This window comes from Paenibacillus sp. 4624, from assembly GCF_050435065.1.
GTDB classification, from domain to species: domain Bacteria; phylum Bacillota; class Bacilli; order Paenibacillales; family Paenibacillaceae; genus Paenibacillus; species Paenibacillus amylolyticus_D.
Window position 1 is genome coordinate 1 of record NZ_JBNDJR010000001.1, and the last position, 115,343, is coordinate 115,343.

At 46.1% G+C, this 115,343-nt stretch carries 97 protein-coding genes, 9 tRNA genes, 2 rRNA genes, 1 pseudogene and 2 riboswitches (1 of these 111 running past the window's edge); of the genes and pseudogenes, 92 read left to right on the forward strand and 17 right to left on the reverse strand.

The window, feature by feature from the left end; translation table 11 throughout:
* The 20 genes from ABIE27_RS00005 to yajC form a co-directional block, all read left to right on the forward strand.
* Positions 1–141, forward strand: a 23S ribosomal RNA gene (locus tag ABIE27_RS00005); the annotation flags it as partial.
* A gap of 147 nt (positions 142–288) precedes the next feature.
* Positions 289–405, forward strand: a 5S ribosomal RNA gene (gene rrf, locus ABIE27_RS00010).
* A gap of 84 nt (positions 406–489) precedes the next feature.
* Positions 490–565 (forward strand) — tRNA-Asn (locus ABIE27_RS00015).
* A gap of 4 nt (positions 566–569) precedes the next feature.
* Positions 570–641 (forward strand) — tRNA-Glu (locus ABIE27_RS00020).
* 7 nt (positions 642–648) lie between these two features.
* A tRNA-Val gene (locus ABIE27_RS00025) sits at positions 649–724 on the forward strand.
* A gap of 19 nt (positions 725–743) precedes the next feature.
* Positions 744–817: transfer RNA gene (locus ABIE27_RS00030), tRNA-Met, on the forward strand.
* A 28-nt stretch (positions 818–845) separates the two neighbouring features.
* Positions 846–923 (forward strand) — tRNA-Asp (locus ABIE27_RS00035).
* 131 nt (positions 924–1,054) lie between these two features.
* A tRNA-Gly gene (locus ABIE27_RS00040) sits at positions 1,055–1,129 on the forward strand.
* A 7-nt stretch (positions 1,130–1,136) separates the two neighbouring features.
* Positions 1,137–1,213, forward strand: a tRNA-Arg gene (locus tag ABIE27_RS00045).
* A 17-nt stretch (positions 1,214–1,230) separates the two neighbouring features.
* Positions 1,231–1,309, forward strand: a tRNA-Leu gene (locus tag ABIE27_RS00050).
* Positions 1,310–1,316: 7 nt separating this feature from the next.
* Positions 1,317–1,390, forward strand: a tRNA-Pro gene (locus ABIE27_RS00055).
* A 255-nt stretch (positions 1,391–1,645) separates the two neighbouring features.
* The gene (locus tag ABIE27_RS00060; RefSeq protein WP_123066272.1) at positions 1,646–2,272 is read left to right on the forward strand and encodes a BofC C-terminal domain-containing protein; all 627 of its coding nucleotides are present in this window, start codon (positions 1,646–1,648) and stop codon (positions 2,270–2,272) included.
* Between the two features lie 279 nt (positions 2,273–2,551).
* Positions 2,552–3,055, forward strand: a complete 504-nt coding sequence (gene ruvC, locus ABIE27_RS00065; protein ID WP_090915614.1) for a crossover junction endodeoxyribonuclease RuvC — start codon at positions 2,552–2,554, stop codon at positions 3,053–3,055.
* Positions 3,052–3,666, forward strand: a complete 615-nt coding sequence (gene ruvA / locus ABIE27_RS00070; RefSeq protein WP_123066273.1) for a Holliday junction branch migration protein RuvA — start codon at positions 3,052–3,054, stop codon at positions 3,664–3,666. Before ruvC ends, ruvA begins: the two co-directional genes overlap by 4 nt.
* A 56-nt stretch (positions 3,667–3,722) precedes the next feature.
* Positions 3,723–4,733 carry a Holliday junction branch migration DNA helicase RuvB gene (ruvB, locus tag ABIE27_RS00075; protein ID WP_123066274.1) on the forward strand — a complete coding sequence of 337 codons (1,011 nt, stop codon included), beginning with the start codon at positions 3,723–3,725 and terminating at the stop codon, positions 4,731–4,733.
* A gap of 46 nt (positions 4,734–4,779) precedes the next feature.
* Positions 4,780–5,013 (forward strand): hypothetical protein, encoded by a 234-nt coding sequence (locus ABIE27_RS00080; protein WP_429349639.1) that lies wholly within the window; start codon positions 4,780–4,782, stop codon positions 5,011–5,013.
* The gene (locus tag ABIE27_RS00085; protein WP_429349640.1) at positions 4,991–6,991 is read left to right on the forward strand and encodes a SpoIID/LytB domain-containing protein; all 2,001 of its coding nucleotides are present in this window, start codon (positions 4,991–4,993) and stop codon (positions 6,989–6,991) included. Before ABIE27_RS00080 ends, ABIE27_RS00085 begins: the two co-directional genes overlap by 23 nt.
* A gap of 57 nt (positions 6,992–7,048) precedes the next feature.
* On the forward strand, positions 7,049–8,077 hold the full coding sequence (queA, locus tag ABIE27_RS00090; protein WP_123066276.1) for a tRNA preQ1(34) S-adenosylmethionine ribosyltransferase-isomerase QueA: 1,029 nt from the start codon (positions 7,049–7,051) through the stop codon (positions 8,075–8,077).
* 35 nt (positions 8,078–8,112) lie between these two features.
* A complete protein-coding gene (gene tgt, locus ABIE27_RS00095; RefSeq protein ID WP_090915605.1) occupies positions 8,113–9,249 on the forward strand; it encodes a tRNA guanosine(34) transglycosylase Tgt in 1,137 nt (378 codons plus the stop codon).
* A 67-nt stretch (positions 9,250–9,316) separates the two neighbouring features.
* Positions 9,317–9,628 carry a preprotein translocase subunit YajC gene (yajC, locus tag ABIE27_RS00100; protein ID WP_123066277.1) on the forward strand — a complete coding sequence of 104 codons (312 nt, stop codon included), beginning with the start codon at positions 9,317–9,319 and terminating at the stop codon, positions 9,626–9,628.
* Positions 9,629–9,718: 90 nt separating this feature from the next.
* Here yajC and ABIE27_RS00105 read toward each other — a convergent pair whose 3' ends face one another.
* Positions 9,719–10,111: a TIGR04086 family membrane protein gene (locus tag ABIE27_RS00105; RefSeq protein WP_123066278.1), complete on the reverse strand. Its 393-nt coding sequence runs from the start codon at positions 10,109–10,111 to the stop codon at positions 9,719–9,721.
* Positions 10,112–10,291: 180 nt separating this feature from the next.
* On the opposite strand from ABIE27_RS00105, the gene ABIE27_RS00110 reads away from it, so the two are divergent.
* Positions 10,292–11,038 carry a YetF domain-containing protein gene (locus tag ABIE27_RS00110; protein WP_429349641.1) on the forward strand — a complete coding sequence of 249 codons (747 nt, stop codon included), beginning with the start codon at positions 10,292–10,294 and terminating at the stop codon, positions 11,036–11,038.
* Between the two features lie 2 nt (positions 11,039–11,040).
* On the opposite strand, the gene ABIE27_RS00115 is transcribed toward ABIE27_RS00110, so the two are convergent.
* Positions 11,041–12,690: a putative polysaccharide biosynthesis protein gene (locus ABIE27_RS00115; RefSeq protein ID WP_123066280.1), complete on the reverse strand. Its 1,650-nt coding sequence runs from the start codon at positions 12,688–12,690 to the stop codon at positions 11,041–11,043.
* A gap of 227 nt (positions 12,691–12,917) precedes the next feature.
* Between ABIE27_RS00115 and ABIE27_RS00120 the strand changes: the two genes are divergently transcribed.
* The 6 genes from ABIE27_RS00120 (at position 12,918) to ABIE27_RS00145 (ending at position 19,432) form a co-directional block, all read left to right on the forward strand.
* Positions 12,918–13,157, forward strand: a complete 240-nt coding sequence (locus ABIE27_RS00120) for a post-transcriptional regulator (protein WP_036617497.1) — start codon at positions 12,918–12,920, stop codon at positions 13,155–13,157.
* 91 nt (positions 13,158–13,248) lie between these two features.
* On the forward strand, positions 13,249–14,499 hold the full coding sequence (gene secD / locus ABIE27_RS00125) for a protein translocase subunit SecD (protein WP_123066281.1): 1,251 nt from the start codon (positions 13,249–13,251) through the stop codon (positions 14,497–14,499).
* Positions 14,489–15,397, forward strand: a complete 909-nt coding sequence (gene secF / locus ABIE27_RS00130; RefSeq protein ID WP_123066282.1) for a protein translocase subunit SecF — start codon at positions 14,489–14,491, stop codon at positions 15,395–15,397. The genes secD and secF overlap by 11 nt, the downstream gene beginning before the upstream one ends.
* 73 nt (positions 15,398–15,470) lie before the next feature.
* Entirely contained in the window at positions 15,471–16,430 is a 960-nt protein-coding gene (locus tag ABIE27_RS00135) for a cation diffusion facilitator family transporter (protein ID WP_429349642.1), read from the forward strand.
* A 40-nt stretch (positions 16,431–16,470) separates the two neighbouring features.
* The gene (gene recJ, locus ABIE27_RS00140) at positions 16,471–18,879 is read left to right on the forward strand and encodes a single-stranded-DNA-specific exonuclease RecJ (RefSeq protein ID WP_123066284.1); all 2,409 of its coding nucleotides are present in this window, start codon (positions 16,471–16,473) and stop codon (positions 18,877–18,879) included.
* A gap of 37 nt (positions 18,880–18,916) precedes the next feature.
* Positions 18,917–19,432, forward strand: a complete 516-nt coding sequence (locus ABIE27_RS00145; RefSeq protein WP_123066285.1) for an adenine phosphoribosyltransferase — start codon at positions 18,917–18,919, stop codon at positions 19,430–19,432.
* Positions 19,433–19,662: 230 nt separating this feature from the next.
* Here ABIE27_RS00145 and uraA read toward each other — a convergent pair whose 3' ends face one another.
* A complete protein-coding gene (gene uraA / locus ABIE27_RS00150) occupies positions 19,663–20,979 on the reverse strand; it encodes a uracil permease (RefSeq protein WP_123066286.1) in 1,317 nt (438 codons plus the stop codon).
* A 314-nt stretch (positions 20,980–21,293) separates the two neighbouring features.
* Here uraA and ABIE27_RS00155 point away from each other — a divergent pair, with 314 nt between their 5' ends.
* From ABIE27_RS00155 to ABIE27_RS00205, 11 genes are all read left to right on the forward strand, one after another.
* Positions 21,294–23,471 carry a RelA/SpoT family protein gene (locus ABIE27_RS00155; protein ID WP_090915582.1) on the forward strand — a complete coding sequence of 726 codons (2,178 nt, stop codon included), beginning with the start codon at positions 21,294–21,296 and terminating at the stop codon, positions 23,469–23,471.
* 12 nt (positions 23,472–23,483) lie between these two features.
* Positions 23,484–23,933 carry a D-aminoacyl-tRNA deacylase gene (gene dtd / locus ABIE27_RS00160; protein ID WP_123066287.1) on the forward strand — a complete coding sequence of 150 codons (450 nt, stop codon included), beginning with the start codon at positions 23,484–23,486 and terminating at the stop codon, positions 23,931–23,933.
* 104 nt (positions 23,934–24,037) lie between these two features.
* On the forward strand, positions 24,038–24,205 hold the full coding sequence (locus ABIE27_RS00165) for a hypothetical protein (RefSeq protein ID WP_161557009.1): 168 nt from the start codon (positions 24,038–24,040) through the stop codon (positions 24,203–24,205).
* Positions 24,206–24,456: 251 nt separating this feature from the next.
* Entirely contained in the window at positions 24,457–24,963 is a 507-nt protein-coding gene (locus ABIE27_RS00170) for a type 1 glutamine amidotransferase domain-containing protein (RefSeq protein ID WP_123066288.1), read from the forward strand.
* Between the two features lie 68 nt (positions 24,964–25,031).
* Positions 25,032–25,478, forward strand: a complete 447-nt coding sequence (locus ABIE27_RS00175; RefSeq protein ID WP_123066289.1) for a hypothetical protein — start codon at positions 25,032–25,034, stop codon at positions 25,476–25,478.
* Between the two features lie 996 nt (positions 25,479–26,474).
* Positions 26,475–27,728: a histidine--tRNA ligase gene (gene hisS / locus ABIE27_RS00180; RefSeq protein WP_123066307.1), complete on the forward strand. Its 1,254-nt coding sequence runs from the start codon at positions 26,475–26,477 to the stop codon at positions 27,726–27,728.
* A 188-nt stretch (positions 27,729–27,916) separates the two neighbouring features.
* Positions 27,917–29,695 carry an aspartate--tRNA ligase gene (gene aspS / locus ABIE27_RS00185; RefSeq protein WP_429349643.1) on the forward strand — a complete coding sequence of 593 codons (1,779 nt, stop codon included), beginning with the start codon at positions 27,917–27,919 and terminating at the stop codon, positions 29,693–29,695.
* A gap of 18 nt (positions 29,696–29,713) precedes the next feature.
* The gene (locus ABIE27_RS00190) at positions 29,714–30,472 is read left to right on the forward strand and encodes a tRNA threonylcarbamoyladenosine dehydratase (protein ID WP_090915572.1); all 759 of its coding nucleotides are present in this window, start codon (positions 29,714–29,716) and stop codon (positions 30,470–30,472) included.
* A gap of 249 nt (positions 30,473–30,721) precedes the next feature.
* Entirely contained in the window at positions 30,722–32,020 is a 1,299-nt protein-coding gene (locus tag ABIE27_RS00195) for an NCS2 family permease (protein WP_429349644.1), read from the forward strand.
* Between the two features lie 38 nt (positions 32,021–32,058).
* Positions 32,059–33,888 carry an ABC transporter ATP-binding protein gene (locus ABIE27_RS00200; protein WP_429349645.1) on the forward strand — a complete coding sequence of 610 codons (1,830 nt, stop codon included), beginning with the start codon at positions 32,059–32,061 and terminating at the stop codon, positions 33,886–33,888.
* A 227-nt stretch (positions 33,889–34,115) separates the two neighbouring features.
* On the forward strand, positions 34,116–36,302 hold the full coding sequence (locus ABIE27_RS00205) for a HelD family protein (RefSeq protein ID WP_429349646.1): 2,187 nt from the start codon (positions 34,116–34,118) through the stop codon (positions 36,300–36,302).
* A 101-nt stretch (positions 36,303–36,403) separates the two neighbouring features.
* Here the strand turns inward: ABIE27_RS00205 and ABIE27_RS00210 are convergent, their stop codons facing one another.
* Positions 36,404–37,342 carry a DMT family transporter gene (locus ABIE27_RS00210; protein ID WP_123066312.1) on the reverse strand — a complete coding sequence of 313 codons (939 nt, stop codon included), beginning with the start codon at positions 37,340–37,342 and terminating at the stop codon, positions 36,404–36,406.
* Positions 37,339–38,082, reverse strand: coding sequence for an SDR family NAD(P)-dependent oxidoreductase (locus ABIE27_RS00215; RefSeq protein WP_429349647.1), 744 nt, complete (start codon positions 38,080–38,082; stop codon positions 37,339–37,341). The genes ABIE27_RS00210 and ABIE27_RS00215 overlap by 4 nt, the downstream gene beginning before the upstream one ends.
* A 213-nt stretch (positions 38,083–38,295) precedes the next feature.
* Between ABIE27_RS00215 and ABIE27_RS00220 the strand changes: the two genes are divergently transcribed.
* The 4 genes from ABIE27_RS00220 (at position 38,296) to crcB (ABIE27_RS00235) (ending at position 41,342) form a co-directional block, all read left to right on the forward strand.
* On the forward strand, positions 38,296–39,147 hold the full coding sequence (locus ABIE27_RS00220) for a LysR family transcriptional regulator (protein ID WP_123066313.1): 852 nt from the start codon (positions 38,296–38,298) through the stop codon (positions 39,145–39,147).
* Positions 39,148–39,274: 127 nt separating this feature from the next.
* Positions 39,275–40,582, forward strand: a complete 1,308-nt coding sequence (locus ABIE27_RS00225; protein ID WP_429349648.1) for a replication-associated recombination protein A — start codon at positions 39,275–39,277, stop codon at positions 40,580–40,582.
* A gap of 2 nt (positions 40,583–40,584) precedes the next feature.
* Positions 40,585–40,986 (forward strand): fluoride efflux transporter CrcB, encoded by a 402-nt coding sequence (crcB, locus tag ABIE27_RS00230; protein ID WP_123066315.1) that lies wholly within the window; start codon positions 40,585–40,587, stop codon positions 40,984–40,986.
* Complete coding sequence (crcB, locus tag ABIE27_RS00235) at positions 40,983–41,342, forward strand: fluoride efflux transporter CrcB (RefSeq protein WP_123066316.1); 360 nt, start codon at positions 40,983–40,985, stop codon at positions 41,340–41,342. Before crcB (ABIE27_RS00230) ends, crcB (ABIE27_RS00235) begins: the two co-directional genes overlap by 4 nt.
* 132 nt (positions 41,343–41,474) lie before the next feature.
* Here the strand turns inward: crcB (ABIE27_RS00235) and mnmA are convergent, their stop codons facing one another.
* Entirely contained in the window at positions 41,475–42,599 is a 1,125-nt protein-coding gene (mnmA, locus tag ABIE27_RS00240; protein ID WP_123066317.1) for a tRNA 2-thiouridine(34) synthase MnmA, read from the reverse strand.
* Between the two features lie 370 nt (positions 42,600–42,969).
* On the opposite strand from mnmA, the gene cymR reads away from it, so the two are divergent.
* The 15 genes from cymR to ABIE27_RS00315 all read left to right on the forward strand — a co-directional run bounded on the left by cymR (position 42,970) and on the right by ABIE27_RS00315 (position 59,639).
* Positions 42,970–43,389, forward strand: coding sequence for a cysteine metabolism transcriptional regulator CymR (gene cymR / locus ABIE27_RS00245; RefSeq protein WP_123066318.1), 420 nt, complete (start codon positions 42,970–42,972; stop codon positions 43,387–43,389).
* Positions 43,390–43,636: 247 nt separating this feature from the next.
* On the forward strand, positions 43,637–44,788 hold the full coding sequence (locus tag ABIE27_RS00250; RefSeq protein WP_429349649.1) for a cysteine desulfurase family protein: 1,152 nt from the start codon (positions 43,637–43,639) through the stop codon (positions 44,786–44,788).
* Between the two features lie 166 nt (positions 44,789–44,954).
* Positions 44,955–45,476 (forward strand): PRC-barrel domain-containing protein, encoded by a 522-nt coding sequence (locus ABIE27_RS00255; protein ID WP_090915545.1) that lies wholly within the window; start codon positions 44,955–44,957, stop codon positions 45,474–45,476.
* 10 nt (positions 45,477–45,486) lie between these two features.
* Positions 45,487–45,696: a hypothetical protein gene (locus ABIE27_RS00260; protein WP_090915543.1), complete on the forward strand. Its 210-nt coding sequence runs from the start codon at positions 45,487–45,489 to the stop codon at positions 45,694–45,696.
* A gap of 338 nt (positions 45,697–46,034) precedes the next feature.
* A complete protein-coding gene (locus ABIE27_RS00265) occupies positions 46,035–47,102 on the forward strand; it encodes an AI-2E family transporter (protein ID WP_090915541.1) in 1,068 nt (355 codons plus the stop codon).
* A gap of 506 nt (positions 47,103–47,608) precedes the next feature.
* Positions 47,609–50,230: an alanine--tRNA ligase gene (gene alaS, locus ABIE27_RS00270; RefSeq protein WP_123066320.1), complete on the forward strand. Its 2,622-nt coding sequence runs from the start codon at positions 47,609–47,611 to the stop codon at positions 50,228–50,230.
* A 129-nt stretch (positions 50,231–50,359) separates the two neighbouring features.
* Entirely contained in the window at positions 50,360–50,620 is a 261-nt protein-coding gene (locus ABIE27_RS00275; RefSeq protein ID WP_090915537.1) for an IreB family regulatory phosphoprotein, read from the forward strand.
* A 125-nt stretch (positions 50,621–50,745) separates the two neighbouring features.
* Positions 50,746–51,162, forward strand: coding sequence for a Holliday junction resolvase RuvX (gene ruvX, locus ABIE27_RS00280; RefSeq protein WP_240037125.1), 417 nt, complete (start codon positions 50,746–50,748; stop codon positions 51,160–51,162).
* Positions 51,163–51,174: 12 nt separating this feature from the next.
* A complete protein-coding gene (locus ABIE27_RS00285) occupies positions 51,175–51,474 on the forward strand; it encodes a DUF1292 domain-containing protein (protein WP_090915532.1) in 300 nt (99 codons plus the stop codon).
* Positions 51,475–51,789: a DUF1292 domain-containing protein gene (locus ABIE27_RS00290; protein ID WP_090915530.1), complete on the forward strand. Its 315-nt coding sequence runs from the start codon at positions 51,475–51,477 to the stop codon at positions 51,787–51,789.
* Positions 51,790–51,864: 75 nt separating this feature from the next.
* Positions 51,865–52,905 (forward strand): endolytic transglycosylase MltG, encoded by a 1,041-nt coding sequence (gene mltG / locus ABIE27_RS00295; RefSeq protein WP_275670050.1) that lies wholly within the window; start codon positions 51,865–51,867, stop codon positions 52,903–52,905.
* 14 nt (positions 52,906–52,919) lie between these two features.
* Positions 52,920–53,849, forward strand: a complete 930-nt coding sequence (locus ABIE27_RS00300) for a peptidase U32 family protein (RefSeq protein ID WP_123066322.1) — start codon at positions 52,920–52,922, stop codon at positions 53,847–53,849.
* 17 nt (positions 53,850–53,866) lie between these two features.
* Positions 53,867–55,195, forward strand: coding sequence for a peptidase U32 family protein (locus ABIE27_RS00305; RefSeq protein WP_123066323.1), 1,329 nt, complete (start codon positions 53,867–53,869; stop codon positions 55,193–55,195).
* A 239-nt stretch (positions 55,196–55,434) separates the two neighbouring features.
* Complete coding sequence (locus tag ABIE27_RS00310; protein WP_123066324.1) at positions 55,435–57,717, forward strand: methyl-accepting chemotaxis protein; 2,283 nt, start codon at positions 55,435–55,437, stop codon at positions 57,715–57,717.
* 128 nt (positions 57,718–57,845) lie between these two features.
* Positions 57,846–59,639: a peptidoglycan D,D-transpeptidase FtsI family protein gene (locus tag ABIE27_RS00315; RefSeq protein ID WP_345789276.1), complete on the forward strand. Its 1,794-nt coding sequence runs from the start codon at positions 57,846–57,848 to the stop codon at positions 59,637–59,639.
* Between the two features lie 33 nt (positions 59,640–59,672).
* Here ABIE27_RS00315 and ABIE27_RS00320 read toward each other — a convergent pair whose 3' ends face one another.
* Entirely contained in the window at positions 59,673–60,821 is a 1,149-nt protein-coding gene (locus ABIE27_RS00320) for an AI-2E family transporter (protein WP_123066325.1), read from the reverse strand.
* Between the two features lie 172 nt (positions 60,822–60,993).
* Between ABIE27_RS00320 and ABIE27_RS00325 the strand changes: the two genes are divergently transcribed.
* On the forward strand, positions 60,994–62,412 hold the full coding sequence (locus ABIE27_RS00325; RefSeq protein WP_429349650.1) for a polysaccharide deacetylase family protein: 1,419 nt from the start codon (positions 60,994–60,996) through the stop codon (positions 62,410–62,412).
* A gap of 208 nt (positions 62,413–62,620) precedes the next feature.
* Here ABIE27_RS00325 and ilvD read toward each other — a convergent pair whose 3' ends face one another.
* The 4 genes and pseudogenes from ilvD to ABIE27_RS00345 all read right to left on the reverse strand — a co-directional run bounded on the left by ilvD (position 62,621) and on the right by ABIE27_RS00345 (position 66,043).
* Positions 62,621–64,306, reverse strand: coding sequence for a dihydroxy-acid dehydratase (ilvD, locus tag ABIE27_RS00330; protein ID WP_123066327.1), 1,686 nt, complete (start codon positions 64,304–64,306; stop codon positions 62,621–62,623).
* Positions 64,307–64,393: 87 nt separating this feature from the next.
* The gene (locus ABIE27_RS00335) at positions 64,394–64,615 is read right to left on the reverse strand and encodes a hypothetical protein (protein WP_429349651.1); all 222 of its coding nucleotides are present in this window, start codon (positions 64,613–64,615) and stop codon (positions 64,394–64,396) included.
* 18 nt (positions 64,616–64,633) lie between these two features.
* Positions 64,634–64,867: pseudogene (locus ABIE27_RS00340) on the reverse strand (KGG domain-containing protein); the annotation flags it as partial.
* A gap of 135 nt (positions 64,868–65,002) precedes the next feature.
* Positions 65,003–66,043 carry an acyltransferase family protein gene (locus tag ABIE27_RS00345; protein ID WP_123066329.1) on the reverse strand — a complete coding sequence of 347 codons (1,041 nt, stop codon included), beginning with the start codon at positions 66,041–66,043 and terminating at the stop codon, positions 65,003–65,005.
* Positions 66,044–66,279: 236 nt separating this feature from the next.
* Between ABIE27_RS00345 and ABIE27_RS00350 the strand changes: the two genes are divergently transcribed.
* From ABIE27_RS00350 to mgrA, 6 genes are all read left to right on the forward strand, one after another.
* Positions 66,280–67,245 (forward strand): sugar kinase, encoded by a 966-nt coding sequence (locus ABIE27_RS00350; protein ID WP_123066330.1) that lies wholly within the window; start codon positions 66,280–66,282, stop codon positions 67,243–67,245.
* A 90-nt stretch (positions 67,246–67,335) separates the two neighbouring features.
* Positions 67,336–68,001, forward strand: a complete 666-nt coding sequence (locus ABIE27_RS00355; RefSeq protein WP_123066331.1) for a bifunctional 2-keto-4-hydroxyglutarate aldolase/2-keto-3-deoxy-6-phosphogluconate aldolase — start codon at positions 67,336–67,338, stop codon at positions 67,999–68,001.
* Positions 68,002–68,087: 86 nt separating this feature from the next.
* Positions 68,088–68,861: an alpha/beta fold hydrolase gene (locus tag ABIE27_RS00360; RefSeq protein ID WP_429349652.1), complete on the forward strand. Its 774-nt coding sequence runs from the start codon at positions 68,088–68,090 to the stop codon at positions 68,859–68,861.
* A gap of 26 nt (positions 68,862–68,887) precedes the next feature.
* Entirely contained in the window at positions 68,888–69,655 is a 768-nt protein-coding gene (locus ABIE27_RS00365) for an HAD family hydrolase (protein WP_123066333.1), read from the forward strand.
* Positions 69,656–69,704: 49 nt separating this feature from the next.
* Entirely contained in the window at positions 69,705–70,445 is a 741-nt protein-coding gene (locus ABIE27_RS00370; protein ID WP_429349653.1) for an NAD-dependent protein deacylase, read from the forward strand.
* A gap of 110 nt (positions 70,446–70,555) precedes the next feature.
* On the forward strand, positions 70,556–71,572 hold the full coding sequence (gene mgrA, locus ABIE27_RS00375; protein ID WP_429349654.1) for an L-glyceraldehyde 3-phosphate reductase: 1,017 nt from the start codon (positions 70,556–70,558) through the stop codon (positions 71,570–71,572).
* Positions 71,573–71,741: 169 nt separating this feature from the next.
* Here the strand turns inward: mgrA and ABIE27_RS00380 are convergent, their stop codons facing one another.
* Entirely contained in the window at positions 71,742–72,707 is a 966-nt protein-coding gene (locus ABIE27_RS00380) for an AraC family transcriptional regulator (RefSeq protein WP_429349655.1), read from the reverse strand.
* 165 nt (positions 72,708–72,872) lie between these two features.
* Between ABIE27_RS00380 and ABIE27_RS00385 the strand changes: the two genes are divergently transcribed.
* From ABIE27_RS00385 to ABIE27_RS00460, 16 genes are all read left to right on the forward strand, one after another.
* Complete coding sequence (locus tag ABIE27_RS00385) at positions 72,873–74,054, forward strand: galactokinase (protein ID WP_123066393.1); 1,182 nt, start codon at positions 72,873–72,875, stop codon at positions 74,052–74,054.
* 1 nt (position 74,055) lies between these two features.
* Positions 74,056–75,045 (forward strand): UDP-glucose 4-epimerase GalE, encoded by a 990-nt coding sequence (gene galE, locus ABIE27_RS00390; RefSeq protein ID WP_123066337.1) that lies wholly within the window; start codon positions 74,056–74,058, stop codon positions 75,043–75,045.
* 14 nt (positions 75,046–75,059) lie between these two features.
* Positions 75,060–76,658 carry a UDP-glucose--hexose-1-phosphate uridylyltransferase gene (locus ABIE27_RS00395; RefSeq protein WP_123066338.1) on the forward strand — a complete coding sequence of 533 codons (1,599 nt, stop codon included), beginning with the start codon at positions 75,060–75,062 and terminating at the stop codon, positions 76,656–76,658.
* A 131-nt stretch (positions 76,659–76,789) separates the two neighbouring features.
* A complete protein-coding gene (locus tag ABIE27_RS00400) occupies positions 76,790–77,377 on the forward strand; it encodes an MSMEG_1061 family FMN-dependent PPOX-type flavoprotein (RefSeq protein ID WP_123066339.1) in 588 nt (195 codons plus the stop codon).
* Between the two features lie 92 nt (positions 77,378–77,469).
* Positions 77,470–78,633: an iron-containing alcohol dehydrogenase gene (locus tag ABIE27_RS00405; RefSeq protein ID WP_123066340.1), complete on the forward strand. Its 1,164-nt coding sequence runs from the start codon at positions 77,470–77,472 to the stop codon at positions 78,631–78,633.
* 306 nt (positions 78,634–78,939) lie between these two features.
* Positions 78,940–79,476 (forward strand): protease, encoded by a 537-nt coding sequence (locus ABIE27_RS00410; RefSeq protein WP_123066341.1) that lies wholly within the window; start codon positions 78,940–78,942, stop codon positions 79,474–79,476.
* An 84-nt stretch (positions 79,477–79,560) separates the two neighbouring features.
* On the forward strand, positions 79,561–81,114 hold the full coding sequence (locus tag ABIE27_RS00415; RefSeq protein ID WP_123066342.1) for a flotillin family protein: 1,554 nt from the start codon (positions 79,561–79,563) through the stop codon (positions 81,112–81,114).
* Positions 81,115–81,278: 164 nt separating this feature from the next.
* Positions 81,279–82,133 (forward strand): glucose PTS transporter transcription antiterminator GlcT, encoded by an 855-nt coding sequence (gene glcT, locus ABIE27_RS00420; protein WP_429349656.1) that lies wholly within the window; start codon positions 81,279–81,281, stop codon positions 82,131–82,133.
* A gap of 288 nt (positions 82,134–82,421) precedes the next feature.
* Positions 82,422–84,476 (forward strand): glucose-specific PTS transporter subunit IIBC, encoded by a 2,055-nt coding sequence (ptsG, locus tag ABIE27_RS00425; protein ID WP_123066344.1) that lies wholly within the window; start codon positions 82,422–82,424, stop codon positions 84,474–84,476.
* 77 nt (positions 84,477–84,553) lie between these two features.
* Positions 84,554–84,829 carry an HPr family phosphocarrier protein gene (locus ABIE27_RS00430; protein ID WP_036617010.1) on the forward strand — a complete coding sequence of 92 codons (276 nt, stop codon included), beginning with the start codon at positions 84,554–84,556 and terminating at the stop codon, positions 84,827–84,829.
* Positions 84,822–86,534, forward strand: coding sequence for a phosphoenolpyruvate--protein phosphotransferase (ptsP, locus tag ABIE27_RS00435; RefSeq protein ID WP_123066345.1), 1,713 nt, complete (start codon positions 84,822–84,824; stop codon positions 86,532–86,534). Before ABIE27_RS00430 ends, ptsP begins: the two co-directional genes overlap by 8 nt.
* Before the next feature lie 206 nt (positions 86,535–86,740).
* Positions 86,741–86,959, forward strand: a complete 219-nt coding sequence (gene sunA / locus ABIE27_RS00440) for a sublancin family glycopeptide (RefSeq protein ID WP_161557016.1) — start codon at positions 86,741–86,743, stop codon at positions 86,957–86,959.
* A gap of 166 nt (positions 86,960–87,125) precedes the next feature.
* Positions 87,126–89,246 carry a peptidase domain-containing ABC transporter gene (locus ABIE27_RS00445; protein WP_429349657.1) on the forward strand — a complete coding sequence of 707 codons (2,121 nt, stop codon included), beginning with the start codon at positions 87,126–87,128 and terminating at the stop codon, positions 89,244–89,246.
* Positions 89,239–89,655 (forward strand): thioredoxin family protein, encoded by a 417-nt coding sequence (locus ABIE27_RS00450; RefSeq protein ID WP_123066348.1) that lies wholly within the window; start codon positions 89,239–89,241, stop codon positions 89,653–89,655. The genes ABIE27_RS00445 and ABIE27_RS00450 overlap by 8 nt, the downstream gene beginning before the upstream one ends.
* Before the next feature lie 24 nt (positions 89,656–89,679).
* Positions 89,680–90,960 carry a SunS family peptide S-glycosyltransferase gene (locus tag ABIE27_RS00455; protein WP_429349658.1) on the forward strand — a complete coding sequence of 427 codons (1,281 nt, stop codon included), beginning with the start codon at positions 89,680–89,682 and terminating at the stop codon, positions 90,958–90,960.
* Between the two features lie 14 nt (positions 90,961–90,974).
* The gene (locus tag ABIE27_RS00460; RefSeq protein WP_345789277.1) at positions 90,975–91,349 is read left to right on the forward strand and encodes a disulfide oxidoreductase; all 375 of its coding nucleotides are present in this window, start codon (positions 90,975–90,977) and stop codon (positions 91,347–91,349) included.
* 105 nt (positions 91,350–91,454) lie between these two features.
* On the opposite strand, the gene gcvPB is transcribed toward ABIE27_RS00460, so the two are convergent.
* From gcvPB to gcvT, 3 genes are all read right to left on the reverse strand, one after another.
* Positions 91,455–92,963 (reverse strand): aminomethyl-transferring glycine dehydrogenase subunit GcvPB, encoded by a 1,509-nt coding sequence (gene gcvPB / locus ABIE27_RS00465; protein ID WP_123066394.1) that lies wholly within the window; start codon positions 92,961–92,963, stop codon positions 91,455–91,457.
* 86 nt (positions 92,964–93,049) lie between these two features.
* A complete protein-coding gene (gcvPA, locus tag ABIE27_RS00470; protein WP_123066351.1) occupies positions 93,050–94,405 on the reverse strand; it encodes an aminomethyl-transferring glycine dehydrogenase subunit GcvPA in 1,356 nt (451 codons plus the stop codon).
* A complete protein-coding gene (gene gcvT / locus ABIE27_RS00475; protein WP_429349659.1) occupies positions 94,402–95,544 on the reverse strand; it encodes a glycine cleavage system aminomethyltransferase GcvT in 1,143 nt (380 codons plus the stop codon). Before gcvT ends, gcvPA begins: the two co-directional genes overlap by 4 nt.
* Positions 95,545–95,775: 231 nt before the next feature.
* Positions 95,776–95,877: riboswitch (glycine riboswitch) on the reverse strand.
* 3 nt (positions 95,878–95,880) lie between these two features.
* A riboswitch (glycine riboswitch) is annotated at positions 95,881–96,003 on the reverse strand.
* A gap of 346 nt (positions 96,004–96,349) precedes the next feature.
* Here gcvT and gcvH point away from each other — a divergent pair.
* From gcvH to ABIE27_RS00500, 5 genes are all read left to right on the forward strand, one after another.
* Positions 96,350–96,742, forward strand: coding sequence for a glycine cleavage system protein GcvH (gene gcvH / locus ABIE27_RS00480; RefSeq protein ID WP_123066353.1), 393 nt, complete (start codon positions 96,350–96,352; stop codon positions 96,740–96,742).
* 442 nt (positions 96,743–97,184) lie between these two features.
* Positions 97,185–98,648 (forward strand): PTS mannitol transporter subunit IICB, encoded by a 1,464-nt coding sequence (locus ABIE27_RS00485; RefSeq protein ID WP_123066354.1) that lies wholly within the window; start codon positions 97,185–97,187, stop codon positions 98,646–98,648.
* Positions 98,649–98,714: 66 nt separating this feature from the next.
* A complete protein-coding gene (locus tag ABIE27_RS00490; RefSeq protein ID WP_429349660.1) occupies positions 98,715–100,823 on the forward strand; it encodes a BglG family transcription antiterminator in 2,109 nt (702 codons plus the stop codon).
* A 1-nt stretch (position 100,824) separates the two neighbouring features.
* A complete protein-coding gene (locus ABIE27_RS00495) occupies positions 100,825–101,259 on the forward strand; it encodes a PTS sugar transporter subunit IIA (protein ID WP_123066356.1) in 435 nt (144 codons plus the stop codon).
* Entirely contained in the window at positions 101,256–102,401 is a 1,146-nt protein-coding gene (locus ABIE27_RS00500) for a mannitol-1-phosphate 5-dehydrogenase (protein WP_429349661.1), read from the forward strand. The genes ABIE27_RS00495 and ABIE27_RS00500 overlap by 4 nt, the downstream gene beginning before the upstream one ends.
* A 291-nt stretch (positions 102,402–102,692) precedes the next feature.
* Here ABIE27_RS00500 and ABIE27_RS00505 read toward each other — a convergent pair whose 3' ends face one another.
* Both ABIE27_RS00505 and ABIE27_RS00510 read right to left on the reverse strand, forming a co-directional pair.
* Entirely contained in the window at positions 102,693–102,923 is a 231-nt protein-coding gene (locus ABIE27_RS00505; protein ID WP_192895146.1) for a cysteine-rich CWC family protein, read from the reverse strand.
* 183 nt (positions 102,924–103,106) lie between these two features.
* The gene (locus tag ABIE27_RS00510) at positions 103,107–105,128 is read right to left on the reverse strand and encodes an endonuclease MutS2 (protein ID WP_429349971.1); all 2,022 of its coding nucleotides are present in this window, start codon (positions 105,126–105,128) and stop codon (positions 103,107–103,109) included.
* Positions 105,129–105,675: 547 nt separating this feature from the next.
* Between ABIE27_RS00510 and ABIE27_RS00515 the strand changes: the two genes are divergently transcribed.
* The 7 genes from ABIE27_RS00515 to ABIE27_RS00545 all read left to right on the forward strand — a co-directional run.
* A complete protein-coding gene (locus tag ABIE27_RS00515; RefSeq protein ID WP_161557017.1) occupies positions 105,676–108,012 on the forward strand; it encodes a helix-turn-helix domain-containing protein in 2,337 nt (778 codons plus the stop codon).
* Positions 108,013–108,307: 295 nt separating this feature from the next.
* The gene (locus tag ABIE27_RS00520; protein ID WP_123066359.1) at positions 108,308–109,261 is read left to right on the forward strand and encodes an ABC transporter permease; all 954 of its coding nucleotides are present in this window, start codon (positions 108,308–108,310) and stop codon (positions 109,259–109,261) included.
* A 45-nt stretch (positions 109,262–109,306) separates the two neighbouring features.
* Positions 109,307–110,179 carry a carbohydrate ABC transporter permease gene (locus ABIE27_RS00525; protein ID WP_123066360.1) on the forward strand — a complete coding sequence of 291 codons (873 nt, stop codon included), beginning with the start codon at positions 109,307–109,309 and terminating at the stop codon, positions 110,177–110,179.
* A 152-nt stretch (positions 110,180–110,331) separates the two neighbouring features.
* Positions 110,332–111,831 (forward strand): extracellular solute-binding protein, encoded by a 1,500-nt coding sequence (locus tag ABIE27_RS00530; protein WP_429349662.1) that lies wholly within the window; start codon positions 110,332–110,334, stop codon positions 111,829–111,831.
* Positions 111,832–111,854: 23 nt separating this feature from the next.
* Complete coding sequence (locus ABIE27_RS00535; protein ID WP_429349663.1) at positions 111,855–112,958, forward strand: glycoside hydrolase family 88/105 protein; 1,104 nt, start codon at positions 111,855–111,857, stop codon at positions 112,956–112,958.
* Between the two features lie 352 nt (positions 112,959–113,310).
* Positions 113,311–114,840: an extracellular solute-binding protein gene (locus tag ABIE27_RS00540; RefSeq protein WP_240037116.1), complete on the forward strand. Its 1,530-nt coding sequence runs from the start codon at positions 113,311–113,313 to the stop codon at positions 114,838–114,840.
* Positions 114,841–115,181: 341 nt separating this feature from the next.
* Positions 115,182–115,343 carry the start of an S-layer homology domain-containing protein gene (locus tag ABIE27_RS00545; RefSeq protein WP_429349664.1) on the forward strand. The gene runs 1,116 nt beyond the window's last position, so 162 of the gene's 1,278 nt are visible here — the first part of the coding sequence; its start codon is at positions 115,182–115,184; the stop codon falls past the right edge of the window.

The following is a 115,343-nucleotide window of genomic DNA, read 5'->3' on the forward strand; positions in this document are numbered from 1 at the left end:
GCATCTAAGCGTGAAGCCCCCCTCAAGATGAGATTTCCCAGTATGTAAGACCCCTTGAAGACGACGAGGTAGATAGGCTGGGGGTGGAAGTGCAGTAATGCATGGAGCTGACCAGTACTAATCGGTCGAGGGCTTATCCAATAGCAAGTTTTAATCGCGTGAATTTCGTTTCGAATCTAGTTTTCAGAGAACAACACTCTGAATGAAGTGAAAATCGGTACATCACAGAATGTGTGTATGGTTTTCAGTTCCAAATGAATGGAAGAAGCTATGCTTCGACCAATCGCGTTTGGTGGCGATGGCGGAGGGGTTCCACACGTACCCATCCCGAACACGACCGTTAAGCCCTCTAGCGCCGATGGTACTTGGACCGCAGGGTCCTGGGAGAGTAGGACGCCGCCAAGCGAACTCTTTCATCTTACATAGAAAACAGGCTCTGCATGTGGACGTTGTATGGTGAAATTCATTTACACTGCTAGTACATATTATTCCCTGATAGCTCAGTTGGTAGAGCACTCGACTGTTAATCGAGTTGTCACAGGTTCGAGTCCTGTTCGGGGAGCCATTAAGGCCCGTTGGTCAAGGGGTTAAGACACCTCCCTTTCACGGAGGTAACAGGGGTTCGAATCCCCTACGGGTCATATTTACGGAGGCTTAGCTCAGCTGGGAGAGCATCTGCCTTACAAGCAGAGGGTCGGGGGTTCGATCCCCTCAGCCTCCACCATATATATTTATCCTAATGACGCGGGGTGGAGCAGCCCGGTAGCTCGTCGGGCTCATAACCCGAAGGCCGCAGGTTCAAATCCTGCCCCCGCAATTAAAGCTTTCTTCACTGAAAGTGATTTGGAACCGTGGTGTAGTTGGCCTAACATGCCTGCCTGTCACGCAGGAGATCGCGGGTTCGAATCCCGTCGGTTCCGCCATCTTTACAAGCTTCAGGGATGAGAATCCGTTTTGGGGTTCGTCGGAGCATACACTTCGAGAGCATTCGCTTCGCAGTCTCGAACGAAGTGAGAGTATCCCGTCGGTTCCGCCATCTTTACAATTTTATTATGCGGAAGTGGCTCAGCGGTAGAGCATCGCCTTGCCAAGGCGAGGGTCGCGGGTTCGATTCCCGTCTTCCGCTCCAATATTTTGCGCCCTTAGCTCAGCTGGATAGAGCGTTTGACTACGAATCAAAAGGCCGGGAGTTCGAATCTCTCAGGGCGCGCCATTATTTTTTCAAAGTTTGCCGGCGTGGCGGAATGGCAGACGCGCTCGACTCAAAATCGAGTGGGAAACCGTGGAGGTTCGAGTCCTCTCGCCGGTATACATAACGGGATGTAGCTCAGCTTGGTAGAGCACCTGGTTTGGGACCAGGGGGTCGCATGTTCAAATCGTGTCATCCCGATTTCTAAAATCACTATCTAATCAGATGGTGATTTTTTGTTTTTCAAAAGATTTCTACTTCTGATTTTGGATATGACGATTACTTTAACTTGTCTGGTCAAGACACTCTATTGTTTAATAAGGCTGGGTTTGCATAAAGGTTTATCCATTAGGTCACAATAGGTTTAAAAAAGTGATTGAAGGGGTTTATGTGAACAGGTTTACCTTACGAAAACAATTAAAGAGACGATGGCGGCGATGGAAACGAACGTTGTGGATGGTTGCTGCTATATGTGCGGTTACGATATTAGCATACCGTGGTTTATCTATATCAGCAGCAGTTGAGCGTTTACTAACAACCGATTTTGGAGAGGCCATGAATGTTATGGGTTCGGTTAAACAGGATCAACGATCGCCACAGGAGATTCAGGTGATTGTAGACCAGCTTGAAACAGGTGCGGACCAATTAATACGTGTCGTTTTACAAACCAAATATATTTGCGGTGTTGAAACGGAACAACTGGGGAGAATGAATATCCCTCAATTAAAAATGTTGCTTGCCCAACATCCTGAGTGGGAAGCAAAGGTTACTTCCTCAGATACGTTACATCTGAATCAAAGCGTGGATGATCTTTCACCTGTTTGTAAACAAGAAGCATACATCAGTATCGATGCTGCAGGTCATCTCAATCTGTATGAGGGCAAACCCACTGAAGAGAACGTTATTCGCACTTTTTTTCAACTCGATGTAGGTACGCTGGAAAGTTCATTGCCTGAAGGGGTACTGGAGCAATTGCAAGAAGGCATTCGTATACAGGACAAAGATGAGTATGACAGTGTAATTTCGACGTTTAGTGACTTTGCTGTGGATGAAACACATCATTTACTTCGAAATGGCGGATAGCCAATGAAACAAGGAATATAACCTCTAAGTCAGAAGTGTACAGTTACCTAAGAGAAACGATATGAAGAGAAGTGAAGAGATGGCTAGGGAAGGACATCGTGCTGATGTCCTTTTTGTCGTTTTTTAAGTCAACCCGCTCTATAAACTGAGATCTTTGGAGAATGCAGACGAAATACAATAAGCTTTGGCATAGACAAAGTTTTTCCTGCCGCCAGGCCTATCTTTTGTTATAATGAAATGAACGATACATATGTTCGCTTTTGTAAGGGAGAGATGGTTTTGCGTTTTTTGGGAATTGACCCGGGTATTGCGATTGTGGGGTTTGGCTTTGTAGATAAAATCGGGAACAAGGTTGTGCCCGTACAATATGGATGTATTCAGACGGAGGCTCATACACCAGATGAGGATCGGCTTCTTCACGTATATGAGGGCATGGTGCAACTGATTGATAAGTATAAACCAGATGCAGTCGCACTGGAGAAACTCTTTTTTAACCGTAACGTAACAACAGCGATGTCTGTCAGCCAGGCTCGAGGGGTGATGATTCTTGCAGCTGCTCAGAAAGGTTTGCCGATTGCGGAATATACTCCAATGCAGATCAAACAGGCAATCGTAGGATACGGTAAGGCGGAGAAAAAACAAGTGCAGGAGATGGTCAAAATGTTCCTTCGTCTACAGGTTGTGCCTAAACCCGATGATGTTGCAGATGCATTGGCTGTTGCCGTTTGTCACGCACATTCTTATACATTAAATTCCAAGTTGAATGAGGTATTGCGAAAATGATTGATTTTCTAAGAGGACAGTTCATACATGTCGAAAGTGATTATATTGTTCTGGATGTTCATGGCGTAGGTTACCGTGTGTTCTGTCCGAACCCCTATGCGTTTGCCAAGCAGGAAGGCGAGATAATCGTATACACCCATCATCATGTGCGTGAAGATGCGATGCTGTTATTTGGATTTGTGACGAGAGAGGAACAGCGTTTGTTCCGCAAATTGATTGAAGTATCTGGAATCGGGCCAAAGGTGGCACTAGGCATTCTTGCTGGAGGTACGCCAGATCACGTCGTTACGGCGATCTATCAGGAGAATCTGACATTCTTGACGAAATTACCAGGTATCGGTAAAAAAACAGCGCAACGCATGATTCTGGATCTGAAGGACAAATTGGACGGTTTCGGTACAGCAGTGTATGCAACAGGTCTCTTTGCACCACCATCCGAAGAGGTTGGAAGTGGGTCCTCATGGGATGAGGCGCGTGAAGGTCTGAAGGCGCTTGGATATACGGATAGTGAACTGGACAAAGTATGGCTCAAGTTGAAAAAAGATGTGACAACCGCAGATTCTGTGGATGTACTGATGAAGCGGGCACTGCAAATGTTATTTACGGGTTAATTTATTTTTCATAGTCGTACTAGTGTTGCAACCTGCAAGAAAAGGGTGGGAAGAACATGGATGAACGGATTATATCCGCTAACCTGATGATGGAAGATCAGAACGTTGAATTAAGCCTTCGTCCCCGATATCTAAATGAATACATCGGGCAGAATCAGGTGAAGGAAAATCTTAAAATATATATTGAAGCTGCTAAATTGCGGAATGAAGCATTGGATCATGTCTTGTTATACGGACCTCCGGGTCTAGGTAAAACAACACTCGCGAATATTATTGCAAATGAACTTGGCGTAAACCTAAGAACCACTTCAGGCCCTGCAATTGAACGTCCAGGTGATCTGGCAGCGCTGCTGACGAATTTGCAAGAGGGGGATGTGTTATTCATTGACGAGATCCATCGACTTCATCGTACCGTTGAAGAGGTGATGTATCCGGCGATGGAGGATTCTGCTCTGGATATTATGATCGGCAAAGGGCCAAGTGCGCGTTCCGTTCGTTTGGACTTGCCTCCATTTACGTTAATAGGAGCTACGACACGCGCAGGACTTTTGTCAGCTCCGCTTCGGGACCGTTTCGGTGTGATTAGTCGTTTGGAGTTCTATACGGTTGATGAACTGGCGTACATCGTGTCACGATCCACTGATATTCTAGGTGTAGAGATTGTTGGGGATGCTGCGGAAGAGATTGCTTTGCGTTCACGAGGGACACCGAGGATTGCAAACCGTTTGTTAAAAAGAGTACGTGATTTTGCACAAGTACGCGGTGATGGCATCATTACACAAGCACTGGCAGAAGAGGCGTTGCAACGCCTGCAGATTGATCCGCGTGGGTTAGACGATATCGACCACAAGATGCTCAAGTCTATGATTAACAGCTTCCGAGGAGGCCCTGTTGGACTGGATACGATAGCGGCTACAATTGGGGAAGAATCTCAAACGATTGAGGATGTGTATGAACCTTATCTTTTACAGATCGGTATGATTCAGCGTACGCCAAGAGGGCGAGTAGTTACTGATCTAGCCTACCATCATCTTGGTTTGCCTGTTCCGCCAAGAGACAGTAAGTAAGACTTAGCTTTTACACGTCGTCTATGCGAAAAACTTGAGAGCATAGATGAAGAGCACGACATTGCCTGGATTTAAACAGAAAACGGAATTCATAGAAATTGAACAGGAAGTTGAAATCTCTGTGAAAACTGACCGATATAAAGTGAAAGACATGTATGGAGAGGAGCCTGATTGTGGGAAAAGCAATACGCACGAAGAAGTGGAGTCGTCGATTGAAGGTACTGGCGGCTACTCTGTTGACAGTGGGGTGCTTGCAAATGCCAGCTTTTGCGGCTGGTGATAATGCACAATTGATCCGAGTAGCTATGTTTGCGAATTTAGGGAGCACATATAAATCAACGACACCTCTAATTACACTTGAATCAACAGGTTCATGGAGTATTCAGGCTAGTGGGGATACCAATGTGACTCTTCCATCGGGGCAAACACGTTTTAGTGCAGATGGATTCCGCGTAAAAGTATTAGAGACTGTTGATTTCAAAACAGCCGCAGCGGCAGCAAAATTGCTTCAGGCTACGGCTGATAAACCTTTACTGTATGTGGTGACGTTTAATGGCAAAACACTGTATCAGCTATACACCGGTAACTACGGTTCAGCAGCACTTGCAGGACAAGCCGTTGCACGGGTTCAAAAGACAGCAGGGACTCAATTAGCGGGACAGAAACCCGTTGTAACCGGTAGCGAACGTCTGTCTTCTGGGAATTATGCTTCTCTTCAGGAAGCAGAAGCAGCACAGTCAAGTTTGCTTGCAGCAGGATTTACAGCTTATCCTGTATTGCAATTAGATGGAAGCAATCAGCCCTATACGGTATGGGTTGGTGAAGCGACATCTGCGGCCGAGTTATCCACCTTGAAGCAACGTGTTGAATCCAGTGTATCTGGCATTAGCCTCTTTCCTGTAGGTAACAGTCCAGGTTTGATTATCCGTCAGGACGCAGGATTAAGTATGGATGCCCTTAAAACAGCTCCACATTACACGATTGCAGGCAATGACTCCAAGGTAATGGTACAAGGAAGTGGCAACGGTATAAAAGTTGTAGAGCGCTCCCAGCGTACATATCGCGGAGATATGGAGATCAGCATCGTTAATGGGGATCTAGCTTTAGTTAACGTTGTGCCACTAGAACAGTACTTGTACTCGGTTGTTGGCGCAGAAGTGTATTCTTCTTGGCCAACTGAAGCACTTAAAGTGCAGGCGGTGGCTGCCCGTTCCTATGCGCTTCAACAGGGCGAGCGTTTCAAGATCGCCAATGTTGTGGATACCACACTGAGTCAGGCATACAACGGAATGAACTCTGAGAACGACAAAGTAACGAGTGCGGTGGATGCAACGGCTGGGGAAGTGCTCAAAAGCGAAGGCAAAATTGTAGAAGCTGTATTTTCATCTAATGCAGGAGGGCAAACTGCTCATCCTTCTGAAGTGTGGAACGGTGGGGCAGCCGTATTTACCAATGTGGATAGTCGCGGCGATCTGTCTGCGCAGGCTGGACTGCATACATGGTATCATGTGCTGATGAGTTCAGGTGTGAGCGGATATATTCGTGAGGACAATGTAAAAGAATTAACAACGAAGACGGATGCTGGACTCTCCAAAGCAACCGTAACGGCTCAAAATACAAACATAAGACCGATCCCGCTCGTTCAATCCAATGTTGAGCCAGTTGCCAAAATCAATCCTGGAACGGAGGTTGTTGTATTGGCAAAAGTGGCTCAATCCAATGATTATGCATGGGTGAGAGGGCCGTTTACTTCAGCACAACTGGTCAAGACATTGCAAGGTAAGACAACTGTAGCCGCTCCAGCTTCCATATCAACGTTGGAAGTGACCAAGCGAGGGCCTTCCGGACGAGCACTGGAAGTTACGGCCAACGGGCAACCGTTGACTGTTAAATATGCCGATACTTACCGCTCTGCACTCGGCGGATTACCAAGCACTTTATTTGATATTGCAGGGACCGGAAGTTATACTGTATTAGGCGCTGACGGTCAAAAAGTCAGCAAAACCGGATCACAGGGCGCTTCAGTATTGTCTGCTTCAGGCACGAGCACCTCATCCAGCAATGCACTTGTTGTGATGAGTGCAGATGGTCAAGCGAGAGCCGTGACACAAGGTCAGACCTTTATGTTTATTGGTCAAGGGAATGGACACGGACTTGGCTTATCTCAATGGGGCGCCAAGGGTATGGCTGACGAAGGGTATGATTACCAGGCGATATTGAAACACTATTATCAAAACGCGACTATTGTTAAGGAATAGAAGACTATGATGTTAAGAAACGAAACGAATATCAAAGCATTAAGGAATGAATAGAACATGAATGTGAACTTATATGATTTTGAGTTACCAGAGGAATTGATCGCTCAGACACCGTTGCTGGATCGTACCGCTTCTCGTTTGCTTACGTTGAACAAAGAGACAGGGGAGGTTACCCATCACCATTTTCCTCATATTATCGATGTACTGGAGCCAGGAGATACACTGATTCTGAATGACACACGTGTATTGCCTGCCCGCTTGTTTGGTACTAAAGAGGACACGGGGGCAAAAGCCGAGGTGCTGTTGCTTAAAAATGTCGAAGGTGATCAATGGGAGGCACTCGTCAAGCCGGGTAAAAAGCTGAGAGCTGGCTCTGTTATTGTGTTTAGTGATGAATTAAAGGCTGTCATTAATGAAGTAGGCGAAATGGGTGCACGTACATTAACGTTTGAGTACAACGGTATTTTCCAGGAGATTTTAGATCGCCTTGGTGAAATGCCGCTACCACCCTATATCAAGGAAACGCTGGACGATCGAGAGCGTTACCAGACGGTATATGCCAAACATGAAGGCTCTGCAGCTGCACCGACAGCAGGTTTACACTTTACTGATGAGCTGCTGGATCAGATTCGCGATAAAGGTGTGAATATTGGATTTATTACCCTACATGTTGGGCTTGGTACGTTTAGACCGATGTCTGTTGACGTGGTTGAGGATCATGTTATGCACGAGGAGTATTATTCTTTATCACAGGAAACGGCTGAACTTATTAATCAGACAAAAGAGCGTGGTAATAAGGTTTTTGCAGTGGGCACGACCAGCTGCAGAACGCTGGAGACGGTGGGAAGTAAATTTGAAGATGGTATGTTGCAGGAAAGCAGCGGCTGGACGAGCATTTTCATCTATCCCGGGTACTCCTTCAAGGTGATTGACGGAATGCTGACGAATTTTCATTTACCCAAATCAACACTGGTGATGCTTGTTAGTGCACTTGCGGGTCGAGAGCATATTATGCATGCCTATGAGGAAGCCATCAAGGAGAAATACCGTTTCTTTAGCTTTGGCGATGCGATGTTGATTTATTAATAAACCGATTAACTTTTAGAGGATGATTATAACCAATGGCAGCAATTACGTACGAACATATCAAAACGTGTAAACAATCTGGTGCGCGTCTGGGACGTGTGCATACACCTCATGGTGTTATTGAGACGCCAACGTTCATGCCGGTTGGCACACAAGCAACGGTAAAAACGATGAGTCCCGAAGAACTGAAGGAAATGGATGCTCAGATTATTCTGAGTAATACGTATCATTTGTTCCTGAGACCGGGTCATGAAATTATCCGTCAAGCTGGCGGTTTGCATAAATTCATGAACTGGGATCGTCCTATTTTGACAGATAGCGGTGGTTTTCAGGTGTTCTCCCTCAGTGAGATGCGTAAAATTACCGAAGAGGGCGTTCATTTCCGCTCCCATCTGAATGGTGATAAAAAGTTCCTTTCCCCGGAAGTGGCTATGGAAATTCAGAACGCTCTGGGATCAGATATTATGATGGCATTTGATGAATGTCCTCCATATCCAGCTGAATATGAATACGTCAAAAAATCACTCGAAAGAACAACTCGCTGGGCGGAGCGTTGTATTGAAAGTCATGCTCGTCCGCATGATCAAGGATTGTTTGCCATCGTACAGGGAGGCATGCACGAGGATCTCCGTCGTCAAAGCGCGGCTGATTTGACTTCCATGGATTTCCCGGGGTATGCTATTGGTGGACTGAGTGTTGGAGAACCGAAACATTTGATGTATGGTGTATTGGATTACACGGTGCCTTTGCTACCTTCCAATAAACCACGTTATTTGATGGGGGTAGGTTCACCCGATGCATTGATTGAGGGATCGATTCGTGGAGTGGACATGTTTGACTGCGTGTTGCCGACCCGAATTGCCCGTAACGGAACAACGATGACAAGTCAGGGACGTCTGGTCGTTCGCAATGCCAAGTTTGCAACCGATTTTGGGCCTCTTGACCCGGAATGTGATTGCTACACTTGCCGCAACTATTCCAGAGCGTACTTGCGCCATCTGATCAAAGCAGATGAAACGTTTGGCTTGCGTCTCACAACGATCCATAATCTTCATTTCCTACAGAACTTGATGCGCAATGTGCGCAAAGCCATAATGGAAGATCGTTTGCTTGATTTCCGGGATGAATTTTTCGATCAATATGGTCTGCATGACAATGACAAAGGTTTCTGATTGAGGTTTTTGCGGAACCGATGTGACAAGCAGTAACTGTACGTATAGTCGATAAGGGGGAATTTTGATGTTTCAAGCAATGACTGCTCAAGCTGCAAATCCTGGTGGTGGAATTTTTTCGTTGATCGTACCATTGGTATTGATGGTCGCGATTTTCTACTTCCTGATGATTCGCCCACAGAACAAAAAGCAAAAACAGCGTAATGCGATGTTGAGCCAGTTAAAAAAAGGCGATAAAATTGTAACGATCGGTGGTCTTCACGGTACGATTGCTGAAATTACAGACGACGTGGTGGTATTGCGTGTAAACGACGTTACCAAGCTTACGTTTGACCGTAATGCGATTAGCAGCGCTGTAAGTCGTGAAACGGCTGAATAATGGTATACATGATGAGAATATGCACCGGCATATTCCCGAACAGAGAATCGGATCTGAAGTAGATCCGGTTCTCTTTTTTTCGTGAATTGATTATGAACGTTGTGTGTTGACTCCAAAGATGCCGCCAAGAGCCGATATGAGGAACGCGCTGAGTAGCTGCAAGCTGTCTTTCCAGTTAAACGAAGCGTCCAGTGCCAAAAAACCGATGAGCAACACGAGAAGCCCATAAACGATCCCTGTGAAGCCACCATAATACCATCCTTTCTCACCTGAACGTTTCCCCGCAATGAAACCACCGATGAGCAATGACAAACCATGTACAACATAGGTATAGGTGGAAAGATCCTGTTCTCGCATGCCGCTCATCCACAGGAAGAAAGAAAGAATTAATGCTCCGATAAACATCCAGACAAAAGCATGACAGAGGCCAGACAGAATCGGATTGGACATCCGAATTGAGAACAAGCGGCGAATCAATTGCATAAAGCAACCCCCTTGTACAAGTTTGAAATTATTACAGTGTATGGTCAAGCCTTCTGACTTATGAACTGATTTCCATTAAATGAACGGATTATTTCTGCATGAGCATGTGAGGTTCAGGTCAAAATAGGGATTGCACTTCAGATCTCTGTACAATGCTGAAATTCGAAGGAGGTTCCTGTTATGAATTTCACTGATTTTGGCCCTCACATATATCGAACCATACTCATGTATTTCCTGGTGTATTGCGCTATTCGTGTTATGGGTAAACGTGAGATCGGCAAGTTATCTATGTTTGATCTGGTCGTGTCGATCATGCTTGCCGAGATGGCTGCTTTTGTGATTGAGGATATCAAAAAACCGCTATCTCATGGTATTGCTCCGATGCTAACAGTCATTGTTATGCAAATTGGGATGGCTTATGTCGGTTTGAAAAGCCGCAAGCTTCGTCTGATGATCGATGGAAAACCTACGGTTTTAATCTCCAAAGGCAAGCTTCATCGGGATGAAATGCGCAAGCAACGTTACAATCTGGATGATCTGTTACTGCAACTTCGGGAACAAAATATTGACAGCATCGGTGATGTAGATTTTGCGCTCCTGGAAACAACGGGGAAACTGACTGTGTTTCCGAAAGATCAGAGCTCTGAAGGCTCCGGTTCCGGTTCCGGTTCTTCCAATTCATCTACACAACAAAAAGAAAATGTTAAACTGAAAGGTTTCCCTAACATCAAATACGAGGGTTTACCCGTGCCCTTAATTATGGATGGGAAAGTACAGGATGAGAATTTGGAAATGATCGAGAAAACACGTTTCTGGCTGAAAAATCAAATTCAGCAAAAAGGCATTAACGATTTTAAAGATGTGTTTATATGCTCAATTGATCATAATGGCAAGTTATATATAAGTGCTCGTGAAGACAAAAAATAAAACTATTTTTTTTCAGAGCGACCTTTGAACCATGAGCCAATGAGGGGAGCGCGTGATAGATCATGAAAGTCTATCATTTTGGTTAAACCCATGACCATCAAGTAAACAAGCAAACCGATGGAGGGTGCAAGGATCATGCGAAGCCAAAACGGAAACAGCGCCGCGGTATGCTCATAGACGAGTAAGGTTGCAGCACCCATGATGAACATGCCAGCTCCAGTTTTGACCCAATCCATCAGCTTGAAGCGAAAGTTTAATAACTGGCGAACACTGCCCGCGTGTAGCAAGGTTACAACCATCGAATTAATACAGATGGCAATAACGGCACCGAAGATTCCATACTCAGGTCGCGAGGCCAGCATTAGAATTAACGAAATTTTGATGACGGCCCCTATAAACGTATTCAGCAATGCTTTACCCGGACGGTCGAGCGCCTGCAGCGCAGCCTGTAGTGGAGCTTGAATATAAATAAACAAGGCAAAAGGAGCCATCAGCTTTAGCATGCTTCCAATCGATGCATCATCATAAAGCAGCAGACACATCGGTTCGGCAAGCACATACATAAAGACAGAGAAAGGTGCACCAGTGACTAGAGCTAGCCGCAGAGCCTGATGCATTCTTTTGTGAATCAGCGCACGATCACCATTGGCTGAAGCTTCTGACAGGGAGGGTACGAGTGATGTTGCGAGAGAAGAAGTCAGTGCTCCCGGAAGTAGCAACAGAGGGATTACCATTCCTTGTAATGCACCATATTGAGCCGTGGCTAGTCCTTTAGCAATACCGGCAATGGCGAGGCTCTGGGCTGTCACGATCGTTTCAGCGAGATAAGAGAGAGAACCGACAAGGCGACCAGCCGTAACAGGAACAGATATAGCCAGCAATCGGCGGATTAATCCTCTCTGAGAAGGGGGAGCTGCTGCAGAGAACTCCTCTTTCTCTTGCAAGTTTAAAAAGACATCTTTCACAGACTCCGATGAAGGAGGGCGAGCCTGTTTTCTACGACGAGAAAGGGGCAATTCTCTTTTAAACTTTGCATAATTCCACAGGAGCACCAGCATTCCGCCCAGTTCTCCAACCATGGCACCGAGCATGGCCCCAGCGGCGGCATGTTCAATCCCTTTAGGTAGCAACAGCCATGCAAACCAGATCACAAAAATGATACGGATGATCGTTTCAGTAATGGATGAGATCGCGGTTGGCATCATATTTTGCATACCTTGGAAATATCCCCTGTACACTGCTGAAACTGCAATGATAGCAATCATAGGGCTCATGCTGACAAACGTATGATATACTCGCTCATCTGTGAGTACATATTGGGTGATCCAAGGGGCAAACAGGATGCATAAAAACATAAAAATAACACCGAGAGTGAGTGTGAAGCTAAGGCTGATCTGCAAAATACGTTGGGGCGAGTAACGGTTAGCACCCGTCTCGGCTTCGGCGACTAGCTTGGCCACAGCTAAAGGAATGCCTCCGGTAATCAGTGTCACCAGCACGATGAAAAAGGGATAGCTCAGTTGATAGATCCCTACACCCTCTGCACCGATTACTCGTGGCAGTGCGATCCGTGGAATGAAGCCGAGAATCCGGTTGATAATGCCTGCTGCAAGCAGGATCATGGCCCCCTGAATAAATGTCTGTTTCTTCAAAACTACCCCTCTTTCCCGGTTGAAGGTACAGGTTATCCTCATAATTGGGACAAAGCCGTTGTATTTCATCCTATGCCGGTCTTTCATCATCTCATGACAACTCGGACACGATTAACAAAAAGAACCATAAACAAGAAGAAGGAATATGAAAGGGTGAGGTCGAATGATGTAGTATTGGTGCCGCATAAAGGCTCGGATGTATGAAGGGAGGCTCCCCGTTGGAAGAAATGAATGATGTGGAGTTGGAACAGTCAATAGAGATGCTCTGTCGAAGTAAGGCGGAGGAATTAAGGCTTGTCGGTTACGAATATGTCACCAGCAAAGATGTCTGGAATTGTGTCAGTCACAAATACGAAAAACAGGGTATTCCACCGCTTCACCAACTGGTGAATGACATATTGTCACTGAAAGCAACAAGCTTTATGAACTTTATGACGGTGTCTGCATACCGGGGATCCTCTTTCTAGACGAAAGGGATCTTTTTTGTTGAAAATTGACTGCTTTTTACGGCATCGCTATAATAGGAATATTGAGAACGAAAGGGGATCTAGGAACGGCATGAAAAGAATTATCAGTTTCATTCTGGTCGTGCTTGTCACCACAGGGGTTATGGTGGGTACAAGCCCGGAGCTGCTCAAAAATATACGCTTGGGCCTTGATTTAAAAGGAGGCTACGAGATCTTATATGAAGCAGAGCCGCTCGAAGCAGGGCAACAACTCAGCAAAGCATCCTTGGTACAGACAGCCAAAAGCCTCGAAAGCCGTGCGAATGCGCTCGGAACAAGTGAGCCGGAAGTAACTACGGAAGGAACCAACCGGATTCGATTGAAACTGGCAGGAGTTACGGATGAGGCCGAGGTTAGAGCCAAAATGAAAGAACCCGCTGTTCTGACCTTCCGGAGTAAAGCTCCGAACGACAAAGAAGGCGAGTACTCCAAAATCGAGCTTCGCGGTAATGAGTTTGTCGAAAATGCGGCCAAGGTTGTTTTCACTCAATTGAATGAGCCTATGATCGACATTAAAGTAAAAGACAAAGCCAAATTTTCTGAAATCACAAAACGTTTGATCAATCAACCTCTTGCAATCTATCTGGATGATCAATTGCTTTCAGCACCAGAAGTTAGACAACAATTGACTGATGGGTCTGCTCAAATCTCAGGTTCCTACACACGCGAAGAAGCGAATCAGCTTCGTGATACGATTAACCTGGGTGCCCTGCCGCTGAAACTTACGGAGAAATACTCCCAAAGCGTAGGCGCAACTCTTGGTAAATTGTCTCTGGATCAGACGATTAAAGCCGGTTTTATTGGCTCGATCATCATTCTGATCTTCATGATTGGACTGTATCGCATTCCAGGTATCATCGCGAGTTTTGCACTGATCACCCATACGTGGTTAGTACTTGCCATTTTCTATCTGGGGGAATTCGTGCTTACCCTTCCGGGTATTGCGGCCTTCATTCTGGGTATAGGTATGGCGGTTGATGCAAACATCATTACGTACGAACGGATTAAGGAAGAGATGCGCAGCGGCAAGTCTATCTTGTCATCCGTTAAGGCTGGAGGTAAACATTCCTTCCGTACGATTATTGACTCCAATATCACAACCATTATTGCGGCAGCTGTAATGTTCTTCTTGGGTACTGGTGCAGTTAAAGGTTTCGCACTCGTACTGATTTTCGATATTGTGACCAGTATCATCACGAATATTTTCTTCTCCCGCTTCCTGTTAGTCCTGCTTGTACGGGGTAACGTAGTCAAGAAGCCTAAGTATTTCGGAGTGAAGGAGAGTGAAATTCGTGCGCTTTAATTGGAATTATGATTACGTAAAAGGCAGTAAGATTGCCTATATCTTTTCGATTATTTTGACCGTGGCGGGGATTGTCAGTATTCTCGGATTGGGGCTTAATTACGCAGTTGATTTTAAATCAGGTTCCAACGTAGATATTACGGTATCCAAAGCGATTACTACAGAGCAAATTAATCCAATCATCAAGGACATGGGTGTCAATGAAGGTGATGTACACATCACGCCTGGTGCAGATCGGGTCAATGTTCGTTTTTCCAATGTACTGGATGAAAATATGGAGAGTAAATTCAAGCAGGAATTTAGCAAGCTGGATTCCACAGCTTCTTATGAGGTCAACACCGTTGATCCGGAGATGGCGAAGGAACTGGAGCGCAACGCGATCTATGCCGTTCTCATTGCGAGTATCGGGATTATGATCTACGTGGCCATCCGGTTCGAATGGCGATTTGGTCTGGCAGCTGTTATTGCACTCTTCCATGATGCATTTGTCGTTATCAGTATATTCTCCATCTTCCGATTGGAAGTGGATTTGACCTTTATTACAGCAGTGCTGACGATTGTCGGTTTCTCGATCAACGATACCATCGTTATCTTTGACCGGATTCGGGAAAATCTGCGTTTTGCCAAAAAGACAACGAAAGCCGATTTACGTGAGGTTGTGAATCATAGTTTGGCTCAAACGATGACCCGTTCCTTGAACACAACGTTTACGGTATTTGCTGCTTCAATCTGTTTGTTCATCTTTGGTGGAGAGTCCATTCGTATGTTCTCTCTTGCTATGGTAATCGGAACGTTGTTCGGCGCTTATTCTTCAATCTTCATTGCTGCTCCACTCTGGTTGGTGCTTAAAGGTAAACAAATTAGCAAACCTAAAGCAGCGGCAAAAGCTTCTAACTAAACATCGGAATGTAAAGCCGCGTCTGCCAGGCGCGGTTTTGCAACGTTAAGTACAGAATTAAGGGGGAATCAACATGACAAGAGAAGCTGGTCGGTCCGCACAAGCGGCAACATGGAGCGGGATCGTCGGAAACATGGCACTTGCGGTCATCAAAACAGGAGTAGGATACATGGCGAATAGTAAATCATTACTGGCTGATGGCTTGTATTCTGCCTCCGAAGCCGCCTCTTCCCTGGTTGCTCTTTTCCCCTCAAGATCTGTACAATCCGAAGGCAAGATGCAAAAGGAACGCCTAAGAGAACATGCAAGGGCTGCAAAACCGGGCATGACTGTTCTTTTAGCGGTGCTTATTTTGATGGGAGGCCTACAGCTGGCTATTTCCGCATTAAGCAGTCTATCCAGTGGTGAACTGGAAGCGCCTGGAAAGTCTGTCCTTTTGGTAGCTGTTGCTGCGCTAGCTGTGAAAGAAGCTATATTTCAATTTCAATACCGATATTTCCGTAAACGAAATCAGTCCCAGGCTATGTCGTATGCCTTGCAACATAGACGTGCATTATATTGTTCACTAGCGGTATTAATAGGTATCATCGGTGCGATGGCAGGGGAAGAAACGGGCTTGAGTCTGCTGCTTTATCTTGATCCAACCGCAGCTCTTATTGCTTCCGGTTTCATTTTGTATAAAGGATATCGGATGATTGTAGACACGGTCTATGGTTCACTTATTCAAGAACTTGAGCAAGAGGATGCTGCGGACTACAAGGAAACAGTACAACGGGTATACGGTATTATCACAATTGAACATTTGGTTGCACGGGAGCAGGAACATGATGTTACCATTGAGTTGGTTGTTAGTGTGAATCCCAGAATCTCCATATTGGAGGCGCAGGAAATTGCAAACCGAGCCAAGACATTGTTGTTAACACGTTTCAGTCATGTAAAAGAAGTTCAGATCCAGGCTATACCATATGATCCTGGATATCCTTATAAATCCAATCATGAACTGCCCGATCATGAAGCGACATTAATTCAGTGATGGCGCTGGGATCTCGTAGATCAGGAAAGGAGCGTTAGCGTTGCTATATTCGCAATATCGGTGGAATACACCACATATCAATCTGGAGGCGGCTGCGGCACTATCGCAGGCGCTTTCCGTTTCCCCTCTAGTAGGACGTTTGCTTGTCAGCCGAGGTGTGCACAATGAAGAGGGAGCAGAACGTTTTTTACATCCTGACTTGAATCAGATGCATGATCCTTATCTGCTGCTAGGCATGAGTGAGGCTATTCCTCGAATCAAGCTTGCATTGGAGCGAGAAGAACATATTTTAATTTATGGAGATTATGATGCCGATGGAGTATCCAGTACATCGCTCATGATCCATCTGATGCGTCATTTGGGAGCCTCATATGATATCTATATTCCTCATCGCTCGAATGAAGGTTACGGTCTTCATAATCATGCTTTGGACTGGGCTCAACAGCAAGGGGTTACATTAATTATTACTGTCGATACGGGAATCAGCGCTGTAGAACAGATTGCATATGCTGCAACACTGGGGATAGAAGTGATTGTGACGGATCATCACGAACCCCCTGAGGTTTTGCCAGATGCTTACGCACTGATTAATCCGAAACTACCGGGGTGCCCATATCCGTTCAAGGGCCTAGCCGGGGCAGGTGTAGCGTTGAAGGTAGCTCAGGCATTGATTGGTGAGGTGCCGGGTGAATGGATGGAGATTGCCGCGATTGGAACGGTAGCTGATTTGATGCCGCTTGAAGGTGAGAATCGGGTGATTGTCAGTTACGGGATCGAATCCATGAGAGGTTCCAAACTTCCTGGAGTTAGTGCCTTACTTGAGATTAGTGGTGTGGATCAAAGCCAGGTGACATCCATTAATATTGCTTTTGCCATGGCTCCACGTATTAATGCTAGCGGCCGATTAGATCATGCCGGAAGAGCGGTATCACTGCTCACGACGGAAGATTTGGATGAAGCCCATGCCCTTGCGGGACAGCTGGATCTACTGAATCGAGAGCGGCAACAAGTCGTGGAGGGTATTCTACAGGAAGCGACGGCACAACTGGAACAGAAAATTGAGCAACGTTCCGGAACTGTGCCGGATGTTATTGTACTGGCAGGTGAAGGGTGGAATGTTGGTGTAGTCGGCATTGTGGCTTCCAAGCTGCTGGAGCGATACTATCGCCCAACACTGATTCTGGGAATCGATCCCGAGAGTGGCGTCTGTAAAGGATCTGCACGTTCCATTGAAGGTCTGGATATTTATGAGGCACTTACAGTGAACAAAAATAGTATGGATCATTATGGTGGACATCCTGCAGCTGCAGGAATGACGCTGCATCGTGATCAATTGGAAGAGCTTGAGGCGGGTTTAAATGAATATGCCGCGACGGTACTAACAGAAGAAGATTTTGTACCTCAGCGCCTGGCTGATGATGAATGCAGAATTAGTGATGTGCCACTCAAGGTGATCGAGGAGATTGACCGATTACAGCCTTTTGGCATGAGCAATCCATCACCACGTTTTGTATTGAGAAAGGTAACTGTCAAGGAAACCAGGACGATGGGGCGGGAAAAGCGCCATTTGAAGCTGGTTCTTGAACAAGACGGTCAGCAGTTGGAAACTGTTGCTTTTGGCAAGGGAGCACTGGCTGAATTTCTCTCCCCCGGTTCTGTTATCGATGTGATGGGGGAACTGTCGATCAATGAATGGAATGGCATGAGAAAGCCACAGATGATGCTTCAGGACATCCACGTTCCTGGGGCACAAGTGTTTGATATGCGCGGACATGCTGAGCCGCTGACCGCAATGAAGCACTTCCTGAGTGCGCTTGACGTACACCTGCGATATAAAGCGGGGGCGATCGGGGCCATTGTTCGAAAAGAAACCAATGTTTCTGAGGGAAATTCATTGTATGAACCGTGCCTTTGGGTATATGATAGAAAGGTCGGGTTATTTCCGTGTAATGCTGCCGCAGAGCAGTATGGGCAGGAAGAAGTCCGGACGTTATTTGTGTTTGATACGCCGGAAACTCCGGAACAACTTGATGCAATGCTGGCTTTGTTCAGCGGAGCCGAGAATATCATCCTTCTGCATGGATCAGGCAACCGTCGAGACCGACTTCAGATGCCCTCCAGAGAACTGTTCAAACGGTTTTATATGCTGGTGTTCCAATGGAAAGCGGAACCTGTGGAGGAACAAGAGATAATTCCTGTGCTCAGTCGTCAGTGTGGTTGTTCTACGCGTATGATCACGATGATGCTTGATGTTTTTGAAGAGCTGGCCTTCATTACTCGGAAGGACGGTAAAATCATAGTTGCGGCCAACCCGCCAAAACGTGATTTAACTTCAGCAGGTCATTATCAGGCGCTGGAAATTATGGCTGAGACAGAACGGGTGATGCTGGATGCATCTACACCTCAGTTGACACAATGGATGGTATCCCGGATGAAGGGCGTATCTTAGATGGAAGTTTGTGTATTTATTTTAGGAGGAGATTATTTTGGATTTTAAAGAGTATATTCGTGTCATTCCTGACTTTCCACAACCGGGAATCAGCTTCAAGGACATTACAACATTGTTGAAAGATGGAGAAATGTACCGCAATGCGATCAATGAACTGAAACAGATGGTATCTGAACTGAAAATTGATGTCATTGCTGGACCTGAAGCACGCGGTTTCGTTGTGGGCGCCCCACTGGCATACGCTCTTGGCGTTGGTTTTGCTCCAATTCGCAAAAGCGGAAAATTGCCTGGAGCGACGATCGAAGCAGGGTATGATCTCGAATATGGCAAGGATACACTTGCAATGCATACAGATGCAATCGAGAAAGGCCAAAATGTCCTGATTGCAGATGATCTGCTCGCAACGGGTGGAACCATTGCAACTTCCATTAATCTGATTGAACAATTGGGCGGTAACGTGGTAGGTGCTGCATTCCTAATTGAATTGACAGACTTGAATGGCCGCGGTAAATTGCCTGAGAATATGAATGTGTTTACGTTGATGAACTACTAATACGTAAATCCATCTAATGAGTTGCTGTGAGTCATGAAAGTTTACTTCCCAAGTTTCCCGGGAAATAATATACAGCATTAATGATCGGCAAAAAGCCTGCTTCTCCAACGTCTTACGTTGGGAGGGCAGGCTTTTTGAATTTCTTTTTTTGAAGATGAGATACGTGATGAAATACGCTATCTATGTTGAGATAAGCACACGCGAATCTTACATTTTGTTCATTGTAATACTTAATCAGGTGTTTTTTCGATGATTGGCTGTTTCTTACTGTCTTCGTTCAATAAACCAAGTACCTCGAACAATTTAAACAACAGACTAAGAACCATTCCGGCAATCGTAGCCAGCGCCATGCCTTTCAGGTGTACTCCATAGAAAGAGATTTCCGTACCGCTAAGTCCAATAACCAATACGAGTGTAGTTAGGAGCAGATTTGTCGGTTTGGCAAAATCGACTTTTTGTTCAACCAAGATGCGTAGACCAGAAGCCGCAATGACTCCGAACAGAAGCAGGGATACACCGCCCATAACCGGTACTGGAATGTTCGCAACAAGCGCTGAGAACGTGCCTGAGAAGGAGAGCAGGATGGCAATGACAGCTGCACCACCGATAACGTAAATGGAGTAGACACGAGTCAGAGCCATAACACCGATATTTTCGCCATACGTTGTATTCGGTGTGGAACCCACGAAACCGGACAGAATGGTAGACACGCCATTACCGAGCAAGGAACGATGCAGTCCAGGGTCTTTGGACAAATCTTTGCCCACAATGCTGCTCGTGACGAGTAAATGCCCGATATGTTCTACAATTACAACAAGAGCAACTGGTAAAATTGTAAGGATTACTGACCAGTCAAATGTAGGTGTAGTTACAGTTGGAAGAGAAATGAAATTAGCATCAGAAATTTTGCCCGTATTAACAAGTCCCATGGAATAACCAAGGACATAACCGGATACAATACCGATCAAAATATGAATAATTTTAGGAAAGCCGCGGAAGGTTACAGCACCAATGACGGTTATTCCTAACGTGACCATAGATAAAATAATAGGTTTGGCTTGAGGAACCCAACCGGGGTTGTTCACAGGATCAGAATTAATCAGACCCGCCATTCCGGCGGCGACAGGTACAAGCTCCAGACCAATCAGGGCAACGATCGCGCCCATCACTGCTGGCGGAAATACAACATTAATCCAGCCTGTGCCGGCATATTTAATAATGAGTGCTACGAGGCAGAACACGACACCTGTTACGATAAAAGCCGCGAGAGCCATGGAGTATCCATTCTCTGGATGGCCTTTCAAAACAGCCATAACCGGTGCAATAAAAGCAAAGCTTGATCCGAGATATGCGGGGATTTTCCCTTTGCACATCAGGATGTACAGTAGCGTACCAATTCCGTTCATCAACAGAATCATGCTAGGGTCCACTCCAAAGAGGTTAGGTACCAGTACTGTACTGCCAAACATAGCGAACAAATGTTGCAAACTCAATAATGCGCCTGGGCCAAAAGGCATCTTCTGATTAACTTGAATTTCGCGTTGCAACGAATCTCATCTCCTTTTCCGATACACAAACTTTCAATAGATTACAGAGTTTCTTTCAAATTAGCAATAACAATTTTCAGGATTGGACTGTAAATCACTTATTTTCTCAGATTCTCCTTCTATTTCAGCAATTATCGGTAATAATGCATAACAACTGAACGTTTAAAAAAATTGGATAAACGCTCTTATTCGTCAGCAGTTGACGGGAAACGGGCAAGGCGTCATAATTATAGGAAATTACTTTTACGGGGAACCTGTGTTGATATATTGTCACGGGTTCCATTTTGTATAGAAAGGACACGGAACAGATCAGAATGGGCATAGAGCAATTACTCGAGAAGGCCGGGGCGTATATCAAAGAACCCGATCTGGTGCGCATACGAGAAGCTTACGAATTTGCTGATCAGGCTCACCACGGACAGACGCGAAAATCGGGAGAACCGTATATTCTGCATCCGCTTGCGGTTGCCGACATTGTTGTGAATATGCAGATGGACACCATCTCCATTATTGCAGCACTTCTTCATGATGTAGTAGAGGACACTACGGTGTCACTTGAAGAGATCCGCACTCATTTCGGCAATACGTGTGCCATGCTTGTTGACGGCTTGACGAAGCTGGAACGCATCCAGTTCCGCTCCAAGGAAGAACAGCAGAACGAGAACTACCGCAAAATGTTCATCGCCATGGCGCAGGACATCCGTGTCATCGTGATTAAATTGGCTGACCGTCTGCATAATATGCGGACCCTCAAATTTCAGTCGGAAGAAAGCCAGCGTCGAATCTCGTATGAGACGCTGGAGATTTTCTGTCCGATTGCAAACCGTTTGGGGATCTCTGCGATCAAATGGGAAATGGAGGACATCGCCCTCCGTTATTTGAATCCGCAACAATACTACCGTATTGCAAATCTGATGCACAAGAAACGTGCAGAGCGAGAGCAGTACATCGACACCGTAATGGACGGCATTACAAGTAAGCTCGAAGAGATGGGCATTCAGGCAGACCTGTCTGGACGACCGAAGCATATCTACAGTGTGTTCAAAAAAATGACAACCAAGAACAAGCAGTTTAACGAGATTTATGACCTGCTTGCGATTCGTATTATTGTGGATAATATCAAGGATTGTTATGCTACGCTCGGCATTATCCACACATTATGGAAGCCCATGCCTGGACGATTCAAGGATTATATAGCCATGCCAAAAGCCAATATGTATCAGTCCTTGCACACAACCGTGGTGGGACCTAACGGGGAGCCAACTGAGGTACAGATTCGTACCTGGGATATGCACCGTACAGCCGAATTTGGTATCGCGGCACACTGGGCTTATAAAGAAGGAACTGCGGCAGGGCCTCAGTTTGAAGATAAAATCACCTTTTTCCGGGAAATTCTTGAACTTCAAAATGAAGCACAAGATGCTTCCGAATTTGTGGAATCGCTCAAAATGGATTTCTTCTCCGATCTGGTGTTTGTATTTACGCCAAAAGGGGAAGTCATTGAATTGCCAAGCGGCTCCGTACCGCTAGACTTTGCCTACCGCATTCATACCGAGGTGGGGAATCGAACCATTGGTGCCAAAGTAAATGGCCGAATTGTTCCGCTCGACTATCATCTCAAAACGGGCGATATTATCGAAATCTTAACTTCCAAGCATTCTTACGGTCCAAGCCAAGACTGGTTGAAAATTGCGAAATCTTCACACGCACGGGCTAAGATCAAACAGTGGTTCAAGAAGGAACGCCGTGAAGAGAACGTAGAAAAAGGCCGGGAGAGCTGTGAGCGAGAACTGAAACGTATGGGACTTGATCCTTCTGCGTGGATGACCGATGACAAGCTAATGGAAGCGGCGAAGAAATTTGCGTTTAACGATATCGATGATATGCTCGCAGCGGTTGGTTTTGGCGGAATTACGGCTGCTCAGATTGTCACGAAGGCAACGGAAAAGCTTCGTAAAGAGCAGGAAGAATCCAACTTGCTGGAACTGAATTCCGAGATGCGTGAACTGAAGCCGGCTCCTGAACGCAGAAACAGACCAACCAACGGCATTCGTGTCAAAGGGATTGATAACCTGCTGGTTCGTTTTGCAAGGTGCTGTAACCCTGTGCCTGGAGATGACATTATCGGTTATGTTACACGTGGCCGCGGCGTTTCTGTGCACCGCAGTGACTGTCCAAATATCCCTACAAGTGCGGATGGAGAAGAGGCAGCACGGGTAATTGAAGTCGAGTGGGAAGAGAATATCGAATCGAGCTACAGTGTCGATATTGAGATTACAGGTCATGATCGCAATGGACTGCTCAATGAGGTGCTTCAGGCTGTTTCCGAAAGTAAAACGAACATATCTGCTGTCACCGGACGGACGGATAAAAATAAATTAGCATTGGTGCACGTCACCATTCTGATTCGCAATACAGATCATCTGCATGCCGTTGTGGAACGAATCAAACGGGTGAAGGATGTTTATTCTGTACACCGAATTATGCAGTAAGGAGTCCGTAAGATGAGAGTGCTGGTACAACGCTGTAAAGAGGCTCAGGTAACCGTGGGAGATGAATTGACAGGCAGAATCGAATCCGGTTTAATGCTGCTTGTAGGCATAACTCATGAGGATACGGAGAAAGACGCGATCTACTTGGCAGATAAAATTAGCGGGCTTCGCATTTTCGAGGATGAACAGGAAAAGATGAATCTCAGCCTGCTGGATGTAGGTGGTGCGGTTTTGTCCGTTTCACAGTTTACGCTGTATGGTGATTGCCGTAAAGGCAAACGCCCAAGCTTTGTTGCTGCGGCTCGTCCAGAGGCAGCTGAGCAATTATATGAAACGTTTAATCAGTTATTGCGAGATAAAGGGATTCAGGTGGAAACGGGACGTTTCGGAGCGACGATGGATGTTACGTTTACGAACTGGGGACCGGTTACCCTGATGGTAGAAAGTCCTTCGCGAGACTGAGTTTGCGCATAAATGCGCAGTGAAGAGGTCATAATGAGAGAGAAATAAACGTTGGTATTACATTGTAGTTGTATCTTTGTTAACCAAAGGAGTTTCTCTTAATTATGCGCCAATCTGCAAAAGTAATTAAAAATCAGAACGAGCCGCTAATGATGCCTGGCAATCTGGCTGAGTCACTTCAACTTGCCCGCTCTGCTGCAGCACATGTGTCCACATTGTGGATGTTGCAAACTTCAGATAAAGACAGGCAGGAGCATCACCCACGACCATAGCCTAACCATTTAACAAAACTTAATAGTTATGTAAAAAACCCCGGTTGTTTGACAATCCGGGGCTTTTTGCTGTTATGATTCACAGTTCATTTTCTCGGAGAAAGGCTGCAAAATTAATTCCAAATGTATTGATTGTTATAAAAGGCACTCCTTGGGGTAATAACAAAACGAGGCACAAAAGACGTGCCAAAGGATAGAATCAATCTCTCTAGGTTTAATCACATTCGAATACGGAAAGGAGACCATAGATCATGAGTAAAGTTGCTTTTTTGCTTGCGAATGAGTTTGAGGATTCAGAAATGAAGGTTCCGTACGATGAGGTGAAAAAGGCTGGACATGAGGTACACATTATCGGGTTAAAAGCGGGTGAAACGCTTCAAGGCAAGGGAGGCAAGGCTTCCTATACGACGGACAAAGCGATCTCAGAGGTTCATGCGTCAGATTATGATGCTGTCGTTATTCCGGGTGGGTCGTCGCCGGAAAATTTGCGAACAGACGCCAATATCCTGAAGTTTGTTACAGAAATCAATGCGGCTAACAAACCAATCGCTGCAATCTGCCATGGTCCGCAAATTTTGGCTAGCGCAGATCTGCTCAAGGGACGAACAATTACATCTTATCCTCCACTCAAGGATGACATGGTAAATGCAGGAGCAGACTTCAAGGATCATGAAGCGGTTGTGGATGGGAACTATATTACATCCCGTACACCTGAAGATGAACCAGCATTTGTTCGTGAATTAATGAAAGTAATATAAGCAAAAGGGTAAACTGAATACGATAGTGGCATCTAATGATAATTTTATTCCATAAAGGAGGGTTTGACATGGCAAAACATATTCAGGCGTATTTTCGAACCGAGGACGAGGCAGAGGGTGCAAGAACTTCACTATTGACGTTCCATACCGAGCAGCTTGAGGTAGGTCAACTGGATGCTGCCATTGGCAGGGATACACGAGTTATGGTTCCACTGGTACCTTATAATACGGCTGGTGGTGTAGGCACGAACGGTGCTATGGGCGTAGGAGCAGCTCCAGGGGTTCCAGCTAGCGAAAATGTAATTCCAGTTGTCACCGATGTCAATCGTGACGCTGAACGCGACCCTCGCAACAGAGTGAACGAAGACGGAGATATGCTGGATGCCGCAGATGTGACTTCGGCCGATTATGATGACCTGCATTATGTTCTGTCTGCCAAAGTAAGAGATGAGGATTATGATGCAATCGTTCATAAACTTCGCTCTAACCATGCCTATGTGGAAGAACTCGATTAATCAATAGATATTAAGCTGGCCCTTACGTTGCCCGGTTTCCTATTGCCGGGAAGACGTAAGGGCTTTTAATAATACGTGGAGATTCGATGGAACCTGCAGATTTGCTGACTAAAAAGAAAAGATGCTGTGGAAAAATCCTATATTAAAGCGCTATCATTTTTGTAATATTCCTGTAATGTTAGTAACACAAGCCTTTAACAATGTGCGTTTATAATAACAGACATGACCCCCTTTTTTTATATATCCTTTGAACCTGCACACCGTGTGCAGGTTATTTTTTTTCTATCTTTGCATGTTAGCCCTTGACTTTAGTACTGCGGTTCATTACAATCAGAAAATAATACGTTGACTATAGTCAACTAAAGTCGTTTTTTTGAATAATATGACTGATTTGATGACGGGACCAAGTACTCCGTACCCACATGACCAGAGAGGAATCCCCAAGGCTGTAAGGATTCTCTTGATGAGCGGACGAATGACTTCCCCGAGAACAGACGGCGAACAAGGCAGAGACAATCTGCGGATCTTAGTAGCCGGCCTGCGCATGACGTGCGTTATACGTAGAGCGGAAGAGCTGTTGATCTGGATGTAGCATTGAACACATCCTGACGTAACAGTGACAACCTGAACGGCTATAGGCTCAGGCTTCCGGAATGTGGGTGGTACCACGGGTGAATGTATATACAATCTCTCGTCCCTTTGTTTGCTGTATATGAGCAAACAGGGCGAGGGATTTTTTTGTTTTTTAGTTAAGATATGAGATTTACACGAAGAACGGAGAGGACAGAAAAAACCTGGAAAAGCGGAGCTAAAAGCTTTCTGCAAGAAAGCTGCATCGGAAGCATAGGCATCGCCTTTATCACCGAATTTTAACATTTTAAAGTTTTATTCAAAAAAATTTGGGGATAACAGCGATTGAAAGGTTTTCTGTCCGCGTAGTGGGAATCGTGGAATATCTTAACGTTTACAGAGAAAATCAATGCTGGAGGGATACAGATGGGTTTTCAGAAACCGACAGGAACGCAGGATTTGCTGCCTGGTGTAGTCGAGAAATGGCAGTATGTGGAAGGGAAAGCAAGGGATCTGTGTCGACGCTTTAATTACCGCGAGATTCGCACGCCGATCTTCGAGCAGACATCCTTGTTTGTACGAGGCGTAGGAGAAACGACAGATATCGTTGAGAAAGAGATGTATACCTTTGATGACAAAGGCAATCGCAGCATGACACTTCGTCCGGAAGGCACAGCAGGTGTGGTTCGTGCTTACGTAGAGAATAAGCTTTATGGCGAACCGGATGTGAGCAAGCTGTATTATATAGGACCAATGTTCCGGTATGAGCGTCCGCAGGCTGGCCGTCAGCGTCAGTTTCACCAGTTTGGTGTAGAGGCTCTTGGTGCAGTTGATCCGGCAATTGATGCCGAAGTCATTGCACTTGGCTACCAGCTGTGTGTAGAGCTTGGCCTGAAGGATGTCAAAGTGGAAATTAACTCGGTGGGGAATGCAACAAGTCGGGCGGAATACCGCGAGACACTGCTTGGTTTCCTTAGACCAATGAAGGACACACTTTGCAAAGACTGCCAGTCCCGGATGGAGCGTAACCCACTGCGTGTACTGGATTGTAAGGTGGATCAGGATAAATTCGTTGGAGCTCCGTCCATCCTGGACAGTCTGGATGAAGAATCATTAAGTCATTTTGCCAAACTGCAGGGGTATCTGGACGATTTCGGCGTAGACTATGCGGTGAACAACCGTCTGGTAAGAGGGCTTGATTATTACACTCTCACTGCATTTGAGTTAAAGGCACAAGGTATCGGAGCCATTGATACCGTTGGTGGCGGTGGCAGATACAATGGTCTTGTTGGTGATATCGGCGGACCCGATCAGCCGGGCATCGGCTTTGGTATTGGGCTGGAGCGCATTCAGCTCATTCTGGAGCACCAGAACATTGAAGTAACAACACTTGCTCCGCTGGACGTATATTTTGTCGCTCTAGGTGAGGCGGCGGATCGTGAGGTCAATCGACTGTTGTTCAAGTTACGTCAATCCGGCTTATCCGGTGAACGTGATTATCTGGGCCGCAAGATGAAAGCACAGATGAAATCAGCAGACCGCTTCAAAGCTCGCTATACGGCGATCCTTGGGGATGACGAACTGGAGCGTGGCGAGATCTCACTCAAAGCGATGGATACAGGTGAGCAGCAGACCGTGAAGCTGGATGATCTGGTGGCAACGGTACGCGGAAACAATTAAGAACCTACGATGGAACGACAATTGTAGAATCGGCAAGTGGCTATGGTGAATGGATTCCGGTTGTACGGACGGTAATCTCCAGAGACAGGATGCCTTTCAAATATATATCTTCACGTAACCGGATTGTGGAAGGCGGGCTACATGCTTGTCTGCACAGAACGGAAATTTCACATAAGAGGAGTTTGGTTATGAAAAGAAGTCATCATTGCGGCGCATTAACAAACGCACATATCGGTGAAACGGTAACATTGAACGGCTGGGTACAGACCCGTCGTGACCTGGGGGGCGTACTGTTTATCGATCTGCGTGACCGCAGCGGTATTGTACAAGTTGTTTTTAACCCGGCATATTCCGGTGAAGCATTGCAGATCGCAGATCGTGTACGCAGTGAATATGTCATCGCGGTAACGGGTAAAGTGGTTAAACGTGATGCAGAGACTGTAAACAAAAACTTGCCAACAGGCGAGATCGAAGTTCAAATTACGGAAATCGAAGTGTTGAATGCAGCGAAAACACCTCCATTCTTCATTGAAGATGGTGTTGAAGTAGACGAATCCCTGCGTTTGAAATATCGTTACCTGGACCTGCGTCGTCCGGAAATGTTCGAAACATTGAAACTGCGTTCCAAAGCGTCCAAAGTGTTCCGTGACTTCCTGGACGGAGAAGAGTTTGTTGAGGTGGAAACACCAATCCTGACCAAGAGCTCGCCGGAAGGTGCGCGTGACTATCTCGTACCAAGCCGTGTGCATGAAGGAGAATTCTTCGCCCTGCCACAATCCCCACAAATCTACAAACAATTGTTGATGGTTGGTGGACTTGAGCGTTACTACCAAATTGCTCGTTGTTTCCGTGATGAAGATTTGCGTGCAGACCGTCAACCGGAGTTCACTCAAGTCGATATCGAGACATCCTTCTTGCAACAAGATGACCTGTTGCCAATGATGGAACAGTTGATGGCGAAATTGCTGCGTGAAACAAAAGGTATTGAGCTGGAATTGCCATTCCAACGGATTACGTATGCTGATGCAATGGGCAAATATGGTTCCGACAAACCAGATCTGCGTTTTGGCATGGAACTGGTGGAAATGAATGATATCGTAGCAGGCAGCGGTGTGAAAGTATTTGCTTCCGTTATCGAAAAAGGCGGCGAAGTGAAAGTACTGAACGCCAAAGGCTGTGGTACGTGGAGCCGTAAAGAGATCGACGATCTGGGACCATTCGCTGCTCGTTACGGCGCTAAAGGTCTTGCTTGGATTCAAGTGAAAGACGGCGAGTTCAAAGGGCCAATCGTGAAGTTCTTTACACCGGAAGAGATTGAAGCTGTTAAAGAACGTACAGGCGCTGAAGAAGGCGACTTGTTACTCTTCTCCGCTGACACCAAAAAAGTGGTTGCTGATGTCCTCGGTGCCTTGCGTCTGAAAATCGGACGTCAACTCGGTCTGATCGATGACAGCAAGTTCAAGTTTGCTTGGGTTGTGGACTTCCCGCTGCTCGGCTATGATGAAGAAGCAAAACGTTATGTGGCGGAACACCATCCGTTCACACGTCCAAAAGACGAAGATGTACATCTGTTCGACACAGACCCGGGCGCAATCCGTGCCCAAGCCTATGACCTTGTTCTAAACGGTTATGAAGTCGGTGGCGGTTCAATGCGTATCTACAAACGGGATGTACAGGAAAAAATGTTTGCTGCGCTTGGACTTACACCGGAAGTAGCTAACGATAAATTCGGTTATCTGCTCGAAGCATTCGAATATGGTACACCACCACATGGCGGTATCGCTTTTGGTCTGGACCGTCTCGTGATGCTGCTGGCAGGACGCACAAATCTGCGTGAAACCATTGCCTTCCCGAAAACGGCAAGTGCAACCGATCTGTTGATGAATGCACCTTCCGAAGTGGATGGATCACAACTCGAACAGCTTCACATCCGTGTAGCCCGTAAACCAGTCGCGGAAAAGAAATAAAGGAGGCATCGATTTTCAATGCTCCATCAATTTTCAAGAACAGAGCTTGCGATCGGACCTGAAGGTCTGAATACGCTCAGAAATAGCACGGTAGCCGTACTTGGCATCGGCGGTGTGGGCGGGATTGCTGTAGAAGCACTTGCCCGCAGCGGCGTTGGCCGAATCATCCTGATTGACAAAGATGTAGTGGATATCACGAACATCAACCGTCAAATTCATGCACTTACCACCACGGTAGGTCAGAAAAAGGCCGACTTGATGGTAGAGCGTGTGAAATTGATCAATCCGGAATGTGACGCCATTGCGCTCAACATGTTTTATACCGAAGAAACGTATGAGGAATTGTTCAAGTACGATCTGGATTACGTGCTGGATGCTTCCGATACGATTATCTACAAAATACATCTCATTAAAGAGTGCCTAAAACGCAAAATTCCGATCATCTCCAGCATGGGCGCTGCCAACAAAATGGACCCGACGAAGTTCCAGGTGGCGGATATTTCGAAAACGTCCATGGACCCGATTGCCCGAGTGGTGCGCACCAAGTTGCGTAAAGACGGCATCAAAAAGGGCGTGAAGGTGGTATTCTCTACCGAGGAGCCATTGAAGCCACGCGCAGACGTGACGCAGAAGATCGTTCCCGAGAATGCGCCGGAGATTCGCAAAGCGAAACAGCCACCAGCAAGTAACGCTTTTGTCCCGCCGGTAGCTGGACTGATCATGGTCAGTGTTGCCGTGAAAGATCTGCTTGAAAAAGCGGAGAAGTCAGAGGCTTAAGCAAACAACATATCAGATCAAATCAATTAACATTGTATAAGATCAACCGAATGAAGCGCGGGTGCTGCGAGCACCTGCGTTTTTTGGTTCTATTCTTTTTTCATTGCATGGATAACTAAATTAAGAGGGGATTCGATACGTCAGGATTACGTCATGTACTTCACCGTGAAAACGGTGTATGATATGGTGTGCTGCGCGAAATGATGATACATACATAATGATTTGCGGCCAGAGAGGGGAACAGAACGAATGAAACACGGGTGGTTGTCCAGACAACTGGGCATGGAACCAGAAGATCAGTGGAAGAAGGAAATTGTGGCTGGTTCCATATCTTATTTTGCCGTCGTTTATATTGTGATGGTGAATGCCAAGATTCTTTCTGATGCGGGGATGCCGCTGCAGGCAGCGATGGTAGGTACGTTGCTCACATCCATTGCAGGCTGTTTACTTATGGCTTTCGGGGGTAAATCACCGATTGTCGTGGTGCCAGGCATGGGAATTAACGCATTTTTCACATATACACTTGTACACTCGATGAAGCTGACTTGGCAAGAAGCACTGGCTGTAGTGGCTGTTACTGGTGCTTTGTTTGCTGTCGTTGCCTTTACGTCGTTATACAAAATGATCAGCGAAGCGATCCCGAAAAATTTGCAACATGGCATCACAGTTGGGATCGGATTGTTTCTAACCTTTATCGGATTGCAAAAGAGCAGCATTGTGATTGCCCATCAGACAACCTTTGTTGCTATAGGACACTTCAATGATCCCAATGTCATTACAGCCTGTGTAACACTTGTGCTCGCCGTTATTTTATTTATCCGAAATGTTCAAGGCGGTCTGCTTATCAGTATTTTAATTGGGACAGGACTTGCTTACGTGCTCGGAGCGGTACATCCCGGCGAAGCGGTATCTGCAATGGAAGCACTGCGGCAATATGGTGGTCTGTTTGGTGAATTATCTCTGATGAAGCTGGCAGATGTTGCATTCTGGATTGCTGTTTTTCTGCTGTTGTTAATCGTTGTGTTTGAAAATATCGGGCTCATCACCGCGCAAACAAATATGATTGGTCGTCCGGAACGTTTCAAGGGCAGTCTGCGTGCACTGTCAGTTAGCACCGTACTGGCTGGTATCTTGGGGAGCAGTCCGCCGGTAGCGGCAGCGGAAACTACAGCGGGCATCGCGGCAGGTGGCCGCACGGGTTTGACTCCGCTTGTAACAGCTGTGCTGTTCGGCGCGACCTTTTTCTTCATCCCACTGCTCGGATATATTCCCGACAGTGCGATTGCACCTATTTTGATCATCATCGGTGGTTTGATGGTACAGGGTGTCAGAGACATGGATTTCAGCGATTTTACCGAAGCGTTTCCGGCGTTTCTGATCATGGTTATGATTCCTTTTACATACAGCATTGTGGATGGGATGGCCTTTGGATTTATCGCATACCCGCTGGCAAAACTGGCTGCCGGAAAAGGAAAAGAAGTGCCTGTCGTCATGTATGGCATTTCGATTCTGTTCCTGGCGAACTTTGTATTACATGGTATTTTGTAAAACGTAGTGATGAGAGATAGAGAACGGGAGGAAGATGGATGGAAGAACAGGGAATGCAAGAACAGCAACACTCGGAGTCGAATAAGCCGAAAGTCGGAACAAAAGGATTCAAGGATTTTGTTAGACTGATCGCTTCCACGAATCCGCCAAAATTGATCCTGACCGTGGCTCTCATCTTGACCTTGATTCAAACGACGGCGGGACTCATCGTTCCTTTGATGACCAAAGGACTCATTGACGGACTGACCACATCAGCTCTAAATAAATCGGTTATATTTCTGTTGCTCGGGGCGTTTGTGATTCAAGCCATTGCTTCAGGAATTAGCATCTATATGTTGAATTACGCTGGGCAACGTGTCGTGGCGACGCTTCGCACCAAGCTGTGGAACAAGGTACTGTCACTCCGCATGCCATATTTCGACCGCAATCGTACGGGGGATACGATGAGTCGTATCACCAATGACACCAGTCAGATTATGACGTTAATTGCGGATTATCTTGTATCATTTGTCTCCAACATCGTTGCGGTAATCGGTGGGGTGGCACTGCTATTTTATCTGGACTGGGTGATGTCACTCATCATTCTAAGCCTGGTGCCGCTGACCATGCTGATCTTGTTGCCTGTGGGCAGAAAAATGTACAAAATCTCCAAAAAACAGCAGGATGAGATGGCTGGACTGACATCGGTGCTCAGTCAGGTGATTAGTGAAATTCGTTTGGTCAAAGCGTACGGAACCGAGAAGCAGGAATCCGAGGCGGGAGATTCCCGCATTCGTAAAATGTTTGCTTTTGGATTACAGGAAGCACGTATTCTGGCGTTGATCGGGCCTTTGTTTACTTTTGTTATGACGGCTGTGCTCGTCGTTATTCTTGGTGTCGGGGGGATGCGGGTTGCTTCGGGGCTACTGTCGCCGGGGGAACTGGTTGCATTCATTCTGTTGCTGTTCCAGGTTATTATGCCAATGGGACAGTTCACAACGTTGTACTCACGTTTGCAAAAAGTCGTAGGTGCTACCGAGCGCATTCAGGCGATTCTTGCGGATGAGGAGGAACCAGATCACAGCACAAAACGAGCTCCACAAGGTAATGACACGATTGCATTTCACAACGTACATTTCTCTTATGTTGCAGGCGAAGAAGTGCTGCACGGCATTAATCTAACGGTGCCGACTCGCAAAGTAACAGCCATTGTGGGTCCAAGCGGAAGCGGTAAGTCTACGCTGTTCTCACTGCTGGAGCAGTTCTATATTCCCGACTCAGGTCACATCTCCTATGGCGGAGAAGAGATAACTAATTATTCCTTGGCCTCATGGCGTAGTAAAATTGGCTATGTATCACAGGAAAGTCCACTAATGGCGGGTACGATCAAAGACAACATCACTTATGGTCTCGATCGTGAAGTCACCATGGAGGAGATCAGAAGAGCCGCGGAGATGGCCTATTCGGCTGACTTTATCGACAAACTGCCACAAGGGTTTGACACCGAAGTGGGCGAACGCGGAATGAAGTTATCCGGGGGCCAGCGTCAGCGGATCGCTATTGCCCGTGCGTTGCTTCGCAGCCCGGATATTCTGATGCTGGATGAAGCTACCTCCAGTCTGGACAGTACATCCGAATACGAAGTTCAGCAGGCGTTATCTAATCTAATGGAGGGCAGAACTACCATTGTCATTGCACACCGATTGTCTACTGTTGTGGATTCAGATCAGATTGTTGTGCTGGAGCACGGTCATGTTACCGGGACAGGAACTCATGCGGAGCTGATCGGCACGCATCCAGTTTATCGTGAACTGGCGCAAAAGCAGTTTGTGGCGCAGGATGGAGACGGCAATGCAAGCAGCAATGGGGAAATACGAAACAAAGAGTAACGCTCGATAGATAGAGGGATGAGGATCGAAGGATTTCTGCGGTACCTGTGAAGGTATCACTCAGCAGAGTCCTTCTTTTTTTTGGTTAGGACTTCATGGTTTGTTTTGTTCATATGGAAAATCGATATGGCTTTCAGTTACCCTTTGTGATATATTGGATATCCTTTTGTATTGCGCGATCTACAGCGATGCAGAGCAAACATATATTCTTAGGAGGTAACTGAAACATGTCAGACAGCTTTCAAAGTGCCTATCAAGAAGAAGAGTACAGGTTAGCGCGAACGATGGAAGAAGTGGATCGTCAGCTCACACGGCTGCGGAACTTTCCGGTGTATACCGGTCACGATTTCACGGAGCAAGTGCTGGAAGCCGGACGTGAAGAACGCCGGAATGCCTTGTCCAAGAGCGCGCAACAACCCTATTTCGGACGCTTGGATTTCGAAGAGCAGGGCAGTGGTGAACGGAAACCGCTGTATATTGGCAAAATCGGCGTAGACCGCGAAGAGATCGGCGAGCATCCGCTTGTGATCGATTGGCGCGCTCCTGTCGCGAGCCTGTTTTACTCTTTTACCGGAGGAGAAGCCTCTGCAACGTATGAAGCCCCTGAAGGGCTGATTGAAGGTCTGGTGTATCTGAAACGAAATGTCGTGATTCGTCAGCGCATACTGGAGCGAGTGGCAGATACGTATAACCGGGACAGTGACCAGCCCGCCGTATCCGATGAGTTCCTCGTGTACCGACTTGGTGAAAATAAGGACAATAAGCTGCGTGACATCGTATCCACGATCCAGGCCGAGCAGGATCAGATCATTCGGGCGGCGAGAAACACCGCATTGATCATTCAGGGGGTCGCCGGATCAGGGAAAACAACAGTGGCCCTGCATCGTCTTGCTTTTTTGCTGTACCAGTACAAGGAGCAGGTGTCGGCGGAGAAAATGGTTATTTTTGCACCCAACCATATGTTTCTGGATTACATCTCCGATGTATTGCCAGAGCTTGGTGTAGGGGATATTCAGCAGCAGACTTTTCCCGATTGGGCGATGAATCTGCTAGGTCTGGATATGCCGCTTGCAGATGCGTCAGAGACGTTGCAGACGTGGTTCGAAACCCCTGCTGCTCGGCCTGAGCTGAATGATGATGTCCCTGGACGTTACAAAGGCTCAATTCGTTTCATGGAACTGATTCGGGAGTGGTTATCGGGGATGGAGGAAGCATCTGTGCCGGATGGTGATTTCAGTCCATGGGACGGTGCGGTGCTCAGTAAACAGGAAATCGATAACTGGTTTGGGACGGAGTACAAACATTATCCGCTGGCCAAACGCAAAGAGCGGGTCATGGCACGGGTTCACCGCTGGATCGAGATGGAATTGAAAAAGCCGATGCCAGACACGGTGCGCAAAGAACGTAAGAAGAAGGCGGCAACCCGGGAGAAATCCTATGCCAAAAAGTGGCCTGAGTACAATCCGCTGACGCTGTACAAACAGCTGTTCAAGGCGGCGAAAGGCGGGGCTGTGCCTGCAGAGCTAAGCACCTTAATACCTAAAGCGATCATGAAACAAACGGGTGCAGACCTGAAACAGGATGTCATTCGAGAAGAGGATCTGCCGGCACTGGTTTATATGCATACGTTGGTGCATGACATTGAAGGAACGGAGCGTTTTGACCACGTTGTCATTGACGAAGCTCAGGACTTCTCTCCATTTCACGTTGCGCTGCTGGATCAGTTCGTGAAAGGGCATTCTTTCACCATTTTGGGAGACTTGTCCCAAGGTATTCATGAGTACCGCGGTGTTCATACCTGGGAAGAGATGAGTTCGTTGTTCCCGGAAGAACAGAATGCGTATTTTGCCTTAACCCGAAGCTATCGTTCCACGATGGAAATCATTGATTATGCCAATACCATCCTGGATCAGGGTGTGAAGAGTGGGATCACGGCAATTCCGGTGTTCCGGAGCGGTGATCCGGTGCGTACTTTGGCTTATGGAAGTGAAGGGCGAACGGAGAGCCTGGAACGGGCGCTGAAGGTGCTTACCTCGAAAGATTATCGGACGGTGTCCATTCTGACGCGGACATTGCGTGAAGCCGAAGAGCTTCATCGTGAGCTTCAGGCGACAGGCTGGGAATTGAATCTGATCGACGGTGGCAAAAAGCAGTACAGTGGCGGACATTCCATTTTGCCTGTGTATCTGTCCAAAGGACTTGAATTTGATGCAGCGATTGTAGCTGATGTCGATGAGCAGCACTATTTGCCTGGCGCAGGTGATGCGAAGTTGCTTTATGTCGGCTGTACGCGGGCATTGCACGAATTGTGGTTATTTCACGACGGCGACATGCCAGCGTATGCCGCGGCAACACATAATCCCGAGGGGGAGCAGGTTACGATTCAAGGCTGGCCGGATGAGGCTGTTTTATAGTCGAATAGATCACGTAGCACTAAGCTATATCGATATAGAGGCATGACGCAGGTTAACCCTGACGCATGCCTTTTTTGCATAGGATGATGAAGACAACTTTTTTATCCGAGGTTTACAAAGCGAGATGCGGCTTGTTTCTTCTTAGCTGAACGGCGGTTTACCAGATAGATGCCCACCCCGATCAGGACGCCTCCAGCCCCGACAAACCATTGAATCTGTTCGCCTATCAAAAACCAGCTTGATAGCACGCCGAAGAACGGTGCAAGAAACAAATAACTGCTGGTCTGAGCGGGATCACTGTTCTGTAACAGATAAAACCAGAGGGAAAACTGCATGATGGAACAAATCAGCGTAAGATATAACAACGATATGATGGAGACTGTAGTTACTGTAAAATGAGGCTGCTCCGTCCATACACTTATCAGAAGCAATGCTGAACCTCCAGCAAGCATCTGATAAGCGGTAAGCACAAAAGTATCATAATCGACACCCCAGCGTTTAATCAGCAAGGTGGATATGGCAAACGAAATCGCTCCGCCAAAACCGATCCAGGTTCCGGGGTTGAAGCTCATATGCCAGCCAAAGGTAACCAAAATGCCGACAAACCCAACAATTACGCCAATCCATTGGCTTGATCGATAGCTCAGGTTATATAGCAACGCACTGAGAACAATGACGATCAGTGGATTCGTAAACGTGATAATGGCCGACTCACCGGATGAAATCCAATTCATGCTGTAATAGGCGCAGCCCATCACCCCGGCGGATTGAAACAAGCCGATGAGAATAATTTTGCCCCAAGCTCGCCATCCCCTTGGTAAAGCACGCTTACGCAAGACCAAAGCCATTAAACCGCCCGCTAGTATATAGCGCAAGCCCATCAGTAGAAAAGGTGGTGCATAACTGAGCCCTATTTTACCTACAGGAAAAGAAGTCCCCATAATGAGTGTTGTCACAATAATCAATAGGATGTATTTGCCGGGTCTTAAGGAAGTTGGTATGCGTGCCGCTCTAGCAGGATTATGAATTGTTGTGCTCATAATGTCTGTCCTCCATCGACAGTAATAAGCTGCCCTGTCATGGATTGCTGTTCAAGAGCAGCGCAGACCATGTGGGCAATGTCCTCTGGCTGAGCGATTCGCTGCAGCAATAATTGTCTCCCGAGTTGGTGCATTCGTTCCTCATTGCCAGCCCACCAACGTGTGGAGACAGCTCCGGGAATGATGGCATTCACCCGAATGTGTGGAGAGAGTGCATGAGCCAGAGATAGGGTCAGACCATGGACTGCTGCTTTGGATACAGCATAGGGAAGAGAAGAACCTGAACCAGTGCTGCCAGCAATACTGCCCATATTAACAATGGCACCTCCACCGGCCTGCTTCATTCCTTGTGTTACGGCACGAGCACAATAAAACATACCTTTCACATTCACATCCATCAATTCGTTCCAGATACCATCTGTGATGGCCTCCAGATCGCCCAGGGGGATATGATGGGTCATGCCAGCATTATTCACAAGGTCGGTGATGGGGCCATAGATTTCAGTTACGTTGGTGACCATTCGGCGTACCTCATCATCATTTGCAATGTTCCCCTGAATGCAAAATGCTTGCCCGCCTTGATTGAGGATGTGCTGGACGGTTTCTTCTGCGGCCTTCTGGGATCGGGAATAGCTCAATGCGACCCGTGCACCGCGTTCAGCCAGCAAGGTACTGACCGCCCGGCCTATACCTGTTCCTCCGCCTGTAATGAAAACCACTCTATTTGTCCAGTATGTCATTTCAAACACTCCTTCTTTGCTCTCAACCATTGAACAAGAGTCTCCATTGATCATCATCATGTGGTTTGACAAGCAAATCACAGATATTCAACCATTCGGAGACAACGAATGAACTCAATGGATATGTCCTCATTGTAGTACGGTCTGGCAAGAGAGTATAATGATTACAAATGAACTGGATATCATTTTGAATGATGTCAGAGTGGAGGCATGATGGAGAGCGGGGATCTTCGAATATTTCAATGTGTTGCCCAGGTAGGAAATCTGACCAGAGCTGCAGCCAAGCTAGGGTATGTCCAATCCAACGTTACGGCACGCATCAGGCATTTGGAAGCTGAAGTAGGTACGCCATTATTTATCCGTCACAATCGGGGAATGACATTGTCTCCAGCGGGACAAACGCTGCTATCTTACGCAGATAAAATCATTGGACTGTTGAACGATGCATCCAAAGCACTTCAGGCTACTAATACACCATCTGGCCCTTTGCAAATTGGGTCGATACAGACGGCCGCTGCGGTAAGGCTGCCGCGTCTCCTAGCGGAGTATTACAGCCATTACCCAGATGTTTCACTAGCTCTGGCTACAGGTCATTCACAAATGCTTATTGATCAGGTTATCGGGTATGAATTGGAAGGTGCATTTATTGGCTGTTCTTGCGACCATCCTGATATTAAATCTGTGGATGTGTTTGATGAGGAACTTTTTGTTATTTCGTCTCCAAGTCTGCAAGAGGAGGAACTGATCCGAAAGCCGATACTAGTTTACAGTATGGGGTGCTCTTACCGTAAAATTTTGGAGGACTGGATGCTTCTGAGCGGTATTCATCGACCCGTTATTATGGAATTTGGGACGCTCGAGGCCATTATCAGTGGTGTAACCTCTGGAATGGGCATCTCTTTACTGCCTGAAATCGTCATACGGCAGCAAATCCAAAACGGCCTGCTGCGTAAACATGCTCTTCCTGCCGGAATGAACCGTATGATGACAAGGTTTATTACTCGTAAGGATGCGTTTGTCAGCAGTGCGCTTGGGGCATTTATGGCTATGCTTCCGCAGGAATGATATGATAGCGAGTGGAGATTAGCTGAATGTGATATCCTACGCTAAAAAGTTGTAAGGATATATAAAAAGTATAATTTTAAAGTCGTGTTTATTGGATTTGGCAACCCTTTAAGGAAGTGATAAAACCATGGATTTATTTTCGTTTCAACAGGATACACAACCACAGGCCAGATTGCTCGCAGACCGCATGCGGCCTGAGCATCTGGATGAATATATTGGACAGGAACAGATTATCGGGCCAGGAAAGCTGCTACGCCGGGCCATTGAGGCGGATCAGATCTCATCCATTCTACTGTACGGCCCGCCAGGATGTGGCAAGACCACTCTTGCTCACATCATCTCGCAGCATACTCAAGGACAATTTGTGCGACTGAATGCTGTGGATGCCTCTGTGAAGGACGTACGTGAAGTGATTGAGCAAGCGCAGACGAACAAGCAGCTGTACGGAACCAAAACGATTCTCTTCCTCGATGAGGTACATCGTTTTAACAGTTCACGCCAAGATGCACTGCTGCCTGCGGTGGAGAAGGGAACGATTATTTTTATCGGTGCAACGACGGAGAACCCGTTTCATTATGTGAACGGAGCTTTGATGAGCCGTTCTACCCTTTTTCAACTGGAATCCCTAAATAAGGAACATTCCCTGATTGCGATGCGCAGAGCGTTAAGCGATGCGAATAAAGGCCTTGGGTTTATGGAACTGAAAGCCGATGATGAAGCGCTGGCGCACATTGCTACGATGGCGAATGGCGATATTCGCCGTGCCCTGAATGCTCTGGAGCTTGCCGCGCTAACGACACCGCCTGAGCAGGATGGAACGGTTCACATCACGCTGGCTGTTGCGGAAGAGTCGATCCGTCGTCCCATTGTCAAGGCAGACGAGTCCACGCAGTATGACGTATTATCCGCTTTTCACAAAAGCATTCGTGGTTCGAGTGATGCAGCGTTATTCTGGTTCCTATATGCCGTGGAGAAGCTGGGCATGGACCCCATGACGTTCATCCGGCGCCTGATTGCAGCAAGTAGTGAGGACATTGGACTGGCGAATCCACAGGCGATGACCCAAGCAATAGGAGCGCTTGATGCGTACCGAAATAACGGCTGGCCGGAGGCCAAGCTAAACATTGCGCAAGCTATATTGTTTGCGGTGGAAAGTCCGAAGTCCAATGCAGTATATACAGCAATATCCAAAGCGATGAGTGCCATTGATGAGGTGAAATCGGCCGAAGTGCCGCTGCATTTGAGGGATACCCATTACTCGGGTGCCGCGAAGCTGGGACATGAAGGATACCAGTATCCTCATAACTATCCGGGACATTATGTGAAACAGGAGTATCTGCCAAAACAGCTGTCTCGAAGAGTTTTTTATGAGGCGACAGAGCAGGGGAATGAGTCGAAGATCAGGATTAATCAACAGCGGCGCAGGGAACTGTAGAGATGAAAGAGTTAGCATATATTGGAGCCGGCGGGTTTCTGGGCACATTAACCAGGTACACCATTCAACTGATGATCCCCTCGGCTAATGCAGGTTTTCCCTGGGCAGTGCTGTTGATTAATGCGATCGGCAGCCTGTTTTTGGGCTGGTTTTTTACCGTGGCTATTCCGGAAAAAATAACACCACATCTCCGCCTCGCCATTGGCACAGGATTTACTGGAGCTTTCACGACCTTTTCCACATTTACACTCGATATTGTTCGTTTATCGGAGAGCGGAGAATGGATCAAAGCCGTGGCTTATCTCCTTTTAAGCGTGTTGGCAGGACTGGTGCTTTGCGCCCTTGGCATCAAGCTGGGTAACCGAATGCTAAGTATCTCCTCCGAAGAGGGTGATGCCCGATGATGATCTGGATTGGATTAGCGGGTGTATTAGGTGCGCTGCTCCGTTACAGTCTGGGAAAGGTTGTCTCCCGCAAACTTGGCACCTCTTTTCCTTGGGGAACGTGGATGATTAACATCAGCGGTTCTGTTATTCTGGGAATGTTGTATGGCGGTCATCAAGCAGGGAATTTGCCAGACGAGATTTGGGTAGTATGGGGAACCGGCTTCTGCGGAGCGTACACTACGTTCTCTACCTTCGGGTATGAAACATTAACGTTGATGGCGCAACAGCGACAAACCAGAGCGGGTATTTACGTGGTGAGTTCTGTGGTGGTGGGCGTGTTAGGTTGTCTGGCAGGAGTCTGGATCACTGCATAAGTTAAATATTTTGAATTTTTTGCAAAAAAAGCAGGAAAAAAGCCATCCTTCATGGTATTACATGAAAGACGGCTTTTTTTGTAGGAATACATGGAATTGACTTCACCACTCTCAAGTGATGAGTAAGTCCTGTTATTGCATCGCGGGTACAGGGACCTTCTGTACCTGATCAATCGTACCACCGCCGAGGCAAACCTCTCCGTCGTAGAAAACAACGGCTTGTCCTGGTGTGATCGCTTTTTGCTGTTGATCAAACTGTACATCTACACTGCCGTCCTCCTGCCAGGTCAATGTAACGCCCTGATCCGGTTGACGATAACGGAACTTGGCTGTGCAGCGGAAAGGCACATTCGGTGTGCGCTCTGCACCGGCAATCCAGTTTACGCCGGTAGCTGTCAGACCTGTAGAGTACAAGCTGGCATGAGCATCGCCTTGCACCACGAGCAATTGATTTTTCTCCAGGTTTTTATCCGCGACAAACCAAGGCTCGCCGTTGCCGGAACCGCCAATGCCAAGTCCTTGACGTTGACCCAAAGTGTAGTACATGAGACCGTCGTGACGGCCTTTGACTTCACCAGTTACGATATCAACCATGTCCCCGCCTTTGGCTGGCAGATAGTTGCTCAGGAACTCCTTGAAGTTGCGTTCGCCGATAAAGCATACGCCTGTGCTGTCTTTTTTCTTGGCTGTGTACAGACCGGCGGCTTCAGCAATTTTGCGCACTTCCGGTTTAGGCAAGTGGCCAATCGGGAACATGGCTTTGGAGAGTTGTTTTTGATTAAGAGCATTCAGGAAGTAAGTCTGATCTTTGTTGTTGTCCACGCCGCGCAGCAACTTGAACGTGCCGTCCTCTTCAATGAGACGTGCATAGTGGCCTGTCGCTACATAATCTGCGCCGAGATCCAGCGCTTTGTTCAGGAACTCGCCGAATTTGATCTCACGATTACACATGACATCCGGGTTCGGCGTACGACCCGACTTATATTCATCAAGGAAATAGGTAAATACTTTATCAAAGTATTCTTTCTCGAAGTTGACAGTGTAGTACGGAATGCCGATCTGTTCGCATACCCGGCGCACATCCTCTGAATCTTCTTCAGCGGTGCAATGGCCGAACTCGTCCGTATCATCCCAGTTTTTCATGAAAATGCCGATGACATCGTAACCTTGCTCTTTCAGAAGCAATGCGGTAACCGATGAATCCACACCTCCGGACATGCCAACGACGACCCGTGTATTTTCATTTGCTTTGGACATCGTTATCACCATTTCTATATATAAATGTGTTTCGTTACTATTCTAGCATAACCCGACCGAACTTACGATACACCCGGCCAATTTTGGATAGTGTCCACTCCAGGCGCACATTTTGCAATATCGTCAATCTTTCTTTTCCATAACGCATGCAGATATGTTAACATTACTTGAGGGTTATGATCGGAATACGGAGGATTAGATGGTTGAGGCCTGTCGTACCTGAGTTTCGTCTGGCGAAATCACGGGGTTAACGGTCATGAACCACATAGAGAAAGTGTATAGAGAAACTGCATAAAGAAACAGCGCTTGAGAACAGTGAAACACTTACGTTCCATCCATGTTTTTTTGAAAATTGAAAGAGGTGACTCCTTTGAAAATATCGACAAAAGGCCGTTACGGCCTCACCATTATGATGGAGCTGGCTGCAAGAACCGGCGAAGGTCCAACATCCTTGAAGAGCATTGCTGAGCGAAACCAGCTCTCCGAACATTATCTGGAGCAACTGATTGCGCCGCTGCGCAATGCTGGTCTTGTTAAGAGTATCCGCGGTGCATATGGCGGTTACATTCTAGCAGGTGACCCTGCAACCATGACCGCAGGGGATGTTATTCGTGTACTGGAGGGACCGATCTCGCCAGTGGACTTTACGGAAGAAGATGACCCGGCCAAACGTGATTTGTGGCTGCGCATCCGTGATAGCATTGCCAATGTATTGGATTCAACAACGTTGAAAGATCTGATTACGTTTGAGGATCAGGAGAAGAAAGATTCGTACATGTTCTACATTTAAGTTAATGAAGATCATAGGTTGATCATCTAGACAGCACACTAAAGCCCCCAAATAAATGGGGGCTTTAGCCGTGCCAACAGAGATAAAAGCATTAGCAAGCCAGCCTGTCCTTTCATCAATGGTTTTCCAGTGACTTTATATTTGCATTATAAAAGACGGTGCGACATGTTTGCATTTGACTAATTTTCATACCAGACTAAGAAATACAATGACATCATAAAATCTAACAACTAACGGGGTGATAACGATGAATCGTATATATTTAGATCACGCCGCATCGACACCTATGCATCCGCGCGTCGCAGAAGCGATGATGAATGTGATGACAGGGCAATATGGGAATCCATCCAGCATTCATGCCTTTGGACGTGAAGCCAAACGCACGGTCAGTGGAGCAAGAGACAGGATCGCGGCCTCTTTGGGATGTAAACCGGACGAGATTGTATTTACAGGTGGCGGGACAGAGAGCGACAATCTGGCGATTTTCGGGGTGGTTGCTGCCAGAGCAGACAAAGGCAAACATGTGATTACAACGGAGATTGAACATCATGCTGTACTGCATTCATGCCAGGAACTTGAGCGGCAGGGATACGATGTGACCTATCTGCCTGTGGACGAGTCCGGACGCATCAAGATGGAGGAACTGCGTGAAGCCATCAGGCCTGACACCGTGCTGATAACAATGATGTATGCCAACAACGAAGTAGGCACGATTCAGCCGATTCGTGAGGTTGGTGAACTCGCGCGTCAGCATGATATTTTATTTCATACAGATGCGGTTCAAGCACTGGGCAGCCAGCCCATTTCCTGTACAGACTTGCCTGTAGATCTGATCAGCTTCTCAGCGCACAAAATTAACGGGCCCCAGGGTGTGGGCGCGCTGTATGTTAGACGTGGTGTGACATTGGAAGCCAGATCACATGGAGGATTACAGGAACGACAACGTCGTGCAGGTACAGAGAACATTGCGGGGATTGCAGGTTTTGCAGAGGCACTTAAGATCATTTCCGAGAATGCGGAGGAGCACCTGCAACATGCGCTGGAATTAAAAAAATTACTGCTGGACGAGCTTACCATTCATGTGGGCGCAGAACGTTTTCATGTCAACGGACACCATGAGCACACGCTCCCCAATATCCTTAATATCAGCTTTCCCGAGGTATCTACTGAAACGATGCTGATGAACCTGGATATGGAGGGGATCGCTGTGGCCAGTGGTTCAGCTTGCACTTCTGGTTCCCTGGAAGTATCCCACGTACTCAGAGCGATGAACTTGCCAGAAGCATTTTTACAGTCTGCGATTCGATTTAGCTGGGGGTTGGGTAATACTACAAAAGAAATCATCACAACCGCCGAAAAAATTGGAACCATTCTTCAACGGCTGCGTAATAGACCTTAAGGGGTTCTTTACACATGGAACAGAAGGGGGGAAGAAGTTCCATTTTCATCGGTTGATATAGAAGCGGTTTGATGATCGGCGTCCTGATTGCCATTCATCAACTTTGGGCATACCTAGCAATAGCGCCGCGCCTATACAATGTGAAGAAGATGAGGGGGACCCAGCGATGAAGCTTCAGGAAATGATCGGACTTGCCGTTTTTGATGTTGAGGATGGGAAGCAGGTCGGTAAAATCCAGGATTTCATTGTGAATGATGATTGGGAGATTGAAGGCATTGAACTTGAGAATAAGGGCCTGTTTACCAATCATGTCAAAATGGTGCAATGGGAAGATATCGTTGCCTATGGCGAAGATGCCGTCATGATCCGTAATCAACAGGCTGTCCGCAAGACGGGGGCCGACGACATAAAATACACATACCTCCTTGGTCGTTCTAAATTGAAGGAGATGTCCGTGCTCACCGAAGAAGGTTTGCTGCTCGGACGTGTCTCTGATGTTTATTTTGACCAGGAGTTGGGAAATACAATAATAGGGATTGAAATTACGGACGGTTTTGTGTCCGATCTGATCGAGGGCCGTAAATGGCTGCCATGTACAAGTGATATGTCTATCGGGGAAAGTGCCATTATGGTACCGCCGCTGAGTGAACAGCGCTTGGAAAATGCCATTCATTCTGTTAATGGATAGGTGAATGAATATGAAATGTCCAAATTGTAGTTCGAAAGATATCGGAAAAATTGGCTCCCATCAGTTTTATTGCTGGGGATGCTTTATTGAGTTAACGGTAAACGGTGAGAAAATGTCTGTGTATCAAGTGGAAGAGGACGGTACGCTGAGCTCTCTGGATGACTTGTTCTTCGGAGAAGAGCTGCCACAAGACTTCCCACATATTCACGCTTCTTCTTAATACGCGGTTTAACTTCCTCTATATGCGGTTTCATGACAATACATGTCATTTAATGCTGTCGCAATCTGGCGACGGATGGATATAGATGTAGTTACATAGTGTTCAGGAAGCATATGGTTGATTATATGAGGCAATGATTCATAAAATTCGCTTTCCTCTTTTCTAGAGGGGAGCGTTTTTTATTATGCAATGCTGAATACAGAACATATTCTAATTTCCTTCCTCTTTCATTACCACATCTGCACGGAGTTAATAAAAATTCCCTCTCCTACATATACTTACTTTCAGAGCCAGTCCATATACTGAACTGTAGCGGCAGTCCAAAGGGGAGAATGCAAATGGAGCAACTAACCAAAAATAAAATGTTTCGTTACGCGATCTGGCTCTTGCTCGGATTGATCATTCTATATTTTATCTGGCTGTTACGGCCGTTATTATTACATATCTATGGATTCTTGAAAACGGTACTGGCCCCATTCATCGTTGCCCTCATCATTTCTTATGTACTTAATCCGATTGTGAGCATGCTTGGCGGCCGCAAAGTCCCGCGTTCCATTGCGGTTCTGTTAATCTATGCTTTTTTTCTGACCTGCATCGGAGTCATCTTAATGAATGTTATCCCTGTCTTGATTGAACAGCTGGAAGAGTTAAATGAACACATGCCGGAATTGTCCATGCGGGCGCAAAACCTGATGAACAATATGGATCACAAATTAATGCCGCCAAGCATACGCACAGGCATGAACAGTTGGTTTTTCCAGATGGAAGACCGGCTTACGCAGGGGATTACCGTGCTAATGGACAATATCGGTGCGACGATAAATGTGCTGTTTAACGTATTTATTGTGCCGTTTCTGATTTTTTATATGTTAAAAGATTTTGATGTATTTGAACGCACAGTTGTAGCTTATCTGCCTCGTTCTCGCCGTAAAGCCATTGTTTCTGTGATGAAAGAGATCGACACCGCACTCGGCAATTACATCCGGGGACAATTTATCGTCTGTGTAATTGTGGGGATCTTTGCTTATATCGGATATATTGTGATCGATATGCCTTATGCTTTGCTTCTGGCAAGCATCGTGGCTGTGTTCAACATCGTGCCTTATCTGGGACCTTTTCTGGGAGCAGCACCAGCGGTGGTGATGGCTTCAACAGTTTCTTTCAAAATGGTATTGCTGGTCATCGCGGTGAACACACTCTGCCAGGTGCTGGAGAGCAATGTAGTTTCCCCGCAGGTGGTGGGACGAACGCTGCACTTGCATCCACTCTCCATTATTTTTGCGCTTCTGGTCGGTGGAGAGCTGGCGGGTATCGTCGGTCTGATTTTGGCAGTACCGGTCTTTGCTGTTTTGAAGGTGATCGTGCAGCATTTTTTCGCCTATTACATCAAACGGAGAACCGAATGAACAAGTAGGCCAAGAGAGGCAGGGAGTCATCTGGAACCGCCTCAGAAGGCGCGTTGACACTCGCTGACTCTACCGATATAATGAGGGTGTATGTTTATTAAATTAAAATCGATGATGAAATGAAGTATGCCGAGGGTTCCTTTCCTCAGAGAATAGACTTCTTCGAATTCAGACATGCTCTGAGTTCGCTGGCTGGGAGAGTCTAGAAAGTTGAAGCGGCAGAAAGCTGATTTCGGAGTGCAGGACAACCCTGCCGGGCGCGACCGTTACTCGCATGAACGAGGCGATTGTTCGTTTATCCTTTCAATGATGGGAGATGAACCCTTTCAATAAGGGGAGATGAACAATAACCAGGGTGGTACCGCGATAACATCGTCCCTGATCATTCAGGGGCGTTTTTTGTGTTTATTTTTACAGACGCGTTACCAAAAAAATGTGCAAAACAATCTGTTAACCAACCGGGGCGATCTCGCTGCGGAACTTATAATTTGATGGGGGCAACCAGTATGAAAGCTAGTGAAATCCGTTCGAAATGGATCGAGTTTTTTGCAAGTAAAGGCCACAAAATTGAACCGAGTGCGTCGCTCGTGCCACACAATGACCCTTCCCTGCTGTGGATTAATGCGGGTATGGCACCGCTGAAACCTTACTTTGACGGACGGGAGAAGCCGGAGAACCCACGCCTGGCGAATTCGCAAAAATGTATCCGTACCAACGATATCGAGAATGTCGGCAAAACGCGCCGTCACCATACGTTCTTTGAAATGCTCGGCAACTTCTCTATCGGTGATTACTTCAAAGAAGAAACGATTACCTGGGCTTGGGAATTCCTAACGAGCAAAGAGTGGATCGGATTTGATCCGGATCGCCTGTCCGTTACCGTATACCCGGAAGATGAAGAAGCCTTCAAGCTGTGGAATGAAAAAATTGGACTGCCAGCTGAACGTATCATTAAGCTGGACGAAAACTTCTGGGATATCGGTGAAGGCCCATGCGGTCCTTGTACCGAAATCTTCTATGACCGTGGGGAAGCTTACGGTAACGATATGAACGATCCTGAAATGTACCCAGGCGGAGAGAACGAGCGTTATTTGGAAGTGTGGAACCTCGTATTCTCTCAATTTAACCATAACAAAGACGGTAGCTACACACCGCTTCCGAACAAAAATATTGATACAGGTGCGGGGCTGGAGCGTTTTGCTTCCATTCTGCAAAATGTAGATTCCAACTTTGACACCGACTTGTTCCAACCGATGATTCAGAAAACGGCTGCGCTTGCGGGCGTAAAATATAACGACAGTGTTGAGATCGATGTTGCGCTCAAAGTCATTGCCGATCATATCCGTACGGTGGCATTTGCTGTAGGTGATGGGGTACTGCCAAGCAATGAAGGCCGTGGATACGTTATTCGCCGTTTGCTGCGCCGTGCCGTTCGTTACGGTAAAGTGTTGGGTCTGGATCGTCCGTTCCTGTATGAACTGACAACTACTGTTGGTGAAGTGATGGGAATGTACTATCCAGAAGTGGTGGACAAGCAGGAGTTTATTGCTAAAGTGATTAAAACCGAGGAAGAACGTTTCCACGAAACGTTGTCAGACGGACTTGCCATTCTGGCTGATATCAGTGCTACAGCCAAATCCGAAGGACGCACAGTGATTAGCGGACCGGAGGCATTCAAACTATACGATACGTACGGATTCCCGTTTGACTTGACTGAGGATTACGCGTCTGAACATGGTCTGACCGTAGATCGTGAGGGCTTCGATGCATCCATGCAAGAGCAACGTGATCGTGCACGTGCAGGGCGTCAAGAGAATGAAAGCATGAAGATTCAAGGCGGACCGCTTGCTGACCTGGAGGTTAAAAGCGAGTTTGTTGGATATACTGACCTGTTGACGGAAGCAAAAGTGGTAGCGATTGTTACAGGAGATGCTCTTGCAGATTCTGTAGGAGAAGGGCAGACTGCTCAAGTTATTCTGGATCAAACCCCATTTTATGCAGAAAGCGGTGGTCAAGTCAGTGACCAAGGCTTGCTTCGCAGTGCAAGTGCGGTAGCAACTGTTCAAGGTCTGTTCAAGGCTCCGCAAGGGCAGCATGTGCATGTGGTGACGATTCAGTCTGGTGAGCTTCGTGTGGGCGATGTCATTCAAGCAGAAGTGGATGCAACCAAACGCGGAGACATCATTAAAAACCATACGGCAACACACTTGCTGCACAAAGCATTGAAAGATGTGCTGGGTACCCATGTTAATCAGGCTGGTTCCTTGGTGGAACCGCAGCGTCTGCGTTTTGACTTCTCTCACTTCGGCAGTATCACACCAGAAGAGTTGACCGAAATTGAACGCCAAGTGAATGAGCAGATCTGGAATCGTCTGAACGTAAACATTGAGCTGAAAGGCATCGATGAAGCGAAGGAAATGGGAGCTATGGCTCTTTTCGGCGAAAAATATGGAGATATCGTGCGCGTCGTGCAAATTGGAGATTACAGTTTGGAACTTTGTGGCGGCTGTCACGTAAATAATACTTCAGAGATTGGTATTTTCAAACTGGTAAGCGAAAGTGGAATCGGCTCCGGTGTACGCCGGATCGAAGCTGTAACAGGCCGCGGTGCTTATCTGTATGTGGAAAGCCAGTTGGAACTGCTTAAACAGTCCGCAACCCTTCTTAAAGCGAATGTAGCGGATGTGCCGAAGCGGATTGAAGGTCTGAATCAGCAACTGAAAGAAGCTGCGAGAGAGACTGAATCGCTGCAAAGCAAACTCAGTGCGATGGAAGCAGGTCAGCTGACGGATCAGGTGGTACAAGCAGGTAATACGCAATTGCTGGCCGCTCGTGTAGATGCACCGAATATGGATGCACTTCGTACCGTTGCAGATGAGCTGAAAGTAAAACTGCCAGATGCAGTTCTCGTACTCGGCGCGCCGGCTGATGGCAAAGTGAATTTTGTAGTCGCAGTACCTGCCGAGCAGGTAAAACAAGGTCTGCACGCCGGCAAGATTGTGAAGGAAGTTGCTGCAGTATGCGGCGGCGGCGGCGGCGGACGTCCGGATATGGCTCAGGCCGGAGGCAAGGACGCAAGTAAGCTGGATGAAGCACTGAAACTGGCAATTTCCATTGTCAGCCAGTAAAGGACAAGCAAAAAACACAATTGCCTTATCCTTTGTGTACTTGTGGCAGTCAGAATATGTTATTATATAAACAGAAATCAATTCGGCAGGACATGGTCCCCATGTTCATGCAGGAGCGAGGTGTCATCAATGGACTCCATGGATAAGACGGTTAAATTTAATGTGAAAGGTGACGAACAGGAGGCATCTTCACAAGAGATTCTTCTCACGGTATATGACGCACTGGTCGATAAAGAGTATAATCCCATTAACCAGATCGTTGGATATCTGATATCCGGCGACCCCGCGTATATTCCGCGTCACAACAACGCACGCAGTCTGGTCCGGAAAAAGGAGCGCGATGAGCTGATTGAAGAGCTTGTTCGTTCCTATCTGGCCAATCACCGGTAATATACGCCACTTCCGTTTGTCTGCAGCCGTGCAGGCAAACGGGCAATGAACCGACAGAAGACAGACTGAAGTCTGCACAGACGATTGCATATCGTTCTGAACAGGCTGCAGGATGGGAGAGCATGATGAAAAAATTAGGTTTGGACTATGGGGACCGCAGAATCGGGGTTGCCGTGAGTGACGCCTTCGGTTGGACTGCCCAGGGATTGGAAGTGCTTGAACGCCGCCGGGATGAAGGTGAGTTCACACGAATTGCTGAACTGGTGCGTGAGCACGAGATCACCGAAATTGTGGTTGGACTCCCCAAAAACATGAACGGCACCGTAGGGCCGCGTGGTGAAATATGTATTGCTTTCGCTGAACGCCTGCGGGGCGAACTGAATTTACCTGTTCACCTTTGGGATGAACGGCTGACAACGATGGCAGCCGAACGTACGCTGATTGAAGCGGATGTCAGTCGCAAAAAACGCAAACAGGTTGTGGATAAAATGGCCGCAAGCCTGATTTTGCAAAATTATTTGGATGCCAATAGTACAAGGTGAGGGGGATCAACAATGGCTGAAGATCAACTGGGTATGGAAGAAGAAGCTGAGATCATTTACATTGCAGATGACGAGGGTAACGAAGAGGAATTCGAAGTCATCATGAAATTCGAAGTGGACGGTTCGGAGGCCAAGTATATGATGGTTGCTCCGGTTGAACCTGAAGATGGCGAGACGGATGTGTATGCATTCCGTTATGAAGAAGATGGCGATGATATCAAACTTTTTGTGATCCAAGATGATGCCGAGTGGGATATCGTCGAGGAGACCTTTAATACATTTCTTGCTGAAGATGAAGAGGAAGCGAACTAAATGACGGAATATAATCGCAAAGACCTGAAATGGACAGATTCGCTGCGTCTGGCATTCGGTGCTCATGTGGAGCTCGAGGAAGAGAACGGTAAATCACATCCGTATGAATTGCTCGCTGAATTTGAGGTACATGGGCAACAGTACGCGGTGCTCCGCAGTTCATTGCGTCCGTATGATGAGGTTGAACTGCTACGGGTTGTACCTGGCAGCGAGGACCAGATCATGCCCGAATTAGTTACGATTGATGATGACGATGAGTGGGAGAGCATCTCGGAGCTCTATGATGAGTGCACACTCCCGATTGACGAGGATTAATCAGCTTCAAATTGAAAAAACCGGAAGGGCGGAGAAGTCCGCTCTTTTTGGTTGTGTAAAGGAGTTGTGTCTCTGTTGAAAGGCAAAGTCATAGGGATCTTACTGCTCGTACTGCTCATTCTGGCCGGAGGAGCTGGCGGGTATGTATGGAACATGATGCGTCCGGTTGAAGCTTCTTCTGAGCCAGTCGTATTTGAAATCAAGAGCGGCTCGGGTATATCCCAAATTGCGGATCAGCTGCAGCGGGAAGGACTTATCCGAAACAGTCTGGTGTTCAAAGGTTATTTAAAGTGGAAGAAGCTGGGCAGTAATTTTATGGCGGGTAAATATGCCATGAACCCAGGTGTGACGTACGATGAGATCATTCACAAACTGAGTAGCGGCGAGGTTGTCCCTGAGGAGATGGTGAAGTTTACGATCCCGGAAGGTTACACCGTTTTACAGATGGCGGACAAGCTTTCAGCTGAGGGTATTGTGGATAAAAAGGAGTTCCTTAAGCTGGCCAATGATCCTTCAGCCTTCGATGTGGATATCATCAAAAGCATCCCGGTGGATGAAGAATTGAGATATGTGCTGGAAGGTTATCTTTTCCCTGAAACCTACGAAATGAAAAAAGGCAGCAACACGCATGATGTGATGCAGCGAATGCTGGAAGAGTTTCAGACGAAAGTGAATTCCATTCCAGATTTGCAAGCGGGACTTGATGAAAAGAAACTTTCGTTGCATGAACTGCTGACGATTGCATCGCTGGTGGAACGGGAAGTTGTCGTAGATCAGGAACGTGCACTGGTAGCAGGGGTAATCTATAATCGGATTAATAAAGATATGAAGCTGGAGATCGATGCTACGGTGCAGTATTTGCTTGATAAACCGAAGGCAAGGTTGTTGTTTAAGGACCTTAAGGTACAAAGTCCGTATAATACGTACTTAAACAAGGGTCTACCACCTGGCCCGATTGCCAGTCCGAGTCTTGCGTCCATCAAGGCAGCATTGAATCCGGAAGCTTCGGAATATCTGTTTTATGTAACGAAAAAGGATGGAACTTCAGGGCATCTGTTTGCCAAGACATACAAGGAACATCAGCAAAATATAGCCAAAAGTAAGGCTGCGCAATAAGCGGAGGGGATTAGATGAGTACAAAACATGAACTGCTCGTGACAGCAGCAAATGTAAGAGAAGCAGAAGCATTGCTTCAAGCCGGAGCTGACGCTTTATTAATTGGGGATGATCGCTTTGGCATGCGTCTGCCGGGCAACTTTAGCCTGGACGAGACTGCAGAGGTGGCGGCCATGGCTGCCAAACATGAGGCTCGGATTATTGTTTCTATGAACAACCTGATGTCGAATGAATTATTGAAAGAATTGCCTGAATATGTGCAAGCTTTGGGCCGAATTGGCGTGCACGCGGTCGAGTTTAACGATCCATCCGTACTGGCAGCGATTAAGGAGCATGCACCGCATATTCATTTGCATTGGAATGCAGAGATGACGTCCACAAACTATGCAACAGCTAACTACTGGGGAACCAAAGGGGCCAGCCGCGTTGTCCTTGCCCGTGAGTTGAACATGGACGAAATTACGGAGATGGTTCCATTTTTAAAAGTGGAGGCGCAGGTGCAGGTTCATGGCATGACCAATATTTATCACTCCAAGCGCAGCCTGGTTCAGAGTTACATGGCTCATCAAGGACGTCCTGTGGAGGGAAATCTCGGTAAGGAACGCGGTTTGTTCCTGATTGAAGCGGAGCGACGGGATGAGAAGTTTCCGATCTATGAGGACATCAATGGGACGCATATTATGAGTTCTGAGGACATTTGCATTTTGGAAGATCTTCATCTGATGATGGAGGCAGGTGTACACAGCTTCAAAGTGGAGGGAATCCTCAAGCCCTTGGCATACAACGAAGCGGTCATTCGTGCTTACCGTAAAGCAATAGATCTGTATGAAGCAGACGCAGAGGCTTATGCATATGACGAAGAATGGTTGCGTGAGGTTCGTGAGCTGCAGGACCCTGAGCGGGAATTGTCATTTGGATTTTTCTATAAAGAACAAGTGTATTAATAGACGAGGTGAACAAGATGGAAACAGTGGCGGTCAAACGGAAGTTTTCTGGTAAACGTAACCGTCTGGATAAACCGGAGCTCTTGGCTCCGGCGGGAAATCTGGAAAAATTAAAATTTGCGATTCACTATGGGGCTGACGCCGTATATATCGGCGGACAGGCTTATGGACTTCGTTCGAATGCGGATAACTTCAGTTTTGAAGAAATGCGTGAAGGTGTAGAATTTGCGAAAAAATATGGAGCTAAAGTATTCGTAGCAACGAATATCTATGCCCATAACGAAGATGTGGCAGGTATTGAAGAGTACTTGCAGAACCTGTATGATGCAGGCATCTCCGCGGTTATTGTTGCCGATCCGGCTATCATTGAAGTGGCTTTGCGTGCAGTACCGGGCCTGGAAGTGCATCTTAGCACACAACAATCCACATTGAACTGGCAAGCCGTGAAGTTCTGGAAGGACGAAGGACTGCCACGGGTTGTGCTTGGTCGTGAGACAAGCTTTGAAGAGATTGAAGAGATCAAGGCGAATGTGGATATCGAGATTGAGGCCTTCATTCACGGAGCGATGTGTTCCTCCTATTCGGGACGTTGTGTATTGTCTAACCATTTTACAGACCGAGACTCCAACCGTGGAGGTTGCTGTCAGTCTTGTCGCTGGAAGTATGATCTGTTTGAAGATGCGAGAGAAGATACGGTCTGGGTAAGCGAAGAGGAAATGCAGATGAAGGCTCCTGCACCCTTTAAACTGGGAGATAATCAACTGCCTTTGTTCCAGGAACAGGATAATTCTTTCTCCATGGGCTCGAAAGACCTGTGCATGATCGGTCATATCCCGGAATTGATTGATGTGGGTGTAGACAGCTTCAAAATCGAAGGACGGATGAAATCGATTCACTACGTTGCGACTGTTGTGAACGTATATCGTCAGGCTATTGACTCTTACATGGCTGATCCTGAAAATTATGTGCTTAAACCGGAGTGGGTGGAAGAAATGAATAAAGCGGCGAACCGGCCGCTGAATACCGGTTTCTTCTACGATACGCCTGATCATGAAGATCATATCTATGAGCCGGAAGAGAAAGCAGTGCCTTACGACTTTGCTGGTCTGGTTATGGGATATGATGAAGAAACGGGCATGGCAACGATTCAGCAGCGTAATCACTTTAAGCCGGGACAGGAAATCGAGTTCTTCGGTCCCAAAGGTACTTTTTTCAAACAAGTGGTAGGTGAAATTCAGGATGAACAAGGCAATATTCTTGATGCTGCCAGACATCCGTTGCAGCTGGTGAAGATGAAAGTCGATCAGCCAGTCTCTTACTTTGACATGATGAGAAAAAAGAAGTAGGCTTATTTACCTAGTGTGAAACAACATAATGTTAATGAATCACAAATTTGTGTTATAAAGTGCAGAAATGGACCTCCGTATATCGGTATATGGGGGTCTTTTTTTTATAGAAAAATAGGAAAAAAGTTGTAATATATTTCTGAGGAATTGGAGGGAAAGCAGGAAAGCTGTCGAATACTACATATTTATAGGGGAGAGATTGAAAAATCTAACAAGAAAATTACTGGCAGGTGATTGGGATGGTACAAAAGAAGGATAAAGACAGTGGGGAACACATTACACAACCCGAGCAGGCTAAGCCTGATAAGACACAGAATGTAAAAAAAATTAAACCGGTCAAAATCAAAAAAGAAGGGATACATAAAAAACCTTTCAAATTTGATCGCAGTAAGATCCGGTTTGATTGGATCAAAGTGGATTGGTTGAAGAAGCAACTGAAGAATCGTGATTGGAAAGGACTTGGAGGCAATTCCTTCAAACAGATTAGAAAGGTGAATCCAGTCAAATCTGTAGGAGTTAAACTTTTTTTGATCTTTTTTGCAGCCATTATGATTGTTGTTATTAGTCTGGGCCTATTATCCTATTCCAAGGCTAAAAATACAATCGAGGCTAATGCATCCAGAGCAAATCAGGAAACGATTGATCAAACCAAGCAGAAGCTGGATATTATTTTGGAACGTTTTGTGGATACGTCCACACAGATCTTTTTTGATCCAGAGATGCAGTCATTGCTTCAAAAAATGTCTGATCCGAATCTGACAGCATATGATACGTTCGTCAATTCGAGTTCAATTAATAAACAGTTATCGAATGTAGCTTTTACAAACAAATCTATGGAAGCGATTTATTTGGTGCCAACAGATGAATCAAAATCCGTTATGGGAACTGGGAACAGCAGTTCAACGATGGGAAGCATTCGCCAGGAAGCCTGGTACAGTGATCTCATTGCACAGGGAGGATATCGCTGGCTCCCAACAGAAGAGAAAACGGATGGTACGACACCGACTTTCCGAATTGCACGTTCTATGAAGAACCTGCAAGGTACGACACAGTCTTACGTACTGATCATTGAATTGAAACTGGAAGTGCTGGAAGAGCAACTGAAATCACTGGATCTGGGGGCAGGTGCGGTGCTTCAATTGATTGCTCCCGACAACAAAGTGGTTGCATCATCCATTGCGGGGCGTACAGGAAAAGAGACAGATCTTGCCTTTGTTAAAGATTTAAAGGAACCGGCAGGAAGTACAAATACCGAATATGATATCGAAGGCAAGTCGACGAATATGCTGGCTGTATATAGCACGCTGGATTCATCCGCGTGGAAACTAATCGGTATGGTTCCAACTTCAATGCTGGTTAAAGATGCAAAAGGCATCTTAACGATGACCTTGTGGATGGCGCTCGCATTTGCAGCCCTTGCTGTGGTAATCGGTGTCTGGATGGTTCGTATGATTGCTCGTCCGCTCAGCGGATTGAAAGATCTGATGCAGGAGGGTGCAAAAGGAAATCTGAAAGTACGAACTCCGTATAGTTCCCAAGATGAGATTGGGCAACTATCCGCTGCATTTAATACGATGATGGAACAAATTACGAAGCTGGTCGAGCAGACCAATCGTTCTGCACAGGAAGTATTGGATACAGCTACAGAACTGAGCAATGCTTCGAAGAAAACAGCCGTATCTGCTTCTGAGATTGCTGTAGCTACTGAAGAAATTGCTGGTGGTGCAGGTAGTCTGGCAACGGAAGCGGAACGTGGCAATGAGTTGACGGATAATATCTCTCGTCAGATGGAAAGTGTGATTGCAGCGAATGAAGAGATGGGCAGTTCTGCCCGTCATGTTGAAAAATCCAGTCAAACAGGAACACAGCATCTGAATCAGTTGATGACCAAAACGCAGAAGACCGAAGAAATGATTGGAGCGTTGGTTAACAAAGTTGATTCGTTAAAAGAGAGCACATCCTCTGTATTGAAGGTGCTCGATGTTATGCAAAATATTACGAAACAGACCAATATTTTGTCTCTAAATGCAACGATTGAAGCAGCGCGGGCTGGTGCAGCTGGACGTGGTTTTATGGTCGTAGCGGACGAAGTACGTCAACTTGCTGCACAGTCCAGACAGTCCATTGATATGGTTGGGGAGATTACCGACAAAATCATGTCAGAGATGAATGAAACGGTAAAAGCCCTGTCCGATGCATATCCTTTGTTTAAGGAACAGATGGATGCTGTAAAAGATACGAATGTGATCTTTGCTTCTGTACAGGACCAAATGGGTGCTTTCGTTGAACGTCTGGGTATGGTTACAGGCTCCATTGGAGAGTTGAGCAAATCGCAAGCAACCTTGTCTGAAGCGATGAGCAATGTCAGCGCTGTTGCTGAAGAGTCCTCGGCAACTTCAGAGGAAGTGGCTTCTTTGAGCAGTGAACAGCAAAACATCAGTAATCAACTCGTTAGCCTCTCTGGCAAGCTGGAGAATGTGTCGACTGAACTGAAAGAAACACTCTCACGTTTTACCGTGTAACCAGCAGACAACAAGCTGCAAATTACAAACGAACCTGCCTCTTCATCGAGGCAGGTTTTCTTTGGCTTTCCGGATAATTCCAGAGAGGACAACGCATAATACACGAAAAAGGTGAGGGTGGAACAGGTGTGCAGTTGCAACTTGTGTGGAAACGTCGTATAGCCATAATTAGCGCCGGACTTACTCTTCTCTTCGCAGTGTTGGTGCTGAGGCTAGGCTGGATTCAAATGGTTCAAGTGAACCGAATCATGCCCGGGTTTCAGCGAACCGTGCGTGAGATGTCAGTGCTGCAACGTGAACATGGTGTGATGCTGGATTCTGGACGTGGGCAGTTTACGGATGTTCACGGCCGTCCATTAACAGGGAAGATGCAATGGGGGCTGGTGCTTTATCCATCCATCGGGAAAAGTGAGCATGATTTCAAGCTCAAACAACTAGCCTCCTTCCTTCATACAGATGTGAACCAGTTAAAAAGGGAATGGCACAAGGAGAACACGCCACATCTTTGGACTAGAGGCGGTTCAGAGCCTATTTTGTTAACGGATGCTCAAGTTGTAAATGTGCGGAACCTGCACCTCCAAGGAGCGGATGTGTATCCTGTCATGACCAGGTATTTCCCGAAGGCTAGTGGAAGCCAGTGGCTGGGTTATTTGAGTGAGCATTCCGAAATTTATGGAGGAAATCACAGGCATCAAGATGAAGTAAAACAACCTTTTGCCATGAAATCGGGAGCAGCTGGACTGGAAAGAACGCTGGAGCCGTTGCTAAGAGGTGTAGGACCGACGTTAATAACGCGCATGGTATCAGGGAATGGACAGGTTATCCCTGAGATGGATCCGCGCGTGATTGCACCTACAAATTCGCACTATCCATTAGTGGTGGAAACCACCATTGATGCACGTATACAGCAGGGCATTGAAGAATTGTCAGAAGCATCCGGTCTAGAGGAAGGAGCCATAGTAGTTCTTGATGCTGCAAATGCAGATGTACGCGCAATGGTATCACGTCCCTTTTATCAACCGCAGCATGTCGATCCACAGCACTCCTCCTGGGGGAACAGAGCTATACAAGCGGTTGCACCAGGCTCTATATTCAAAATCGTAACGGCTGCAGCAGCCCTGGAAAATCAGGTTGTTTCTCGTGATGAGAAGTTTCACTGCGAAGGAGCTTATGGAAAATATGGCCTTTCCTGTTGGAAGGAGCATGGACATGGTGAATTGAATTTGGAAAAGGGATTCGCGGAGTCCTGTAACGTTGTTTTCGCTGAAACTGCACGTAGGCTTCACATGGAGCAGTTGGAACAAACTGCGGATCGCCTAGGGCTTTCACGTTCTGTTGGCTGGCAGGCACAACATATTGCGGGGATGCCGGTTTTAAAACATTTTGACCATGAAGAACCGGGGCGTATTCGGACAGAAGCCGTGAAGTCTGCAGATGAAGGCGCCAAAATCCAGACAGCCATTGGACAGCGGGATGTACGGGTCACTCCGCTACAGGCAGCGAACTTGATTGTGACACTGTTACATGATGGAAAGGTAAACGCTCCCCGGCTTGTGCAACGAATCAGGTACGCGGATGGAGACACGATGTTAGATATGCCTTTGCATGCATCTCCTTCAGCAGCAGGACAGATTTCTCCGACCACAGCTCACCTGCTGTTAAGCTGGATGAATACCGTAGTACGGGAGGGAACAGGAAAATCCCTGCAACACGCGAGATGGCACGTCGCAGGGAAGTCAGGGACAGCTCAGGTACAACAAAAAGGGAAAGCCAAAAACAACCAATGGTTCATAGGATATGGGCCCGTAGAGAAGCCGAGATATGCTGTTGCTGTGTTGGTACAGAATGTCTCTCCGGAAGCTTCCCATCAGGCTACAGCTCTATTTCGCAAAATTACGGACTATCTGGCAGAGTTCTCGTGATTTGTTCACATGAGAGGATCACGAGTATGTCATCTACTGATGTTCTGTCCTCTCTGAAACATCAGGGGCAGGAGGATCAACCACTAATGGTGACGATTCGAATTCGTCAGTGGGCAGATGAATCCATTTTTGCAGATAACCTTGCTGTAGTAGTTCTTTTAACAAAATCAGAAGCACAGGAGATAACACGACACCTGCGAGTCCGAAGATCGACAGGGAAATTAACATAAACGAAAGCATCAAATAAGCAGAGGAAACACCAATGGAATTCCCTGAAATTTTCGGTTCAAGCAGTTGTCTTGTTAGCATGGTCACAGCTAAAACCACAATCAAGCCAATGGCGAGCGTACTATTGCCTACGATAAACAAATAAACAATCCACGGAATAAATATCACTGGGACACCGAGTAGCGGCACCAGATCAAAAATGGCGCAGATCGCTGCGATTGTAAAGGCATTGGAGGTTCCCAGAATCAATAACCCCGCATATATCAATACAAATGTAATGAGCATCATGATCAATTGTGCCTTCATATAGGAACGGATCGTTTTGAACACGTGTGTGCGCATAAATTCATTCGCCGTTTTTAATGTTTTGGGCGTTTTGGCACGAGCAAATTTGCGCCAGGATTCAATCTCAATACTGAGAAAAAATGCTAGAATGATCGCAATCCCGAAGTTTGTAATGAATGTGGAGAATGAGCTGAGAAAGCCGATGATGAATTGTGCTCCACTAGTGACCCAACGGGAAAGAATCCCGGATAGTGTGGCGAAATATTCGTTTACTTTATCCAGTATTCCGTCAGGAAGGGCATTGGACTTGTCCTGGATGAGCAAGACCAGATCCGTGAATTCACGCTGGATCATCTCAACATACACCGGGAAATTGAGCTGAAGATCGGAAATCTGTGAAATGATAAAAAAGCCTAGACCAAAGAAGGCAGCCACAATGAGCCCGAGAAACAACAACACGGATATGGCCGTTCCGGCTGTTTTGGGCAATCCTTTTCGGTGAAGGAATTTGGCTAACGGCTCAATCATCCAAAAGACAATAAATGAAAGAAAAACGGGTGCAGCGATATGATACAATTTACTAAAGGCAAACATGATCACATACACGGTTAACACAAGCAGAGCGATATCAAAGACGGTGCGCCCATACTTTTTATAAAGCGGCAACATGGACATAGACTCCTTTACAGGCAGAAATTAGATTGTATTCATTGTACATGATAGTGGGGATTTGAGGAAACAGCATTTAATAAAAGAACTAACTATGATAAAATTAAAGGCGGTTTATTTTAGAAAGTGCCATATGGCCGTAAATTAGCAGGAGAAGTGGGGAATCGACATCATGACAACGATGCTTCAGAGTATTTTACTGTGGTTATTGTATCTGTCCTCTTTTTATGCTTTTATTCCAAGTCTGATCAGCCGACTGTTCGGATTTCGTGTGTTCAGGAGGGGGAAAAGTGAAGCACACTATGCCCTGACATTTGACGACGGGCCTGACCCTATTTATACGCCCAGGTTGCTTGAACTGTTACGTAAGTACAATGTCAAGGCAACTTTTTTCGTTGTGGGGGAGCATGCAGCAAGTCATCCGGAGTTAATCAGACGTATGCATGAGGAAGGCCATTTAATCGGAATTCATAATTATATTCATAAAACAAACTGGTTGATGCGTCCACGAACGGTTCGGGATCAGATCCATCGAACAGGTCAGATCATTCAAGAAATCACGGGTGAGAAAACTTGTTATTATCGTCCGCCATGGGGCATTATGAACCTGTTTGATTTTTTCAGCAAAAAAGATCGTAAGATCGTTCTGTGGTCCGCCATGTTTGAGGATTGGAAATGCAGTGTAGGTGCCGAACAATTAAAAAAACGTATGCTGAACAAATTAAAGGGCGGAGAGGTTATGCTGCTCCATGATCGCGGCACAACCTTAGGAGCAGATGCACACGCACCAGAGCAGATGCTTGAGGCGCTGGAGGCCGTGCTGCAGGAAGCCAAGCGACGTGGCTTGGAAAGTGTACGTGTGGACACGTTGATGAATGGTAGCGAAATTACCGAATCGTCATCAGTGGTTTCAAAGAGAGAAGTGGAAACACGCTTGAAACTAAAGCTTTGGAAACGTGCCGTGGTTGCTTTGTGGTTAGGCTGGGAAAAATTATTTCACTGGGTATACCATCTGCGAGCCGCTTCACCTAAAGATCCGATGCTTCATTTTCGTTCCCGTGTGTACCACGGTGCACGAGTGGAGATGGAACATGGTTATGTGATGCAGAACGGAGATCCGATTATAGAGTTACATTTTGACAATCAAACATTATTCGAACTTGGTGTTACATCCCGTTCAACGATGCACTTAGCGATTCGTATGATTCGTACGATGGAACAACAACTGCCAGACCTGGCACAGGTTGTTGCTACAGATCCTGAATTACGTTCAGCAAAGGCTCTTTATGGGGTGAGTATGATTAACCGTGGTCCTGAAAAATTTGGATTCACTGTGCAAGAGCTGGCACCAGGCCCGTTCAGTCTGGCCTCCAAGTTATATCTAAGGCTGTTACTTAGCGTTATTCATCCAGCAGGCCAAAAACGCTTGAAACAGCGGACAGATCAATTGGTGCCTAAAATGATTGTGATGCCGGTGGAGGAACTGTTAAAACGTTACGGGCAGCATCATACGATCGCTTCAGGTGTAACTGAACAAGCAGAAGACGATTCCTTTGTTATAGAAAATGAGGTTTTAACGGAACAGAATTGAATTCATTGATGAAAACTGAATTAAATGATGATGTTGTAACGGATTTATACGCGAATTTAATTATTCATTTGAATAGCGCAATTTTTCTGAGAAGAGCGTTTGTACGCAATTCCGATGCAAAAAAAGGATGCGCTTTGCCAGTGTGGCAAAGCGCATCCTTTTTCATTTTTATATACTCGGTTTAGTATTTATGGCTTCATCATGCAAACTAGATCTTCAGAACGCCACCGTTGCTTGCATTGGTTACAAGTTTGGAGTAGCGAGCCAGCAAGCCGGTTTTGACTTTTGGTTCAAAACCTTTCCAGTTCGCACGACGAGCTTGGAATTCTTCTTCGCTAATTTGCAACTCAATAGTGCGGTTGTTCAGGTCGAGTTCAATGATATCTCCTTCTTCAACAAAGGCAATTGGGCCGCCTTCCGCTGCTTCTGGAGAGATGTGGCCGATACTGATTCCTCGGGATGCGCCAGAGAAACGTCCATCTGTGATCAGACCGACTTTGGCACCAAGTCCCATACCTACGATCTGGGAAGTTGGCGCGAGCATTTCAGGCATACCCGGTCCGCCTTTTGGTCCTTCATAACGAATGACAACAACATGTCCTTCTTTGACTTTGCCGTTAGCAATGCCTTCAAGTGCCTGTTCCTGAGAATCGAAGCAGATTGCAGGACCTTTATGGTATCCACCAACCGAAGCATCAACCGCTCCAACTTTGATGATCGCACCTTCTGGTGCAAGGTTACCGAACAATACAGCCAGTCCGCCTTTTTCGGAGTGCGGGTTGTCAAGCTTGTGGATTACGTTTGTATCTTTGATCTCTTGTCCTTCTACGTTTTCACGGATGGTTTTACCTGTAACTGTAATACAGTCCGCGTGGATTGCGCCTGGTTTCTTAAGCAATTCATTAAGAACCGCACTTACGCCACCTGCATTGTGAACATCTTCGATGTGTAAGTCAGAAGCAGGTGCCAGTTTCGCCAGATGCGGAACGCGGTTAGCAACTTCATTGATACGCTCAATCGGATATTCAATGCCAGCTTCGTGTGCCAGAGCCAATGTGTGAAGTACCGTATTCGTAGAACCGCCCATCGCCATGTCGAGAGCAAACGCATTGTCGATGGCTTCTGCAGTTACGATATCACGTGGTTTCAGATCCAGTTTGATCAATTCCATCAGTTGTTTCGCCGATTGTTTAACAAATTCGCGGCGCTCAGGTGCTACAGCCAGAATGGTTCCGTTACCCGGCATTGCAAGTCCCATCGCCTCTGCAAGACAGTTCATGGAGTTCGCGGTGAACATACCGGAGCAAGATCCGCAAGTTGGACAACCGAACTGTTCAAGCTCAAGCAAGCTCTTGTCGTCGATTTTACCCGCTTGGAAAGCACCAACGCCTTCAAATACTGAAGTCAGCGAGAGAGCTTTACCATTGCTGTCACGGCCTGCTTTCATCGGTCCACCGCTTACGAATACGGTAGGGATGTTACAACGCAATGCGCCCATCATCATACCTGGTGTAATTTTGTCACAGTTCGGGATACATACCATGCCATCGAACCAGTGAGCAGATACAACCGTTTCTACGGAATCCGCAATAATGTCACGGCTTGGCAAGGAGTAACGCATGCCGATGTGTCCCATCGCAATTCCGTCATCAACCCCGATGGTGTTGAATTCGAACGGAACGCCGCCGGCTTCACGAATGGCATCTTTAACAATTTTACCAAACTCCTGCAAGTGAACATGACCAGGTACAATATCGATGTACGAGTTACATACCGCGATAAACGGCTTGCCAAAATCCTCTTCTTTTACGCCCGCTGCACGGAGCAAACTCCGGTGTGGTGCGCGGTCAAACCCTTTTTTGATCATATCGGAACGCATTTTATTGGCTGACATGGTGTATTCCCCCCAAATATATAATATTGAGCAACATGAATGGAAAAATAAATGGCAGTACATCTGTCGTTTAATTTCATCCGTACTCTACAAAAAAATAACCCGTGGGCTGGTGTCTCGCTCCCCGTAGTTTGTGAATTTCTTTGCTGCTTTAAACCCGTGAACACCCGGTTTTTCTATAGAGTCTATCACAACCATCGTCATATTTCTACATTCAATAGACATATAAAAAGAAGCCACATTCCATTGACCTGGAGATTGGCTTCTGAATTCAACGAAAAGCGGGGATGCTTTTAATGATATAGACATTTTAAAAAGCTTAGTTTAACTACTTCCGCCTTTGCGACCGATTTCGCGATAAAATTCCTTGCTATGGTTTTCAGAAGTGGCTTCGCCGCCCTTACGTCCAATTTCCTTGTAGAAATCTGCATCATGGGCGTCGGAAGTAGCTTCACCGCCTTTTTTACCAATCGTCTGGTAGAAGCTCCGGTCATGGTTTCTGGATGTAGCTTTCCCGCCTAACCGTCCGGCTTCTTCTCTGCTCATTTTGCGTTCTGACATTTGCCCTCGTGCCATTACAAATCACTCCTTACCATGTTAAGTTGTTTTTTGCTTCGTGTATGCTGAATTACCACGGTTTTTCCAGTATGAAACAACTAAAATGGAAACAGTTGGATATTAGGCGTGAGGGAAACCTCAGGCAGAACGCTTGAAAACACCATGTCGGTGAAATGAAATCCGTGAGATGTCCGGCTCGATGAGTACTTTAAAGGTATGCCGTACAAGAGGGTGAGCCAGAGTAACCGAGAAGAGCACAGCAATACCAAGGATAACTGGTATGAACAGTGCATTACCCATATAACTGTAGATCCCTGACCAGATTGCAAGCCGCACAAGAAAGCCGTGCAAAAGGAAGACGTACAATGTACGACGACCCATGTCTGTCAGTTTGGAGGTCAAGTTCGGAACCCAGGCAAGGAAAAGTGTGGCGGAGATGATCTCCAGCAGATACACGCCAAGCCGGAAAATCCCTGCATACCACTCCTGATGCCCCAGTTCAGCATAAGTCTTGCTTCCAAACAGCCATCCTTGCGGAATGTTTAAACCGCCATATGCAATATAAATCAGCAGAGCAACGGATAGGATTGCGGCTACTCTACGGCCCCAGCCTGGGAGCAGGCGCGCACGGATGGCTGCACCATAGTCATATCCAATAACGAAGAAAGGCAGAAATACAAAGGTGCGGCTACAACTGAGCCAAAAACCGTCGACAGGCAAATAACCGGCAATGACTCCCAGTGCGATTGAAGCAATCAATCGATACACAGGTTGCCAGGAGATGGTGAGCCGAACAAGTAACCTCCAGCAGAAATGGCTGGCAAGGAACCATAGCAACAGGTACGGTGCAAAGAAGGATAAGCGCATATGAGGTGTATGAAACACGGTCGCATCCATCAATGCATATAACGTTTGAAACAGAAGATATTGTAATGCAATCTGTTTCAGCACGTTGCGCCCCGAGACACCCTGGATAGAAGGTTTGGCAAAATATCCCGTCACCCATACGAAGAGTGGCATATGAAACGTATAAATCCACAGAAACAATGCCTCTGCTCCGGCAAAGCGGGTAATGAGTGGTTCCAGTGCATTTCCCGCAAGTACGCACACAATTAACATAAAGCGAAGATTGTAAAAGAAAGATTCCTGATCATGCTGAATCAGTATCTGTTTTCTCATGATGTAGCCCCCTCGAAAACTTCGTTGAAAAATAGTCTATCTGTATTCGTTGTATACATCTGTACTAAGGTTAATATGAATTCGATCCAATCATTGTGATTTATTTCACATTAGTAAACGTTATCTTTTCTCAAAGATGTGACAACAAAAAGAATGCTTCGGGATTGACAACGGTTGCATACGGGATGACAATGGTAGAAGAAGATGAGGTAGTCAATATTAAGGAGGAAGGCAATATGTCAACGAGTCCCTTTCAAAGCCCTGATATTATTACATTCGGGGAGAGTATGGGGTTGCTGACGGCCAGAGATACGAGAGGGCTTGAATATGCAGCTACACTAGACAAGACGTTCGGAGGTGCTGAAAGCAATCTGGCTATTGGTGTAGCACGCCTTGGACATACCAGCGGCTGGTTTGGACGGCTTGGCAACGATCCGATCGGGAACATGATTCTAAAAGCTATTCGCGGCGAAGGTGTGGATGTATCCCGGGCCAAATTAAGTGATCATGAACCTACAGGTTTGATGATTCGTGAGAACGCTTCCGGGAAAGCTTCGGTGCATTATTATAGGAAGTTATCCGCGGCAAGTGCGATGACACCGGATGATCTAGATCCGGAATATATTGCCGGGGCCAAGATTTTGCACGTCACAGGTATTACTGCAGCAATCAGCGAATCAGGTCTTTCCACGGTTGAAGCCGCCATACATATTGCCAAGCAGGCAGGGGTGAAAGTGAGCTTCGATCCGAATCTGCGCCTGAAGCTTTGGTCAGCAGAGAAGGCTCGCCCTGTATTACTGCGTTTGGCTGAACAGGCTGACTACTTTTTACCAGGTTTGGATGAGATGAAACTGTTATATAACGAAGAAAGCGATGAGAAGGTGCTTGAACGCTTAGCTGCCATGGATGCCGTGTGCATTGTTAAGGGTGGGCCTGATTTGACCTACGTACTTGCGGATGGTACCCTAACGGAAGTTCCGTACTTTAAAGCAGATCAGGTTCTTGACACTGTCGGAGCTGGAGACGGATTCTGTGCAGGTTTTTTAGCTGGTCTGTTAAAAGGATACACTCCGCAGGAAGCGACCAGGCTTGGTAATTTGAACGGATCAATGGTTATCCAGGCCGTCGGGGATTGGGAAGCACTCCCGACATGGGCACAGGTCGAGGCCAAGCTGAATAATGTTGCTCACGTCGAGCGTTAAGTGGCGTTAAAATCAGGATGACTCATCTTCGTTCTTTAAAAATGTAAAGTTTGTATACACAACCACCACATGGACAAGGGAGAGAATGAAATGAAGAAGCTTCAACTGTTGCAAAAGATGACGGACAATGGTGTGGTGGCGGTTCTGCGCGCAGATTCAGCTGACCAGGTCATTGCTATGGCCGAGCAAGCAATTGCGGGTGGGATCAAGGTTATCGAAATTACGATGACCGTTCCGGGTGCGCTCAAAGCGATCGAAAAATTAAGCCGTGTGTATCATTGGAATACGCAAGACCCGGAGAAATTCGCGATTATTGGCGCAGGAACTGTGCTTGAGGCGCAAACGGCGAGAGCTGCGATTATGTCAGGTGCTGAGTTTGTCGTAGGGCCATCTCTTAACCCCGAGACCGTTCAGATATGTAATTTGTATCGCGTTCCGATCCTGCCGGGTGTCATGACCATTGCTGATGTGCAGCGTGCACTGGAGCTTGGCGTGGATATTATCAAGCTGTTCCCTGGCAATCTGTATGATCCATCTATTATCAAAACGATGAAAGGCCCTATGCCACAGGCGAACTTCATGCCAACAGGCGGTGTGTCTTTGTCCAATCTGGGTGAGTGGATCAAAGGTGGAGCAGTAGCTGTCGGGATCGGCTCTGATCTGACGTCGGAAGCTGTGAAGACGGGAGATTTGACTCATGTCCGCCGTAAAGCGGAACAATATATGGAAGCTTATCGCAAAGCCAAGGCTGAATAATGTTTCAACATGGAAGGGAGCCTGTGACATGCAGGCTCCCGCTTCCATAAGCCGCGGCAATTTGCGGAAGTGTAGAAAGGTGAATGATGTTGAGAAATCGTTATAATACAGGGCGCAAGAAGAGGGGCATTGGCAAGTTTCTGCTCGTACTTTTGGCGCTCATTGTTATTGGTTGCGGATATGTTGCATGGAAGTTGCTCACGCCTTATGGCCCGCAGGAAGTAGCACAGGCTGCGATGGAAACATCCGGCGGGGTTACCGTCAGTGAGCAGGAGAACTGGATTGATTTTAAACCGGATAAACCTAAAGCAAATGGGAAAAGTGTACTTTTCTATCCTGGCGGTTTAGTTAAACCAGAAAGCTATGCTCCTCTTGCTCATGAGCTTGCTGCAGCTGGTCATCATACCATTATTGCTAAGATGCCGGTAAATTTGGCTGTGATTAAACCCGATCTGGCCGATGATATTTTGGCAGCATACCCTGAAGAGCAGTTCGTCATGGGTGGTCACTCGTTAGGGGGCTCCATGGCTGCACGATATGTAGTGGCACATCCAGATGCCCTTCACGGCATTTTTTTCCTGGCGTCCTATCCGGATGAAAAAGGAAGTGTACAGCAGCTGGATATTCCAGCCCTATCCATTCTCGGCACGAATGATGGAGTTGTGAATATGACCAAGTATCAGGCAGGACGCATGTATTTGCCACCAGATACCGTGTATTACACCGTTGAAGGAGGGAACCACGCTCAGTTTGGTGACTATGGTCATCAGAAGGGAGATGGTGAGTCCTCAGTTAGTGAAGAGGATCAGCTGAAGCAGACGGTCAAAACGTTGTTATCTTGGTTAGATACCATCAAGTAGTCTTATTTTCAGCGGAGGTGAAGGAAGTGGCTTTGCTACAGGTGCAGGGAGAAAAGATTCCCTGCAGGGCAATTCTGTTTGACAAAGATGGAACCTTGCTGGATTTTCTTCAATTATGGGGCCCTTGGGCTGAGAGTATGCTCGTGCAAATGCAAGCATGGATGCGAGAACGTGATGCCTCTTTTACCGTGGAACTCGAACATGTGCTGGGTACGGTTCATGATTCGGAAGGTCATCTCAGCGGCTACGATGTGCAAGGGCCGCTTGCCATTGCAACTGTAGATGAATGTAACGGCTGGCTGGCAGGACAGCTCTATGCTGCCGGTACGCCATGGAACGAAGCCATTACAACGATACGCCAGTTTTCAAGTATAGCGATGAAGTCTGTAAGAGAGCGGAAATCCGCTGAACCTATGCCTGGCTTACTGGATTTACTGAAACGTTGTAAGGAAGCAGGCATTCAGCTTGCAGTGGTGACTTCCGACAGTACATCAGCGGCTGAAGCACATCTGGACTGGATGGGCATCCGTTCCTTTTTCAGTTCGATTGTAGGCTGTGACCGGGTAACGCGTGGCAAACCCGATGGTGAATCATTCCTGCTGGCATGCCGGGAATTAGCGGCTGAACCTCATGAGGCTGTAGTCATTGGAGACAGCAACGGTGATATGCAAATGGGACGCCATGCAGGAGCAGCATATACTTTGGGGTACTGTCCTCAATTGGACCAGAGTGCGCATTTGCATGATGCAGACGCCGTCATTTGTCATTATGATGAGTTAGGTATTGTGTTATAGATCCTGCTCGATGTTCGTATGTATAAGGGAAATCAAAGGAGGAGAGAGGATGAACGCAACAGAGCAACTGGCTGCCTGGATTCAGGAAAGCTCACGCATCGTTTTTTTCGGAGGAGCCGGAACTTCAACGGAAAGCGGGATTCCCGACTTTCGCTCGGCTGCGGGACTGTACCAGACGGAGCAGCATTCCCCTTATCCTCCAGAGGAACTGTTAAGCCGACATTTTTTTGATCAGCACGCTGATATTTTTTATGATTTTTACCGGGGGAAAATGCTTCATCCCGATGCGGAACCGAATGGTTGTCATCGTTTGCTTGCCAGGCTGGAGCAGGAGGGAAAACTTCACGCTGTCATTACGCAAAACATAGATGGCCTGCATCAAAAGGCAGGCAGCAGTCATGTGCTGGAGCTTCATGGTTCGGTTCATCGCAATGCTTGCATGGATTGCAAACAGTTCTATTCGCTGCATGACATTATGCAATCGAAAGAGGTTGTACCCCGTTGCTCGTCATGCGGAGGTGTAGTCAAGCCTGACGTAGTCTTGTACGAAGAAGAACTGGATCAGACAACGTTATATCATGCCATCGACGCCTTGTCTTCAGCAGATTTACTGCTTGTAGGTGGGACTTCGCTGACGGTATATCCTGCAGCCCAATTAATTACGTATTTTCAGGGAAAACATACGGTGTTACTCAATGCTACACCAACTGCTTATGATCACCGGGCAGATTTGCTGATTACAGAGCCGATTGGCGAGGTAATGAAGGGTGTAGACCAACTTATTAGTTGATAAAACGTTGTAAACCAGCTTTTTTGGTAACGCATTGAACGGAATTATGGCATCCTCTGGCTCAGGCTTGGAATCAGGATGCGCGAACCTGTGGAAAGAAGGGATTCATGATGGTCTATGTAGCTGCTGAAACACGCTATGAAACGATGAAATATAACCGTGTGGGACGTTCGGGCCTTAAGCTGCCAGCGATTTCACTTGGACTGTGGCATAATTTTGGTGGAATTAACAGTATAGAGAATGGACGCAACATGATTACACGTGCGTTTGATCTCGGGATTACACATTTTGATTTGGCAAACAACTATGGCCCACCTGCAGGTTCAGCGGAGGAACTGTTTGGTCAGGTGCTGGTTCAGGATCTGAAACCATACCGGGATGAACTGATTATTTCCTCCAAAGCCGGATATTATATGTGGCCAGGGCCTTACGGTGAGTGGGGATCCCGCAAATACTTGATTTCCAGTCTGAATCAGAGTCTAACTCGAATGGGACTGGATTATGTGGATATATTTTATTCACACCGTTATGATCCAGATACACCACTGGAAGAAACAATGATGGCACTCGATCATATGGTTCGTTCAGGCAAGGCACTCTATGTTGGCATCTCCAATTATCCTGCAGAGCAAACGAAACAGGCGGCTGAGATTTTAAAAAGCCTCGGTACACCGCTGCTGATTCATCAGCCAAGGTACTCCATGCTCGATCGCTGGATTGAGGATGGACTTCAGGATGTACTGGATGAGTATGGAGCAGGCAGCATTGCGTTTTGTCCATTGGAGCAAGGCGTACTTACAAACAAATATTTGAATGGCATTCCGGAAGATTCACGTGCCAAAGGCCCTTCTGTATTTCTGAATGAAAATAATATCTCTCCCGAAACACTTCGTAAGGTACGTGCTCTGAATCAGATTGCAGCAGCCCGCGGCCAGAGTCTTGCCCAGTTTGCACTGGCATGGGTACTGCGCAATGGAAGAGTCACGTCTGCGCTAATTGGCGCAAGCCGTCCGTCTCAGATTGAAGAGAACGTAGCTGCGCTTAGTCAGCTGGAGTTTTCCGCAGAGGAACTAGAGCGGATTGAGTCGATTTTGCGACCAGAGTCTACGAATAAAAACAAAGATTAGCATCCGTCCCATATATGGGGAAGCTCGTACAAATAAATCACAACCCAAAAGTGCATCTTAGCCATACAGGCAAGATGCACTTTTTTAACATGTGATCATAATTCAGTTATTCCGTTTTTTTGTTCATACTTACGAGGTGAGGCTCTCTCTTTTATTTGAAGAAGTGACTTTACGTACCTTTTGAGCGTAACGGACGCGCGAGCAGTTTCTCTCGATAGAGAGTAGGGGCTTCGCCGTGGAAACGTTTGAATTGCCTAGAAAAATACAGAGCATCAGGCATACCAACAGAGGCAGATACCTGTTCAATCGACAAATCTGGCCGTTCCCGCAATAGTTGACGTGACTTGTCGATCCGTAGTTTCAACAAATAGGTCACAGGGGTGAGTCCGGTTTCCTGTTTGAAAATACGCGATAGATATGCACGGTTATATCCGAGACTCTCCGACATTTGTTCAATGGATACAGGGTAAGCGTATTGAGTGGACATATATTGAATCATCTGTTTCACCGTCCGCCGGATGGAGGATTCTCCTGAAGTTAATGTCTGTCCCTCCGAGAGATGAGTCTGGGCCTCGGCTAAAATCATATACAATGTACCGAGTGATGTATAATGGGCGCTTTCTTTCCGCTCGGCAAAAGCATCTTGCATGACCGACAGCCAATTGGATATGTCACAGGCTGTACCTGCATGAAAAACAGATTTCTCGGGCCTAAACCCGGCCTGTTCGACGTGCCGGGCAGCTTCACTGCCTGTGAAGGCAATCCAGCGGTATTGCCATGGCTTGCGGCCATGGGACTGGTAGCTTACCAGTTGTCCCGGATGGATCAAAAAACAATCCCCCGCGGCAAGGTCGTAGGTGTGCAGTTCCGTACGGAACGTACCGGCTCCTTTTTCTACATAATGCAAAAGATAATAATCATATAGCTTCGGTCCAAGTGCATGTCCGGGGAGGGTCTGGCTTGCGCCGGCAAACAGGACATGCAGTGCCCCTCGGTTATCATAGGTGGGATTGGAGGCAACCGAATAACTAAGTGCTCCGCTTTTGCTTATAGGTGATTCCGGTGAAAGCCTGGAGCTGGACGAGCCGGTTGTATTATGGGATGCTTCTGCTGGATTTGATTTGGAATCTTTCATATGGAATCCTTCTTTCCATTATTAGAGCTTCAGTCGTTAGAATCATTATATAATTAAAGGTCACATTTATCCATATGAATCACACATGGTTTCATTTCAAGAGAGGTGGCTTCCTTGTATAATAACATTAAGAAAACCACAACAAAGAGGCGAGGTGCATCAGCTTTGAATGTAACTGATTTGCAACAAAAGTTTATTGAGAAGTACGGAGAAAGTGGAGCGGACATCCGTGTATTTCATGCCCCTGGGCGTGTGAATCTGATCGGTGAACATATCGACTACAACGGTGGTTATGTGCTTCCGGCCGCGCTTGAGTTTGGCACAACGTTGCTCATTCGTGAACGTACGGATAATCAATTGCAACTGGCTTCGACCAATATGTCTTACGAGGGAACACTGGACACGGCCTCCATTGGTCAAGAGAGAACGGGAGAGTGGACAGACTACCCTGTTGGCGTTATGGTCGAACTGCAAGGCAAAGGAATCAAAGTCAAGAAAGGGTATGATTTCCTCTATCATGGCGAAATTCCAAATGGCGCAGGGCTTTCCTCATCTGCATCTCTGGAGGTGCTTACCGGATATGCGATTCAATCGATGGAAGGGGTCACGGACATCGATACCGTGGAACTTGCGCTTTTGTCCCAGAAAGCAGAGAATGAGTTTGTTGGTGTAAACTGCGGCATCATGGATCAGTTCGCTGTAGCGAATGGTGCTAAGGATCATGCGATTCTTCTGATGTGTGATACGCTCGAGTATGAGAAGGTTCCTTTCCGCACAGGTGCTTACAAACTGATTATCGGTAACACCAATAAGCGTCGTGGATTGGTCGATTCGGCATACAATGAGCGGCGCTCTCAATGCGAGCAGGCACTTGCCACTTTGAAGGAACAGCTGCCTGCACTGAATTACCTGGCTCAATTGAAGCCGGAACAGTTTGATACCTTACAGGATCAGATCAAAGATGAGAAAGTCAGACAGCGTGCCCGGCACGTTGTGGAAGAAAATGCACGCGTCCTTGCATCCGTAGAAGCGCTGCAGAATAATGACTTGCAGACGTTTGGACAGTTGATGAATGCTTCGCATGAATCTCTACGCGATCTGTATGAAGTTAGCTGCGATGAGCTGGATGTCATGGTCGAGGAAGCACAGCGGATTCCAGGAACACTAGGTGCACGTATGACGGGTGCAGGTTTTGGTGGATGTACGGTGTCTCTGGTACACGAGAATGATGTTGAGCGTTTTGTGAGTGAAGTGGGTGCAGCGTATGAAGCACGTACGGGTCTCAAAGGTGATTTTTATGTATGTGGTGTAGGCGAAGGTGTTAACGAACTCAAGGAGGCGAAGTGAAATGGCAATTTTGGTGACAGGTGGAGCAGGATATATTGGTTCGCATACGGTGGCAGCATTGCTTGAACGTGGCGAGGAAGTCGTTGTACTGGATAATTTGCAGACAGGGCATCGCGAGGCATTGCTTGGCGGTAAGCTGTATGAAGGTGATTTACGTGACAAGGAAATCTTGACGAAGCTGTTCGCGGAAAATTCAATTGATGCCGTCATTCACTTTGCGGCGAACTCGCTGGTCGGCGAGAGCATGAAAGAACCGGCTAAATACTATGACAATAACGTATTCGGCACACTTTGCCTGCTCGAAGCGATGAATGCGGCGAACGTTCGTCGCATCGTCTTCTCATCTACAGCAGCAACTTATGGTGAGCCTGAGAAGGTGCCGATCGAAGAGAGCGACCGTACGGAGCCTACGAATGTATATGGTGAAACCAAATTGATGATGGAGCGCATGATGTCCTGGTTCGACAAAGTGCAAGATATCAAATACGTTTCCCTGCGTTACTTCAATGCAGCCGGTGCACACGAAAGTGGCAAAATCGGTGAAGATCACCAGCCGGAAAGTCACTTGATTCCGCTTGTATTACAAACAGCACTGAAACAACGTTCGCATATCGCCGTATTTGGTGATGACTATGCAACAGAGGATGGCACATGTATCCGCGACTATATCCACGTTAGCGATCTGGCTGATGCGCATCTGCGTGCCGTGGATTACCTGCGCAAAGGGGAGAACAGCAACGTGTTCAACCTGGGTAACGGCACTGGATTCTCGGTAAAACAAGTCATTGAAACAGCAAAAAAAGTGACCGGCCTGGATATCCCGGTTGTTCAGGAACCACGTCGGGCGGGTGACCCTGCTGTATTAGTAGCCTCATCTGCAAAAGCCAGATCCGTTCTGGGCTGGAATCCGAAATGGACAAATCTAGAAGATGTCATTCAAAGTGCATGGAACTGGCATCAATCACGCCCGGAAGGCTACGGAAAAAACTAGGAGGCGAACATCTTATGTCACAGACTCAACCTGGAGCAGAGGCCACAGAGCGTACACCCGAGCAGCAGGAAGCACTGCATGCCATTGAGCGTCTGGTCGCATTTGCCTTACAGAAAAAACTGATCGAGGAAGCGGATTACGATTATAGCCGCAATCTGCTGATGGAACAATTCGGATTCTCAGAGCCATACGCCGGTGAACCGGATGCTACAATCCCTGAGAGCCCGCAGAGCATGCTGGACACGTTAATTGATTATGGATATACCATTGGACTCATTCCTGAAAATAGCGACACGTTCCGTGACCTGCTGGATGCGAAAATTATGGGTCATCTGATGGCGCGCCCATCAGAAGTTGTGCGTGCTTTCCGCCATACGGAGCAGACGGAAGGCATTGAGGCGGCAACATCGCAATTTTATGACTTGTCCATTAACTCGAACTACATCCGAATGGATCGCGTATCCAAGAACGTCTATTGGACACAGGATACCGCTTATGGCGAGATGGAGATCACGATCAACCTTTCGAAGCCGGAGAAAAGTCCAAAGGAAATCGCTATGGCGAAGTTGCTTCCACCTCCGGTATATCCGAAATGTCAGCTATGTCGTGAAAATGTAGGTTATGCTGGGCGGGTGAATCACCCGGCCCGCCAGAATCTGCGTGTCATTCCGCTGCAACTTAATAACGAGCCGTGGTTGTTCCAATACTCACCGTACGTGTACTACAATGAGCACTGCATTATTTTCCATCATGATCATGTGCCGATGAAATTGACGAAGGATACCTTGCGCAGATTGCTTGCCTTTGTTCAGGAATATCCGCACTACTTTATCGGGTCTAACGCCGATCTTCCAATCGTGGGCGGTTCCATTCTGACCCATGACCACTTCCAGGGTGGACGTCATACGTTTGCCATTCAAAACGCACAGCCAGAAGCGGTCTTCCGTCATGCGGATATGCCGGGGCTGACACTTAGCCTTGTCAAATGGCCCATGTCCGTGATGCGTCTGCATTCACATGATCCTGCGGAATTGCTAGAAGCGGGTAATGCGGTCTACGAAGCATGGAAGGTGTATAGTGATTCCACGGTGGAGATCGAAGCCTTCAGCGAAGTAGACGGAGAGAAGGTCCCTCATAACACGGTAACTCCGATTGTTCGCCGCAGTGCGGATGGTGGGTTTGAGATGGATCTCGTTTTACGTAACAACCGTACAAATGACGAGCACCCAGAAGGCATTTTCCACCCACATCGCGAGATGCATCATCTGAAAAAAGAAAACATCGGCTTGATCGAAGTCATGGGACTGGCTATTTTGCCGGGACGTCTGAAGCAAGAACTGGACGGCATTGCCGATATCTTGGCGGGAAATACAGAGCTTGCAGAAGCTGCCCAGACAGCTGATCATGAACTGAACAAACATTTACCGTGGACAGAAGAGTTGAAGCAGGGGCGTCGCTCCAGCTTGACGAAGGAAGAAGCGGTTACACTTGTACAACAGCAGGTAGGTTTGAAATTCTCCGAAATTCTGGAGCATGCAGGTGTGTACAAACATGATGAAGCTGGACGTCAGGCATTCCGTCGCTTCGTAAGCAGCATGGGCTATACCGAGTAAGGAGACCATATGGCATCCGTTCAATTGAGAACGGGTGCTTTTTGGCATGGTTAGAGATGTATAATGGAGTAAGGAACGAAAGAAGAACAGTTAGAATGACCCACACTACATATGGAAAGGGGACAATTCATATGGAAAAGCAGCCGCTTCATCTTCCATTTATCTCAGATGCCAAGGAACTTAAAAGCATGGTTGGGGAATCCAGCGAACGTGTGCGCAATAAAGTCATCTCGTTTGTCGATTCGCATGTTCAGTCGTTTATCGCAAAGTCACCGTTGTTCTTCTTGTCCACTTCGGATCAGGATGGAAAATGTGATGTATCACCGCGTGGGGACGAACCCGGCTTTGTTCGTGTATTGGACTCTTATAGACTGGTATACCCGGAACGCCCGGGCAATCGCCGAATCGATTCCTTGTTAAACATTTTGTCAGATCCAGGTGTGGGCATGTTGTTTGTGATTCCAGGATTAAATGAAGTACTTCGCATTAATGGAACAGCTCGGATTACAAAAGATGAGGCGTTTATTACAAGCATGAACTGGGATGGTAAAACCATTGGAGCAGCTGTCCTTGTGGAAGTGGAGGAATGCTTCATCCATTGTCCACGAGCGTTTCATCAGGCAGGATTATGGGATGCCGAAACATGGGCAAAATCCGAAGAGTTGCCATCGGTGAATGAGCTTCTTCAGGCACATCTGAAGATCAATGGATTGAACTAAAGTGAGCGGCTATCGATTTGTTTTTCTATAAAAGGGGGACTATAATTGAGGTTGCACTAAAAACTAAACTCCATTGGAGGCGATTATAGATCATGAGATCTTTTCAATTTTATAACCCAACTCGTCTAATCTTCGGTAAAGGCCAGCTCGAAGCGTTGAAAACCGAAGTGCCGAAATATGGCAAACGGGTTCTGCTTGTATATGGCGGTGGAAGCATCAAACGCAGCGGACTGTATGAGCAAGTGCTTGGGTTGCTCAAGGAAATCGGAGCAGAAGTAACGGAGCTTGCAGGTGTAGAGCCGAATCCGCGTCTGTCCACTGTACATAAAGGCGTGGACTTGTGTAAAACGAATGGCATTGAGCTCATTCTTGCTGTTGGCGGCGGTAGTGTACTTGATTGTGCCAAAGCGATTGCCGTTGGGGCGAAATACGATGGAGATATGTGGGACTTTGCACAGCGTAAAGCTGTTGCACAAGATGCACTTCCACTCGGCACAGTGCTTACCATGGCAGCAACCGGTTCAGAGATGAACTCCGGTTCCGTAATCACAAACCAAGAAACACAAGAGAAGCTCGGTTGGGGCAGTGCGCATTCTTTCCCAGCATTCTCGATTCTTGATCCAGTAAATACCTACACGGTGCCGAAGGATCAAACGGTATACGGTATGGTGGACATGATGTCTCACGTGTTGGAACATTATTTCCATCTGGACCCAAATACACCTGTTCAACTCGGTTTCTGCGAGACGATTCTGCGTACCGTCATGGATGCAGCGCCTCGTTTGGTGGATGACCTTGAGAATTATGAGTTGCGTGAAACGATTCTGTATTGTGGAACAATGGCGCTTAACGGCGTGCTGAACATGGGACTTGCAGGAGACTGGGCAACGCATAATATCGAACATGCAGTATCTGCGGTTTATGATATCCCGCATGGCGGCGGACTTGCAATCCTGTTCCCGCACTGGATGAGACATAACGTCGATGTGAAGGTAGATCGTTTCAAACGTCTTGCGATCAACGTGTTTGACGTGAACCCAGAAGGCAAATCCGACAGACAGATTGCCGAGGAAGGCATTGATGCTCTCAGCAAGTTCTGGACATCCATTGGTGCACCAAACCGTCTGGCTGACTATGATATTGATGACAGTCAGATCGAGGTCATGGCGGATAAAGCGATGCTATTTGGGCCGTTCGGTAACTTCAAAAAGCTGCAACGTGAAGATGTGGTATCCATCTACAAAGCTTCGCTGTAAATGAAATAAGGAGCTTGGTGTATAAGCTTAATATTCATTGGACTACTGATATAAACGCAAGTCTCCTGTTGGAGGCTTGCGTTTTTTTAATGCCTAAACTACTACGAATCACTTCTGTATCCCACACTGTGAATTCGCATGGAATAGAAAAATGGAGCAATCCTGAATATTATGATGCTAATACCCATTAGCGGCTTCTCGATACAACTCAGGAAAGATTTTGAAACATTATGCCTAGATGTACGTATTTATTTACATGTGGGATGCACAGTTGGGAGAAATTGCAGCGGAGAGGAGGAAGAGGGGATGGAAGCAATCTATTGGGGATGTCTCATCGGAGGAGCCGTTTTTGCCATTGTGAGTCTGGTGCTAGGTGACTTGATTGACGGTTTGCTGGATGGTGCTTTCGAAATGCCTGGTGTTGATTTTTTTAAACCTGTTGTACTGGCGGGATCCATCACTGCTTTTGGTGGAGCAGGCATACTACTGACGCGGTACAGCTCTCTTAGTGTGATGTCGAATCTGATCTTATCCCTGCTGATCGGTATTGCTGCAGCCATGCTGGTATTTTTCGCATATATCAAGCCGATGCGTAACAGTGACGTTTCAATTGGTTTTTCCATGAAGGAGTTAGCGGGCAAAATTGGTGAAATCACGATTCCGGTACCGGCAAACGGATTTGGTGAAGTCATGATTCGTTTTGCATCGGGCAACACCATTCAGACAGCGTCCAGCTTCGAACAGCTTCCCATTGCGGTGGGGGCACGAGTGGTTGTCATCGATGTGGTGGACGGCGTATTACGCGTATCCGAGTGGGAAGAAGATGTACTTAAGGATGTCTAGGTCAGTGAAATTTCCTAATCATGTCGGGAACTGACGGTAGCGGAAATGATTTTTTATACTTACGAGATAAGGGGAGAGATGTGAATGGGGAATCTGGATTGGGATGTATTGTTAATTCCTGTCGTGGTTGTTGGTGTGATTTTGATTCTGGGTTTAGCTTTCTGGGCCAGATACAAAACGGTAGGTCCTGATGAAGCGATGATTGTAACCGGTTCATTCTTGGGTAGCAAAAATATTTCAGAAGATGAGTCTGGACGTAAAATCAAAATCGTGCGCGGTGGCGGTGCGTTCATCCTGCCTGTGTTCCAGCAGTCTGAATTTATTTCGTTGCTGTCACACAAGCTCGATGTCTCCACTCCTGAAGTATACACGGAACAGGGTGTTCCAGTTATTGCTGACGGGGTGGCGATCATCAAGGTCGGAAGCGCTGTAGAAGACGTTGCAACGGCTGCTGAGCAATTTATCGGCAAACCGGTTGATGCGCTGAGGGGCGAAGCACAGGAAGTGCTGGAGGGGCATTTACGGGCCATTCTCGGTACGATGACAGTGGAAGAGGTATACCGGAACAGAGATCGTTTTGCTCAAGAGGTTCAAGGCGTGGCAGCCCGGGATTTGAAAAAGATGGGTCTGCAGATCGTTTCCTTTACCATTAAGGATGTCCGTGATAAGCAAGGGTATTTGGATGCACTTGGTAAACCGAGAATCGCAGCTGTGAAACGGGATGCCGAAATTGCCGAAGCGGAAGCGATGCGGGATGCACGGATTCAGAAGGCAAATGCTGAAGAGCAAGGACAAAAAGCAGAGCTGCTTCGTGATACCAATATTGCTGAGGCAGCCAAAGAGAAAGAACTGAAAGTCGCAGCCTTTAAACGTGATCAGGATACAGCCAAGGCGGAAGCCGATCAGGCGTATCATATCCATGAAGCGCGTGCTAGACAAACGGTTGTTGAAGAACAGATGAAAGTTGAACTCGTACGTAAAGAGCGTGAGATTGACCTGCAGGAAAAAGAAATTACGGTGCGTGAAAAACAATATGATGCGGAAGTGAAGAAAAAAGCGGAAGCAGATCGTTATGCCGTTGAGCAGGCTGCGGAAGCGGATAAAGCAAAACGGATGCGTGAAGCCGACGCAGTTCAATACTCCATCGAAACCCAAGCCAAAGCAACAGCCGAGCAGAAACGACTTGAGGGTCAGGCCATTGCGGATGCTGAACGGGCTAAAGGTACAGCTGATGCAGAAGTTATTCGTCTGCGCGGTCTTGCCGAAGCCGAAGCCAAAGAAAAATTGGCTGAGGCGTTCCAGAAGTTTGGCGAAGCTGCGGTACTCGATATCATTGTCAAAATGTTGCCTGAACTGGCTGGTAAAATCGCTGAGCCAATCTCCTCGATTGACAAGTTGACGGTAGTAGATACAGGTAAAGGTGAGGGGGCTGCGCGTGTCAGCAACTACGTCACGGAACTGATGGCGACTGCACCTGAGATGTTGAAAAGTGTGTCAGGCATCGATGTGGAGCAACTGATCAAAGGGTTGACCAAATCGAAAACAGCTTCACCAGTCGCCGTGCATTCGAGTGAATCAGTAAAACAGACGTCACCTATTATCGAGAGCATTGTAGAGCGTAGTGATAGTAAAGAGTAAGAACTGGCAACGTAATTACATGGCGGGTCTATTGACCTTAAGGCGAATTTTTGTTACTTTTTAAGCGAGACGTCCGGCGCGGTTTGCCCGCTCCGGATGTTTTTTGGTTTGGTTGAAGATGTGTCAGGCACATCCAAGATGGTGTGAAAAAAAGAGGTGCAAAAATGAGCAGCCTGCATGTAGATAAAGCGTTAAATAATAATGTAATTATTGCACAGCATCCTGAGCACGGCGAAGTTGTGGTCATCGGAAAGGGCATCGGATTTAACCGGAAGCCGAATGATGATATCCCACTGACGGCTGTGGAGAAGATGTTTATTTTGAAAAACCAGCAGGAGCAGGAGCAATACAAGCAACTCCTTCCGCAGGTGGATGAGGCTTTAATCGAGATTATTAACGAAGTCATTACGTATATCGCAGAGCGTACGGACGTTCCGCTTAATGAACATATTCATATTGCCTTAACGGATCATATCTCTTTTGCGCTGAAACGCAAAGAGCAGGGTATTATCATTCAAAATCCTTTTTTATATGAGACAAGAGAGATTTATCCAGACGAGTACCGTATGGGAGAATATGCAGTTCGTTTAATTAAGGAAAAGATGGACGTAGATCTCGGCCAGGATGAGATCGGGTTTGTTGCTTTGCATATCTATAGTGCGATGACAAACCAGAATATCTCCCAGGTGCGGGAGCATTCTCAATTAATTACGGATCTGGTGAACCTGGTTGCAGACCAACTCGACTATTCCTTCGAAACGCAGTCTTTGGATTATTCCCGTCTGTTAACTCATCTTCGGTTTGCCCTGGAACGTGTGCGCCGTGGAGATAAGGTGGAGGAACTGCACAAACTGGATTCCTTGCTCAAATTAGAATACCCCGAAATGTACTCGCTTGCATGGAAGCTCACTAAAGTGATGGAAAAGCGCTTGAAGCTGCCTGTATATCCGGCAGAAGTTGGTTATTTAACCATTCATCTGCAACGGCTGAATCAGCGGAAAGAAGAAGAGAATAAGTGAAATCATGTCAGAAATTTTAGCGGAATTACGTTTTTTTCTGTAAAGGCTTGCAATGCGTTTGAAGTGGTGCTACAATGGTGACCGTAATCAAGCAACTGAATAAACATAAGCGACGTGTTACTGACTCGATCAGGCATGAGTTAATTAGAGTGTGATTGTTCTACCTTATTAGGGGTATGCTATACCCCAAGGTTAGCACAGTTCACTTTTATTAGTTCATGCCTTTTTTGTGTTCCCTTGCTTGCATCACGACCTACAGATTTGAAACGAAAGGAAGAATACAACGCCATGTTTAAGAAGCTTTTTGGTGTATTGCAAAGAGTAGGTAAAGCTCTTATGTTGCCTGTAGCGATTCTGCCAGCTGCTGGTTTGTTGCTCGGAATCGGTAACATGCTGGTGAATCCTAACTTTTTGGAGTATGCACCGATATTAGATCATCAATGGGTCAACGGCTTCGCAACAATTATGATGAATGCAGGACAAATTGTATTTAACAATCTTGCACTGTTGTTCGCGGTTGGAGTTGCGATCGGTCTCGCTGGTGGAGAAGGGGTTGCTGGGTTAGCTGCGATAATTGGATACCTAGTAATGAATGTAACTCTTGGGACAGCTGTTGGTGTTACGCCTGCATTAGTTAATTCTGGAGCAGGGTACGCTAATATTTTGGGAATTCCTACACTTAGTACAGGAGTGTTTGGAGGTATTATAGTTGGTGTGCTAGCTGCAACAATGTATAATCGTTTCTTCAAAATTGAGTTGCCTTCTTATTTAGGGTTTTTCGCTGGGAAAAGATTTGTGCCTATTGTTACAGCAGTAGCCTCAATGTTCCTAGGGTTATTGTTAGTCGTCGTTTGGCCGCCAATTCAACAAGGTTTGAATGCAGTCTCATATCTGATGGTTGATTCAAATCCAACACTGGCAACGTTTATTTTTGGTGTCATTGAAAGAGCGCTGATTCCGTTTGGACTCCACCATATTTTCTATTCACCTTTCTGGTTTGAATTTGGTGAATATGTAAACAAGGCGGGGCAAATTGTAAAAGGGGATTACAATATCTTTTTTGCACAATTAAAAGATAACGTAACCTTGACTGGAAGCACATTCCAAGTGGGGAAATATCCTTTTATGATGTTTGGACTTCCCGCTGCTGCTTTAGCAATGTATCATGAAGCTAGACCCGAGCACAAAAAATATGTTGCAGGTATCATGGGTTCAGCTGCTTTAACATCGTTTCTAACAGGTATAACTGAACCATTAGAGTTCTCATTCCTGTTTGTTGCACCTGTATTGTTTGGTATCCATTGTTTGTTTGCAGGATTGTCATTTATGACAATGCAACTCCTAAATGTTAAAATTGGAATGACTTTCTCAGGTGGGTTAATTGACTTCTTAATCTTTGGTGTGTTCCAGAACCGTACACCATGGTGGGACGTTATTATCGTCGGTTTGATCCTTGCAGTGATTTATTATTTCGGTTTCCGATTTATTATCCGCAAGTTCAACCTCAAAACACCTGGACGTGAAGAGGCATCTGCAGAAATGGCATCCGGCGGTTCTTCAGGTTCCACGGACGATCTGCCTCACAATATCCTTGAAGCCTTTGGCGGTAAGGAAAATATTAAACATCTAGATGCATGTATCACTCGTCTGCGGATTGAAGTGAATGAGAAATCCAACGTGCAAAAAGATCGTCTGAAGCAATTGGGTGCATCTGGTGTGCTTGAAGTGGGTAATAATGTTCAAGCCATCTTCGGAACACGTTCCGATACGATCAAGTCCCAAATGCAAGATATCATTGCAGGACGTACACCTTCACCAACTCCAGCCGCTGACGTTAAACCGACTCCTGAAGAGGAGAAGGCACAAGGAGAACAAGGTGAACGCATTGTGGCAGAGGATATCGTGATGCCAGTCAATGGTGAACTGATGGATATTACGAACGTACCTGACCCGGTCTTTGCTGAAAAAATGACAGGTGACGGGTTCGCCATATTGCCACATGACGGAACGATTACATCCCCTGTGTATGGTAAAGTGTTTAATGTATTTCCAAGCAAACACGCTGTAGGCATTATGTCTGACGGCGGTAAAGAAGTGCTTGTACACATAGGTGTCAATACGGTGAAACTGAAAGGCCAAGGTTTCAACGTACTGGTTCAGGAAGGTGACCTGGTATCTGCAGGGCAACCGATCATGGAAGTGGATCTGGAGTATGTCAAAGCGAACGCTCCATCCATCATTTCTCCGGTGATATTCACCAACCTGCCAGAAGGCTCTACCGTCACTTTGAAGAAGAGTGGCGTGCTCAAAGTTGGCGATCAGCCGATCATTGAGATAAAATAAGAACTGTTCCAACGATGGCAAGCAAGTGTAAATATACGCAATGCCTAAACTAAACTACCGAAAGCGAGATGATTGTAATGCAACAAACATTCAGAATTACAGACGAAGATGGTATCCACGCACGTCCGGCAACTGCCCTGGTTAATACAGCAAACAAATTCAAAGGTGCTGAATCCTTCGCAGAAGCTAACGGCAAAAAAGTAACATTGAAATCCATTCTGGGCGTTCTTTCCCTCGGTCTGGAGCAAGGTGACACCATCAGCATCATCGTTGAAGGTGAAGGCGAAGCTGAAGCACTTCAAGCTTTGACAGACGTTATGGTTAACGAAGGGTTGGGCGAAATTAATGCTTAATGTTTCCGGGATCGCGGCTTCGGCGGGTATTGCTATCGCCAAGGCGTTTATCTTGGAGCATCCTGACTACTCTGTAGAAAAACGCCAGATTAACGACGTTGACGCAGAGATCGCTAAACTTGACTCGGCGCTGGGTAAATCCCGTGCTGAGCTTGAGGCGATCAAAGAGCGTACTTTACAAGAGCTCGGCGAGAAAAAAGCAGAGATTTTTGCATCGCATTTGCTCATCCTAGATGACCCGGAACTGATTGATCCGGTGAAAGCAAAGATTGCGGATGAAATGGTGAATGCCGAATTCGCACTGAATGAAACAGCTTCCCAGTTCATTTCGATGTTCGAAAACATGAAGAGTGCATACCTGCAAGAACGTGCTGCGGATATGCGTGACGTTACGAAGCGTGTGCTAAATCACTTGCTTGGTATCGACTTCATGAGCCCTGCTGAAATCAGTGAAGAAGTGATTGTGCTTGCAGAAGATTTAACACCTTCTGACACAGCCCAATTGAACCGTCAATATGTTAAAGGGTTTGCTACCAACATTGGTGGACGTACTTCTCACTCTGCCATCATGGCTCGTTCCCTTGAGATTCCGGCTGTTGTTGGAACAAAAGACATTCTGGCTCAAGCGAAACAAGGAGACCTGATCATTGTTGATGGTCTGGATGGTCAAGTCCTGGTTAACCCTACGGACGACGTCGTTGCTGAATACCGTGCCAAACAGGAACAGTATGATGCACAGCGTGCGGAGTGGAGAAAACTGCGCGACGAACCAACCGTTACAGTGGACAACGTTCATGTGGAACTGGCTGCTAACATCGGTACACCAAACGATGTTACAGGTGTTCTGGAGAACGGCGGGGAGGCTGTAGGCCTGTACCGTACAGAGTTCCTGTACATGGGCAGAGACAAGCTTCCTTCCGAGGATATTCAGTACAATGCTTACAAAGCGGTACTCGAAAAAATGGAAGGTAAACCTGTCGTAGTTCGTACTCTCGACATCGGCGGAGACAAAGAGCTTCCTTATCTGGATCTGCCAAAAGAAATGAATCCGTTCCTCGGCTTCCGCGCAGTTCGTCTGTGTCTGGACCGTCTGGATATCTTCCGTACCCAATTGCGTGCATTGTTACGTGCAAGTGTACACGGAAACTTGCGTGTCATGTTCCCTATGATCGCAACACTGGGTGAATTCCGTGAAGCCAAAGCTGTCCTGCTCGAAGAGAAGGAAAAGCTGGTTGCTGAAGGTATCGCTGTTTCAGACAGCATTCAACTCGGGATTATGGTCGAAATTCCATCAACAGCTGTAATGGCGGATCAATTCGCCAAAGAAGTGGACTTTTTCAGTATCGGTACCAACGATCTGATTCAGTACACGATGGCTGCTGACCGGATGAACGAGCGTGTATCTTATCTGTACCAACCATACAACCCAGCAATTTTGCGTTTGGTCAAAATGGTTATCGATGCAGCGCATCGTGAAGGTAAGTGGGCTGGCATGTGCGGTGAGATGGCAGGAGACGAAACAGCAATTCCATTGTTGCTTGGTCTTGGACTGGATGAGTTCAGCATGAGCGCAACTTCCATTCTGCCAGCGCGTAGCCAGATCACCAAATTGTCCCGTGCGGACATGCAGGAACTGGCTGCCAAAGCTTTAGAAATGCAAACCGCTGAACAAGTGGTTGAACTCGTTCAAAGCATTCAAGCGTAATTTTGCCGGGGGTTCCTCCGGGTTTAAGGTCTTTCTTTTTCCATAAAGGGCTGCGTACATGCAGCGATATTGCCGGTATCTACGATTCAGTGGATATCGGCTTTTTTTTCTATAAATGTCATAATATAAAAATTTATAATTGAATTTTTAAATTTTATATGGTATATTATAGGAGGTTAATTATTAAATATTGGGAGGTAAGTATGATGAAGGAATTAATGAGAGAATTGGATTTGAATGAATTAGACCTTTTTGAAGGTGGAGACAATGCAGCTGGAGCTGGTGTTGGTGGTAGTAGCGGCGGTAGTGGTATTGGAGCAGCTCAATGTGCATATTTCTGGACATTGTGTGCGAGCACAGCAAGTGAAAGATGGGGATGTGGAAGTACTGCAGCAAATTGTGAATACTTCCGTAAATACTGTTAAAACCATATAGTCATAATAACTAAAAAGAAATTTCATTTAATATGAAATTTCTTTTTAGTTATGAATTTTAATATTGATTGATTTGCGGTTAATTAATAATTTGATAAATAAAAAATTTAAATTTATATATGAGCACTAGAGTTCTATGTCATAAAGGAAGTGTACTGTGTCCAAAGTAAAATTTTTTCATACCAAGCAAATAGGAAAGTACGACTGTGGCATAGCTTGCGCTTCTTCAGTCTACCGATATTATGGATATGATTATAGTGTTGATTATCTTTCTGATTATTTGCCCTCAGAGAATAGATACTCTTTAAGAGAAATGGTAATTTTATTAAGTATTGAAAATCATCTAAAAACTCGAATTGTTGAAGTAGACAAAAACAGAATGTCCGAGGTTCTTGAGAATATAAAATTTCCTTTTATATCCTTATGTAGTGTGAATAACCAAGGTCACTACGTGGTAGTTTATGAATGGAATTCTAAAACGAATAAATTGAAAATAAGTGATCCAAGTAATGAAGGGATTAAAAACATATCACTATCTCAATTTCAGAAAATGTCAAATGGGATTTTTCTGTTGATAGAAGGTCAGTTTTCTTCAGTGAAATCTGAATCTAGTAAGAGTTCTTTTTTTATTTTGATTAAGGATATTGTAAGGAACAATTTGCTGAGTATACTATTTTCCTTTTTAATCTCAGTGATCATTGTAATTTTAGCCATTGTAGGATCTTTTTATTTTAAATTAGTTGTAGATTATATTATTCCACGCAGTTTAGATAATTTTATATTTCAGTTATGTCTTGTTTTCGTAGGAGTAGTGCTACTGCATGGGTTGTTCATTTATCTACGAGGAAAGCTTATTATCAAACTATCTAATAATCTAGATAAATCATTATCTAATAAATATTTCGAAAAATTAATTAAGTTAAAGATTAATTTTTTTGAGAACAGGGCTGATGGGGAAGTTATCTCTAGGTTTAACGATGTTTCTTTTATAAGAGGTTTTATAAGTGTTACATTTGTGTCTGCTCTTTTAGATTTCGTAATTGTTCTTTCACTTGGTTTTATTATTTACAAATTTAATTCGATTCTTTTTATTGTTCTATTAGCTTTTATTCTTATACTGGGAGCACTGACCGTATTATTTTATGGTTCTATTCAAGTCCGAAGTAGAGATTTAATGCTCACAAAGGCTGAAACTAATTCTTATTTAGTACATTTTTTAAAATTTATGCCTACAATATTCTCCCTAAATAAAAAGAAGTATTTCATAAATCGATTTCAAGGTGTATTTGGAGAACAGCTAAAAGCGCTCTTGAAAGATCAGAAGAATGATAATCTCTTTTCGACGTGTAAGTTTTTAGTTCAAGGCATTTTTTTTGTAGTATTCATTTCTATAGGTGCACAGCAGATCATAGCAGACTCGTTGACATTAGGAGACTTACTATTTATTAATTCTTTAGTTAGTTTCATGATGGGTTCCTTAGAAGGCTTGTTAACACTACAATCTGATTTTCAAAAAGCTGTTGTATCTGTTTCGAGATATACGGATATTTTAAAATACCCAGAGCGAAAATTAAGTGAGCATAAATTAAATTTAGAACATGTCAATACGATTAACATCAACGATCTGTCGTACCAATTTCCAAATAACAAAACTGTGTTTGAAGAAGTTGACCTTAATGTTAATGCTGGAGATAAGGTGGTTTGCGTAGGAGAGAGCGGTGCAGGAAAAAGTACATTTGCCAAACTTATTGTTGGTTTGTATGAATCCAAACCAAATCAAATTCGGATTAATGGTAAGGATATTACAGATTATTCTGAAGAAAGTCTTCGTAAAGAAATGATGTTAATTGGTGAAGCTCCTTTCTTATTTAAAGGTTCCATTAGAGAAAACTTGGTAATGGGAGAGAATATAAGCGATGGAGAAATACTAAATGCGTGTCGATTAGCTGAGTGTCTTGAAATTATAGAAACTCTACCAGGCGGTTTAGATTATCTGATCACTGAGAATGGGACTAATCTATCTTCTGGTCAGAGACAAAGACTTGCCTATGCTAGATTGATTCTGTTAAATCCTTCTGTAATTATACTAGATGAAGCTTTAAGCAATGTAGATGAAGTAAGTTTGAAAAGAATATATGATCATATGATCGATATGAAAGCTACAATCATTTATATAACACATAATACTAATTTAATTGAACAATTTGATCGTAAAATTATTTTTAAAGATAGACGTATCTACGAAACTGTTAATAGAAAGGACTTTAATTATGAATAAAAAATTAATATCCATTACGCTTGCTGTCGTTGCTGTATTTATGTTGGTTTGGGTACTAAACTCAGAAGCGTTGGAAAAACCTAAGTATAGCAAAATATCACTTCAGAACTATGAAGAAAATATTAATAATAAAAATGATTTTATGATATATGTTTATAAAGCTAGCTGCGCAGTTTGCCATGAAGTTAAGCCATTTATCAACGAAGTAATTGAGACTGAAAAATTCGATATGTTAGCTATGGATGCGGATGAGGAAGGAAACCTCAATGTGAAGTTTTTTGAAAACCAAAAGTTGGAGAAGTCCCCTACAATAATCTATTATGAAGCAGGAAAAGAGAAAGATCGTTTGGAAGGGTATCAGACAAAAGAAGAAATAAGAGAATTCGTAACAAAATATAAGAAAAGTTAATCTGCTAAAGAGGAGGCTTGTACAGTGTATCTAAATGAACTGAAATCTTCTCTTAATTTTTCGGTTTTAGAGAGTAAATTGAGCGAGGATCTAAAATTAGTATCTGGAATCCCTGAAGAATTCAATATTGACTTAAATGGACAGCAACTTAAAGACTGGGTTGATTCCTACAACAGTTATTCATGTCCGACCATTGCATGTGGAATATTAACTTATAATGAAGAAAATAGAATAAAAAGATGTTTGCAAAGTGTAATGAATGAATTCGATGAGATTATTGTACTGGATTCTTTATCCTCAGATCAGACGGTTGAATTAATTAAAGAAAACTATCCCAAAGTGAAGGTAATTACTGAGAAATGGAGGGATGATTTTTCATTCCATCGTAATTTACTAAGATCCTCTACGAATTCTGAATGGATATATTATATTGATTCTGACAATACTTACGATCCCACCAATGAAGGTAAGATTCATAGAATTGTAAGATTACTCAGTTATATTGGATTTAACGGTGTTGTAAGCCCAGTAATAAAAGAACATGATGGTCATGTCTATACAGATAATCGGAAACTTTTTCCGATTAATAGCGGAATACGGTACTTCGGAAGAGTTCATGAAGAACCTCTGTTAGAGAATGGTCAGTCTCCAATTCATGCTACTATGGACATTCTAGTTCATCATGATGGTTATGATCCTCTAAAGGTCAATATGAACGATAAAACAAACCGAAATTTGAGACTAACTCAAATGATGCTAGAAGATGAGCCTGGACATCCTAAATGGTTATACTTTCTAGCAAAGGAAGTTTATCATACTCAGAATAACTTAAATATCGAAGAGGTAAAGTCTATTCTTATAGAAGCTATTAGAAGATACGAATCTTCAGAGTATAAAAGATATTTACCGGAAGCTATATTGTTTTTGTGTGATTTATCAATTAGAACTAATTCCTACTCACAATTGAGTAAGTATGTAGATTTGTTAGAACAAATCTCGCCAAATTGTGTTGATGTTGACTACTACAGAGCCGTGCTTGTTCTACAGGACATAACTGTACGCACTGCAAAGTTGGCTAACTATGTTAAAGAGTCTTTACAGGATAATACAAAGTATAGCTATATTAACTCTACCAAAGACCATATTAGACTGATATTAACTAATATAATGTGGCTAATGAATAATTGGGATGAGGCTAACAAAATAAATCATGAAATAAGAAGTGAGGACAAAAAAATCATCTTCTCAAATATGTTAAATGAAATAAACGATTGGTTAAGCACTCTGAAGGAGGAAGAACGTTGATTCCAGTAAGTTTCTTGGTTTCTTTAGTAGCAATGCTTGGAAGTTTGTACTTTAGTGAGATTGCAGGGTTAATTCCTTGCAAGTTATGCTGGTATCAAAGAATCCTAATGTATCCTCTACCGTTAATTATCGTAATTGGTGCAATAAAAAATGATCCATATCTTAAATATTACACTCGTTGTTTTTCAGCAATTGGCATAATTATCGCGGGTTACCACTACCTTATTCAACTAAGTGTGGTGAAAAGTACATCGTGTGGATTTGGTACCGTTTCTTGCGATCAAGTCCATGTGGAATATTTCAACTTTCTTACAATCCCACTAATGTCATTGATAGCGTTCATATTAATATTTATAAGCTCTTTTATAAAGGATAAAGTCAAATCCTAGTGAGGAAATTGTGAAATAACCATTTAAGTGTATCAATTAAAACTAAAACAGCAACGACTTTTCCGTCATCTGGATAATTTCGTTGCTGTTTTTTTATTCTCTTATTTAGCTACAAGCACAGTTTAATACAGGTTTACGTGCTGCGGTCGTTTCATCGAGACGAGTTACCGGTGTGCCGTACGGAGCATTGAGCACCAATTCCGGTGTTTCTTCTGCTTCCTTGGCAATACGGATCATTGTATCAATAAATCCGTCCAGCGTTTCTTTGCTCTCGGTTTCCGTTGGCTCAATCATAATGCACTCTTCCACATTAAGCGGGAAGTAGATGGTTGGCGGGTGATAACCAAAATCCAGCAGGCGCTTTGCCACATCCAGCGTGCGCACACCATACTGTTTCAGGCCGCGGCCTGACATAACAAATTCATGTTTGCATACACCCGGATACGGAATCTCGTAATGAGGTGCCAGGCGAGCCATCATATAATTGGCATTCAGCACAGCGCATTCGGATACACGGCGAAGCCCTTCTGGTCCATAAGTGCGGATATAAGCATAAGCACGAACAAGAATACCGAAGTTGCCATAATAGGCTTTGACCCGACCGATCGATTGATCTCCTTCGTAATCCAGAGCGTACATGCCTTGATCATTTTGAACAACCATCGGTTTAGGTAAGAACGGGATCAGGCGGCTCTTCACACCGACAGGTCCAGCACCAGGGCCACCACCACCGTGAGGCGTGCTCATCGTTTTATGCAAGTTCAGATGCACCACATCAAAGCCCATATCTCCCGGACGTGTAATGCCCATAATGGCATTCGAGTTGGCTCCGTCATAATACAACAATCCGCCAGCTTCGTGCACGATGGACGCAATCTCTTGAATATCCTTTTCAAACAACCCGAGCGTATTCGGATTCGTCAGCATGAGTGCTGCGGTATCTGAGCCGACTGCTGCACGGAGGGCATCCAGATCCACCAAACCGTCCGTCCGCGACGGGATTGTCACCGTTTCGAATCCGGCCACGGTTGCGCTGGCCGGGTTCGTGCCATGAGATGAATCCGGTACGATAACCTTGGTACGCAGTTCGCCACGGCTTTCGTGATAAGCTCGAATCATCATAAGTCCGGTCCATTCCCCGTGTGCTCCGGCAGCAGGCTGCAGGGTTACGGCATCCATACCTGTCAGACCTGAAAGATCATTTTGCAAGGTATGGAGCAGTTCGAGAGCACCTTGAAGACTGGATTCATGCTGATATGGATGGATTTTGGCAAAGCCGTTGTAACGTGCTACATCTTCATTAATCTTTGGATTGTATTTCATCGTACAGGAACCGAGCGGATAAAAGCCGTTATCTACCCCGAAGTTGCGGCGGGATAATGCCGTGTAGTGACGAATAACATCAACCTCGAATACTTCCGGCAACGCTGCCGCTTCCGAGCGCAGCATTTCCCGGGGAATCAACGTGTCTGCATCCTGACGGGGAACATCACATTCCGGCAAGGAATAGGCCACACGTCCAGGACTGCTCAACTCAAAAATCAGAGTTTGTTCGGGAGCAACGGATGGTGTAAGTTGCGTAATGGTTGAGGTTCCTTGGGCTTGAGAATCCATTCCAGTCTGCTGATTGACTGACTGATGGAGGTTAGATGTTTCCGGTGAAGTACCCGCAATGTTTGCTTTTGTAGTCGTTTCCTGAGTCACAGCGATCCCTCCAATACACGTGCGAATTCATCCATCTCTTCTTTGCTGCGTCGCTCGGTAACAGCAATGAGCATATGTCCAGCAAGTTCTGGATAATCACGTCCGAGTTCGTAACCGCCGATGAATCCTGCATCCAGCAGTTTCAGCTGAAGAGCATCCACATCGGTTCCTTCAGGGAGCTGGATAACGAACTCGTTAAACGTAGGGGCATTAAAAGTGAGTCTAACCCCAGGAATGGCTTTTAACGTATTTAGAGCGTAATGACTCTTTTGCAAGTTCAGATCAGCAACATCAATCATGCCCTGTCTTCCCATGGTAGACATATAGACGGAAGCACTAAGTGCTAACAACGCCTGATTTGAACAGATGTTAGATGTCGCTTTTTCGCGGCGAATATGTTGTTCACGTGCTTGCAGCGTCAGCACGAAGCCGCGTTTGCCGTTGCGATCGGTCGTCTGACCGACGATTCGACCAGGAATCCGGCGCATGTGAGCCTGGGATACGGCGAAGTATCCGCAAGTGGGTCCGCCGAGCGAAGCGGCGATTCCGAGGGGCTGCGCATCGCCTACAACGATGTCGGCTCCCAGCTTGCCTGGGGCTTCCAGCAAACCTAGCGACAGCGGGTTGGCGCTCACCACGAGCAGTCCTTTGTGCGTGTGCACAAGGTCGGCAGCCTGTTTTACATTTTCCACGGCACCAAAGAAGTTCGGGCTTTGAATCATAACCGCCGCAGTATCGTCCGAAATGGCTGCTTGCAGCGCATCCCAATCGGTAACCCCATCTTTATAACCAATCTCTACAATCTCCAGACTCAGGCCATGTGCGTACGCCTGCAATACTTGACGGGCTTCAGGGTGAACGGTGCGAGATACGATAAGCTGTTTGCGACGGGTAGCTGCGGCGGCAAGATTGCCTGCTTCCGCAAAAGCTGTCGCACCGTCATACATACTCGCATTGGCTACCGCCATACCTGTCAACTCGCAAATATACGACTGAAATTCGAAGATGGCTTGTAATTCTCCTTGGCTGATCTCAGGCTGATAAGGGGTGTAAGCCGTATAAAACTCCGAACGGGAAATGACATGGTTGATGACAGAAGGGATGTGATGGTCATAGATGCCTGCGCCAAGGAAACTGGCATGTGTCTCAAAGTTGGCATTGGAGCCAGCTTGTTTCGACATATGGCGTGTTAATGCGTATTCGTCCAGCTTGGAGGAGACAGGCAACTCGCCCTGATAACGAATCTCCTTCGGGATATCTTTGAATAAATCTTCAAGCGTATCCACGCCGATCGTGGCCAGCATTGCGCTCTGGTCTTGTTCTGTCATGGGGATGTAGCGGTGCTTGCTCATGCTTGCTCAGCTCCTTGGATAGGTGTCTTTAACGTACGTGTCCGTTTATGAAAAGGAGTCTTGACGACCTCGGCTTTTAGCTTTTTCCCACGAATCTCAATCTCCAGTGGTGTACCCAGTGCAGTATACTTGCTGTCAATCAAGGCAAGCCCCAGATTACGTTTCAAGGTCGGCGACTGTGTACCGGTTGTCACTTCACCGATCTGAACGCCGTCCGCATAGATCGGGTAATGTGGCCGCGGAATGCCGCGCTCCAGCACTTCGATGCCGATCAGCTTGCGGGCAGGGCCGTCATTTTTTTGTTGCAACAAAGCTTGATGTCCGATAAAAGGTCCGGTATTTAATTTCACAAACATGCCAAGTCCTGCCTCCAGCGGAGAGATGGTTGGTGACAGCTCCTGACCGTACAAAGGCAGCTTCGCTTCGAATCGCAGTGTATCACGCGCACCGAGTCCTGCTGGAACGAGGCCTACATCAGCACCGGCTTCCATCAGCCCGTTCCATACGAGAGCCGCCTGATCTGCTGCAACATACAGTTCAAAGCCATCTTCACCTGTATATCCGGTGCGCGACAGTAGCAGCTTTACTCCGCATACCTCGGCATGCTGTACGAAGCGGAAAGGTTCAATAGCGCCCGCATCCACGTTCGTATCTATAACCTTAGCCAAAATATCAACCGACAGGGGGCCTTGTAGCGCAAGCAGTGCCGTTTGCTCGGAATCATTGGTCATGTTCACGCCCGGTATAATGTGCTCCTGCAACCAAGCCCAATCCTTGTCGATATTAGAGGCATTAACGACCAGCATGTATTGTTGCTCCGCCAGCTTGTAGATCAGCAGATCATCAACTACACCGCCATCGGGATAACACATCAGCGTGTATTGTGCCTGACCTGGTACAATTGCGGTCACGTCGTTGGTCATCATGTGTTGTAAAAAGGCTTCCGCCTGTTCACCCGTTACAGTGAATTCACCCATATGGGATACATCAAACAGCCCGGCGCGCTCGCGCACGGCTTCATGTTCCTTTTGAATCCCACTAAACTGCACGGGCAACTCCCAACCGCCAAAATCAATGCAACGTACACCTTCATATTGCGCATATAGGGGAAAGAGTGGTGTTCTTAACAAATCAGACATCGGATCACCTCATCATAGACCGTTAGTAGGCCAAGTATAGAAACATGGATCTGTGAGCCAAGTAATTAATGCTTAAATCATTTTAGTCATCAAGAGTCAATAGCCAACCATTTTACATTTTTTCATTTGTTATGTTCAGTACGATTCTAGAACCTGCAATTCATTTTTTGGGAAAAAGGAAAAGGACAGGCCAAAGAACCGGCATGCCAAGTAGCACGCTGTATTCTTAGGCTCTGTCCCTTGTACCTGAGAGTTACCCCGCCGTTTATTCAGACAGGTTTCCCCTTGGGTGATCATAACGTCCCGAAGTGGACGATTAGATGCTCTCCAGAGTTGCGTCCTGTAAAAGTCCTTTTGCCTGAGAGATTCACCCCCGCTTGTCGGTGGTTTACTCCTTCGGCGCCGCCCCATGCACATCCCCAAACCGGGTGTGCGGGCAATCTCTCCCTTTACATTCATCCGCGGTTCATACGTAGTCCAATTAACTTCAGTTGCTCTTCTCATTAAAACGTGAATCCACTCCTGATGTCAAGAACGATATCATTGAAATTGTGTGAAATACGAATATTTAATACTGATTATTCATTAATGTTCGTTTATTTTAAAAGAGTGCGCTTACTATTCTAATATTCACCATTATATGCAGAAAGAGTAGTGTGAGGTTACACACGTTGAGATCTCGAAATTGAAATAAACTGTGAGCTAACTTGACATTTGAATCTGAAATATCATACGCTATTGTTTGGGAAAAAGGTGAAGGTCAAAGAACGCATGCACTCATTAATGAAAAGCGAGGCGGATATCGATGAGCGAATTGAGAAATGATTTCCTGTACAGTAAAGAGCACGAATGGGTGCAAACCGTAGGGGAGGATACCGTACGTATTGGCATTACCGAGTTCGCACAGCATCAGCTGGGTGACATTGTGTTTGTAGAATTGCCTGATCTTGAAGCCAGTGTAAAAGCAGAAGACAGCATCGGTACGATTGAATCCGTCAAAACGGTGTCTGATCTGTTCTCACCCGTCAGCGGCACCATTGTTGCAGTGAATGAAGCTTTGCAGGACTCGCCAGAACTGGTGAATAGCTCTCCTTATGAAGAAGGCTGGATGATCGAAATCCGTGTCGATGGTGATGTAACAGCTGCATTATCCACATTGCTGAATGCGGATGCATATCTTAAACATACCGAAGAGTAGGAAAGAATGGATCGTTTAGTTGATTTGTACTTATTGACATATGTGTAATCCCACTTGAATATAAAAATCTTGTTCTTTAAACCTGCGTGAGCTATGGAGCTTGTGCAGGTTTTTTGCTGTTTTTTTGCGCATAATGGAGGGGGTTAAGTAGGAGTGACATAAAATCATGAATAAAAAAAATTCAAAAGGACCAAGCTATTCTATTGCTCTGCATATTGTATATGAACAAAGTCATAGGCAAGAAAAACCTTGTGTATCAACGGATTGAGCATATATTCCTGATTAAAAGCGATTACATAATCCAATGTTGTCATCATTGTTCATGACGAAAGTACGCTTTCATTTGATTGAAGAGGAAGGGTTTCTCGCTTAGGATTACAGCAGGGGATCGATGATACCCCTTTCATACGAAATAATGACTTGATTCAAGGAGGATAAACCAATGAGTAATTTGGATCAAACATCCAATTCCAAAGGTGGGTTACGTGTTGGTGTGCAACGCTTCGGACGATTCCTGAGCGGTATGGTCATGCCTAATATGGGGGCATTTATTGCTTGGGGATTAATTACAGCGATGTTTATCAAAACAGGATGGTTTCCGAATGCGACAATAGAGCAGCTTGTAGGTCCGATGATTACTTATTTGCTGCCGCTGCTGATCGGTTATACCGGGGGTACGATGGTGCATGGCACACGTGGGGGTGTCGTCGGGGCGATTATGACCATCGGTGTCATTGTCGGAACGGATATTCCAATGTTCCTCGGAGCCATGATTGCGGGGCCTTTCGGTGCTTGGGTGATCAAGAAGTTTGATAAATCCATTGAGGGCAAGATCAGAGCCGGTTTTGAGATGCTGGTCAACAATTTCTCGGCAGGAATCATCGGTGGTATTTTGGGCATCTTTGCTTTGCTAGGTATCGGGCCGGCAGTTGAGGCCATCAGCAAAGTGTTGTCTGCCGGCGTACAGGGTTTGATGAACCTGGGATTGCTGCCACTTGTCAATCTGATTATTGAACCGGGTAAAGTACTGTTCCTGAACAATGCCATTAACCACGGGATTTTAACACCAATCGCAACAGATCAGGCAAGAGAACTAGGCAAATCCGTTCTTTACATGCTTGAGTCTAACCCGGGACCGGGACTGGGTATTTTGCTCGCTTACTGTTTCTTCGGACGTGGAGTAGCAAAATCTTCTGCACCTGGTGCGGTGGTCATTCATTTCTTCGGCGGGATTCATGAGATTTACTTCCCGTACATCCTGATGAGACCGATTCTGATTCTGGCAGCCATTGCAGGCGGTGTAGCGGGTACGTTAACGTTCATGCTAACTGGCGCAGGACTGGTTTCGGCACCATCACCAGGCAGTATCATTGCCTATTTCCTGTTGACACCTAAAGGCGGATATATCCCGATGCTTGCAGGGGTTATTGTGGCAGCGGTGGTTTCCTTCCTGATTGCCTCTCTACTACTCAAAACCGGTAAACAGAAGGAAGAAGATCTGGAAGCGGCCTCCAGCCGAATGAAAGATATGAAGAGCCAAGGCAATACAGCAAATGCAGCCATCACAGCGGATAACCAGGAAGCGAACAGAGCGGCAGATATCGCAAGTTCCGTTGCATCCAAGGCAAAAGCAGATGTGAAAAAGATTGTTTTCTCCTGCGATGCAGGTATGGGTTCCAGTGCAATGGGTGCTTCGATTCTGCGCAAAAAAATGAAAGCCGAAGGAATTGACGTTGCTGTAACTAACACGGCGATTAGTGAAATTCCGCAAGACGCAGACGTTGTGATTACGCAAAAAACACTAACGGATCGTGCACGTTCAGTAGCACCTAATGCAGAGCATATATCCATTGACAACTTCCTAAAAAGCCCGGAATACGACGCACTTGTTGAACGTTTGAAGTAAACGGGGGCAGACTGCGAACCATCTTCAAACAAGGGCAGCCGTTTTCCCAGAGCCGGAGGCTGAGATATGAGTATTACGAAAAGACAACGTGAAATCGTGGAATTCCTGTTGGAGCATCCCCATGAAGTCACGGCGGGTGAAATTGCCGTTGAAGTAAAAGTGAGTACACGTACCGTGCATCGTGAGCTGCTGATGATCGAGCAGTGGCTTGAACCACTCGGTATGCGCCTCGAAAAAAAGTCGGGAACCGGAATACGCATTGATTCCGGTTCAGATGACCTCAGTGCATTACGCCAGAAACTGGAGGGTAATGAATATGTAGAGTTTACGCCTGAAGAGCGTAAGCTCTTCATGCTTTGCATCCTGCTGGATGAAGCTGAGCCGGTCAAACTGCTCGCTCTCGCTTCGGATCTGAAAGTGACCGTTTCGACGGTCACCAACGATCTGGATGATCTGGAATCACGCATTCGGCAGGCGGGTCTGAAGCTTGTTCGAAGGCGAGGCTATGGTGTGAAAATTACCGGAAGTGAAGCGATTCATCGCAGAGCCATTGCAGCGCTTGCTTTGGAAGTACTGGATGAGTCGGATCTCTTTGGCAGACAGCCTGAGCAAGGGGGCTCCATCGTTAATCAAAAGTTGCTCAGTATGATCGGTCATAGCGACGTACTTACCATTGAAAATGCATTATGGCAACCGGATATCGAATGGCTTGAAAAAATACCTGAACGGCAGTACATGAAACTGCTCATTCAGTTATCGGCAGCTGTGGTTCGGATACGTAAAGGTTTTAATATAGAACGTTCTTCCTCAGGGATAAGAACGATTGCAGGCACTGGAACCGTGGCGGAGCAACATGAAGAGAGAGTGCCAGTTTTCATGGCTTCGCGCCTTTGCAGTGTTCTATCCTCACAGCTTGGAGTCGGCTTCCCGGATGAAGAGCAAGCTTATTTTCACCAATTGCTTACGGAGACAGAGCAACAGATTCATTCTTCACGCCTGCTCCCGATCGATGATCTGATTCTGATGGACAGAGTGCATTCGCTTACGGACCAGATGCAGGAAAGAACAGGTTATGACTTTCATGAAGACCGCTTGCTGCGCGAAGGATTAATTGGACATATGGTGCCGGTTATGGAGCGACTTGAGGGGCATCAGATGATACGTAATCCACTGCTACAGCAGATTCGCAAGGATTATGACACCCTTTTCGAACAAGTGAAAAAGTCCGTGTTACAGGCATGGCCCGGGGCAGAAGTTCCGGATGAGGAGATCGGTTTTCTTGTCATGCACTTTGGTGCATCCATAGAACGATTGCGGGCGTTAAAGCAAGATATTCGAGCCATCGTTGTATGTAACAGTGGCATTGGCTCCTCGCGCATGCTATCCAGTCGTTTATCCAAGGAGTTTCCAGAGATTCAGATTATAGACAGCGTCTCTTGGTACGAAGCCGCGCGAATGCCAACCGAAGAATATGATCTGGTGTTGTCTACGGTCGATTTGCCAATGGAGGAAGATCAGTATTACAAGGTCAGTCCGCTATTGACAGCGGAGGAAAGTGAAAGTCTACGGCATTTTATCAAAACCACAACGTTACAGCGGCAGCATCGCAAATCCCGCGACATGGGCAATGAGACAACCACTCGTAGAATCTCCGATGCGGACGGAATGGAAGCAACGCTGCTTGAAATTGTACGGATTATCGGTAAGTTCCAGGTACATGCGATGGATAACACTCATCTTGATTTTGCTCAAAGTGTGCTTGAGATGTGTAAGGTTGCACATCGCTCAGGCATATTGAAAGACCCGGGCGAGGTTGCCAAGTTACTTGAGGTTCGTGAATCGATGGGGAGTCAAAAGATTCCGGGGACTCAGCTCGCTCTTTTCCATACACGGAGCGAGAGTATCTACAAGCCGTCCATCAGTCTTTTTCAACTTGAGGAACCTCTGCTTCGAACAGTGGAGGATCCGGAAGGTGTCAGTCATGTATTGCTGATGCTGGGGCCAAAGGAGTTGTCCAAGGAAAGTCTGGAGGTACTCAGCGAGATTAGTGCACTGCTTCTGCAAGAAGAGATGATTACACTGCTGGGCAAAGGAAACAGGGATGAAATCATCCATTACCTGTCCCGTGAATTGGTTGGATTCTATCGTAGTAAAAATGAAATCGGAGGTATATAACATGAGTATGTTAACACAAGACAAAGTCATCATGAACGCTACGGCTCAGGATAAATATGAAGCGATTCGTATGGCAGGACAGATTTTGAAGGATGCAGGCCATATTACTGCGGATTACATTGACAAAATGATTGAACGTGAAGAGATTGTATCCACTTACGTCGGCAATGGGCTGGCTATTCCGCATGGTACAAAAGAGTCCAAAGCGTTCATTCTCTCCACCGGAATCTCGGTGATTCAGTTCCCGCAAGGGGTCGATTTTGGAGAGGAAAAAGCTTATATGGTCATTGGCATCGCGGCACAGGGCGGCGAACATATGGAGATTTTAACGAGCATTGCGGTGATCTGTGCCGAGGAAGAAAATATGGAAGCACTGCGCTATGCGAAAACCGCTGAGGAAGTAATCACCATTCTAGAAAGTGAAATGGAGCTATGAAGGCCCTCCACTTTGGCGCAGGTAACATCGGACGCGGATTTATTGGCTTGATTCTGTCCCGTGCCGGATATGAAGTGACGTTCTCGGATGTAAATCAGGAATTGGTGAATGCTCTTCGGGAGCGTGGGGAGTACACCGTAGAACTTGCCAATGAAAGCAAAGATCAAGAGACCGTAACCGGAGTAACAGCGATTGATGGGCGAGAGTTGCAGACGGTTGCTAAGGCCGTGGCGGATGCTGATCTGGTTACAACCGCAGTTGGTGTAGGTGTGCTAAAGCATATTGCACCCGGAATCGCAGAAGGTCTGGAGCAGAGAAGACGTGCAGGTTCTGTGCAAAAGCCGCTTCATATTATTGCTTGTGAAAATGCAATCGGCGGAAGCGCGCAGCTGAAAGAGCATGTATATGCTCTGCTGGACGAGAAGGCTCGTGCATTTGCTGATGAATATGTTTACTTTCCGAATTCAGCCGTAGACCGAATTGTACCCATCCAGAATCATGAAGACCTGTTGCATGTTCAGGTAGAGCCTTTTTACGAGTGGGTTATAGATCGCTCGCAGATGGCACCTGCTTTCCAACCAATGGATGGTGTCGTTTATGTGGATGATCTGGAACCGTACATTGAGCGGAAGCTGTTTACCGTCAATACGGGACACTGCGTAGCCGCATACATCGGCTATGTGCACGGATATGATACCATTCAGAAGGCCATTGCCGATGAAAAGGTGAAATCCGTTGTATACGGGGCATTGCAGGAAACGGGTCAGGTGCTGGTAAAACGCTTTGGCTTCAACCCGGAAGAGCATGAGCAGTATATTGTAAAAATTCTGGGGCGGTTTGTTAATTCTTATCTGACCGACGAGGTAACCCGTGTGGGGCGCTCGCCCCTGCGCAAGCTCTCCCCGAATGATCGTCTCGTTCGCCCGGCGCTTCTGGCGCGTGAAGACGACATGCCGGTGACACATCTCGCCATGGGCATGGCGGCGGCCTGCAAGTTTGATGTGCCTGATGATCCTGAAGCGGTCGAGCTGCAAAGCATGATCCGTGAAAAAGGCGTCGCAGCTGCACTATCACACTATACTGGTATGGATGAGAACCATCCGGTACTGGTGGAAGCAGTCAAGCAGTACAATCAGATGTAATCGGTTTGTATAACAGTAATCGAATTCTGGCAAAGTGTATTGAAAGCTCAGCGTGGATCCACTAAGGCTGGGACGTTAGTAAGTTTATCTATCTGTTTATACAGAAATATAGATGAAAATATAGATGCCAAATCGTAATAACGAACTTAAGTCCGAATATAAAGAAACCATCCCTTCAAATTCATGATGCAGTTCCATTTGAGAGGGAATGGTTTCTTTTATTTTTCGATCCAGTTAACAATCGGCTCTTCATATCGCTTTAGCGAATAAGAGCTGGTTATAGCAAAAGAGTTACTCATGCTCACGTACATCATTCTTCAAACATCGTTGACAAATGCATGATTTGCCGCGTTGCTCGGCTGGAATGCGTTCAAACACACCTTCGGGGAAGGAAACATGGCCGCACCAACATTCCGAATGTGGTTTACCTTCAGCATAGGCACAAGCATTTCTTTCCCCGCAAAGTGGACATATCAGCGCATTGAGCGTTTGGCTAGGAGTGCTGTCTTGTTGATCAGACACTGCTTATCTCCCCCCTTTTTCATGGTTTTGCAATCAGGGCAGTGACCTTTTGTTGATTTTAGTATAACAAATACATTAGTTATGCACCCGCCTTTTATAATAATGACTTACTCCATCTGCACCGTAAGTAATTCGTATGAGTGTAACGTATACGCGGTTTGTTTTTCGTTGTAGGGCGAGCCTTCATTCTTCCGGTGGCAGCTCAATTTGTAATCCCTCGACATGTTTGCGTCCCATAAGTTTGCGTTTTTTACGGTTTTCTTTGCTTTCCAGCACAATGTCGAGATCATAATTGTCTGGATACAACTCATCAGCAGAAATGTGCAGACGCAGGCGTTTCTTATGAATTTTTAGTTTGCGTCCTCGAATCATGACTCCGATCTGTCCGTGGTTATCCTCTTCTTCACTTACTATGCCTGCCTGATCCAGATAGGCTGCATAGACACGGTCCCCTTTACGAAAAGCACGTATTGGTGCCGGTGCCGGATCGGAGACGGGAGACCTATCGTTTGAAGAGATAGTCTCACTTGGGACGGACTTATGTGCATCATGTTCTATAGATCCATTGTGTTCCATAGAGACAGGCACGGTAGTGTGAAGTTCACCATCTGTTTGTGATTGCGGTTCTTCTGCAACATCTTGCATCTTGTTCTTCGTGAGAGCTTCACCCACAACAGATTTGGAACGATCGATGATATGCTCGGGCATGCCCAGCTTCAGCGCAATGGAATATGCATAACTTTCACCGGCTTCTCCGATCCGAAGTCGATACAGAGGTTGGAGAGATACGGTGTCAAACTCCATGCGTGCATTTTCAAATCCAGATGTGGCTGAGGCAAAATGTTTAATTTCCCCAAAATGTGTTGTAGCCACCACGGTTGCTCCCCGGTGATGCAATTCCTCCAGCATGGCAATGGAAAGTCCTACGCCCTCTCCAGGATCTGTGCCTGACGCCATCTCGTCAATCAGTACAAGCGTGGAAGGATTCGCCTGCTTCAGAATAGTAATCATATTCCGAATATGTGCTGAGAACGTGCTGAGTGCCTGTTCAAGACTCTGACCATCGCCGATATCCACTGCGATCTGTTCGTATACAGCCATTTCACCTCTCTCATCCACAGGAACAAGCAGTCCAGATTGCATCATGAGAGTGAGCAGCCCCAATGTTTTGAGTGCAACGGTTTTGCCGCCTGTATTCGGGCCAGTAATGATAAGGGACGAGTATGTGTATCCGATGGAAAAATCAAGCGGGACCATGGACGGCCCCATCAAGGGATGCCTCGCTCGTTGCAGTTTAACTTTACCGTTGCTATTAACGCGTACGGATCGCCCATCTATAGCCGATGCATATTTTGCTTTGGCGAACAGGAAGTCCAAAACACCAACGGTTTCTGTATTTAAGGCAATTTCTCGGCTGTACGATTCGGCCAGAGAAGTCAAGTCTCCGAGGATTTTCATCTCTTCCCGAGATTCCTCGGCTTGCAGTGAAGAGAGTTCCATCTGCAGTCCTGACAGCTCGGCTGGTTCGATATACACGGTTTGGCCGCTACCCGATTCGTCGAGCACGCTGCCTTTAACCTGTTTGCGGAACTCTTTTTTGATTGGCAGTACGGTTTTTCCATTACGCTGGCTCACGACCTGCTCCTGCATGATCGAACGGTGTTTGCTAACCAGTGAATCCAGCTTGCGCTTCATGCGTTCCTCATTTACGTTGATTTTCTTGCGAATTCTTACGAGTTCCTTGCTCGCTTGATCCTGAATTCGACCGCTGTGGATACAGCGTTCGATCTCACTTCGTAAGGATTCCATAAGCATCATAGAGGAGGCATAACGACTTACGATGGGAGCGATGCCGGATTTACTCTCCATATACTTCATTAGTTGTGTGCAGCTGTGTAGAAATTGCGCGAGATGACTGAAATCACGTTCACTGAACAGATATCCCGTGCCAAGCAGATTGATAATGGTCTCCATTCCCTCCAGCGAAGGGATGGGTACGCTCGCTCCAAAACGGACAAGAGCTGTGGCCTCCGCAGTTTCGTCCAAGCGCATCTGAATCAGATGGACATCAGTCATCGGTTTGAGTTCCTTGGCATAACGTTTGCCCAGATAGGAAAGGGCACAGTCTGCAATATTTTTTTGAATATGATGGAAGCCAAGAGTGGTTAGGGTTTGCTCGTTTGAACTCTTGATATTTGCTGTCATGCTAGCGTCATTATTGTTGATATTAATATTCACGTCTAAATCTCTCCTTCATGTAAAATGTTTTTGTGTGCCTATATTCAAAAAATATTCCTCATGGAAAACACAAAAAGGGCGGAGAATGAACAAACGTCATTCTCCGCCCTGAACGTATGGGAAAGCAAAGTCCGTATAAGGTCTAACCAAAAAATCCGCGCTGAACACAGCGCGGAAATAGACCCGGACATAGGCAATCCCGGAGGCGATGTTTGATTTCCGCTGTTCTTAACTAAGTACAGGGTTCTGACGCATCATGAAACACACGTATGCCTTGACGGCAAAAGTGTCATGAAAAGCCAAACTCCTGAATATGAAACTTGATTAGTTAAGAACGCTCACCGACATCAAAATCTCTCCTTCGACCTGAGGAATATACAAGTAATATAAACTGGAAAACACTTCAAGTCAACAATTCTGAATAAAAGATGTGGACTTGATTATGAATGGGTTTTAAAATAACAATAGTAATTTAAACCAATGTAAGCGATTTTATAAAAGGGAGATGCTCTTCTTGCCTAAATATCTACTGCGTCTGCTCTGCTTTACGATGATTCTTGGGGCTTTGCCGGTCATAGTGATTGGTTCCGTCTCGTATACGATTGCTTCGCGTGATATCGAACAGAAAGTGCGCGAGAGCAATCTTCAGATACTACATCAGACTCAGATGCGAGTGGAACAAGTATTACGCAGTTTACAACTGTCCTCAATCCAGTACGTCAATTCACCATTGGTGCTGCGGGCAATGAAGCAACCGCTGAATAGCAGCGAATTTCAAGAAATTCGTGATTTGACATCCGGTTTTAACAATCTGCAGGTGGTTACAAGTATTGATCAGGCTTACCTCGTAAATCTGGAACAGGACTGGGTCGTATCGATGCGTTCTTTTGGTAAACTGGGTGATTTCAGCATTAAAGATCGAATCGGAACCTATCTTACATACACCAATAGTTTATTCTGGGTGACTCAAAACAAAAGTTCATCGAAAGAGAGTGTCCCTGTATCAGCAGGCATGGGTGAGGCCTTAACGGAACAGGCACCTACCTTGATCTCTTCGGATAATGTAGTCAGCATGGTTTTTAAAATTCCGATGGTGCCCACAAACGTGAAACCAAAAGGATTTCTTGTCATTGATATTGCGGATGCGGAGCTGAGCAGCTTTTTGAGCCGGAATCCGAATTCAGGTGATCTGTATGTTCTGGACAAGGATCAGAGGTATTTTTTGAATGATACGAATTATGCAAATAAATACGATGTGCTGAACAAAGATATTCAGGAAAAGGTTCAGACGACGGGGGAACCCCAAGGATTTTTCAGTGCCGAAGTAGAAGGTAAACCTGTAGCCGTCAGCTACAGGCAGTCACCTCTAAATGGCTGGTTATACGTGTCGGTCGTATCGCTCGGACAGATTACAGCTCAGTCGCAAAAGATTGCAGTGGTGACCGGGGTGGCGACGTTAATTATGTTATTGGTGACCGGGCTTGTGGCCATCTATGGTAGCCGGCGCATGTACTCGCCAATCTCTAGACTGCTGCAATTTACAAAAGGGCTGGATTCTCCGCTTCCTCCTGCAGGACGTCGTCAGGATGAATTTATTTATATTGAGGAACGTTTGTCTACACTGTTTAGTTCTGAGAAAACGATGCGTGAGCAGATGAAGGGGCAGCATGTGCATCTTCAGGAGTTTTTTATGACCAAACTGCTGACAGGCAAAATATCGGAAGAAGATTTCAGATATCAGGGCGAATTGTATGATTTCCCCACCGGATGGTCACATCTGGGCGTGCTGATGCTTCAGATTGATACCCTCGAAGGCACAAGGTATGAGGAGCAGGATCGGGATCTATTGCTGTTTGCAGTCAATAATATGGTAGGTGAGTTACTGCCTTCCGAGATTCGGTTCACACCGGTCATGCTGGATGATGCGCAAGTTACTGTACTTGCTTCTGAACTGAATGATGAAGTGCAGCTTAAGGAATGGATGCATACACAAGCGGATTGGATTCGTGAACGAATCGTAACTTATCTGAACCTGCCGGTAAGCATAGGCATTAGCCGGACATACTCCCGCATTGGAGATACGCCTAGAGCCTATCAAGAGAGCAAAGAAGCGTTGCAAGGCAGAGTCAGCTTGGGTAGCCGAATTATTTTACATTATGAGGACATCCAACCAAGAGGTCAGATGGAAGCTGCGCTGTATACGCAGTTACGAATGATCGAAGATCAGTTGGCTTCAGCGATCAAACAGGGAGACGAAGAAAAAACGGATATCTATTTTACACAATATTTAGGATTGCTGGCGGATAAAAAGCTGCATTTCAGCGAATATCCAGTCATCATGGTGCAGTTATTGTCACGAGTATATCAACTTGTGCAAGAGCAGGGCGGAGATGTGGCAGAAGTACTTGGTGAGAAAGCTTCCATGGCATATTTGCTTAAACTATCAACACTGGACGAGATGACCGGTTGGTTCCGTAAGCGATTATTTTTGCCTGTGATTCGTTTCTGGAAGGAACAAGAGGAGTCACAATATATGAATATTGCCCGCCGGATGATTCGACTGATCGAGGAACGGTATGATCGGGACTTATCGCTCGAGGCTTGCGCCGAGGAATTGAACTTCCATCCGGTCTATTTAAGCCGGGTCTTCAAGAAGGAAGCGGGTGTTAATTTTACCGAGTATCTTGCAGAGTACCGCATGGAAAAAGCTAAAACGTGGCTTCAGACGACAGATTTGAAAATATCGGAAATCGCCGAAAAATTAAATTATACGAACCCCACGGCATTTATCCGTACATTCCGCAAAATAACAGGAACAACTCCCGGCAAGTACAGGGAGCAGCAACGCTAGAGAACAAGGCCTGCTCTGCCCTCATGGCAGGCAGGCTTTTGGCGTTCAATTTAACGTTCTTTTTTAAGTCCATTCGTAGCTTATAAATCATAGTTAAACCAGGAACATACAGGTTGAAAGCAGTTCATTTCGAGTATAGCCAGCCATGCTTAAGAGGTTAAAACCCTTGATACATAAGGGAAAACAAAAGGCTAAAACGAGATGATAGCCAGTGATTCGATTATCCGCCACAATGGAGACATGAATTCAGGAAGTGATCTTTTGTAATCGTTTCCAACGTGGGGAGGAAGACACTATGAAAGCCGAAACGGCTGCTCGAACACGGCCCGCTACCCGCAGTGACAAAAACCTGCTCTGGAGGGACGTCATCAAAAACCGGTGGCTGTACATTATGCTGATTCCGGGAGTACTTTACTTTGTTATCTTCAAATACATACCGATGTATGGGATTACGATGGCTTTTCAGGATTACACGCCGTACAAAGGCATTCTGGGGAGTGACTGGGTAGGATTCAAACACTTCCAGCGTTTTTTTGGAGAACCGCAGTTCTGGACCTTATTTAGAAACACGTTTTTACTTGCGATTTATAATCTGGTTTTCTTTTTTCCATTACCAATTTTACTTGCGCTTATGATGAATGAGGTTCGGCGGGAGCGTTTTAAACGCTTCGTACAGACATTGGTTTACGTTCCACACTTTGTTTCCTGGGTTGTTGTGGTTGGTGTGTTCTACATGCTGTTCACGACTGAAGGCGGTGCAATCAATGAACTGCTCTACAACCTGACGGGACAAAAAATTGCCTTTCTGCTTGAACCGGGATGGTTCCGTACGATGATTGTAGGACAATCCATTTGGAAAGAAGTAGGCTGGGGCACAATTATCTTCCTGGCAGCACTCTCTGGTGTAGATACACAGCTGTATGAGGCTGCTCGGATTGATGGTGCTAACCGCTGGCGTCAGACCTGGCACATAACGTTGCCGGCGATTCGGAGTACCATCATCATTTTGCTCATTTTGCGTCTGGGTCACTTCCTAGATACAGGCTTTGAACAAATCTTCCTGATGCTGACACCTACTAACCGTGACGTGGGCGAGGTATTTGACACCTACGTATACACGAAGGGGCTTACCCAAGCACAGTACAGTTATAGTGCTGCTGTCGGATTGTTTAAGTCGGTTGTTGGACTGGCGCTAGTGCTTGGTGCCAACACGTTAGCCAAAAAATTCGGGGAGGAAGGCGTCTATTAGTGCAATATTGGCAGACGCTCTTCATCAGACAGGAGTGAACATTAGATGCAACAGGACAAAACATGGGGCAACCGGATATTTGATTTTGTGAATCATGGCTTGCTGCTTTTGATTGGTATCGTAACCGTAATCCCGTTCATTTATATTTTGGCTGTGTCGTTTACCAGCCCGCATGAAGTGGCTAAAGGCGGATTTATTCTTTTTCCCAAAGAGTTCTCCTTGGCAGCCTACCGTTACATTTTTTCTACAGATACATTGATTCGAAGTCTCGGTGTATCGATCTATATTACCGTTGTGGGTACGCTAATCAACTTGCTGTTTACATCGCTTATGGCTTACCCGCTATCCAGAAAGTATTTGCGTGGACGCCAGCCGATCCTGCTGGGTGTACTGTTCACGATGCTGTTCAGTGGCGGTATGATTCCAACGTATTTCGTCGTTAAATCCCTGCATCTTACCGATACACTCTGGTCTTTGATGTTGCCAACGGCGATCAGTGCGTTCAACCTGATCGTACTCAAAAACTTCTTCCAAGCCATCCCAGATGAGCTGGAAGATGCGGCCAAAATCGATGGCTGTAACGATGTCAGCGTTTTATTCCGCATTGTGCTGCCACTCTCGATGCCAGCCATGGCTACCTTTTCACTCTTTTATGCCGTGGCACACTGGAACAGCTTCTTCAGTGCCGTCATCTATATCAACGACAGTGAGAAGTGGCCTGTACAAGTCTGGTTACGTGAGATTGTCATTTTGGCACAGAGTCGAATTGGCGATACGAGCATTGAAGAAACCGAAATTCAGCCGCTTACGATTCGCATGGCTGTTATCGTATTCTCTACCATTCCGATTATGTTGGTCTACCCATTCCTGCAAAAGCATTTTGCCAAGGGAGTGATGCTCGGTTCGGTAAAAGGCTGATTAGTGCAGCATGTGGTGTGAAGCGTATTACTGAATTGTGAACATTAGTCCATGATTGGGAGTGGAGAACTGGAACGTTATAAGGTTGTTAGATTTTAAGATTTTAAGATTTTAAGGCTGTGACTGTATATCAAAAAGGGAGGTTTTCATGAATGAAGGCAACAAAAAAGAAAGCCGTAGCTGTTCTGAGTACACTGGCTCTGGTGACCGGTTTACTGGCGGGATGCGGATCAGAGGAAGGTCAGGCTGACGAAGGCGGCGTGCAGAATGTATCTATCGCTATTGCACAGGTGGGTGATGTCCCTAGCAAGGGCAACGAGGTACAGAAAAAAATTGAAGAGTACACCAACACCAAACTGGACATCCAGTGGATTCCGGCATCTGCGTACAATGACAAAATTAATGTTATGATCGCCTCCAGCGACATGCCGAAAATCGTAAAGGTGCAATATAACCCAACGGTGACCAATGCGATGCGGAATGACGTGTTCTGGGAAGTCGGACCTTTACTCAATGAGTACAAAAACCTTTCTGCCCAAAATGGACGTTTCTTTGACAACATTAAGGTTAACGGCAAAATTTACGGCGTGCCCGTATTCTCTGATATTGCAAGGGCAACAGTCATTTACCGCAAGGATTGGTTCGATAAGTTGAATCTGAAAGTACCAACAACACCGGAAGAGTGGTATGAAACGATCAAGACGTTGTCCACTTCCGATCCGGATGGCGATGGACAGTCGAATACGTTTGGATTGATGTTGTTCAAAAAGTATAACGAAGATCAGTATTCTTTTACGACTCGCCTTGGTGTAAGCTTTGGCGCACCGAACAAATGGAAGGTTGAGAGCGATGGCAGCTTTACACCAGAATTCATGACACCAGAATATATGCAAGTGATGGATTTGCTGAAACGTTTGTATGAAGAGAAATTGTTAAACCAGGACTTCGCTGTATTTGATTCAACGGAAGCGGAGAAAAAGTATGATTCCGGCGTAGTCGGTATGCGTGTAGGTGTGGCGCAGAATGGTAAAAGCCAGCAGGAACGTCTGTCGAAAAACAATCCGGACGGCATTGTAGATATTGCCGGTTTGCTGGGGCCCAATGGTGACCGTGTAGCTGGACAGACAGGAAACTCGGGCATTCTGGCTTTCCCGAAAGCTACGGTGAAATCGGAAGAGGAACTGAAAAGTTTGCTGTCATTCCTGGATAAATTGATGGATCCGGAGATGGCAACGCTGCTTATGCGTGGTTTGGAAGGCAAACATTACACCAAAGTCGGAGACAACGAAGTGGAAATGAGTGACTTTGATGCCTTCCAGCGTGAAGTGAAACCTTATCGTGATAATTTCCCTTATGTTGAAGGTTATAATGTACCTAAACTGAAGGACAACGAGCTTGGCGAAAAAGGAACAGCTTTGGTAAAGGAACTGGCAGAACATGCGGTACCAAACCCTGCATTGACGTTGTATTCGCCAACATACGGTGACCGGGGAGCAGATCTGGATCAGATGATTGCCGATGCGCAAACCAAATACATTATGGGCAAGATCGATCAGAGCGGCTGGGAAAAAGAAATTGAGAATTGGGCTAACGCGGGCGGCACCAAAATCCGCGAGGAATATGCTGAAGATTACAAAAAACAGGCTCAATAAGGAGCGAAACCGGAGGTTTGATCATGAAGGAAACGTTACAACATACACCGATGCGCATGGCTGACCAGTTTATGGAGAGTTATCGTAACCATGAGCTGTATTCGATCTGGCATTATGAGAATGGGTGTCTGCTCAAAGCACTGGAAGAACTGTATGCCCGTACAGGCGAACAGAGATATTTCGATTATATTCAGGAACTTATGGATCATTTCATTCAGGAAGACGGATCGATTCGGTCCTATACGATTGAGGAATATAATCTGGATCAGATCAACCAGGGGAAATCACTATTTTTCCTGCTCGAGAAAACGGGTCAGGAAAAGTATCGCAAAGCTTCGGAGTTGCTGATGACGCAGTTGAAAGGGCAGCCGCGTACAAGTGGGGGCGGTTTCTGGCACAAGAAAATCTATCCGTTCCAAATGTGGCTGGATGGATTATACATGGCGACACCGTATCTGACTCAATATGGAGCCGTGGCTGGTGAAGAGAAGTGGTTCGACAAGGCTGCTCTGCAATTGCTGTTGGTGGAAGCACAAACTCGTGAACCACGCAGTGGCTTGCTCTACCACGCTTGGGACGAGAGCAAAGAGCAGCGCTGGAGCTCCGGAGATACGGGATGTTCACCACATGTTTGGAGCCGTGCAGTGGGCTGGTATGTGATGGCGGTTGTAGATACGCTGGATTATCTACCAATTGATCATGAGCAACGTGGACAGATTATCGGTATTTTCGAGCGACTCGCGAATGCACTTGTCCATGTACAGGATCAGGAAACAGGGTTGTGGCCGCATCTGCTCGATCAGCCAGGGCGTGAGCGGAATTATCTGGAGGCTTCGGGTACCTCGATGTTTGTATATGCCCTTGCTAAGGGTGTGCGCAAAGGGTACTTGAGCGGGAAGTTTAAAGCGATTGCGGAAAAAGGATATCAAGGCCTGTTGCAGCATCTGTTGCAAACAGACCAGGAGGGTGTGCTTTCCCTGACACAATGCAACGGGGGAGCGGGACTTGGAGGAACTCCTTATCGTGACGGGTCCTACGAGTACTATGTGACTGAATCGATTCGTATCAATGATCCGAAATCAGTTGCTCCATTTATTTTGGCAGGGGTCGAGATGGAACTGGCATAATGCCGGTTCTTTTCTCCAAAACATTATGATAGCGCATACATTCTGAGGTTGAAGGCATCTATATAAGTTGAACTATTCATTTACACTCTAACGGAGAGGACAGAAAAAACCTGGAAAAGCGAAGCGTTCGCCTAAAAGCTTTCTGCAAGAAAGCTACATCGGAAGCATATGCTTATCACCGGATTTTTCCCTTGGGAAAAGGGAATCAAAAAAATCTGGGGATAACCGCTACTCTCCAGGTTATTCTGTCATCGGAGTGTTCTGTGTAAAATCTTTAGTCCAACTTATATATGATTGAGGAATGAGGGCAAGTCCGCTGAACAATAGGTTTATCCAAAAGGAGAGATGGTTCATGAGTCCAAAAAGTCCAAAGCGTTCAAAGAGTCCAATGTTTCGCGTAGGAAGCTTCGTTATTGTTGGTGCGATGTCTGCCGGTTTGCTGGCTGGATGTGGGGGAGAAAAAGCTCCAGCCGCTGGGGAAGGCAAAATGCCCATTTCCATTTCATTGATGCAGGTGGGTGATGTGCCCGCTAAGGAAAATGCAATCGAGAAGAAGATTGAGGAATACACGAATACCGATGTAAACGTGCAGTGGATTCCGCAGTCGGCGTTCGACGACAAAGTCAATGTCATGGTGGCATCAGGGGAGATGCCAACGATTATGCGTGTCAATTATGTACCTACAACTTTTAATGCCGCAAAGACAGGATTGTTTTGGGAACTCGGGCCTTATCTGAAGGATTACAAAAACTTGTCCGCCCAATCGGAGGCTCATTTTAATAACATCAAGATTGAAGGCAAAATCTACGGTGTTCCGAATTTCCGGGATATCGGACGAACGGCAATCGTTTATCGGAAAGACTGGTTTGATAAGCTGAAACTGGATATCCCGAAAAATCTGGATGATTGGTATAAGGTCATGCGTTCCATCCGTAAGGACGACCCGGACGGTAATGGCAAGGAAGATACGTATGGTGCGCTGTTATTTAAAAAGTATAACGAGGGTGTATCTTCACCGCTGACCCGGATTGCTGTAAGTATTGGTGGAGTTAACAAATGGGGTGTGGACGATGCTGGTAAATTAACACCAGAGTTCCTGACTCCTGAATATGTGGATACGATGAAGCTGTTTAAGCGATTGTTTAATGAAGGTCTGATCAATAGTGATTTCCCTGCACTGGACCCTTCCGATGCGGACAAAAAAATGGATTCAGGTCTCGTTGCTATGAAACTGAACGGTGTCGCTCAGAACGGGAAATCATCCCAGCAACGGCTCACACCTAACGCACCGGATGGTGTCATTGATGTAGCGCCGTTTCAAGGGCCGGATGGCATTCGCATTGCGGGTGAGCCTGGAAACTACGGTATGCTTGTCATCCCGAAAGCATCTGTAACGGATGAAGCGCAGCTCAAGAAGGTACTCACCTTCCTGGATCAACTAATGGACGAGGAACTCAGCACGCTGCAACTTCGTGGATTGCTTGATGTGCACTACAGCAAGACGGCTGACGGTAAAACGGAACTGAAAGACTTTGATGCTTATCAACGTGAGGTCAAACCGTATCGTGATAACCTGTTGAGTGTTGAAGGATACAATGTGCCTGAGCTGGTCGATGTTCCTATTGGTATGAAAGGCGCGAAGATGGCTCGTGAAAATGAACAGTATGCAATTGCTAATCCTGCACTTACGCTTTCCTCCGTGATCTATACAGAGCGTGGTCAGGAGCTGGATCAGATGATTTGGGATGCGCAGACCAAGTACATTATGGGCAAGATCGATGATGCTGGCTGGGAACAGGAGGTTGCCAACTGGAGAAAAGCAGGCGGTGACCAGCTGATCACAGAACTGGAAGCTTCGTATAAAGAGCTTAACGGGAAATAAATGAGACTGCCATAAAAAAAAGGTTGATTTCATGCAAGGAATGGGTTTATTCTATAAAAGAGTAAAAATTCCATAATTAATAAGTGAGACCACACCTTAAAGCATAAGGCTATGAATCTGCGGATTCATGGCCTTTTTTGTTTTTGTTGGATAAAAAGTGGGTCTTAGGGAGGAGGGATAATCACCTTAGAATCATGGGGAAATATGAAAATGATACCAAAATACTAGTTATACATGGTAGAATATTGATTATATTTCCAAATTTAGTTTTTGGTTTTGTTTGATAAGCAAGTTAGCCGTTTGACCAAATGAAGCATCCCCATACTAAGGTACATAGGAGCGTGAACAGATTGAAAAAGAAGCAAGTGGTTCAAGGGAAGAAGAAAAAAGGATTTGTTTATATGATGGGGCTGTTGACAGCAGCCATGATGGCAGGAACATGTCTTTCTTTTGGAATGGGATATGGGCAGTGGACGACAGTGGTTAGTGCTGCGGGAGTGAAC

Excerpts from the sequence above, each read along its gene's own strand:
- ABIE27_RS00060 (WP_123066272.1), top strand. The coding sequence starts at position 1,646 with ATGGTTGCTGCTATATGTGCGGTTACGATATTAGCATACCGTGGTTTA.
- ruvA (WP_123066273.1), top strand. The coding sequence starts at position 3,052 with ATGATTGATTTTCTAAGAGGACAGTTCATACATGTCGAAAGTGATTAT.
- ruvB (WP_123066274.1), top strand. The coding sequence starts at position 3,723 with ATGGATGAACGGATTATATCCGCTAACCTGATGATGGAAGATCAGAAC.
- ABIE27_RS00080 (WP_429349639.1), top strand. The coding sequence starts at position 4,780 with ATGAAGAGCACGACATTGCCTGGATTTAAACAGAAAACGGAATTCATA.
- ABIE27_RS00085 (WP_429349640.1), top strand. The coding sequence starts at position 4,991 with ATGCCAGCTTTTGCGGCTGGTGATAATGCACAATTGATCCGAGTAGCT.
- queA (WP_123066276.1), top strand. The coding sequence starts at position 7,049 with ATGAATGTGAACTTATATGATTTTGAGTTACCAGAGGAATTGATCGCT.
- tgt (WP_090915605.1), top strand. The coding sequence starts at position 8,113 with ATGGCAGCAATTACGTACGAACATATCAAAACGTGTAAACAATCTGGT.
- yajC (WP_123066277.1), top strand. The coding sequence starts at position 9,317 with ATGTTTCAAGCAATGACTGCTCAAGCTGCAAATCCTGGTGGTGGAATT.
- ABIE27_RS00105 (WP_123066278.1), bottom strand. The coding sequence starts at position 10,111 with ATGCAATTGATTCGCCGCTTGTTCTCAATTCGGATGTCCAATCCGATT.
- ABIE27_RS00110 (WP_429349641.1), top strand. The coding sequence starts at position 10,292 with ATGAATTTCACTGATTTTGGCCCTCACATATATCGAACCATACTCATG.
- ABIE27_RS00120 (WP_036617497.1), top strand. The coding sequence starts at position 12,918 with ATGAATGATGTGGAGTTGGAACAGTCAATAGAGATGCTCTGTCGAAGT.
- secD (WP_123066281.1), top strand. The coding sequence starts at position 13,249 with ATGAAAAGAATTATCAGTTTCATTCTGGTCGTGCTTGTCACCACAGGG.
- ABIE27_RS00135 (WP_429349642.1), top strand. The coding sequence starts at position 15,471 with ATGACAAGAGAAGCTGGTCGGTCCGCACAAGCGGCAACATGGAGCGGG.
- ABIE27_RS00155 (WP_090915582.1), top strand. The coding sequence starts at position 21,294 with ATGGGCATAGAGCAATTACTCGAGAAGGCCGGGGCGTATATCAAAGAA.
- dtd (WP_123066287.1), top strand. The coding sequence starts at position 23,484 with ATGAGAGTGCTGGTACAACGCTGTAAAGAGGCTCAGGTAACCGTGGGA.
- ABIE27_RS00165 (WP_161557009.1), top strand. The coding sequence starts at position 24,038 with ATGCGCCAATCTGCAAAAGTAATTAAAAATCAGAACGAGCCGCTAATG.
- ABIE27_RS00170 (WP_123066288.1), top strand. The coding sequence starts at position 24,457 with ATGAGTAAAGTTGCTTTTTTGCTTGCGAATGAGTTTGAGGATTCAGAA.
- ABIE27_RS00175 (WP_123066289.1), top strand. The coding sequence starts at position 25,032 with ATGGCAAAACATATTCAGGCGTATTTTCGAACCGAGGACGAGGCAGAG.
- hisS (WP_123066307.1), top strand. The coding sequence starts at position 26,475 with ATGGGTTTTCAGAAACCGACAGGAACGCAGGATTTGCTGCCTGGTGTA.
- aspS (WP_429349643.1), top strand. The coding sequence starts at position 27,917 with ATGAAAAGAAGTCATCATTGCGGCGCATTAACAAACGCACATATCGGT.
- ABIE27_RS00190 (WP_090915572.1), top strand. The coding sequence starts at position 29,714 with ATGCTCCATCAATTTTCAAGAACAGAGCTTGCGATCGGACCTGAAGGT.
- ABIE27_RS00195 (WP_429349644.1), top strand. The coding sequence starts at position 30,722 with ATGAAACACGGGTGGTTGTCCAGACAACTGGGCATGGAACCAGAAGAT.
- ABIE27_RS00200 (WP_429349645.1), top strand. The coding sequence starts at position 32,059 with ATGGAAGAACAGGGAATGCAAGAACAGCAACACTCGGAGTCGAATAAG.
- ABIE27_RS00205 (WP_429349646.1), top strand. The coding sequence starts at position 34,116 with ATGTCAGACAGCTTTCAAAGTGCCTATCAAGAAGAAGAGTACAGGTTA.
- ABIE27_RS00210 (WP_123066312.1), bottom strand. The coding sequence starts at position 37,342 with ATGAGCACAACAATTCATAATCCTGCTAGAGCGGCACGCATACCAACT.
- ABIE27_RS00215 (WP_429349647.1), bottom strand. The coding sequence starts at position 38,082 with ATGACATACTGGACAAATAGAGTGGTTTTCATTACAGGCGGAGGAACA.
- ABIE27_RS00220 (WP_123066313.1), top strand. The coding sequence starts at position 38,296 with ATGGAGAGCGGGGATCTTCGAATATTTCAATGTGTTGCCCAGGTAGGA.
- ABIE27_RS00225 (WP_429349648.1), top strand. The coding sequence starts at position 39,275 with ATGGATTTATTTTCGTTTCAACAGGATACACAACCACAGGCCAGATTG.
- crcB (WP_123066315.1), top strand. The coding sequence starts at position 40,585 with ATGAAAGAGTTAGCATATATTGGAGCCGGCGGGTTTCTGGGCACATTA.
- crcB (WP_123066316.1), top strand. The coding sequence starts at position 40,983 with ATGATGATCTGGATTGGATTAGCGGGTGTATTAGGTGCGCTGCTCCGT.
- mnmA (WP_123066317.1), bottom strand. The coding sequence starts at position 42,599 with ATGTCCAAAGCAAATGAAAATACACGGGTCGTCGTTGGCATGTCCGGA.
- ABIE27_RS00250 (WP_429349649.1), top strand. The coding sequence starts at position 43,637 with ATGAATCGTATATATTTAGATCACGCCGCATCGACACCTATGCATCCG.
- ABIE27_RS00255 (WP_090915545.1), top strand. The coding sequence starts at position 44,955 with ATGAAGCTTCAGGAAATGATCGGACTTGCCGTTTTTGATGTTGAGGAT.
- ABIE27_RS00260 (WP_090915543.1), top strand. The coding sequence starts at position 45,487 with ATGAAATGTCCAAATTGTAGTTCGAAAGATATCGGAAAAATTGGCTCC.
- ABIE27_RS00265 (WP_090915541.1), top strand. The coding sequence starts at position 46,035 with ATGGAGCAACTAACCAAAAATAAAATGTTTCGTTACGCGATCTGGCTC.
- alaS (WP_123066320.1), top strand. The coding sequence starts at position 47,609 with ATGAAAGCTAGTGAAATCCGTTCGAAATGGATCGAGTTTTTTGCAAGT.
- ABIE27_RS00275 (WP_090915537.1), top strand. The coding sequence starts at position 50,360 with ATGGACTCCATGGATAAGACGGTTAAATTTAATGTGAAAGGTGACGAA.
- ruvX (WP_240037125.1), top strand. The coding sequence starts at position 50,746 with ATGAAAAAATTAGGTTTGGACTATGGGGACCGCAGAATCGGGGTTGCC.
- ABIE27_RS00285 (WP_090915532.1), top strand. The coding sequence starts at position 51,175 with ATGGCTGAAGATCAACTGGGTATGGAAGAAGAAGCTGAGATCATTTAC.
- ABIE27_RS00290 (WP_090915530.1), top strand. The coding sequence starts at position 51,475 with ATGACGGAATATAATCGCAAAGACCTGAAATGGACAGATTCGCTGCGT.
- ABIE27_RS00300 (WP_123066322.1), top strand. The coding sequence starts at position 52,920 with ATGAGTACAAAACATGAACTGCTCGTGACAGCAGCAAATGTAAGAGAA.
- ABIE27_RS00305 (WP_123066323.1), top strand. The coding sequence starts at position 53,867 with ATGGAAACAGTGGCGGTCAAACGGAAGTTTTCTGGTAAACGTAACCGT.
- ABIE27_RS00310 (WP_123066324.1), top strand. The coding sequence starts at position 55,435 with ATGGTACAAAAGAAGGATAAAGACAGTGGGGAACACATTACACAACCC.
- ABIE27_RS00320 (WP_123066325.1), bottom strand. The coding sequence starts at position 60,821 with ATGTTGCCGCTTTATAAAAAGTATGGGCGCACCGTCTTTGATATCGCT.
- ABIE27_RS00325 (WP_429349650.1), top strand. The coding sequence starts at position 60,994 with ATGACAACGATGCTTCAGAGTATTTTACTGTGGTTATTGTATCTGTCC.
- ilvD (WP_123066327.1), bottom strand. The coding sequence starts at position 64,306 with ATGTCAGCCAATAAAATGCGTTCCGATATGATCAAAAAAGGGTTTGAC.
- ABIE27_RS00335 (WP_429349651.1), bottom strand. The coding sequence starts at position 64,615 with ATGTCTATATCATTAAAAGCATCCCCGCTTTTCGTTGAATTCAGAAGC.
- ABIE27_RS00345 (WP_123066329.1), bottom strand. The coding sequence starts at position 66,043 with ATGAGAAAACAGATACTGATTCAGCATGATCAGGAATCTTTCTTTTAC.
- ABIE27_RS00350 (WP_123066330.1), top strand. The coding sequence starts at position 66,280 with ATGTCAACGAGTCCCTTTCAAAGCCCTGATATTATTACATTCGGGGAG.
- ABIE27_RS00355 (WP_123066331.1), top strand. The coding sequence starts at position 67,336 with ATGAAGAAGCTTCAACTGTTGCAAAAGATGACGGACAATGGTGTGGTG.
- ABIE27_RS00360 (WP_429349652.1), top strand. The coding sequence starts at position 68,088 with ATGTTGAGAAATCGTTATAATACAGGGCGCAAGAAGAGGGGCATTGGC.
- ABIE27_RS00370 (WP_429349653.1), top strand. The coding sequence starts at position 69,705 with ATGAACGCAACAGAGCAACTGGCTGCCTGGATTCAGGAAAGCTCACGC.
- mgrA (WP_429349654.1), top strand. The coding sequence starts at position 70,556 with ATGGTCTATGTAGCTGCTGAAACACGCTATGAAACGATGAAATATAAC.
- ABIE27_RS00380 (WP_429349655.1), bottom strand. The coding sequence starts at position 72,707 with ATGAAAGATTCCAAATCAAATCCAGCAGAAGCATCCCATAATACAACC.
- galE (WP_123066337.1), top strand. The coding sequence starts at position 74,056 with ATGGCAATTTTGGTGACAGGTGGAGCAGGATATATTGGTTCGCATACG.
- ABIE27_RS00395 (WP_123066338.1), top strand. The coding sequence starts at position 75,060 with ATGTCACAGACTCAACCTGGAGCAGAGGCCACAGAGCGTACACCCGAG.
- ABIE27_RS00400 (WP_123066339.1), top strand. The coding sequence starts at position 76,790 with ATGGAAAAGCAGCCGCTTCATCTTCCATTTATCTCAGATGCCAAGGAA.
- ABIE27_RS00405 (WP_123066340.1), top strand. The coding sequence starts at position 77,470 with ATGAGATCTTTTCAATTTTATAACCCAACTCGTCTAATCTTCGGTAAA.
- ABIE27_RS00410 (WP_123066341.1), top strand. The coding sequence starts at position 78,940 with ATGGAAGCAATCTATTGGGGATGTCTCATCGGAGGAGCCGTTTTTGCC.
- ABIE27_RS00415 (WP_123066342.1), top strand. The coding sequence starts at position 79,561 with ATGGGGAATCTGGATTGGGATGTATTGTTAATTCCTGTCGTGGTTGTT.
- glcT (WP_429349656.1), top strand. The coding sequence starts at position 81,279 with ATGAGCAGCCTGCATGTAGATAAAGCGTTAAATAATAATGTAATTATT.
- ptsG (WP_123066344.1), top strand. The coding sequence starts at position 82,422 with ATGTTTAAGAAGCTTTTTGGTGTATTGCAAAGAGTAGGTAAAGCTCTT.
- ABIE27_RS00430 (WP_036617010.1), top strand. The coding sequence starts at position 84,554 with ATGCAACAAACATTCAGAATTACAGACGAAGATGGTATCCACGCACGT.
- ptsP (WP_123066345.1), top strand. The coding sequence starts at position 84,822 with ATGCTTAATGTTTCCGGGATCGCGGCTTCGGCGGGTATTGCTATCGCC.
- sunA (WP_161557016.1), top strand. The coding sequence starts at position 86,741 with ATGAAGGAATTAATGAGAGAATTGGATTTGAATGAATTAGACCTTTTT.
- ABIE27_RS00450 (WP_123066348.1), top strand. The coding sequence starts at position 89,239 with ATGAATAAAAAATTAATATCCATTACGCTTGCTGTCGTTGCTGTATTT.
- gcvPB (WP_123066394.1), bottom strand. The coding sequence starts at position 92,963 with ATGGATTCTCAAGCCCAAGGAACCTCAACCATTACGCAACTTACACCA.
- gcvPA (WP_123066351.1), bottom strand. The coding sequence starts at position 94,405 with ATGAGCAAGCACCGCTACATCCCCATGACAGAACAAGACCAGAGCGCA.
- gcvT (WP_429349659.1), bottom strand. The coding sequence starts at position 95,544 with ATGTCTGATTTGTTAAGAACACCACTCTTTCCCCTATATGCGCAATAT.
- gcvH (WP_123066353.1), top strand. The coding sequence starts at position 96,350 with ATGAGCGAATTGAGAAATGATTTCCTGTACAGTAAAGAGCACGAATGG.
- ABIE27_RS00485 (WP_123066354.1), top strand. The coding sequence starts at position 97,185 with ATGAGTAATTTGGATCAAACATCCAATTCCAAAGGTGGGTTACGTGTT.
- ABIE27_RS00490 (WP_429349660.1), top strand. The coding sequence starts at position 98,715 with ATGAGTATTACGAAAAGACAACGTGAAATCGTGGAATTCCTGTTGGAG.
- ABIE27_RS00495 (WP_123066356.1), top strand. The coding sequence starts at position 100,825 with ATGAGTATGTTAACACAAGACAAAGTCATCATGAACGCTACGGCTCAG.
- ABIE27_RS00500 (WP_429349661.1), top strand. The coding sequence starts at position 101,256 with ATGAAGGCCCTCCACTTTGGCGCAGGTAACATCGGACGCGGATTTATT.
- ABIE27_RS00510 (WP_429349971.1), bottom strand. The coding sequence starts at position 105,128 with ATGACAGCAAATATCAAGAGTTCAAACGAGCAAACCCTAACCACTCTT.
- ABIE27_RS00520 (WP_123066359.1), top strand. The coding sequence starts at position 108,308 with ATGAAAGCCGAAACGGCTGCTCGAACACGGCCCGCTACCCGCAGTGAC.
- ABIE27_RS00525 (WP_123066360.1), top strand. The coding sequence starts at position 109,307 with ATGCAACAGGACAAAACATGGGGCAACCGGATATTTGATTTTGTGAAT.
- ABIE27_RS00530 (WP_429349662.1), top strand. The coding sequence starts at position 110,332 with ATGAAGGCAACAAAAAAGAAAGCCGTAGCTGTTCTGAGTACACTGGCT.
- ABIE27_RS00535 (WP_429349663.1), top strand. The coding sequence starts at position 111,855 with ATGAAGGAAACGTTACAACATACACCGATGCGCATGGCTGACCAGTTT.
- ABIE27_RS00540 (WP_240037116.1), top strand. The coding sequence starts at position 113,311 with ATGAGTCCAAAAAGTCCAAAGCGTTCAAAGAGTCCAATGTTTCGCGTA.